This window comes from Pseudarthrobacter sp. efr-133-R2A-89, assembly GCF_030209315.1.
Lineage (GTDB): Bacteria > Actinomycetota > Actinomycetes > Actinomycetales > Micrococcaceae > Arthrobacter.
In genome coordinates this window covers 55,240-165,645 of the sequence record NZ_JARVSE010000004.1, presented here as the reverse complement: position 1 = coordinate 165,645, position 110,406 = coordinate 55,240, and the positions used below count along the sequence as shown (strand labels likewise).

The window sequence follows — 110,406 nt, the reverse complement described above, 5'->3', positions numbered from 1 at the left end:
CCAACGGCTGAGGTGCTGCTTCAGGAGCGGCAGCGCGAGAAGGCCCTCACCGAGAATGGCTGGACCTTCCTTCGCCTGACCTGGGCCGACCTCTTCCGTGAACATGAGTTCAAAGCGCGTGTCCTGGCCGCACTTGGGCGGTAGCCAAACCGCCGGTGGAGCGCCAAATCGCCGGAACGGGACCAGGTCGCCGGTTCTTTCCGGCGACCTGGCATCTTTCCGGCGATTTGGGGTGGTGCTGTCGACAGGGCCCGGCGCAGCGCTGACAGCCTCTGAGCCGCTGGATCCCTGACCATACGACGTCCCGATGCCCTGTACGTCACCACATGGAAAGCGCCCGACGCCGGGTGGCAGGATGGGGGCATGACTTCCGTTTCCACTGATGCAACGCTGTCCGCCGCCGGTCCCGCCGTCGTCCTCACCATCGCAGGTTCCGAGGCAACCGGCGGTGCCGGCGCCCAGGCCGACCTGAAAACATTCCAGGAGCTGGGCGTCTTCGGCATCGCGAACCTGACCTGCATCGTCTCCTTCGACCCGAAGGACAGCTGGAACCACCGCTTCGTGCCGGTGGACCAGCAGGTGATCGCTGACCAGCTGGAGGCGACGACGGCGGCGTATGGTCCGGCGTCCGGCGCACCGTCCGCGCTGGACACGGTGAAGATCGGCATGCTGGGCAGCCCGGCAACGATCAGCACGGTGGCCTCCGCGCTGCAGGAAAACAGCTTCGCCAACGTGGTCCTGGATCCGGTGCTGATCTGCAAAGGCCAGGAACCGGGCCACGCGCTGGACACGGACCAGGCCCTGAAAGCCCAGATCCTGCCGCTGGCAACCTTCGTGACGCCGAACCACTTCGAGGCGGAGTCCCTGTCCGGGCTGGAGATCACCGACATCGAGTCCCTGAAGGCCGCCGCCGTCCGCATCCACGAACTCAGCGGTGCGGCGGTCCTGGCCAAGGGCGGGGTGCGGCTGGAAGGCCCGGACGCCGTCGACGTCTTCTACGACGGTGAGACCCTGGAAGTCCTCACGGCCCCGAAGGTGGGCGAGGTTGCCGTCTCCGGTGCCGGCTGCTCGCTCGCCGCGGCCGTGACCGCGGAACTGGCCAAGGGTGCCAGCCCGCTGGAGGCTGCCCGGACCGCCAAGGACTTCGTCACCGCAGGGATCCGGAACCGCGTAGCCTCGGGCGCCCCTTTCGATGCGCTCTGGCAGGGCGGCGCACGGTAGATCCGGCCTGCCTGCACCGGGTTCGCCGGAAACCCTCGAGATCGCCGGGATTTTCCGGCGAACCGGTCAGTTTCCGGCGAACCCGGCAGTTTCCGGCGAACTCGAAGTGTTCCTAGCGCCGCGGGATGTTGCGCAGGTTGCTGCGGGCCATGCTCACGGCTTCGCCGGCACCGCGGTTCAGCACCACCTTGGACATGGCGGTGGCGAACCCCAGCACCTGTGACCCGGAGATCTTGGGCGGTATGGAGAGTGCCTTGGGATCGGTGATCAGCTCCACCAGGGTGGGGCCGGGTTGCGCGAAGGCCTCCCTGTATGCTGCCTCGATCTGTGCCGGATCGGTCACGCGCACAGCGTGGAAGCCCAGGGCCTGCGCCACTGCGGCGTAGTTGGCGTCCGGCACGTCCACGCCGAAGTCGGGCAGCCCGTCCACCAGCATCTCGAGCTTGACCATGCCCAGAGTGGAGTTGTTGAAGACCACCACGTTGACCGGCAGTTTGTAGGCAGCGAGCGTGATGAGTTCCCCCAGCAGCATGGACAGCCCGCCGTCGCCCGAAACCGAGATGACCTGGCGGCCCGGGTTTGCCAGTTGCGCGCCGATGGCATGCGGCAGGGCGTTGGCCATGGAACCGTGCAGGAAGGACCCGATCAGCCGCCGGGTGCCCAGCGGGTTGATGTAGCGGGCGGTCCAGACGTTGCACATGCCCGTGTCCGCGGTGAAGATGGCGTTCTCTGCCGCCACCTGGTCCAGCAGCGAGGCCGCGTACTCCGGGTGGATGGGCTGCTTTTTCTCCACCTTGCGGGTGTAGGCGCCAACGGCCTTGTTCATCAGCCTGTCGTGCTTCTTGAGCATCTGGTCCAGGAAGCGGCGGCTCTTCTTGGCCTTCACCAGCGGCAGCAGGGCCCGCAGGGTGGGGAGGACGTCGCCGTGGACGGCAATGTCGACGTCGGTCCGCCGGCCCAGCCGCTGCGCCGCCCGGTCCACCTGCGCGGTCCTGGTGTCGGGCAGGAACTGGTCGTACGGGAAGTCCGTGCCGAGGAGGATCAACAGGTCGGCGTCTTCGATTCCCTCGGCGGCGGCGCCGTAGCCGAGCAGGCCGGTCATGCCGATGTCGAAGGGGTTGTCGTACTGGACGAAGTCCTTGCCACGGAGCGAGTGGCCCACCGGCGCCTTGGCCAGCTCAGCGAGCGCCATCAGCTCTGCGTGCGCCCCCTCCACACCGGCGCCGGCGAAAATGGCCACCTTGCCGGCGTCGTTGATGGCGTCCGCGAGCGCCTGGACGCTGGCCGGATCCGGGACAAGGCTGGCGGGACGGAAGGCGGCCGGCAGCGGGGTGGGTGCCGTTGCCTCGAGTCCGGCAATGTCGCCGGGAAGGGTCACAACGGCGACTCCCCCGAGGCCGACGGCGTGCTGGATGGCGCTGTGCATGACCCGTGGCGCCTGCTCGGCGGTGCTGACCAGTTCGGAGTACACCGAACATTCGTTGAAGAGCCGGTCCGGGTGGGTTTCCTGGAAGAAGCTGCTGCCGATCTGCTTGCTGGGGATGTGGGAGGCGATGGCCAGCACGGGCGCGCCGGAGCGGTTGGCGTCGTACAGGCCGTTTATGAGGTGAAGGTTGCCGGGGCCGCAGGAGCCGGCGCAAACAGCGAGCTTCCCGGTGAGCTGCGCTTCGGCGGCTGCGGCAAAGGCGGCGGCTTCCTCATGGCGGACGTGGATCCAGTCGATGCCGCCCTTGGCCGCGCCGCCTGTTTGGCGGACGGCGTCCACGATCGGGTTGAGGCTGTCACCCACAATCCCGTAGATCCGCTGCACGCCGGCAGCCTGGAGTTGTTCGATGAGCTGGGTGGCAAGTTCCTTGGCCATGGGTGCAGACTCCCGCGTTTGTGGTGCTGTGCTGACATGGCCCAATATAGTCCGCCCGCGCCCGGCGGACCGCCCGTCGCCAGCGGCCGCGGTAGTGCAGCTAGCCGGGCGCGTTTGCCAGCGCTGCCTGCGCCTCCGTGAGGAGCGCGCCGGCGAGCAGGCTGGCGGTCCGCACAATGAACGCACGACGCCGGGCGGTGCGGTCAGGGCTGCTGCCCGCCAGGAGGGTGTCGATCTGGGGCAGGACGGGCCAGCCGTCGCAGAGGGTGATGACGGTGATGAGGAGGTCCGCGGCGTCCGTGCGGTCGATCCCGGGCAGGACGTCAAGCACCTGGCCCACCTTGATGGCGCAGTGGTCGGACCGGGTGGCGCGGCTGACGGTTTCCTTGCCGCGTTCAAGGCCTTCCCAGAACAGGAGCCGCGGCAGGACGCCGTCGGTGGTGTGCCGGTCAAAGAGGCGGCCGGCGTATTCCCCGAACGCTTCCGGCCCGCTGCCGGTAATGGGTACCTCGGTCATGACACGGACCATTTCGGCGGCCAGGACGGCGTCGAAGAGCTCGTCCTTCTTGCCGAAGTACTGGTAGATGCGCTCCTTGTTCACGCCCGCGGCAGCTGCGATCCGGTCCACCCGCGCTCCCGCGAGGCCCTTGGCACTGAACTCCTCCGTGGCAGCAGCCAGCAACAGTTCCTTGGTCCGCTCCGTGTTCCACGCCATGACACAAGTCTACGCAATTCCAACCAGGTAGTTGCAATTGTTGCGGGCCGCGGTTTATTGTCGTTGCAAGCAAAAAGCAACCAACTAGTTGGAGTTCTCATGGACACGGTGACCCAGCCCGCCTCCCCCGCTATCGCCCATCCGGGCGCCCCCACGCCACCGGAGCCCGCGGCGCTGCCCATTCCGCCGTCCATCCACGTCCGCGCCGCCATCACCTGGCTGGCCATCTTCCCCCTGGTGGCCATCGGAATGATGGCTTCCGCTCCGTTGATGGAAACCTGGCATCCCATCTTCCGGGCGATGGCCCTGACCATGGTGGTGGTGCCGACTGCGGTGTACGTGGTACTGCCCCGCCTGTTCGCCGCCCACGGCTTCCTGGCGCGGCGGCGGACTACCCGGCACTAAGGACCCCCAGCGCATAAAGGAGGCGTACGACGGCGGCCTGGCAGCCGTCGTCGTACGCCTCGTTTGGAACCAGGCACCTTGGTGCCTCCCAGACTAGACGCCGAGCGGATCCTTGTCCTTGCCGCCGCCCCGCGGCGTTTGTTCCCAAGCGTGGCCCTGTTCGTCATCGAGGTGGGTGGCCTTTTTGTTCTTCAGGGCGAAGATGTAGACCAGCAGCGAGATGCCGATGGCCACGGTGACGTACGTGAAGAGGAGCTCAACCTGCCCGGCCTTCTGCAGCGCGGCGCCGATCAGCGGCACCGTCCCGCCGAAGAGGGAGTTCGCAATCGCGTAGCCCAGGCCGACGCCGAGGGCGCGGATGGACGCCGGGAACAGTTCGGCCTTCACCAGGGCGTTGATGGAGGTATAGCCGCCCACGATCAGCAGGCCGCCCATCATCAGCATGAAGGCCACGAAGGGATCCTTCGTCCCGGCGAGCGCGGACATCAGCGGCCAGGTAAACAGCACGCCGGTGATGCCGAACCAGAGCAGCAGGGGTTTGCGGCCCACCTTGTCCGAAATGATGCCGTAGACGGGCTGGAGGAGCATGAAGATGAACAGCGCCCAGAAGTTGATGACCGAGGTCGTTTCCTTGGCGATGCCGCTGGTGGTGTTCATGAAGCTGAGGATGAAGTTGGTGTAGGTGTAGAACGCCACCGTGCCGCCCAGGGTGACGCCGATGCAGATCAGCAGCGCCTTCCAGTGCTTGGTGAAGAGCAGCTTGAGCGTTCCGGGCTGGGCTTCCCCGGATGCCTTGGCGTTTGCGGCCGCCTCGACCTGGCTGGCGGAGACGGTTTCCTCCATGGAACGCCGCAGCCACAGCACTACCAGTGCGGCCACGCCGCCGATGGCGAACGGGATGCGCCAGCCCCATCCGGCCAGGGCCTCCTTGTCCAGGACGTTCTGCAGGACCACCAGCACCAGCAGTGCCAGCATCTGGCCGCCGATCAGCGTGACGTACTGGAAGCTGGAGAAGAATCCGCGGCGTTTGGCGGTGGCCGCCTCCGACATGTAGGTGGCGCTGGTGCCGTATTCGCCGCCCACCGAAAAGCCCTGGACCAGGCGCGCCAGCACCAGCAGAACCAGCGCCCAGACGCCGATCACGTCCTTGGTGGGCAGGATGGCGATGAAGAATGAGCCCGCGGACATCATGGTCACGCTCAGCGTCAGGGCCGCCTTCCTGCCTTTGCGGTCGGCGAACCTGCCGAAGAACCAGCTGCCGATGGGCCGCATCAGGAACGTGACGGCAAAGACCGCCATGCCTTCCAGTGCGCCCTGCAGCGGATCCTTGGAGTTGAAGAAGTGTGGCTGGAAGTACGCCAGGAACGCCGTGTAGATGTAGACGTCGTACCATTCCACGAGGTTGCCCGCGGAGCCCTTCAGGATGTTGCCCACCGCCCGGCGGGTCTGGGCTGCCTCCGACTGGGGCGCGGCTTGTTGGGTGCTCATCGGTGAGTTCCTCCTGGTAGTAACCTCGGCCTCCTGCGGCGGAGGGCCTCATCCACGGTATGGGTGATCCACCGCACAACCAACGGGGAACGCACTTTCCTAACACTTCCTTAGGTTTCGCCGGCGGCCCGCTTTCCCTCCTGCCGGACCTCCCGCCGTCGGGCAAATTGCGCTGCCACGCGGTAGTCTCACGGGGGGGCGGGAATGAACCGGCAACTGGACCTGGAACCACTGGAAACGCGGCAAGGAAGATGGCCATGGACGTGCTGATCGTCGAGGACGACGACGCCATGGCCGGTGCGCTCACGGCCGCCGTCGAAAGTGCCGGGCACCACCCGCGACGGTTGTCCCGGGGCGCTGACGCGCTGCTCTCCCACCGGAATTTCCAGGTGATCCTGCTGGACCTGGGGCTTCCGGACATGGACGGCCTGGAGGTGCTGCGCAAGCTCCGCCAGGTCACCGACGTGCCCATCCTGATTTTGACCGCGCGCGACGACGAACGCAGCGTGGTGCTCGGGCTCCGCTCAGGCGCGGACGACTACCTGGTCAAACCGGTGAAGCTCGTGGAACTGCTGGCCCGGATAGAGGCTGTAACGCGCCGGGCCGGGCGCAGCAGGGGGAAGCCGCCGGAGGTGATCGTGCTGGACGACGTGGAGATCGACCTGGCCAAGCGCACCGCGTCCAAGGCCGGCGAACCGGTTCCGCTGACTGCCACGGAGTTCGAACTCCTCGCGTTGCTGGCCCGCCACGCAGGCTCGGTGGTCACCAGGGAACAGATCCTGGACGCCCTCTGGGGTGACGCCTTCCTGGCCTCGTCCCGGTCCCTGGATGTGCATCTCACGGGGCTGCGGGCAAAACTCCGCAAGCCGGGATTCATCATCAATGTCCGCGGCGTGGGCTATCGCGTGGAAGCGGCTGCCGGATGAGGCTGCGGGTGCTCGGGGTCCTCAGCGTGCTGTGCCTGGTGGTGGTCTTCCTGATCTCGGGCACCATCCTGACCTCCGCTTCCCGCGAGCTGACCCAGGAACTGCAGATCAATCGGGCGGCCTCCTTGAACCGGCTGGCACAAGTGGCCTTTGACGCCGCGAACGACGGCGACACCGTGCGCCTGCAGCGGGAAATGGATACCTATTCCGGGCTGTATGGCGAAGGGATTGTGGTCCGCGTCCAGCAGGCCATACTGCGTTCGGGGGACCTGGACGCGGGCCGGCCCGACGTGCAGGACGCACTGGCGATGGCCCGGCTGAACGTGAGCAACACGTCCCTGGAACCGCTGGAACCCTTCGGCGCGGGGTCGCACGTCATTTTCCGGCCGTTCGGCAGCGCCAGCCAGGTGCTCGGTGCCGTGGTCCTGGACGTCCACGCGGAGACGGCCCGGCAGAAGCTCCAGCAGCGCTGGCTCGGTGTGGGCGTTGCGGCCCTGGCGCTGGCAGCAGTGCTCCTGCTGGGGGCGGCCAGGGTCACCGGCTGGGTGCTGCGGCCCGTCCTCCGGCTTGATTCGGCGGTGCATGAGCTGGAACGGACCGGGCGAACCGAGCGGCTTCCGGAGGAAGGTCCCCCGGAACTGCGGGAACTGAGCCGGTCGTTCACGGCTATGGCCAGGACCGTGAGCGCCAGCATGGAAGCGCAACGGCAGCTGATTGCGGACACGTCCCACCAGCTGCGCAACCCAGTGGGCGCACTCCGGCTGCGGCTGGACCTGCTCCAGCTTGAGCTGAAATCCGCCCGCGAACACGACGCAGCGGAACGGGCAGTGGCGGAGCTTGAGCGGGTGGAGGACATCCTTGACGGGGTTTTGAAACTTGCCGCCGCGGAACACAGGGCTTCCGAGGGGTCCCTGCGGGCATCTGTCCCTCCCGCAGACCACGCCGCCGCCCCGCCCATCGACCCCTTTCCCGTCTTACAGGACGAAATCGAACGGGTGGCACCCCTGGCGGACCAGGCCGGGTGCCGACTGGTGCTCGTGCCGGCGCCCCATCCGGCGGCCCTGATTGCGTGCCGGGCCGCCGAGCTGGCCCAGATGCTGGACGAACTTCTCGGCAACGCCTTCAAGTACGCGCCCGGGGCCACCGTCACCGCCGCCGTGCGGACGGAAACGGGCGCGGTTGTGGTGGAAATTTCCGACGACGGCCCGGGGCTGTCGGCGTCCGAGCGCGCCTCGGCGGCCACCAGATTTTGGCGGTCCCCGCGGCACTCCTCGGTTCCGGGGACCGGGCTGGGCATGACCATTGTGGGTGAGCTTGCCGCAGCGAACGGCGGCCGGCTGGTGCTGGCCGAGGCTTCCCCGCACGGGTTGTCGGCCCGGATCGAGTTCAACTCCTACTCAAATGCCGCCCCTGATGCGATGCCCGACGGTGGTACCCGTGCCTAGCGTTTCCATCCCCGCACCGCACCCTTCCCGCCGCTCCGTCCTGACGTGGGCCACCGCCGTCGGACTTGCAACCGTGCTGCCGCCCGCGCTCAGTGCCTGCACCGGCGGGGACCGGCCGGAGAGCCTTATTGTGGCGGGCGGCGAACCGGGCGGCTTCTATCTCGAGTTCTCTACGCTCCTGGCGGCGGCCCTGGAGCGTCACGGCGTGGCCAGCCATGCACGCGCCGTAGCCACCGGCGGGAGCCTGGACAACATTGCGGAGCTCCGGGCCGGGCGCGCCGCGTTTGCCGTGGCCCTCGCGGACGCTGCCGGGGACCAGTCCAGCGGGAATGCGGCAGACATCGCCGCGATCGGCAAGGTCTACGAAAACTACGTCCACTGCGTGGTGCGCAAGGACAGCGGGATCCGGGATGTCTCCGGGCTTGCCGGGCGCCGGGTTGCCGTGGGACAGCCGGGGTCCGGCACCTCCCTGACCACCCCCAGGCTCCTCGAAGCGGCCGGCCTGGGTGCCTCGGCAACTGCCGCAGCGCCCGCAGCCGGGACCGCCGCCGTCGAAAATCTTGGCCTGAACGACGGTATTGCGGCCCTGAAAGCGGGGACCGTGGATGCGCTGTTCTGGTCCGGTGGCGTGCCCACCGCCGCCATCGCCACAGCCCAGCAGGACGTGGCGTTGGGGCTGCTGGACCTCTCCGGCCTGCTTCCGGAACTGCGTCGGCGGTACGGCGGCATGTACGACCGCGTCCTCATCCCCGAGGGCAGCTACCCCGGCATCCCGGCAGTGTGGACCGTGGGCGCGCCCAACCTGCTGCTGTGCCGCCGGGACCTGGACCACGCCACGGTGGAGCGGACGGTGCAACTGCTGGTGCACAACGCCGGCGAACTCATCCCACAATCCAGCCTGGGGGTGCAGTTCCTCAGCGCCGAAAGCCTCATCAATACCGCCGGCGTCCCCCTGCACCCCGCCGCGGCCGACGCCTACCGGACCCTCCACGGCTGACCCAACGCCCGCTCACCTCCGACAGGAAAACCCCAAACGCCCGCTCACCTCCGACAAGAAAACCCCAAACGCCCGCTCACCTCCGACAAGAAAACCCCAAACGCCCGCTCACTTCTTTGGCAAGACATGAGCGGGCGTTGCTGGGATAGCCGCAAGATGTGAGCGGGCGTGCGTGGGATAACCGCAAGATACGAGCGGGCGTGCGGCTAGCTCCCGGAGTGGGCCTGCAGGAAGCTGTACACCTCGGTTTCGTCCACGCCGGGGAAGGCGCCCGGGGGCATCGCGGCCAGCAGGTGCGAGTGGGCCCGCGCCGAAGGCCAGGCATTGCCGGCCCACTGGTTGGTCAGTTCGGCAGGCGGGCGCTTGCAGCAGTTCGGATCCGGGCAGTTGGAGGTGGCCCGGGCCGTGGTCTCGCGCCCGCGGAACCACTTCACGTGCTGGTAGGGCACCCCGATGCTCAGCGAGAATTCCCCGGCGGCGGAGCGTTCCGTGCGGGCGGTGCACCAGTACGTGCCTGACGGTGTGTCCGTGTACTGGCTGTACGCGCTGAACTTGTCCGGCACGTCGAACACCGCCCGCGATGTCCACGACTTGCACGACGGTTGCCCCTCAATGGCGCCGGTGTGGTCCTGCGGGAAGTTCACGCCGTCGTTCTCGTAGGCCTTGTAGATGATCCCGCTCTGGTGCGTTTTCTGGAAATGCGTGGTGATGCCCAGGTGCTTGGTGGCAAGGTTGGTGAACCGGTGCGCTGCGGTCTCGTAGGAGACAGCGAACGCGTCCCGGATGTCCTCCACCGCGATTTCCTTGGCAGCTTTGGCTTTCTGCAGAAATTCCACCGTGGCCTGTTCGGGCAGGAGCAGGGCGGCCGCGAAATAGTTGGTGGCCACCCGCTGGGCCAGGAAGTCGCCGTAGTTCTTGGGCGTCTCGTGTCCCAGGACGTAGTGGCCCAGGGCTTGCAGCAGCACCGAGCGGGGGTCGTGGTCCTGCCGCTGGCTCTGGGTCAGGTAAATTTTGCGGTTCTTCAGGTCAGTCACCGACCGGGTGGAGTGCGGCAGATCTCCCACATGGTGCAGGGTGAACCCCAGGTGCGCGGCAATGTCAGCGATGACGTGCTGGCTGAGCGGACCGGTGGTATAGCCAACCTCTTTGAGGACCTTCTGGGCCTCGGCCTCGTACTCCGGAAAGTAGTTCCCCCGCTCCCGCATCATGGCCCGCAATTCACCGTTGGCGCGGCGGGCTTCCTCCGGGGTGGCCACTTGCTCGTTCATCTTCCGTTCGAGCTCGTGCAGCAGCCCCACCTGGGCCTCCAGGACATCCAGCGGAAGCCGCGAGCTGATGCGGATTCTGGGCAGGTTCAGCGACTCGTACAGCGGTCCGCGCTGGTACCGTTCCAGCTCAATTTCCAGCGCGGCGCGGCGGCTGGGCGGCTCGGCCCCGAGCAGCTGGTCGATGCTGACACTGAGCGCCCCCGCGAGGTGCTGCAGCAGCGTCAGTTTAGGCTCACGCTTGCCGTTCTCGATCAGGCTCAGCTGGCTGGGAGCGGTGCCGACGGCGGCGCTCAGGTCATCGAGCGTCAGGCCGGCTTGCTTGCGCAGGTGGCGGACGCGGCGGCCGAGGGCGATGACGTCCAGTTCCGGGGTGGCAGTGGAGGGCGGCTGGGAAACGTCCCTGTTCCAGCTTGAAGGCGACATTTCTGAAGAATACGGGAAGAAGTGCATTTCTTTCCAGAGTTTTCATCTAGAAAGGGGGTTGAAAGTGCTGAAAAGTAGTTGTCACGGAAAGAAACACCGCACCGGATAAGCCGGTGGGAGCCTCAACGGCGCGGTTCCCACCTACTCCACCCAAAGTTCAATCAAGGAGATCAACGATGACTGCAGCATTTGAGCCCACCCAGCAGACGCCCGAAGAGCAGGCCGCCGCCCTGGAGCTCGAGTGGGCCGCCAACCCGCGCTGGGAAGGTGTGACCCGTGACTTCAAGGCTTCCGACGTCGTCCGCCTCCGCGGCCGCGTCTCCGAAGAACACACGCTGGCCCGCCGCGGCTCCGAGAAGCTGTGGAAGCAGCTCACCGAGGAGCACAAGACCGGTGGCTACACGAACGCCCTGGGTGCCCTGACCGGCAACCAGGCCGTGCAGCAGGTCAAGGCCGGCCTGCGCGCCATCTACCTCTCCGGCTGGCAGGTCGCCGCGGACGCCAACAATTCCGGCCACACCTACCCGGACCAGTCGCTCTACCCGGCCAACTCGGTCCCCACGGTGGTCCGCCGCATCAACAACGCGCTGCTCCGCGCGGACCAGATCGAGTTTTCCGAGGGCATCCAGACGGTCGAGGACTGGATGGTGCCGATCGTCGCCGACGCTGAAGCCGGTTTCGGCGGACCCCTCAATGCCTACGAGCTGATGAAGTCCATGATCCAGGCCGGCGCCGCGGGCGTGCACTGGGAGGACCAGCTCGCGTCGGAGAAGAAGTGTGGCCACCTTGGCGGCAAGGTCCTGATCCCCACCCAGCAGCACGTCCGCACCCTGAACGCCGCCCGCCTGGCAGCAGATGTCGCAGGCACCTCCACGGTCGTCATTGCCCGCACCGACGCCGAGGCCGCCACCCTGATCACCTCCGACGTCGACGAGCGCGACCAGGAATTCATCAGCGGCGAGCGCACCGCCGAGGGCTTCTACAAGGTCCGCAACGGCATCGAACCCTGCATCGCCCGCGCCAAGGCCTACGCCCCGTACTCCGACCTCATCTGGATGGAAACGGGCACCCCGGACCTGGAGCTGGCCCGCAAGTTCGCGGAGTCCGTCAAGGCCGAGTTCCCGGACCAGATGCTCTCCTACAACTGCTCGCCGTCCTTCAACTGGCGCAAGCACCTGGACGACGCCACCATCGCCAAGTTCCAGCGCGAACTCGGCGCCATGGGCTTCACCTTCCAGTTCATCACCCTGGCCGGCTTCCACGCCCTGAACTACTCGATGTTCGACCTCGCCCACGGCTACGCCCGTGAAGGCATGAGCGCCTACGTCGAACTTCAGGAAAAGGAATTCGCCTCCGAGTCCCGCGGCTACACCGCAACCAAGCACCAGCGCGAAGTCGGCACCGGCTACTTCGACACCATCTCCACGGCGCTCAACCCGAACGCGTCGACCCTCGCCCTCGTGGGATCCACCGAAGAGGGCCAGTTCCACTAACGCTTACGACGGCGGCGCTTCCGTCCGGCCTTCGGACCGGCATCGCTCTGCCTGCTATTCCCCACGTCCGGCCTTGGGCTCGTAGAACTCGCCGAGGCCGGACGCAGGGCCCCTTTTACGCAGGCTGCCGCGACACCGGCTCCTCGGCCTCGTGCCTCAGTCGCCACCCTGCTGCTACCCGCCGTCGAACTTCCCTTTCGTCTTTAAGGAGACTGAAATGAACAGCTTCACTGACAGCTTCACGATCAATGGCATTACCTTGACCGCCCAGCCCATTTGCCGCCAGGACGAGGTGCTGACGCCGGACGCACTGTCGTTTATCGCGAAGCTGCACCGGGCCACCACCGACCGCCGGCAGGAGCTATTGCAGGCCCGACGCACCCGGCGGGCCGATATTGCTGCCGGCGCCGACCCCCGCTTCCTCCGGGAGACCGAGCACATCCGGAATGATCCGTCCTGGCGGGTCGCTCCCCCCGCACCCGGCCTGGAGGACCGCCGCGTCGAGATCACGGGCCCGGTGGACAAGAAAATGACCATCAACGCCCTGAACTCGGGGGCGAAAGTGTGGCTCGCCGACATGGAGGACTCCTCCACCCCCACCTGGCGGAACGTCATCAAGGGCCAGCTGAACCTCACCGACGCTCTGGAACGCCGGATCGACTTCACCACCGAAGAAGGCAAGGACTACAAGCTGAAGGCGGGCGAACTGCCCACCATGGTGGTCCGCCCTCGCGGCTGGCACCTGCCGGAGAAGCACATGCTCATCGACGGCCAGCCCATCGCGGGCGGCATCGTGGACTTCGGACTGTTCTTCTTCCACAACGCCCGCCGCCTGCTGGCCCAGGGCAAGGGTCCGTACTTCTACCTGCCGAAAATCGAGAACCACCTCGAAGCCCGGCTCTGGAACGATATCTTCATCCTGGCCCAGGACCTGCTCGGCATCCCGCAGGGCACCATCCGCGCCACCGTGCTGATCGAAACCATCACCGCAGCGTTCGAGATGGAGGAGATCCTCTACGAACTGCGGGACCACGCCTCGGGCCTGAACGCCGGCCGCTGGGATTACATTTTCTCGCTGATCAAGAACTTCCGCACCCGCGGCCCGCGCTTCGTCCTCCCGGACCGCGGTCAGGTAACCATGACGCAGCCGTTCATGCGCGCCTACACCGAACAGCTGGTCCGGGCCTGCCACAAGCGCGGCGCCATGGCCATCGGCGGCATGGCCGCGGCCGTTCCCAACCGCAAGGACCCGGAAGCCAACGCCAACGCCCTCGAGAAGGTGCGTGCGGACAAGACCCGCGAGGCCAACGACGGGTTCGACGGCTCCTGGGTGGCCCACCCCGACCTGGTGCCCGTCTGCCGCGAAGTGTTCGACGGCGTCCTCGGCAGCAAGCCCAACCAGCTGGACCGGCTCCGCGAGGACGTCACCCCCGATGACCGCGCCCTGATCAACGTCGCTGCCACCACCGGCACCATCACCGAGCAGGGCATCCGGAACAACATCGAGGTGGGCATCCGCTACATCGAGTCCTGGCTTCGCGGCAACGGCGCTGTAGCCATCCACAACCTGATGGAGGACGCCGCCACCGCGGAGATCTCCCGGTCGCAGCTGTGGCAGTGGATCTTCGCCCGGGCCATCACGGACCAGGGCGAGATCATCAGCCACGAGTGGGTGGAAGAACTCCTGGACGAGGAATTCGCCCGGCTGGAGCGCTTCGACGGCGACCGCTTCGAGGACGCCCGCGACATCTTCGAGGAAGTCACGCTCAGCCGCGAGTTCCCGTCCTTCCTGACGCTCCCCGCCTACGCCCGCTACCTCACGGAAGCCCGCGAGAAGGCCACGGTCGAGGAGCTGGCAGCGGCCTGACCCACCAGAACTTCCGTTTGCCGGGCCGGCACGCCCTTCGCAACAGGCCCCCCGAAATCCGGGGCGCCGGCCCGGCGACGGAGCACCCCTCACACCCCCGCTCACTTGTTGCAGGAAAACCCGAAACGCCCGCTCACTTTCCCCAAGAAAGTGAGCGGGCGTTCCGCCGTTTGGTGCAACAAGTGAGCGGGCGTTCCGCCGTTTGGTGCAACAAGTGAGCGGGCGTTCGACGGCGGCCGCCGCCTTACCGCCCCTTCGGCACCTTCCGCACGGACAGGGTGGTGCTGGCAAAGAAGGTCAGCACGGAGGCCAGGATGACCAGCAGGGCCGGCGTCCACGAGCCGGACGTGTCGTGGACGAAGCCCACCAGCGGAGGGGCAACGGCAGCGAGGCAATAGCCCAGGCCCTGGACCGTTGCGGACATCCGGCCGGCGGAGGCCTGGTCGCGCGCCAGCTTGATCACGGCGATGAAGATCAGGGTGATGCCGCCGCCCTGGGCGATGCCGCCGGACGTGGACCACAGCCACCACAGCTGCGGCAGGACCAGGAGCCCCACGGGAACGGCAAGCCACAACGTCCCCAAGGTGACCGCCACCGCCGTCGTACTCATGTACTTGGCTGCAAACGGAACGCCGAGGCCGCCCACGATCGCCAGGATCTGGAAGATCGAGGACGCGGCGCCGGCCTGGGCGGCATTCATCCCCAGTTCGTCGTGGAGGTAGCTGGGCAGCCACGCGGTGACGCCGTAGTAAGAGAACGCCTGGCCGCCGAAGCCCGCCGTCAGCCCGAACGTCGTCCATCCGGAACTGCGTGCCGTCGCCGGCTGCCCGTCCGCACTACCCCCACCCTCGGTCTCATCCGAGACCAGGAATGCCGTGCGCGGCCCCACCGCCAGGACCCACACCACAATGGCGGCGACGGCAAGGACGGCGACGGCGGCGAGCGCAAGCCGCCACCCGGTGACCGCTGCAAGCGGGGCCATGGCCACCGAGGTCAGGAAGGAGCCGATGTTCAGTGCCGCCGTGTAGATCCCCATGGCGGTCCCCTGCCGGCGCGGTGCGAAATCGCGGCGGATGATCAGGGGCACCGCAATGTTTCCCACGGTGATGGCCACCCCGATGAGCACGGTACCGGCCACCACCAGCACCGGGCCGCCCGCGGAACGGACCAGCACGCCGGCAAGGACACCCAAAATGGTCAGCGTAACGGCGAACTCTGCTCCGAACCGCCGCGCCGCCAGGGAGGCCAATGGAGCGGCGAGCGAGAAGCAGAGCACGGGGATACTGGTCAGCAAGCCGAGCAGGACCGGCGAAAAGTGCAGTTCCGCCTGCATGAGGTCCACCAGGGGCGCGACCGCCACGAAGGGACCCCGCAGGTTCAGGGCCAGCAGGCCGATGCAGGCCAGCAGGATCCAGCTCCCGGGCACACGGGAAAGGACGCCGGCGCTCACAGGGACAACATGGGGAATGGGCTTTGATTCATCACCCTCATTGCTATCACGCCGCGCGTGCCCGGGGCTCCAGGCGCCCAGCCGCAGGGCCCTGCCATACGATGAACGTGACTGTGGACGACTGGACACCGCAAAGGACACCCATGACGCACCGGCTTGCCATCCTTGATGACTACCAGGACGTGGCCCATGGCTTCGCCGACTTCGCGGCCCTGGAGGCTGCCGGCGTCACCATCACCTCATACCGGGAACCCTTCGCCTCCCGCGACGCCCTGGTCTCGGCGTTGGCAGGCACCACCATGGTGATCGCCATGCGCGAGCGGACCGCGTTCCCGCGTGAGGTATTTGAGCAACTTCCCGCCTTGCAGCTGCTGGTGACCACCGGCATGGCCAACGCCTCGATCGACGTCGCGGCGGCAACCGAACACGGAGTCACCGTCTGCGGCACACCCGGCTCACCCACTGCCGCCCCGGAGCTGACCTGGGCCCTGCTCATGGCCCTCGCACGGCACCTCCCGGCCGAGGACCACTCTCTGCGCAACGGCAGTTGGCAGTCCACGGTGGGCTTCGAACTGGCAGGGAAGACCCTGGGCATCGTCGGGCTGGGCAAGATCGGCCGCCGGGTAGCGGCGTACGGCCGGGCCTTCGGGATGGACGTGGTGGCGTGGAGCCGGAACCTGACGGCGGAGGCCGCGGCCGACGCCGGCGCGCGCCTGGTCTCGAAGGAGGAACTGTTCACCCTCGCCGACGTCGCAACCCTCCACCTGCGGCTCTCCCCGCGCTCCGAAAACATCGTGGGCGAGGAGGAACTGCGGCTGCTCGGCCCCGAAGGCATCCTGGTGAACACCGCGCGGGGTCCCCTCGTTGACCAGGACGCACTCCTCAAGGCGCTGGCCGAGGGCTGGATCCGCGGCGCCGCCCTGGATGTCTTCGACCAGGAACCGCTGCCGGCCGGGCACCCGCTCATGGCCGCCCCGAACACGGTCCTCTCGCCCCACCTGGGCTACGTCACGCAGGAAAGCTACCGGCAGTTCTACGGCGGAGCCGTAGAGGACATCGCCGCCTGGCTTGCCGGCTCCCCCATCCGCACCATCACCGCCTGAGCCGGAAGGAACCCCCATGACCCACAGCATCCGCAGGGCAACAGCGGACGACGCCGGCCCGCTGGCCGCGCTGGCAGCCGTCACCTTTCCGCTTGCCTGCCCGCCGTCGTCGTCACCGTCCGACATCGCCGCGCACCTGGCCAACACGCTCAGCGAAGCGCACTTCACGCGCTACCTCGCTGACCCGGACATTACCATCCTGGTCCTCGATGCCGACGGCCCGCTCACCGGCTACAGCCTGCTGGTGGACCGGCCCGCCGCGGACCCGGACGTGTCCTCCGCCCTGACGCTGGTCCCCTCCGTGGAGATCAGCAAGTGCTACGTCCACCCTGACTACCACGGGTTGGGCGCCGCCGCCGAGCTCATGCACGCCAGCCTCGAGGCAGCCGCCGCAACCGGTGCGGACGGGGCCTGGCTGGGCGTCAACAGCCAGAATGCCCGGGCCATCCGTTTCTACGAGAAATCGGGTTTCCGCAAGGTGGGAACCAAGTCCTTCCGGCTGGGCAGCACCGTGGAACACGACTTCGTACTGGAACGCCCCCTCCCTTAGGGGAGCCTGCGGGTGCCAACGCCCGCAGCCGCCCCTTCCAGCGGGTAGGCCAGCGGGGGCCGGGGCCCGGCGAGCAGCTTCAGTCCCGGCGGAAGGCCTTCAATGGTGCCTGTGGTTCCGGTGGCTTTGATGGTCACCCGGCTTCCGTCCAGCAGGACATTTTCCGCCCGGAAGGTGCCCACGGACTCCGGCAGGATCGGGGCCAGGTGCACCACCCCGCGGGTGAAGACGGGGTCGAACCGGAGCAGGATCCGTGCCAGTTGCACCGGCGCCGCCGCGGCCCAGGCCTGCGGCGAGCACGCGGTGGGATACGGAACCGGGCCAGGGTACTCGCCACGGTCGAACCCGCAGAACAGCTCCGGCAGCCGCCCGTCGAAATGCCGGGCTGCGTCGAGGATCCCGGAGGCCACCCGCTTGGCCTCGTCCACGAACCCGTACCGCATCAGCCCGGTGGCCACCAGGGCCGTGTCGTGGGGCCACACCGAGCCGTTGTGGTAGCTGACCGGATTGTAGGCGCCCATGTCGGACGCCAGCGTGCGGATGCCCCAGCCGGTGAACATCTGCGGGGACATCAGGTTCTCCATGACGGACACGGCCTTGTCCTCGTCCACGACGCCCGTCCAGAGGCAGTGGCCGATGTTGGAGGTCAGCGCATCGACGGGCCGTTTGTCCTTGTCCAGTGCCACCGCGTAGTAGCCCTTCTCCGGCAGCCAGAACTTCTTGTTGAACTCCTCCTTGAAGGCGGCTGCCTTGTCAGCCCAGTGCTTTTCGAGGGCGGAATCGCCGCTCCAGTGGGCCAGCAGGGACCTGCCAAGGTAGGCGGAGTAGACATACGCCTGGACTTCGCAGAGGGCGATCGGGGCTTCGGCGATGGTTCCGTCGGCGAAATTGATCCCGTCCCAGGAGTCCTTCCAGCCCTGGTTCACCAGGCCGTGGTCGTTGGGCCGGAGGTATTCCACGAAACCGTCGCCGTCGCGGTCGCCGTATTTTTCGATCCATTCCAGCGCCCGGTCCGCGTGTGGCAGCAGGGGCTGGATCGCGTCCCGGGAGAGGCCCCACCGGCTCAGCTCGCCCAGGGTGGAGACGAAAAGGGGGGTGGCGTCGGCCGTGCCGTAATAGGCCGTACCGCCCAGGGACAGGCCGGCAGTGACGCCGAGCCGGACCTCATGCGGGATGCGGCCGGGTTCCTCCTCGGAATCCACGTCCACTTTCTTTCCCTGGATCCCGGCCAGGGTTTGGAGCGTGCCCAGGGCGAGGTTGGGGTTGACCATCAGGCTCATGTAGGAGGTCAGCAGCGAATCCCGGCCGAACAGGGCCATGAACCACGGCGCCCCGGCCGCCACCGCAGCCCGGTTGGGGTGGTGGGCATCGAAGATGCGCAGGGCACCAAGGTCGCTCTGGCTCCGGTTGAGCACGTTCTGGAAGCTCGAGTCCTCGATGCTGATCCGCGGAACGCCTTCCTCCCAGTCCAGGTGCCGGCGCACCCCTTCCCGGTGGTGCGGAAGCCGCCCCTCCTTGAAGGGCTCCTCCGGCGCCTCACCGTTGACCAGGGGCACCACGATGACGCTGGTGCTCCATTTGCCCCGCGCCGGAACCGTGACGTGGAACCGCAGCCCGTCAGCGCTGACCTCTGCCCCCCGTGCGCCGACGGCAGTGCCTCGCTGCTGGCCGTGCCGTGATGCCTCAATGACCAGCCTCCCGTCCGTGATGGCCCGGGTGGTGTCGTCCAGGCCGCTGGTACGGCCGCCCTTGACCTCGAAGAGGTCTGCCTGGTCGGCGTCGACGAGCAGCTCGATCTCGCAATCCACCGCTTCGGCCGCATAGTTTTCGAGGGAAATATCGTCCTGCAGCCCTGGGCCGATGTGGCGGACCTGGCGGACCACCAAGGGGCTGTCAAACCTGCCGCCGGGCCATTTGGCGCGGCCCACGAACGTGGCCTCGAACGGTTGCGGCCGCTGGGCTGACAATGGTTCGCGCAATGCGCCGTTGATCCTGAGCATCCAGCGCGAGATGATCCGCGTGTCCTGGAAGAAGACTCCGTTGGTCCCGGCATCAGGACTGATGTCGCCAGTGCCGGAGGAGATGCAGAACGATGATCCCTCCAGGACCGTGACCGAGCCCGAATCGGATACTGCTGCCTCGTTGTCTTCATTCCAGGCGGTCATGGAAAGGCTCCCTTCTCCGGCAGATGCCCCCGGGGGATCGGGAAGCATTCAGGCCCCCAGTAAATTCTGGTGCACCCGGGGAACCTGCGGAACCCCTGAGCGCGTCCTCCCTTCAATGAGTTCGGCGTAGAGCTCCAGGTGGTCGGCAACCATGCGGGCGGCGCTGAAGCGCTCTTCCACGGCTTGCCGGCACACGGCCCTGTCCAGCCCGGCCGCGGCCGCCACAAAGCCGGCCAGTTCCTCGGTTTTTCCCAGGAATCCCGTCCGGCCGTGCTCCACGATTTCCGGGGCCGCTCCGATGAGCGTCCCAATCACCGGGGTGCCGGTGGCGAGCGCCTCGATCATCACCAGGCCGAACGGTTCGGACCATTGGATGGGGTTCAGGAATGCCGTTGCACCGCCCACCAACCGGTATTTGGCGGCATCGTCCACTTCCCCGACGAAGTCCTCGGTGGGGCCCAGGATCGGTTCAATCACTTCCCGGAAAAAGCGGACCTCTTCCGGTTCGCGCATCTTGACCGCAATTTTGAGGTGCATTCCAACCTGCCTGGCGATCGTGATGGCCTCAAGCAGTCCCTTGTCCGGACTCGAGCGGCCAACGAAGCACAGGTAGCCGCCGCTGCCGGTCCCCACGGGCACGGCGGAGAGGTCCATTCCGTGGTGGATGATCCGGGTGACGGGAACTGCGGGGGCGTGCGACGCCTGGTCCTTGGAGATGGCGATCACGGCACCACGCCGGGCAACGGCGCGGTAGATGTCCGCCGCCCGGGCGTCGATGGGTCCGTGGATGGTGGTGGCCAGCGGGACCCCGGCCGGACGGTGCAGGTAGATGGGCCCCGCCATGGTGTGGTCGTGGATGATGTCCGCGTCCTGCAGTCCCTCGTAGGCCCTGACAACATGGCTGAGTTCGCTGATGCTGGTGCCGAGCCCCTCGTACTCAGCGGGCCGCATTTCCGGAACGAGCCTTACCGGGCACGTACTCTCGAGCGGTGCCGCGAGCAGGACCTCGTGCCCGGCTGCGGCGAAGCCCCGGGCAAGGGCGTCCACCACCCTTTCCGTGCCTCCGTAGGTGGCCGGCGGGACCGGGATCCACGGCCCTGAGACAAGTCCAATCCGCATTCCTGGCCTCCCAGGTTACAGGCCGGGCTCCCCAGCAGGCCGGGCAAAATATCACCGGATGCGCTCTTGCACCCGATGAGTCTTCGATTCCGAGGGCCGCTGCATGACCACCTGATCCGACTATTGCCCACGACGGCCGCCGCCACAAGACCCAATGTGGCGGATCTCATAGCGGGCGCCGGAATGGCGCCCCCTGCCGGCCGGTTATGCAGGCCATGAAGATTGAGATCTGGTCCGACGTCGCCTGCCCATGGTGCTTCATCGGCAAACGCCGCTTTGAGTCCGCCCTGGCATCCTTTCCGCACCGTGATGCTGTTGATGTGGTGTGGCGGAGCTACCAGTTGGATCCCGGGCTGCCGGAGCATTTCGATGGCACCGAACTGGAGTACTTGAGCAGCCGCAAGGGGATGCCGGCCCAGCAGGTCTCGCAAATGTTCGACCACGTGGCACGGCAGGCCAAGGACGAGGGCCTGAACTACCGCTTCGACAAGGTGGTGGTGGCCAACAGTTTCACGGCGCACCGGCTGATCCACCTCGCTGCCGCCCACGGCAAGCAGGACGCCGCCAAGGAACGCCTGCTCAGCGACCATTTCGAGCACGGCAAAGATATTGGCAGCCGGGAGTACCTGGGAGAACTGGGCAGGGAGCTTGGCTTGCCGGAGGACGAGGTGGACGAACTGTTCACCACGGACAAGTACTCGGACGCGGTCCGGTCCGATTTCCAGGAAGGCCAGTCCCTGGGCATCAGTGGTGTCCCGTTCTTTGTCATTGACCGCAAGTTCGGCCTGTCCGGCGCCCAGCCGGCGGAAACGTTCACGCGCGCCCTCAACCAGGCATGGCAGGAAGCCAACCCGCTGGTGCTGGTCGATTCCGCGGAGGCCGGGGCCTGCGGTCCGGATGGCTGCGCAATCTAGCGCCGTTTACTGACACATCGCGGTAAAGTGTCTGCATGCCCAGGATTTCAGCGGCCAGCAACGCCGAACAACGCGCTGACACGCAGCGCCGTATCCTCACAGCCTTCGGCGAACTCCTTTTCACCCACGGCCTTCCCGGGTTGACCATGACGGACGTGGCCCGGCACGCAGGGGTGGGCCGGACCGCCGTCTACAACTACTACGCGGACATCGAAGAACTGTTGATTTCCTACGCGCTGGAGGAGACGGAAAAGTTCCTCTCGGACCTGCGCGACTCGTTGGGCCGCCTGGAGAACCCGGTGGAACGGCTGGCCCTTTACGTCCGCGCCCAGGTAGTTGACCTCAGCCGCCGCCACCTCCCGCCCGGACCGGCCATGGGCGCCGTGCTGTCGCCGTCGTCCTTTGCGAAACTCTCAGACCATGTCAGCGAGCTCAGCACCCTGCTGCAGGGCATCCTGCGTGACGGCATGGAGCAGGGCTACCTGCCGGTGGCGGACGTGGGGCAGCAGTCCCAGCTAATCCTGGGCACGCTGTCCTCCAGTGCCGCCAGGGGCAGCGACGAGCCTGCCGAACTGGAAGCGCGCGTGGCCCGGACGGTGCGGTTCATCCAGCTGGGTGCGGGAGCAAGGTTCGACGACGAAGGCCGGCCCCTGCGCGTGGCCGGCCTTCCAGCGGCGGCCGGCTAAGCCGTGGTCAGGTAAGCCGTGGTCAGCGCGCCGGCACTACCGGAAGCTTGTTGGCATCCGCAATGCGGCGGCTTTCCCGGGGGCAGCCCAGGGTCCCCGGGGTCTGGTCCACCACGTCGGCCGGGACGAGCGCTGCGAAGTCATGGGCCAGGATGACGTCCACGCTGGCGTCGGTCCTGCTGTCCTGGAAGTAGTCGGACCCCGGAACGTTGCGCTGCACCGTGAAAGCGGCGGCCTGCCCGGCCGCGCCTGAGACCACCGCCGCAACGCCCCGGTAGCCCGCATTGACGTTCGACACATTGCCCACCGCGAACTTCCGCGCCAGGAACTCATCCGCCACGGAGCGGGCCAGGCCGGCCCGGGTGGTGGAGTTGAAGACGTTCAGGCTGACCTTGTCGTTGGGCGTGTAGTCGAACACCGCGGTGGGGCACGAAGACACCGGCTTCTGGCTGGGCTCGGCCGTGGGAACCTTCAGCCGCCCGTTAATGATGGCAAGGGCAACGATGATGGCCGCGGCGATCAGCCCAACCAACAGGACCAGGACCACGCCGTGGAGCACGCGCCGGCGGACCCGGGCCGTTTCGTCGGCGTCCTTGGCCGCTTCCATCGCCGCCCGCAGCTCGGCGCCGGACACCACCCGGTGACCGTGCAGGACGCTGGGGTCCTTCGGCCGGCGGCTAGCCATCGAGCACCAGGACCCGGGCGTGGATCGCCGTGCGCTGGTGCAGTGCCGTACGGACCGCGCGGTGCAGGCCGTCCTCCAGGTAAAGGGTTCCCTGGTATTGCACCACGTGCGGGAACAAGTCACCGAAGAATGTGGAATCTTCGGCCAGCAAGGCCTCCAGGTCCAGCGTGCGCTTGGTGGTCACCAGTTCGTCCAGCCGGACCGGCCGCGGCGGCAGCGACGCCCACTGTTTCGGGGTGCTGTAACCATGGTCGGGGTAAGGGCGGCCCTCGCCCACAGCTTTGAATATCACCATGCAACAGTAGGCACCGCGCCGCCCCAGCGAAAGCATCCGGGCGGACCGGCGCCAGGTTGTAGCCAAACAGTGACCATCCGTCACATCGGCCCGTTCCACGGCAGCGGGCCGGTTCCTGCTGACAGAATGGAGCCATGACCGCATCCGACTCCCCCGCCATGCCCGTGTCCGGAACCCGCCTGCCATCCACGCCGCCGCTGGCGCTGCTGCTGGATGTGGACGGACCGGTGGCAAGCCCGGTGACCCGCGACGTGAAGCCGGACATCATCCGTGACCTGGTGGCACTCGCGGCAGCCGGAATCCCCGTCATCTTCAACACCGGCCGCTCGGACGCGTTCATCCGCGAACAGGTCATGGAACCGATGATCGCCGCCGGAATCCCGGCGGGAACGGTCATCCACGCCGTGTGCGAAAAGGGCGCCGTCTGGTTCAGCTACACAAACGCCGGGGCAGGCCCCATCCACGTGGACCGGGAACTGGCTGTCCCTGCAGCGTACGGCGACGACATCCGGCGCCTGGTGGCGGAGGATTACGCCGCCCACATGTTCTTCGACGAAACGAAACGCGCCATGGTCTCGGTGGAGCAGCACATCGACGTGCCCAGCGCCGAGTACCTGGCCGAGCAAAAACTGTTCGACGCGGACGCCATGGAGCTCATGGGCAGGCACGGCCTGGGCGTTGTCCGGCTGGACCACCATGCGCCCAATTCCGACGACGCAGTGGACTACCGGGTGGATCCCACCATCATCTCCACCGACATCGAGTCCGTGCGGCTGGGCAAGGACCTCGGCGCCAGCCGCGCGGTGGAACTGCTGGCTGCCCAGGGGATCACGCCTCAGGCCTGGCGGACGGTGGGCGATTCCCGGACCGACTACGCGATGGCCGACTGGCTCCACCACAACGACCACCCGGTCAAGCACGTTGACGTCCGGCCCGCTGACGGCGTGCCCGGCAAACCCTACCCGGTCCTCACGGCAGCGGACCTGGGACTGGACAGCACGGTGATCCACGACGACGCCGGCGGCGCTTTCCTGCGCGCCTGGCGGGAGGCGCTGGGCGCCTAAATCCCTGCCGCCGCGGGCCGAAACCTGCTGTTACCACGGCAGGACTATCATGCAGGTAAGAAAGCTTACTTCGACCACCACGGAGACAACCATTACAGAAGCACCGGTCCAGGACGAGGTCTACTACGGCGGCCAGGCGTCCGTGGAGGAACAATTTCACGCCGAGATCACGTCGGCGGCGGCGGAACAGCGGCTCAAGCACCGCCCCGATGTCATCCGGCACAAGGGCCGCTACGCCCTGATCAACGACACCAGGACCCCTTACCAGGCCATGGTGGAAGACCTGCTGTTCCTGCGGAATGTCCTGGCAAACGCAGGCCTGGCGTACCTCCTGGTCCGCGGCAACAACGACCGCCCCGTGGTGGCACTGGACTGGAAGAGCCGGAAGAAACTCCGCGCCGCCCTGGTGGAGGCATGCCGGGACGAGCCCTTCTACTCCATGACCGTGGACGCCAAGAAGAAGACCTCCGTCCTGGTGGCCGACGGAGAGCTGTCCTCCAACCGGCAGGCACGGATCTTCCGCCTGTACCGGCCGCGGGTGGAGCCGGTGGGCGGTTTCGAGTTCGGCGCCTCCGCCGGCGTCCAGATCGAGCTGTGGTCCTTCGAAGGCGAAGAACTGATCCTCCCCATCGAGAACTCCCTGACCCGCAGGACCATGCTGCGGCAGGACGCCGTCCGCGGCACGGTGGAACGCTACGGCCACACCTGGCCCACCATCGAGAACATGTTCGCCGACCACGCCAGCGACATCAGCTTCGACATCGACCTGGTCTTTTCCTGGGTGGACGGAAGTTCTCCGGAGTACATCGCGGCCCGCCGCGCGCAGCAGCAGGGCGTGGTCCTGGGCGAGGGCGACGACCACGAGGCCCGATTCCGGCAGATCAACGAACTCAAGTACGCGCTGCGCTCCGTGTACATGTTCGCCCCGTGGATCCGCCGCATCTTCATCGCCACGGACTCCCCCGCTCCGGCCTGGCTGGCAGAGCACCCGTCCGTCACGATCGTCCGCAGCGAAGAGTTCTTTGCCGATCCCTCAGTGCTGCCCACGCACAATTCCCAGGCTGTCGAGTGCCAACTGCACCACATCGAAGGATTGTCTGAACACTTCCTCTACTCCAATGACGACATGTTCTTTGGCCGGCCCGTAGGCCCGGACATGTTCTTCACCCCCGGCGGCATCACCAAGTTCATTGAGGCCGAAACCAGGATCGGCCTGGGCGAGAACGCTGCCGAACGCAGCGGGTTTGAGAACGCCGCCCGGGTCAACCGCAAGCTCCTCTGGAACCGGTTCGGGCGGATCACCACCCGGCACCTGGAACATACGGCAGCTCCGCTGCGGCGCAGCCTCGTGGCCCAGATGGAGGAAGAATTCCCGGAAGAATTCCGGAAGACGGCGGCCAGCAGGTTCCGGGCGGCGGACAACATCTCCGTCACCAACTCGTTCTACCACTACTACGCCCTGCTGACGGGCCGCGCGGTCACGCAGACCGCCGCGAAGGTGCGCTACGTGGACACCACCATGCGGGCCGGGATCAACTACCTGCCCAAGCTGCTCGCCAAGCGGAACATGGACTTCTTCTGCCTGAACGACGGCAGTTTCCCCGAAGTCAGTGCCGACGAACGCGCAGAAGCGGTGACCGACTTCCTGGAAAAGTACTTCCCCATCAAGGCGCCCTGGGAAAAGTAGGCCCGGGCACGGGTGCCCGGGCCTACTTGCGGGCCGTCTCCGGGACCGGCGCTCCTATTTGCTGCTGGTCATGCCCTGTTTGGTGCTGCGGCGCTGCTTGGCGGTTTCCGGAATCCGGACTCCGGCAGCTGCCAGGCGCCGGGCGGTTTCCTCGGGTGAGACGTATTCACCCACGGTGGCGCCACGGCCCATCGGCACCACGGAGTGCACAATCGTGTGCTCGTACACATGCACCAGGTTGAAGGCCTGTCCGCCGTCCTGCCCGCGGGTGCCTCCCACCGGAACGTTGAGGTCCTGCGTGTAGCAGGATGCGGACGCGACCGAGACCGGAACACCGGCGAAGCTGGCCGTGGTGGAGTAATGCAGGTGGCCGGCCAGGATGGTACGGACGTCAGAGTTGCGGACCACCGCTGCCAGGGAGGCTTGGTCGCGCAGCTCCACCAGGACCGAAAGATCGAGCACCGACGGAACCGGCGGGTGGTGGAGTGCCAGGATGGTGCCGTCCGGGGCCGGCGTTTCGAGTTGCTTGGCCAGCCACTCCAGCTGTGCTGTGCTCAGCTCGCCGTGGTGGAATCCAGGGACGGTGGTGTCCAGGGTAATGACGCGCAACCCGTTGATGAAGTAGCTGTGGTCCACCGGCTCATCGGTGCCTGGCTGGTCCAGCAGGCCCCGGCGGAAATTCGCGCGGTCGTCATGGTTTCCCATGGCCCAAATCACCTTGGCGCCGAGTTCCTCGCATGCAGGGTCCACGATGGCCCGCAGTTTCACATAGGCTTCGGGATCGCCCTTGTCTGCGAGGTCGCCCGTGAAAATCACAGCCTCCGGCCGTGCACCGGACGCTTTGACTTCTTCGAAGAGCTGGATGAGGCGTGCTTCGCTGTCGACGGTTCCGTAGAGGGGTTCTGGACCTCCCAACAGGTGGGGATCGCTCAAGTGGAGTAGGAAGTGGCGTGGCCGGGGATGTTCGGCCTCGATGTGCTCCATTGCTACCTCTATGGTCGGTGGGAAGCCGTTCTTCCCTTGTACCCTTCAGTAATATTTATCCAATCAGACATTTGGCAAACTTGGGGTGAATCGCCGTAGCTGATGTGGAAAAAATCAAAAGAACTGCGCTTCTGCAGACTTAATTCGGCCTGCCGGGCGTATCAGCCCAGCGCTTCCTCTATCGCTTCGATGACCTTGGGCGAGTCCGGCTCCACGGTGGGACCGAACCTGGCCGCCACCGTCCCGTCACGGCCCACCAGGAACTTTTCGAAATTCCATTTCACCGCTCCCGGCAGCAAACCGGTCCGGAACTTGGTCAGCTCGGAATAGAGCAGGTGCTGGTTCCGGCCCCGGACGTCCGCCTTGGCTGTCAGCGGGAATGTCACCCCGAAGTTGCGCTCACAGAATTCCGCGATTTCACTGTCGGTGCCGGGCTCCTGGCCGGCGAACTGGTTGCAGGGGACACCGAGGATCTCGAAGCCGCGGTCGCGGAATTTTCCGTAGAGGGCCTCGAGGCCGGCGTATTGGGGCGTGAAGCCGCAGTTGGAGGCGACATTGACCACCAGCACCACCTTGCCCTTGAACTGGCCGAAGTTCGTCCTGGTTCCGTCGTTGAGGAGCAACGGGATCGGGTACAGGGGCGCCGGGCGCTGTGTTTGCGAAAGGAAGCTCATAAGGGCAATTCGTTGCCGTCGGCTCCGTGTACGGGTCCGATGTTGAAGAATTTTCCCGTCTAGGACGTCGTCGGGACAGGCGTGGGCTCGGGCGCCGTCGGACTGGGCGTGGGCTCCACGGTTGTAGGGGCAGGCGCCGGCTCAACCGTCGACGGGGCGGGTGCAGGCTCCACGGTTGTAGGGGCAGGCGCCGGCTCCGTGGGCGTCGGGGCGGGTTCGGGCGCAACCGTCGTTGGCGCCGTCGGGACAGGCGTGGGCTCGGGCGTCGTCGGGGCGGGTGCAGGCGCAGGCTCCGTGGCCGTCGGCGCCGGGGTCGGTTCACTCGGCGTCGGGGCGGGGGCGGGCGCCGGCTCCGTGGGCGTCGGTGTCGGTTCACTCGGCGTCGGGGTCACTTGAGTGGGAGACGGGGACGGCGACGCCGTCGGGCTGCCGGGTGCCGGAGCGGACGACGGCGGCACGGCACTGGGCGATGGCGGGGCAGACGCCGTCTGGGCCGGCGTCGTCAACTGCCCGTTGGACATTGGAAAGAAGGTACCGGACGGCGCCGGGCCAGGCAGCAGGGGCGTCGGACCAGGCGATGCCTCCAGCCCGGCGGCCGGGGACAATCCCCGGTCCACCAGGAGCGGAATGGTCCAGCTGACCCTCCCGTCGGACAATCCGGGCTCGGGGCCGTAGGAAACCATGCCGGCCGGGAGTGCCTGGCCCACGGCGTGCAGCTGGACGAAGCTCCAATTCAACGGATTGGTGTAGCGGCCGTTCTGGATGGTCTCAAAGTGGAGATGGCAGCCCGTTGACCAGCCCGTGGTTCCCACCCGGGCGATGACCTGGCCCACCTGGACCCGGTCGCCGGTATGGACGCCAATCGATTCAAGATGGTTGTACGTGGTGATGAGGCCGTCACCGTGATCGATCTCCACCCGGTTGCCTCCACCCCAGGGGTGCCATCCGGCCGCCCGGACCACCCCGGAATCGGCCGCATAGACGGGGGTTCCGCAAGCGGCAGCGTAGTCCTGGCCAAGGTGGAAGTCTCCCGACGTCCCGCTGAGGGGACTCACCCGGAAACCGAAGGGCGAGCTCGGGTCGAGCACCTGGAGCGGCGCCATCAGGAAGCCTGCCGGCGGCCTGCCCACACCGGCCGGGCTTACCACTGCTCCCGCCGACGGATCCTGGAAACCGCCCAGCGCTGCATGTGGGAAGGCCAAAGTGACATCGGGATCCGAGGCGATGGCCGGCGGAAGGGAACCGGCACCAACCTGGTCCGAGGCCGGCGGCCCGGTACTGCCATCCGCCGCCCGGGTGTCCGCACCCGCGACCGTCCCGGCCGACGCCACGCCACCGGCAGTCCCGGCCCGGTCCAGCTCCCCTGCCAACCGGACGGGACCTGCGGGGCCACCGGAGAGATTGACTGCATAGGCGGCAGCCGCCACCATAGCGGCGGCGAACAAGGCACGGACCAGATGGGGAAAGGTCCGCTGGGCCGGTTTACCGTTACCGGGCACCCAATAATTGCCCATTGATTTACTCCAGGACGGGGGTTGCCGCGCGTTGTCTCGACGGTACGTCCCATGGGACCACAGGTCCGGGCGCCGGGGAACCCTGGAGGAGCACAATGCGGGATTTTTTGTGGGCGTCAGGTGCAGGGACTTACCTGCCGGCCAAGCCGCCGACTGACGCCCAGGCCGAAATGGGCAAGAATGGCTCATGCGTAATTTCGTTCGTACCTGGCGGGACGAAATCAAAAAGACCTTCTCCGGGAATGCCGACGCACCACCGGAATGGTCGCTGCGGCTCGCGGAGGGCGACGACGCCGGCTACCACCTGCCAGGTTCCGCGGTGTGGGCGGTGCACGGCTCCATGTCGCCCATCGTCGGCGGAATCCGGACGCTGCTGATGCAGTCCCTGCACCCCGGTGCCCTGGCGGGCGTGCACGAGCATTCCAACTTCCGCGAGGATCCCCTCCGCCGGCTGGCCAATACCATCCGCTGGATTTTCACCGTGACCTACGGTTCCACGGCCGCCGCGGAGGAGGCCTCACGGCGTGTCCGCCGCCTCCACGAGCCGGTGCAAGGCAGCTACCAGGACAACGCCGGCACCGAGCGCGCCTACAGCGCCAACGATCCCGGGCTGGCGGCCTGGATCCACATCGCCTTCACGGACGGTTTCCTGGCCGCCCACCGGATCTGGGGCGGCCCGATCCCCGGCGGAGAAGATGCTTATGTCCGTGAGTGGGCCCAGGCCGGCCGGCTCATGGGTGTGGAGGACCCGCCGGTCACCCGGGCGCAGATGCGGAGCCAACTGGACGCCTGGTATGAGCAGGGCGAACTGCGGGCTGACGGCAGGGTCAAGGAAACGGTGGAGTTCATTCGCAACGCACCCCTGCATCCACTGTTGAGGCCGGGTTACCGCGTCTTGTTCGCGGCCGCCGTTTACAGCCTGGAGCCCCGGTACCGCCGGATGCTGGGCCTCTCCGTTCCACGGCTGGGCCCCTTCCCGCTTCCGGTACGGTTGGCCACAAAGCTGGTTCTCGGCGTCGTGCATCTCGCCCTGGGCGGCATCCGCAGGCGCAAGGGTCCCAGCGAATCAGCGGCGCTGGAGCGGCTGCGGCGCCTGGGCGAACCCGCCGCAGATCTGGCCTGAGAAACTCAACCGCCGTCCCGTGGGGGAGGCCTGGTGATTAAACGAAAGAACCCGGTCCCAGCAGCTGCCGGGACCGGGTTCCAACCGGCGGAGAATGGGGGATTTGAACCCCCGAGGGCGTTAACCCAACACGCGTTCCAGGCGTGCGCCATAGGCCGCTAGGCGAATTCTCCAACTGCTTCTGAATCAAAAGCAGGTACCAGATTACCTGAACTTTTCCGCATCGCCCAATTGGCCCGCGCGGGACACGTTTTTGAACGTGCCCGGCAAGACCTTCAGAGTCCCGCCAGGCTCCGTCCCCGACCTGGCAATGGACGCCCCCAATGCGCCCATTCCCCTGTTGCTGCACCGTTGAGCTGCCGGGTCCGGTTCGTTCAGCCAGGCCACGCAGCTCACAATCTTGAGATTGCCCCAATCGGTGTATATACAAATGATCGCGGCTGCCCCGGGGATAAGCAATGGAAATCCGCGACGTGACAGGCGTTTCCTGCCTCGCGCAACCTCCGTCACAGTGGCAGGCGGCCGATTCGAGTCGCGCCGCATGTTCAGGTAAAGTGTTTGACGGCCCCTCATGTGGCGTCATCCTGTTGAACTCCCCCAGGACCGGAAGGTAGCAAGGGTAAATGGGCTCTGGCGGGTGCATGGGGGGTCTTTACTATTCCCCCACAGGGCGGCAGGATGTCAGCCCGGATTGGTAGGGTTTTCTCTGTGACAGTTACCACCGCCCTGTACCGCAGATACCGTCCCGACTCGTTCGCTGACGTTATCGGGCAGGAGCATGTCACCGAACCGTTGATGACGGCTTTGCGCAAGAACCGCGTCAACCACGCCTACCTTTTCTCCGGCCCCAGGGGCTGCGGCAAAACCACCTCCGCCCGAATCCTGGCGCGCTGCCTCAACTGCGCCCAAGGCCCCACTGACACCCCGTGCGGAACCTGCCCCAGCTGTGTGGAACTGGCCCGTGGCGGCTCGGGTTCCCTCGACGTCATCGAGATCGACGCCGCGAGCCATGGCGGCGTGGACGATGCCCGGGACCTCCGTGAGCGAGCCACCTACGCCCCGGTCCGGGACCGCTACAAGATCTTCATCATCGACGAAGCCCACATGGTCACCTCGGCCGGGTTCAACGCCCTCCTGAAGATCGTCGAAGAGCCGCCGGAACACATCAAGTTCATCTTTGCCACCACGGAGCCTGACAAGGTCATCGGTACCATCCGCTCCCGGACCCACCACTACCCGTTCCGGCTGGTACCTCCCGAGCCGCTGATGGCTTACCTTGAGCTGCTGTGCCGCCAAGAGAATGTTCCGGTGGCTCCCGGCGTGCTGTCCCTGGTTATCCGGGCCGGCGGCGGATCCGTCCGCGACTCCCTGTCCGTCCTGGACCAGCTCATGGCAGGTGCCGGACCCAACGGGCTGGACTACGAGCTCGCCGTTGCGCTCCTCGGCTACACCCACGCCTCGCTGCTGGACGACGTCGTGGAGGCCGTGGCCGCTTCTGACGTCGCAACGGTCTTCCGGGCCGTGGACCGCGTCATCCAGACAGGCCATGATCCGCGGCGGTTCGTGGAAGACCTGCTGGAACGCTTCCGCGACCTCATCATCGTCCAGGCGATGCCGGAGAGCGCGCACGCCATCCTGCGCGGCATGCCGGCGGACCAGATCGCACGGCTTCAGAACCAGGCGCACAACCTTGGCGCCGCAGAGCTGTCGCGGGCTGCGGACGTTACCAACACGGCCCTGACCGAGATGACCGGAGCCACGTCACCGCGGCTGCACCTTGAACTGTTGTGCGCGCGGATCCTCCTGCCCAGCTCCGAGCAGAACGAACGCGGCATGGCGGCACGGATCGACCGGGTGGAGCGGCGGCTCAACTACGCCGGGAACGACGTCGGTGCTGCCGCAACGGCCCCGCCGGCAGCCGCGGCAGCGCCTTCAGCGCCCGCACCGGCAGCCGCGGCAGCGCCTTCAGCGCCCGCACCGGCTGCCTCCGCCCCCGCACAAGCGGCACCTGTCTCGGCACCAGCCACCCCCGCCCAGGCGCAGGTGCCCGCCGGCCCGGCGTCCGGCCCCGCGTCACCCAGCCAACACCCTGCCGAGGAAGCTGCCCGGCCCGTGCCCCACCCCGGCCGGGATTCGGCGGACCAGCCATCGAATGCCTCGCCGGCGCCCGCCGTTCGCACGCAGGAAACCGAACAGGCCGCTCCCGCCCAGGCCGGATCGGCCGCCCCTGCGGCGACGGCTCCTTCCGCGGGACCGGCAGCCCCTGCAGGTCCGGCTTCCGCGAGCAGCCAGGGAGCGTCCGCGCAGGATGCCCGCAACTCCCTCACTCCCCCACGCGTGAGCACCAACGACTGGCCCGTGGAGGAGCCGGCCCGCGGCCGCCCAGCCCAGGCGCCCGTTGCGGCAGCAGCCCCCAAGGCAACGCCTCCGGCGCCACAGGATCAACCTGCACGGTCCGCCCCGGCAGCTCCCCCGGCAATGGGTGATGTTGAAGTCCTCCGCAGGGCCTGGCCTGATGTCCTGCAGACCTTGTCGAAGATCAAGCGCAGCACCTGGGCCTTGGTGGAACCCAACGCACAGGTCAGCGCCTTCGACGGCAGCACCCTGACCCTCTCCTTCACCACGCCCGGACTCGCCGGAGCCTTCGGCCGGGCGGACCACTCCGAAAATCTGCGCCAGGCCATCCACAAGACGGTTGGCATCGATCTGCAGATCAACGCGGTTGCCGGCGGCGCCAGCCAGGCGAGCTCTGAGCCAAACCCAAAAGTGCCGGCCAGCCCGGTGGTTCCGGCCACTTCAGCTGACGTTGCCTGGGGACTTGCTCCGGCCCCCGCCACATCATCCGAGGCCACGGCGGACAGTGCTGCCGCAACCACGCCGGTTGCAGCACCAGTACCTGCACCCGCGTCGACGGCGCCAGCCGTAGCCCCTGCAGCGGCACCTGCACCCGTACCGGCCCCGCCCGCGTCGTCGCCGGCATCCGGCGCAGCCGCTCCGTCCACTGGTGACAACCAGCGCCATGAGTCCGTCCAGCCGGCAACTGAAGGCGCGGGTGGTCCCGGCAAGGCGTCCGCCCCCGCAGTGTCGCAGTCCTCCTACCCCTCCGCCGCCGGAGACTACTCCTATTCGGACGACGACTGGGGCCCGCCCCGGGATGAGGACGCTCCGCCGCTGGATGAGGAGCCTCCCATGGACTGGGAACCGTCGGCCCCTGCTTCCGGCCCCGCCGCAACGCCGGCGCATCCCGCCAGCCCCAGCGCAACACCTGCCTCCACCGCCGGCACGGACCGGGCCGCCGGCAGCAACCGCACAGAAGCCGCGCGTAAAGCGGGACGGGCTGCCGCGCCTTCCGGCAATACGGGACACGGAGAGGCCCCCTCTGCGGTAGCCGCCCACGACCCCTGGGCCCGGGCCGTAGAGCAGGCCCCCGGCGTTTGGGTGGTTGGAGACAAGACCAACGTGGGTTCACCGTCTGTCAGTGCTTCCGCGGACGAACCTGCGCCCCCGGCCCCGGCTCCGCATTACGAACCGGCCACTGCGCAAGTGCCGGCTGCCATCCCCGCCAGCGCAACCCGGGCCACGGCCGAGTCCGACTGGGGTGTGGGAGCGGTCAACCACAACAGTCGTGCGGACTCCGTCCGGGAAACGTACAAGCCGGTTGAGGCCAAGCCTGCTCCGGAACCCGAACTGGCCATGGCATCAGCCGGGCCTGCCACAGCTGCCCCGTCCCGGCCACAGGCTCCGGCGGCCGCGCCCTCAGCAGGGCGGCCTGAAACGCGGCAAAGCCTTTACCAGCGGCTGTCCAACAGCCCGGAAGCCGAGGCCGGCCGGGCCAAGGCGCCCGCCAGGGCCGCAACTGCACCCAGCGCGTACGTCCAGGACATCCCCAGCGCCGACGACGAAACCATCGAGGAGTCCGGTGTCTTCGGACGGGCGGCGGTGGAGCGTATTCTGGGCGGAAAGCTGATCGAGGAACGGTCCAACGACGGCACTCCCATAGCGCCCCGGTACTGACCGGCCACAACACCGCAAACCGTTGGTCCGCACCCGTTGACCTGCCCGCCATCCACATCGAACTAAAGAGGGAATTGTGTACGAAGGTGCTGTCCAGGAGCTGATTGACGAGCTCGGACGCCTTCCAGGGGTGGGACCCAAGTCGGCGCAACGGCTGGCGTTCCACATCCTCGAGGCCGATCCCCAGGACATGAAACGGCTGGTCGAGGCCATCACCACGGTCAAGGACAAGGTCAAGTTCTGCACTGTCTGCGGCAACGTCACCGAACAGGAACTCTGCAACATATGCAGGGATCCGCGCCGGGACCCTGCCGTGATCTGCGTCGTGGAGGAGTCCAAGGACGTCCTGGCCGTGGAACGCACCCGGTCCTTCCGTGGCCGGTACCACGTACTTGGCGGTGCGATCAATCCCATTGCCGGCGTCGGGCCCGAGCAACTTCGGATTCGCGAACTGCTCACGCGGCTGAACGACGGCGCCATCCAGGAAGTCATCATCGCCACAGACCCCAACCTGGAGGGCGAGGCCACGGCCACGTACCTTGCCCGCATGCTGAAGACGATCGGTATTACCGTCACCCGCCTGGCGTCCGGCCTGCCGGTTGGGGGCGATCTCGAATACGCGGACGAAGTCACTTTGGGCCGCGCCTTCGAAGGCCGTCGAAACGCCCTGGCCTGACCGGTCCCCCGTCGGCTGCAGCATCGGGCACGGCCGGATTTTCCTGGCGAAGACGCCGCTTGGACGCCATCCGGGCTCCAGCCACCAGCGCGCCGGCAACGACGCCCTGGATCAGCAGGCCGGTAGCACCCAGAGGCACGTGCGTGGCCTCCCCGCCCAATGGTTCACCGTTGACGCATGGCACCTGGGTTCCGTCTGCTGCTTCCTGCAGTCGGGACGACAACCAGCCGAAGGGCTCCTTCGCGGCGTCCTGCCCGGCAGCAAGCATGACGAACACCACGCTGGGGCTGGATGCGGCCAGCCACATGATGCGCTCGGTCCGGTAAACCTCGGTGGTTCCTGCCTGGACCCTTGAGCATTCATAGGCCAGGAAGGTCCCATCCTGGGCCTGTTGAACATTCATGGCCACAGTTACCGGTTCCTCAGAACGGACGGCGGGGAGCAACAGGACGCAGGTCCCGATGCCGCCGGCCACCAGGAACAGGGCCACGAACCACCCCGCAACGCCGGCCCAGGCGCGGTTCCGCACCAGGGACGCCACTGCCGTCCCCATGCCGCTGAAGAACCCGGCCTCGACCGCCGCCACCACGGCGGAGACCGCTGCCGGTGCTGCAGGCTGCCCGGCCATCGCCGCCAGGGCCAGGAGGACGGCCAGGATGAGCACCGCGAATACCAGGCTGCGCATGATCGAAGCCACGATCGGGGCCACCAGGCCGGCCGGCCAACCTGGCCCCACGGACCGGCGCCAACAGTCCATGCCCCAGTGCATTGCCACGAATGCGGATGCAGCCGGCAACAGCAGGAGCGCGAGCAGATAGGCAGTCACGGGCATCGATCCGGCAGGCTCGTCCGCACCCCCGAACAGCAAGGAAAGCGTTCCCACAACAACCCCCATGGCGACGGCGGCGCCCATGGTGGACGACCAGAAACGCAGGGTATGCACAACCCGCCACCAGTCCACCGCCGCTGCCCGCACCTCCGGTCCGAACACCGGACCGGAGGTGGATTCAGCCGCCCCGTCGCCCAACGGTTGCCGGCCGCCGTCGTCCTGTCCGATGGGTTCGAAGCAGGGCCCGGGCCGTCGCGGATCGGGGAGCTGCCAATCGTCGGCCACGCGTGGACTCCTTTCCCCGGACAGGCCGGCCGGGCGTTGTCCGGCCGGGCCGCCGCCTTCATGCCAGTCCCATCGTGGGCCGGTATGTGGTCATAATTCAACGTCCCTCCGGGCACGGCGATAAACTGTCGGAGGAAGTCGCGCCGCCAGGCTTCATGGCCTCCAAAACTCCAACTGATCCGATGAAGGTACGCGCATGAGTACGCCCACTACCGAACTGCACAACGCAACCCAGCCGCAGGTGGCGCCCGACGCCGGCGCGGTGACCAAACAGCTCATCGTGCAGAAATTCGGCGGCTCCTCCGTGGCGGACGCCGAGGGGATCAAGCGCGTGGCCAAGCGCGTGGTCGATGCCCAGGACGCCGGCAACGAGGTGGTGGTTGTCGTCTCGGCAATGGGCGACACGACAGATGAGCTCCTGGACCTTGCAGCGCAGGTGACAGATTCCGCCCCCGCCCGCGAAATGGACATGCTCCTGTCCGCCGGGGAGCGCATTTCCATGGCGCTGCTGGCCATGGCCATCAACAAGCTCGGTGCGTCCGCACAGTCCTTCACCGGGTCCCAGGCCGGCATGATCACCGACGGCATCCACGGCAAAGCCCGGATTATCGACGTCGACCCGCACCGTATCCGGACTGCGCTGGACAAGGGCAACATCGCCATCGTTGCGGGCTTCCAGGGCATGAGCCGGGCCACCAACGAAATCACCACCTTGGGCCGTGGCGGCTCGGACACAACGGCTGTGGCACTTGCCGCGGCGCTCGAAGCGGATGTCTGCGAAATCTACACCGACGTCGACGGCATCTACACGGCCGATCCGCGCGTTGTCCCCTCAGCCCAGAAGATCGACACCATATCCAGCGAGGAGATGCTGGAACTCGCCGCCTCGGGCGCGAAAATCCTGCACCTTCGCTGCGTGGAATATGCCCGCCGGTTCGGCGTGCCGCTGCACGTCCGTTCATCATTCAGCCAGCATGAAGGCACCTGGGTCATTCCCGGCGCCGACGACAAGATCACCACTCAAGAGGGAGTTGCCTTGGAGCAGCCAATCATCTCCGGCGTTGCGCACGACCGTTCCGAAGCGAAGGTCACCGTGGTCGGCGTTCCCGACATTCCCGGCAAGGCCGCTGCGATCTTCCAGGTCATCGCCGACGCCCACTCGAACATCGACATGATCGTCCAGAACGTTTCCACCCACGGCACGGGCAAGACGGACATCTCCTTCACCCTGCCGATCGTCGAGGGTGCCGATGCCCTGGCCGCCCTCCACGCAGCGCAGGACCAGATCGGCTTCGAGGCCATTGAATACAACGAGCAGATCGGCAAGCTCTCCCTGATTGGCGCCGGCATGCGGTCACACCCCGGCGTTTCGGCCACGTTCTTCAAGGCCCTGTCCGATGCCGGCATCAACATCAACATGATCTCCACCTCTGAAATCCGCATCTCGGTGGTAACCCACGCTGACCTGCTGGACGAGGCCGTGCGCGTGATCCACCAGGCGTTCGGCCTGGACAGTGAAAGCGAAGCGACGGTTTACGGCGGCACCGGCCGCTGAGCAGGCACAGAAAAGCCGGGCTGCCGTTCCTTGGTAACGGCGGTCCGGCTTTTTCTTATCAGGACTCCCGGTCCAGGTCTTCCCGGCGCACTGCGTAGTGGTGGCCCGTTGAATCGGTTTCCACCACGAAATGTGAAAGATCCTCTTCGGAGGCCTGCTCAAATTCGTCGTGTCGGTGCACCACGGGCGTGTCGGCATCCAGCCGGGTGGCAGGGCCGAAGAAGAAGCGGAGCCTCTCGGTCAGGCCCATGAAACCGCTGAGGACATGTGCCACTGTTTCCCACCCCCTTCCCGAACCTCGGGCGAAAGTGCTGCTGCCTCCTAGCGGAAACAGTGCCCTTATTCTAATCCCGGCGCCGGAAAAAGGCGCCGGTGGCGGCGGCGTGAAAGGGCTACCGCAAGGAACGGTCCTCAGGGTTCCTGGGCACAACATAGGTGCTGCCATCCGGCCTGGTAATGGTCTCCCACTGCTGGGTTTCCGCCTGGCGCTGGGCCAGCAGCCGGCGGTTTTCCTCGGTCATGTCGTGGGCCAGCGCGGAGCGGTTGGCCGGGCCGAAGACAGCCCTGAGTTTTCCCGTGGCGCGCATAAAGCGCTGGGAGGCGTTGCCTTTGTCCCCGGACCTGTCCCTGGCCATGAACGCGTTCCTTCCATTCACTGCTTGTTTCCCATCAATGTACACTAATAATTAGTGCACTAACAATGTAAGGAAGCCATGACCACCACATCTCCCGTCGATGCCGCTGATGAAGACCTCTTGCTGGAACACCAGCTGTGCTTTGCTCTGACGGTGGCCGCCCGAAGCGTCGTGGGCGCCTACAAGCCAGTGTTGGAAAAACTCAACCTCACACACCCGCAGTACCTGGTGATGCTGTGCCTGTGGGAGACCAGCCCGCGTACGGTACGGAACATCAGTGAGGCTTTGGCCCAAGAACCGGCAACCATCTCTCCGCTCCTGCGCAGGCTCGAGGCGGCAGGGTTGATTACCCGGGGCCGCGCTGAAGGTAACGAACGCGCCTTGGCGGTTGCCCTGACGCCAGAAGGAAGAGCGCTCCGGCAACAAGCGCTGCAGGTTCCGGGGACCATGATGGAACGGCTGGGCCTCACCAGGGAACAGGTGACCGAACTGCACGCCTCCATGATGGGACTCATCGCCGCCACGTCGGAGGGCACGCGCTGACCGGCCAACCATCAAGCGGCCCACCCGGCGGCGCGGGGTTTTCCGGCAAAACCGACGACTAGAATGGCATGACGAAGGGGAGGTGGCCAGATGCGTAACCTACGGTTGGCCGCGGCGGTCCTGGCCATGGGTGCCGGCCTGCTCTCCGGCTGCAGCGGCTCCTCCACCGGCGGGCCCTCCGCGTCCGGAAGTTCATCCGCAGGACCCACTCCCGGTACTGAAACTTCGGCTGCCGCCCCTGCGCCCGCAACTTCACGGCCCAGCAACGGGCCGGGACAGGGAAACGCTGAGCTTGCCATTACCGTGATGCCGTCCGAGGGCGCACCCGCGCTCGACTACACCCTGGTCTGCACCTCCGGAACTCCCGCCGCAAAGAGCAGCCACCCGGATCCTGCTGCTGCCTGCGCGGCCCTCAAGGCGAACCCCGCCATCGTGGCCCCGGCGGCGCCGGGAAGCGACCGGACCTGCACCCAGCAGTATGGCGGCCCACAGAAAGCGACTGTGACCGGGGCCGTGGATGGCGTCGCCGTCGAATCCACCTTCGCCCGGACCAACGGATGTGAAATCAGCGCGTGGGACGCTGCCAAGGATGTGCTCGGTGCCGCCGGTGGAGCCTCTTAGCCTGCTGGCGGAGGACAGCGCCCAGGCACGGGAGGAAGCCCACCTGAAGCGCGTCAGCCGCTACGCCGATCCTTATCTTGCCCGCCGGTCGGCCGGGCAGAAGCATCCGGTGGAGGATTTCCTCTTCACCTACTACACCCAGAAGCCGGGCCAGCTGAAGCGCTGGCACCCGGGGGCCGGGACCGTCCTCACCGGCGGGCAGGCGGCCGCCCGGCTGGGCTGGAAACACTACAGGACGCTCGACGACGGCGAACTTGCCTCGCTGGGACTGGCTGCGGGGAGCATGGCAGTCACCTTTGACCGGGCCGCCTTCCTTGCCGACCGCAAGGAGGCAGTGGCGTTCGCCGGGGTGATCCTTCGCGGCACGGCGGCACGGCCGGCACAGTTCGGCTGCTTCGGCCTGCATGAATGGGCCATGGTCTACCGGCAGGACAAGTTCGATCTCCGCCACGAATACCTGCACCTGCGGCTGGGATCAGCCGGTACGGACAAGGTGGTGGAGGACAACAAGATCCGGTGCACCCACTTTGACGCGTTCCGGTTCTACACCCCTGACGCCATTCCGCTCAACGAGTTTTCACCCAGCCGTGAATCGCAGCGCCACCTGGAGCAGCCGGGCTGCCTGCACGCCAACATGGACCTCTACAAGTGGGCGTACAAGCTGCTGCCGGCCCTTTCGAGCGAACTGGTCATGGACTGCTTCGAGCTCTCCTGGCGCATCCGGGCCATGGACATGCAGGCTTCCCCGTACGACCTCGCCGAGTGGGGCTACCCCGCCATTCCCATCGAAACTCCGCAGGGCAAGGCTTCCTACGTTGAGCACCAGCGCAATTTTGCCGCCGAGGCTGCCGCCATGCGCGAGAGGCTAGCCTTGGACCTGGACGCCCTCGCAGCGGGAGCGCCGATGTGATCGACCTGTCCATCAGCGTCCGAGAAGCCCCGGATGCGCCCGATTATGTTTTCCGGCTGGTGGCGGAGGACGGAACTTTGGCGGCCGAAACCACCCTGCCGGCACCCGAGGCCGCCCTGGCGGCCGTGGAGGAATTCGGCGAAGACATCTTTTTTCCCCGGCCCGGGCCACCGAGGCTGTGCACCCAGCAGTACGGGGGACCCCAGGTTGCCGTCGTTTCCGGCACGTTCCATGGACGCCCAGTCCATTCGGTCTTCACCCGGACAGACGGCTGCGAGATCGCCCGGTGGAAGGCCCTGGCTCCCCTGCTGGGCGGTAATGCCACCTGACTGCCGGCAGCCGGGCACGAAAAAGGGTCCCGGACAAGTCGTCCGGGACCCTCCCCCCATGCTTACGTGATGGTCAGGCTCCGGGTACTGCCTGCGCAATGCCCATCTGGGGCGCGCCGGCCGGAGCCGGGGCAGAACCGGAACCCACCTGCACGTTTACCCAGGTCTTGATGCCGTTGCTGCCCAGGCTCAGCCGCGAAAGGTATTGCCCAACACCCAGGCCGGTCCAGTTCAGGGTGGCCGAGGTGGCCGTCCCGTTGGGTGCCACGATCGGGTTGGGGTTGACGGTCAGGTTGCCGGCGTCGCCCGCAAAACTCACCGCCTGGACCGAGGCCGTGGCCGGCCCGTTGTCCGGGGTGGCGTACAGGTTGGCCACCACGTAATAGGTGCCGGGCCGGGGCGATTCCAGGTCAAGGAACTCGCTCGCCGAGGCCGTCGCCACCTGGGTGGCCGTCAAGCCGCCCGAACCGTTGGGCGCGTACACCACCATGTCCCAGTCGACGTCGTTCGACTGCGCCTGGATGCCCAGCCGCGCGAAGGTGGAGCCAGCGGGAACCTGCACCTGGACCAGGGCATTGTGGGCATCATTCGTAGGTGCGTAGGCGCCCGGGGTCTTGGTGATCGCGGTCTGGTTCAGTGGCGCCAGGCCTTCCACGCCGACGGCGATCGGGCTGTCCGAGCCAGACACCAATTCCATGGAGCCGCTGCCCGTTCCAGTTGTCGAGCTGAACGAGAACGACGGAGCGATCTGGGCGTCGACCGGGCGGATGGCAATCGGCGATGTGACGGTGCGCGGGCCCTTCCAGGTGAGGCTTCCGGTGCTGAATTTGCCGACCGGTGCGCTGACGTTCCGGATGGTCAGTGTGACTTCACGCGTTTGTCCGGCTTTGGCGAAGTTCAGCGCCTTGGGTTCGACATTGACGTTGAAACCCGGCATGTTCACCTCGGGCCGGTACATGCCCGGTACCAGGGCCGTCAGCTTGCGCTTGACCTGGACCTCACCCACCAGGCTGCCCAAGGCGACCGACGGGAGGTTGAGGTCGCGGGCAGCGATGGAGCCGGCCTGCGGGGCCCCGGTATCAACACCTTGTCCGTTCAGGAAACCAAGCCAGTCCCGGATGCCGGAGTCGTAAACGAGGCCGGGATCGAGGACCCGGGTGGAGTCGATGTGGCCGGCGCCGCCCTGGAACGGATCCGTGTTGGGCGAACCATCGGCGTTGACCAGCGGGTAGGCGGTGGTCATCATGGCCGACTTCACCATGGCGGGTGACCACTTCGGCTGCTTGCCAAGCACCAGGGCGCCGAAGCCCGCAATGTGCGGCGCGGCCATGGAGGTACCGGACATGAATCCGAACTGGTCGCCATGGTTGCCGATCGTGGAGACGCCGGCAAGGACGTTCACGCCCGGGGCCGAGATATCAGGCTTGAGCAGGTCGCCGCCTGAAGCGAGGGTGGGCCCGCGGGACGAGAAGCCCGCGATCTGGGGCGCCGGCGCCGGGGGAAGTCCGGTCAGGTCACCCTTGACCAGGCTAACCGTCAGTGCCGTGTTTGCCTGCAGCTTGGACTTCAGTTCCAAGCTCTTGGGTGCGTTGACGTGGACGGTGGGAATGACGTGGTTGTCGGCGTCCTCGGAGCTGCTGGTGAGATTCACCAGGATCATGCCAAGACCGCCCTTGTCCAGGACTTCCTGGCTCTTGGCTGTCCGGTCCACCACTCCGCGGTCGCAGACCACCACTTTGCCGGCCACCTTGGCGGGGTCCAGGGTTCCGGGCCCGCACAGGTTGGCGTTTGCCGCTCCGGGAGCAGCGGCCGCAGCGGCCACCACGACGGGCTTGTCCGCAACCTCGGATTTCATGATGGAAGCGCCGCGGTACAGCGAGCCGTCGGAAACTTTGACCGTTCCCACCAGGTCGCTGGGGAAGGTGGAGGCGGCCACGGTGGTCAGCCATGGTGAGGCATGGTTCACGGTGGAGGCTGTCGGGCCGGAGTTGCCGGCCGAGGCCGACACGAAGACGCCGGCGGCGGCTGCGTTAAGGAAGGCGAGCGCCACGGGATCAGTGGTGCTGTTGTTGTTTCCCGAAATTGAGTAGTTCAGGACGTCCACGCCGTCCTTGATGGCTGCGTCGACGGCCTCAACCGACGATGACGAGTAGCAGCCGCCGGTGTCCGGGTTGGTGTCCTCCCAGCAGACCTTGTAGACCGATACCTTGGCTGCCGGAGCCACGCCGGAGCTCTTTCCGAAGCTTGCTCCGTCGATGACCTGCTCGACGTTGGCGTTGCCGGCTGCCGTTGTTGCCGTATGGGTGCCGTGGCTGCCCACGTCCACGGGGGAAATCTGCTCCTCGGGGGCGCGGTCGCCGGGGGGTACGTACTGGAGGAAGGAGTCGGCGAAGTAGCGGGCGCCGATCACCTTGGAGTTGCAGAGCGAGCCGTCGAAGCCGGCACCGGTTCCCTGGCCTTTTTGGCATTCACCTTCAAAGGTGGTTCCGTCCGCCTTGAGCATGGCAATCTTGCCGTCGCCAGTGCGGTAGGGGACGCCCACCTGCGGGGTACCCTGCAGAGGCTGCAGCGGCTCACCCTGGAGGAAGGGGTTGTCCGGGGCGTAGCCGGAATCGATGACGCCCACCACCACGCCCTTGCCGGCGTTGGCTTCACCCCCGAATTGCTTGGCCCAGGTCCCGTCCGGTCCGGTGAGTTTGAGAAAGTCGGTGGTGGTGTAATCGGGCTTGTTCTCGACGTCCGGCGCCACCACAAGCACACGCTTGTCCTTGGACAGTTCGGCCGCCTGGTGGGCGGTCAGCTCCGCGGTGAATCCGTTGAGGGCGGCGGTGTACTGCTTGGCCGGGGATACTCCCTGGGCTCCCGCAACGTCACGCTGCTGCTGGCGCAGGTGCGCGTCGTAGGCTTTGTAGTTTGGGCTGCCCGCATCCAGTTTGCGGCCTTGCTGCGGCTTGGTTGCGCCAAGCCCGGCGGCTCCGCCCTCGTAGGCTGCTGCGGCCGGGCCGGCCAAGACCACGATGTACCGGCCGTCCTTGAACTGGCTGTCTTTCGCAGTGGCGGCGGCATTCTCGAGGCTTTGGCTCCCCGGCGCCGCCGTGGCCGGCGTTACTGCCAGCGAGCTTATAAGGAGGGGCAACCCAACAGCCAGGGCGGCCGCCTTCCGAAGTCCCCCAGCCCGCAAGGGGCTCTTTCCAGTTGATTTCACGCGCAACCCTTTCACGATGTACCGCCCAGACTTGGTGGGCGCCCCAGACGACTGGAACTGCAGAAGTAATTACAGATCTTGTAATTAGCTGAGACCAGACTGTTCACAGGGTACAGACTGAGAGCGAGATATGACATAGAGCACATTTTGGAAATTTTCGCTTGTCATATCCGTCCCGCCGGAACATTCGGGCATACAAAAAGGACGCCCCGAAGGGCGCCCCGGAGTTGCTGGGGAAGGACTCCGCGCGGCTAGTGGCGGGGGGTCCGCACCACGTCGCTGATCCACTGCCGGGTCTTCTCGTCCAACGGGCCGGCGACCCGGGTTTCGCGGGCCATGCGGTCCGCCTTCACCTTCTGCAGCACCATCCTGCCCAGGCCGGCAAAAACGGCAGCGGCAACCATCGGCAACAGCACGGACTTGGAATTTTGCGCCATCAACCAATCCTAGTGAACGCCCTCCTGCAACTCCAGAAGCACATCCTTCGGGCCTCCACCCCGGTCCTCCCGGATCGGGGTCTACTCCATGAACGTGCGGAATGCGGTGGCATGGGCCCGGGCCGGTAGAATGATAGGGCAAGCTCGCGGAGCGCCCGTCCACCATGTCCCCGACACCCCGGTACGGCGTGAGACGGCACCACTCCGCTGCGCCCTTAACCAAGCTCACGCACAGGAGTTGCCGGATGCCCCGGATCGTTGTTGACGTCATGCCCAAGCCCGAGATTCTGGACCCGCAGGGGAAGGCGATCGTTGGCGCTCTCCCCCGGCTGGGCTTCACCAGCTTCAGCTCTGTCCGCCAGGGCAAGCGCTTCGAACTGACGGTCGACGGCGAGGTGACGGAAGAGATCCTGGCCCAGGCCCGCGATGCCGCCGAGACCCTCCTGTCCAACCCTGTGATCGAGGACGTCGTCAACGTCGAGGTCGTCGAGGCCTGAGATGACTGAACTTCCCTTGATCGGCGAGGCAGTTGCCGTCGCCGCGGAGCCACGCCTCGCCGGCGCCCGGATCGGCGTCGTGACTTTTCCCGGAACCCTTGACGACCGGGACGCTGCCCGGGCCGTGCGCCTGGCCGGCGCCACCGCCGTCGAACTCTGGCACGGCGACACGGAACTTGGCGACGTGGACGCCGTAGTCATCCCCGGCGGTTTCTCCTACGGCGATTACCTGCGCGCCGGCGCGATCGCCCGTTTCGCCCCGTTGATGTCAAAGATCATCGATGCCGCGAACAGCGACGCCAAGCTCCCCGTCCTGGGCATCTGCAACGGGTTCCAGATCCTCACCGAATCGCACCTGCTGCCCGGCTCGATGATCAAGAACGACCACCTGAAGTTCCTCTGCCGCGACCAGGTGCTGCGCGTCGAGAACGCCAACACCGCATGGACGCTGGACTACCAGGCGGGCCAGGAGATCACCATCCCGCTGAAGAACCAGGACGGCCAGTACATCGCGGACGAGAAGACCCTGGACGCCCTTGAGGCCGAAGGCCGCGTGGTGTTCCGCTACGTGGGCTTCAACCCGAACGGCTCCCGCCGCGACATCGCCGGTATCTCCAACGCAGCAGGCAACGTGGTGGGCCTCATGCCGCACCCCGAGCACGCCGTGGAACCGGGCTTCGGCCCCGAGACTGTGTTCTCCCGTGAGACGGGTGCCGGCGGTTCCGACACCGACGGCCTCGGCTTCTTCACCTCCGTACTGAACAAGATTGTGGGAGGCGACAAGTGACCACCGAAACCACCAAGAAGTTCAACATCGACACCGTCGAGAACGCAGCCAAGACCCCGGACACCGAGCTGCCCTGGGCCGAACTCGGCCTGAAGCAGAACGAGTTCGACGAGATCGTCAAGGTCCTGGGCCGCCGCCCCACCGGCGCCGAACTGGCCATGTACTCCGTCATGTGGAGCGAGCACTGCTCCTACAAGTCCTCCAAGAACCACCTGCGCCAGTTCGGCCAGAAGGTCACCGAGGAAATGAAGAAGGACATGCTGGTGGGCATCGGCGAGAACGCCGGCGTGACCAACCTGGGGGACGGCTGGGCCGTGACCTTCAAGATCGAATCGCACAACTCGCCGTCGTTCGTTGAGCCCTACCAGGGCGCCGCGACCGGCATCGGCGGCATTGTCCGCGACATCATCTCCATGGGCGCCCGCCCCGTGGCCGTCATGGATCCGCTGCGGTTCGGCGCCATCGACCATCCGGACACCGCCCGCGTCATGCACGGCGCCGTGGCCGGCATCGGCGGCTACGGCAACTCCCTGGGCCTGCCGAACATCGGCGGCGAGATGGTGTTCGACTCCGTCTACCAGGGCAACCCGCTGGTCAACGCCCTGGCAGTGGGCGTCATGCGCCACGAGGACATCCGGCTGGCCAACGCCTCCGGCAAGGGCAACAAGGTGGTCCTGTTCGGGGCGCGCACCGGCGGCGACGGCATCGGCGGCGCCTCCGTGCTGGCCTCCGAGTCGTTCGATGACACCAAGCCCTCCAAGCGCCCCGCGGTCCAGGTGGGCGACCCGTTCGCGGAGAAGGTCCTGATCGAGTGCTGCCTGGAGCTCTTCAAGGGGTCCCTGGTGGAAGGCATCCAGGACCTTGGCGCCGCAGGCATCTCCTGCGCCACGTCGGAGCTGGCCTCCAACGGTGACGGCGGCATGCAGGTTGAGCTGACCTCCGTCCTGCTCCGCGACCCCACGCTGACCCCTGGCGAGATCCTGATGTCCGAGTCGCAGGAACGCATGATGGCCGTGGTCACTCCCGAGAACGTGGAAGCGTTCGAGGCCGTGATGGACAAGTGGGCTGTTGAGTATTCCTGGCTGGGCGAGGTGACCGACACCGGCCGCCTGATCATCACCTGGGAAGGCGACGTGATCGTCGACGTCGATCCCCGCACCGTGGCCCACGACGGCCCGATCTACGACCGTCCGTTCGCCCGCCCCGAGTGGCAGGATGCCGTCCAGGCCGACACCTTCACGGGCTCAGTGCAGGACGCCGGCCGTCCGGCCGCCCCTGCTGAGCTGGCCAAGGCCGTCACCGAACTCGTGGCATCGCCGAACATGTGCTCCAAGTCCTGGATCACCAACCAGTACGACCGGTACGTGGGTGGCAACACCGCCATGGCATTCCCCGATGACGCCGGCGTGGTCCGGGTGGACGAGGAATCAGGCCTGGGCGTAGCCCTGGCCACCGACGCCAACGGCCGCTACACCTACCTCGATCCGTACCACGGCGCGCAGCTGGCCCTGGCGGAGGCCTACCGCAACGTGGCCACTGCCGGCGCCATCCCCATGGCCGTCAGCGACTGCCTGAACTTCGGCTCCCCCGAGGACCCGGACGTCATGTGGCAGCTCGCCGAAGCGATCCGCGGCCTGTCCGACGCCTGCATGGTGCTGGGCATCCCGGTCACCGGCGGCAACGTCTCGCTGTACAACCAGACGGGCACCACGCCCATCCACCCCTCCCCCGTGGTCGCAGTCCTGGGCAAGCTCGACGACGTCGCACGCCGCACGCCGTCAGGCTGGCGCGAAGACGGCCAGGCCATCTACCTGCTGGGCACCACGGGCGCCGAGCTGGATGGTTCCGAGTGGGCGAACATGCGCGGCCACCTGGGCGGCCAGCCGCCGAAGGTGGACCTCGAGGCCGAACGCGCACTGGGTGAAATCCTGATCAACGCGTCCCGCGACGGCATGATCGACTCCGCGCACGACCTCTCCGAAGGCGGCCTCGCGGCTGCCCTGGTGGAGTCCTCGCTGCGTTACGGCGTTGGCGCCCGGATCGCGCTGCAGGACGTCATGGACCGCGACGGCGTGGACCTGTTCACGGCGCTCTTCTCCGAGTCGCAGGGCCGTGCCGTGGTGGGCGTTCCCCGTTCCGAGGAAGTCCGTTTCACCGACATGTGCACCGCCCGCGGCTTTGCCCACACCCGCATCGGCGTGGTGGATGCTGCCAGCGGCACCCTGGACATCAATGGCGTGGAGAGCCTGTCCCTGGATGACCTCCGCGAAGCCCACGAGGGGACGCTGCCGAAGTACTTCGGCTAGGCCCCACAGAACGCGGACGGACACTCAAGCCCATAGAGAGGGCTTGAGTGTCCGTCCGCATTTAAGGTTCAGTCCTCGCTGTGCAGGTCCCGGCGTCGGGCGCTGAGCAGCTCAATCTCCGGCAGGCCTGCCACGAAGCGTTCGACGGCGGCAAGCACCTCCACGACGTGCGCCCGGTCAGCAGAAACCAAGCCGACGCCCAGCTGCGTGCGCCGGTACTGGGCGTGGTCGCCCACCTCAGCCACCGAGACATCGAACCGGCGCCTCAGTTCGGCCAGCAGCGGCCTGACAACCGAGCGCTTCTCCTTGAGGGTGTGGACCGGCCCAAGCAGTATGTCGAACTCGATCCACCCGATCCACATGGATCCATGCTATCGAGGGTCAGATGGTGAGTTCACCCATCAGGTCCCAGCCTTCGCCGTCGAACTGGCGGCTGACGATTTTCGGTGTTTCCACCAGGGCCTGCGGCATGTCCGCCATGGCCTTCTTGAAGTGGTCACTGTTGACGTGGTCGCCTGCAGCGTCGTCCTTGAAGGCTTCCACCAGCACGTATTCGTTGGGGTCCTCCAAGCTGCGGGACCAGTCAAACCACAGGTTGCCCGGCTCCTGCCGGGTGGCTTGGGTGAAGTCCGCAACGAGGTCCGGCCAGCGTTCACACCATTCGGGCTTGACCTTGAACTTGACGACGATAAAGATCACTGGGATGTTCCTTCCGCGGCGAGAGAGCGTGCCCCTTCAATGTACCGGGAAGTAACGTGCCGCTGTGCCGCGCGGGTGGCTGGTCCGCCGGCGGCGTAGAACCAGTTGGCGGGCTTGCTGAAGGCACGGATGCGAAGCCACACCTTCCCCTCCCCGTCAAGCTCCACTTCGAAGGACTCCTCGCCACGGGCGGGGTGGCCGGGAAGCGTACCGTAGCCAAAGCCGGCCGATTGCGGCCCGTCCAGGTCTGAGGGTTCGTGGACCCACACCACCTGGCAGGGCGCATTGAGGCGAAAGGGCCCGACGCCGAATCCGCTCACCACGCGAACGCCGGGCGCCGCCCTTGGCGACCCCGCACGGACCCGCAGCCCGGCCCGCCGCTGCAGCTCCCAGCCCAGGATTCCATCCGCGACGTGCCGGTACACTTTGGTCCCGGAGCCAAGGTACGCCTCTTTGAGGACACGGCCATACCCGGCCGGTGCCGCACCCGTTTCAGTGCTGCCTATGCCGGGGTACTTCAGGCCACCCCCAGGCTGTCCCTCTTCAATCATCGCTGCCGGCCCTTTCGAGGCGTACCCACCCCAGTTGCTCCTGCTGCTTCCTGCTCAGGCCGGCCACCACCAGGTCATAGGAGTCCTCCACCATGTCCCGGATCATCGCTGCCGGCAGGTTGCCATCAAGGCGCACCCCGTTCCAATGGGTCTTGTTCATGTGCCACGCACCGGTAATCTCCGGGTGCACTGCGCGCAGCTGTACCGCCAGCGCCGGTTCACACTTCAGGCTCACCGAAATGTCGCGCTCGTCCATGGTGGACAACGCGAACAACTTGGCCTCGTGCCGGGCGCCCCCGGCGATGTGGGCCCGGACCTTGAAGACTGAGGTTTCCGGCCCGAACGGAAAATCCTCATATGCTCCCGGGAAGGAAAGGCAGATCGTCCTCAGCTCAGTTTGGTCCATGAAGGAAGCCTATAAAGCCGGGCTGCGCGGTGCTAGTCTGCGAACATGTCACACGACCAGGGCCCCATACCTGTTCTGGACCTGCATTCCGCACGGCAGGCGGACGGCTCTTTCAGCCCGGAATTCATCGAACAACTGCGGCACGCCACCCACAATGTCGGGTTCTTCCAGATCAAGGGATACGGGGGAAGGCCAGGGCAGGCCGAACAGCTCCTGGACATCATCCGGCGCTTCTTCAACCTGCCGCTGGACGAACGGATGAAACTGGACAACCGTTTGTCACCGCACTTCCGCGGCTACACGCGGATGGGTACCGAAGTCACCCAGGGGCGTGCGGACGCCCGGGAACAGATTGACTATTCGCCGGACCGCGAGCCGCTCCCAAAGGTTCCGGCAGACCAGCCGTACTGGCTTTTACAGGGCCCCAACCTCTGGCCCGGAGAGGCGTTCCCCGAACTCCGGCCGGCCGCCATGGAGTGGGCCGCGCTGATGTCCGGTGTGGGCATGGAACTACTCAGGGCCATTGCCGTCTCGCTGAGACTCCCCGAAGACTACTTCGACGAGCCTTTCCGCGATGCCCCCGCCTGGATGGGCAAGCTGGTGCATTATGTGGGCGGTGTGGTGGAAGCCGCCGGCGACCAGGGCGTGGGCTCGCATGCCGACTACGGCTTCGTCACCCTGTTGCTGCAGGACAACGTGGGCGGCCTTGAGGTGCTGCCGCCGGGTACCAGCCGCTGGCTGCCGGTGGAACCGCTGCCGGGGGCCCTGGTGGTGAACTTGGGCGAGATGCTGGAAGTAGCCACCGAGGGTTACCTTGCGGCCACCATCCACCGGGTCCAGGCGCCGCCTCCGGGCGTCGACCGCTACTCGGTACCGTTCTTTTGGTCGCCCCGGCTGGACGCGGTAATAAAGCCGGTACCCCTGGCTCCGGAGCTGAAGGCTGCGGCACGGGGCATCACTGATGATCCCGCCAACCCCCTGTTGGCGTCCTTTGGCATGAACATGCTCAAAGGACGCATGCGCGCCCATCCGGACGTCACCGAGCGGCACTATCCGGAGCTGATGAAGCGCTAGAGGTTGTATTTCCAGGCCAATTGGGCCGGGCAGGCGTTCATCACCACGTCCAGGCCCGCCGCCTTGGCGCGTTCCGCGGCGGCTTCGTCGATCACCCCCAGTTGCAGCCATACGGCTTTGGCGCCGGTGGCGATGGCCTGGTCCACCACGTCACCCACCCGCTGCGAGTTCACGAAGCAGTCCACGACGTCGATGGGCCGCTTTTCCGCCGGAATGTCGGCGAGCGTGCGGTACCCGGTCTCGCCATGGACAGGTTCGCCGGGCAGGTTGACGGGGATGATTTCCATGCCGAGCTTGTCCCGGATGAACAGCGACGTATCGTAGGCGGCGCGCCACTCATTGGTGGTCAGGCCCACGATGGCCCACCGCCCTTTGGTGCGCATGAGGCGTTCTATGACTGCGGGATCGTTGGTGTGGCCCATGCGATCAGCCTACGCCGCACTTTCCCGAGCCGTTGATCCCAAGCAACGGTCGGGCCACGGACTACTTCGCCGGGGATTCAGTCTTCCGGCCGTTGCCCTGGCCCGGCGACTGGCCTGCGGGTCCCGGCGCATCAGCCGACTTGGGCGTGGCTGCACCGGGGCCGTCCTGGCCCGCTGCCGGGGCAGTCGCCGCGGGCGCGTCCGGCTTGCCTGCTGCCGGCGTCCCCGGAAGCGCGGCGTCTGCCGCCGGTGGTGCACCGCCGTCGTTCCGGCTGCGGCCGTTCCCGTCCGTCCCGCCTCCCGGCGTGGCGGGGAAAGCAACCCCGGGCCGGGCCGGCACGCAGGCTCCCTGCCCGCCGCCGTCGTCGTGCGTGGAAGCTTTGCCGCAGCTTGGCACGCCCCCACGGCCAGCAACTCCGGCAGCGTCGTCCAAGAAGCGGCTTGCGTGGCTTTTGCCGGGCGCGGCCGCGGCGGGCGACGATGACGAAACCGGGCCCGGGACTTCCCCGTCGGCGGCGAGGACCGGGGACCGGTAGCCGCCTCCTGCGGCCGAAGCGCTGGTGGTGGACGGCGCACTCCACGGTGGAGTCCAGTCAGCCAGCAGTTGCTGCACTGTTTCGCTTCCGGGTGCGGAGGAGCTTGCGGCCACCCCGCCAACCCCCAGTCCCATTCCGGCCACCAGGACCAAACCCAGGGCAGTCGGACGGTGGCGCCGCCGCCGACGGCGCGCGAGGTCGTCGGCGGGCTGCTCCCGGGCAGGAGCGTCTTCCGTGGCGTCTCCCGCCGCGGGCGTGCCGCGGGCTGGTGCCAGCAAAGCGGCAAGCTCCGCACTGGGTGCCGGGGCGGGCAGCGAAGCCAGCGAACCGAGCGAAAGCAGGACGGCGCGAAGTTCCGGGTCATCGCCGCAGCCGGCGTCCCGAAGCATATCGTCGACAAGGTCGTCAAGGTTGCCTGATGGTGGTGTCATGGCGCGAGGTACTCCTTCACTGACGCCAGTTCCCGGAGTTTCAGCAGCGCACGGCGCTGGAGCTGCTTCACGGAGCCGGGGCTCTTGTCCATGGCCTCGGCAGCCTGTTCCACGGTCAGGCCTCCCACCAGGCGAAGCGAGAGCGCTTCGCGCTGGTCTTGGGGCAGCCCGGACAGGAGCCCCAGGACTTCGCCGGGCGAGATGTTGCGCAGGGCTTCTTTTTCAGCGGAGGTGTCTTCTCGGAGGTCGAGCTCTGGCTCAAACGGCAGCTTCACCGGGTGACGGCTTTGGCGTCGGTGGTCGTCCACCATGCGGGCATGGGCAACGCTGAAGATGAAGGTCCGCAGCCCCGTTTCCCCTCCCCGCACGGTGTCGAGGCGGGGCAGGACGGAAAGGAATACTTCCTGCATGGCCGCCTCCGGATCCTCGACTCCACGGGCCGTAAGGTAGCCCAGGACTTGTGATGCGTACGTTTTGTAGACGAGGCTGAAGGCAGCAGGCCCGGGGACGGCGTGGTCCGGGGCCGCATCTGTCTGTGCATCGGTCACTGACGTGGTGCTTTCAATCAAAAGGGCGTCGGCAAGGGAAGCGTCTCGCGTGGATCCGGAACGCTCCTCTTACTTTACCCTTCAGTAACCTCCCTGGCCGGCGATCGCCACGGGACGCCGCCCGTGCGGCGGCATTGCCAAGAGATCAAAAAGAGCCGGCCTGGAACGTGATGGGGGACAGGTTCCAGACCGGCACTTCACAGGGGTAATCGCTGCGGACCGCGGGAGGGTTACGCCTGTACGGAAGTTTTTTTGGATTTTTTCGGCCGGTCCTCAGCGGGCCGATGCGCTGGTCCAGCGCGGCGCGGCCTGCCTGCGCGGCGTTTTCGCCAGTGCATAGGCGTGTAGCCTCACCGGCAGCCGCTGGTCATCGCACGCAGGTACGACGACGGCGGGCAGGTCGCCGGAAACGGCGTCGGCGGCCGCAGCGGCAGGACGGGAGACTGCCCCGGCGGTGCTGAGATCGGTCACCAGGCCAGTCCCGGCACATTCACGCACGGCCGCGATACCGGCAGCTACAGCCGCTTTGTCCTCGAAGCCTTGCGAGACGGCCATGACCGACCCGTCCGGACCCAGGAGCCGGAACCTGTAGAGCAACTCCGGATCAAGAAAGACTTCAAAGTTCCCTGCCACGGCATGTCCTTCCGGTCTGGTGTTTTCGACCGGCGACGGCTCTTCGCTGGGTGCATCCCTGCACCGCCAAACGCATAGTGGGACCGTTCGCTGATCAGTTCAAATGGTGTTAACGAGTCTGGCCGCGGCGGCTGCAGGGGTACAAGACCCACTGCGTTAAGCCTGTGTAAATTACTGCCCACTCCCCCAAACACCAGCGGCGGCCCACCCGCAATGGGTGGGCCGCCGCCGTCGTCTACCGTGTTCCGGAGGGACGTGTCAGTCGTTGATGAGGTCGTTCACCACGATGGTCTGGTCCCGGTCCGGACCAACGCCAATGGCGGAGAACCGGGTTCCGGAGAGCTTCTCCAGCGCCAGCACGTAGTTCCTGGCGTTTTCCGGGAGGTCCGCGAGGGTGCGGGCGCCGGTGATGTCCTCGGTCCAGCCGTCGAAGTATTCGAAGATGGGCTTGGCGTGGTGGAACTCGGTCTGCGTCATTGGCATCTCGTCGTGGCGGACCCCGTCGACGTCGTAGGCCACGCACACAGGGATCTGCTCGATGCCGGTGAGCACGTCCAGTTTGGTCACGAAGTAGTCAGTGAAGCCGTTCACGCGGGATGCGTGGCGGGCCAGGACGGCGTCGTACCAGCCGCAGCGGCGGGGGCGGCCGGTGTTGACGCCGAACTCACCGCCGGTCTTCTGCAGGTACATGCCCATCTCGTCGAAGAGCTCCGTGGGGAACGGTCCGGCGCCCACGCGGGTGGTGTAAGCCTTGATGATGCCGATGGAGCGCGAGATGCGGGTGGGCCCGATGCCGGAGCCAACGGACGCGCCGCCGGCGGTCGGGTTGGAGGAGGTCACGAACGGGTAGGTGCCGTGGTCAACGTCGAGGAACGTGGCCTGGCCGCCCTCCATGAGGACCACCTTGCCCTCATCCAGGGCGGTGTTGAGGACCAGCGTGCTGTCGATGACCAGCGGGCGGAGGCGGTCGGCAAAGGACAGGAAGTACTCAACGATCTCGTCCACCACCACGCCTCGGCGGTTGTAAACCTTGACCAGGAGTTCGTTCTTCTGGCGCAGCGAGCCTTCCACCTTCTGGCGGAGGATGGATTCGTCGAAGACGTCCTGGACACGGATGCCCAGCCTGGCCACCTTGTCCATGTAGGCGGGGCCAATGCCGCGGCCGGTGGTTCCGATGGCGCGGCTGCCGAGGAAACGTTCGGTCACTTTGTCCAGCACCTGGTGGTAGGGGGCCACCAGGTGGGCGTTGGCGGAGACGCGGAGCCGCGAGGTATCGGCGCCGCGGGCCTGAAGTCCGTCGATCTCCTGGAAAAGGGCTTCGAGGTTCACCACGCAGCCATTGCCGATGATGGGGACCGCGTTGGGGCTGAGAATGCCTGCGGGCAGCAGTTTGAGTTCGTACTTTTCACCGCCTACGACGACGGTGTGCCCGGCGTTGTTGCCGCCGTTGGGCTTGACGACGTAGTCAACACGGCCGCCCAGAAGGTCGGTGGCCTTGCCTTTTCCTTCGTCGCCCCACTGGGCTCCTACGATCACAATTGCTGGCATGGGATCCTCCCCCATTCGTTCGGGCTGCCCGGGGCCGGCCGCGGGGAGCGGACCTGCGCAGCGCCGTTCATGAGAATGCCCCGATGCTTGCTGATGCTGCCCAACCGGAGGCAAGGAGTGCGCAAGAGTTCCGGGGCTCTTACCAGCCAAGTTTAGCCGATGGCATCGGTTTCTCCGGTGTTTGGCCGCCGTTGGCGTGGAGTTGTGGACAAAGTCAAGGAACCTTCAGAGCGGCAGGACCAGCCGACGAACTGCCCAGCGAGAGGCTCAACAGGCCAGGACTGTCCACAAGCCCCACTCGAATCGCAGAGACCTTGTATTCCCCCGCCCCAGCCGTGACATCCGCCGGCTTGGTACCGGACCAGCTCTGATCCGGTTGGACGTTGACGTTGATGGCCACCAAGGTGCGGACCGCTGTCAGGACTGGCCCGACGGCGTTGATCGCCGGCGTGATGAGCAACTGCAGGCTGGCGTCCAGGTTGGAAACCAGGTTCGTGTTGAAGAGCGTGGATTTGGCGATAAAGTCTGTCGTTGCCAAAGCGGCCTTAACCACCCCGTTTGCGCTGGTGGTTAGAGTTGCCAGGAGAGTGTTGAGCAACGCCGCCACCGCTCCGCCGCCACCCAGGACTTTTAAGGACACGTCAGGGCCTGGGGCTGTGCCTGCAGCGAATTGGGCGAGGGTCGCGGGGCCGGTCTTGACCGTAATCTCGGCCAACTGGGTGCCCAGGATCGGGGCCCGCAGGTCAACAACAGTAGTGGCGGACAGCAGCGTACTGCCCAACGCTGCGGTGAGAGCCGTGAGCACGCGGTTCTTCCACGAATCCAGGAGCGCAGTGACTCTGGTGGTGACGGCGGCTGTCATGGTCGGGTCCAGGACAACGGCATGGTTTGGCTCCACGCCGTTCAGCCCCGTGGCGCCACCCGTCAACGACGCGATATCCACCTTCGCTGTGCCGCTTCCCAGGTGGATGGTGACGATGCCATCGCTGATTGTCTCAGCCATCAGTTCCGTCACGCCGCTGAGATCGGTCGTTAAGGAAGCATTCGTGTTGTAGGAACCCACGGCCAACGCGCCCAGGAGAGGATTGACAATTCCCTTGATGCCATCGTTGATCTGGTTGGCCAGGCCGGTGGTACCCAAGAACGCGTTCAGTTGCGCCGGGACGGCCCCCACCAGCGACGCCCCTTGCGTTCCCAAGGTCCCGACGGCGGGAATGGCCGCTGTCAGGTCCAGCCCTGCTATACCGTATTGGCGCTGCGGGGTGGGAGCGGGGTTCAACATCGGCCACCCGCTGGTCATGATGCAGCTGTCCACCGCGGCGGAGGAGGCTACCGCGCCAACATCCAGGGTCACCCCTGACAGCGAAGCCGGAACAATGTTTCCCAACGAAATACTGGCGGATTTTGGTGCCGCAGCGGCTCCCTGCGCGGTACCGGCAACATCTACCGCGCCGGTCTGATCGGACACCAGCCCTGAAGCGCCATGTGCCTGCCCACTCTTCTGCGAGCGCGCCCACTGGGTGTACGCCCCCAGGCCGCCCACTGGAGCCCCGAGACCCACCCCAACGTTCACAGGGCTGCTGCCCAGCGCACTCACCGGGATCTTGGTGACATAGGCATCGGTGGTGCCGGGCACGAGGATTGCAGACAAGGGCGTGGGCGTGGCTGCCGCGCCGTTGTTAAGCAAAGTAAGCCCCTGGACTCCTGCCACGGTGTCCAGGTTGGTGTTCAGCACGGTTCCATGCAGCTGCCTGGCCCACGCCAGGTTGGTGAACATGGTGTTGGTGCTGCAGTCACCTGGGGAGCTGGCCCCGACGGCGCTCCGCACCCATTCGCTGTCCGTCCAGGCAGCGGCGGTGATGCTGGTTGTGGCCGCCAGCGCCATGGAAGTGACCGCCGCGACCAGCACTGAGCGGCGCGGCCGGTTGACGAAAGCTTGACGCAGCGCCTGACGCAGAGACATGGCCCGCGACTGGCTTACGCAGTGTCGGGGCTTCATGCGTTCAGCTCCGGGGTTTCACGGGGCCGTCTCAGCAGCGCAAGGACAGCCGTTCCCAAGATGAGCAACGCACCGCCGGCGAACAATGCCGGGAGGGACGAGGCACCGGTGCTGCCGAGGGGTTCGCGGGGCTCCGCGGGCAGTGAAGGTGCGCTGCCGCCGTCGTCGTCCCCCATGGCGCTGATCCCCACGCCCAAAGTGAGCGTCGAGCCTTGCCGGGAACCGGCGTCGGCGGGGCCGGACAACGTGAAGCGGACGAACGGTGACGTCCCGGCGCGGAGGTCGCTGAGGGGAATCCGGAGGCCTTGGTCCCAATCGTTGAGGCGGGTGCTTTGGATCCTGGGCGTTGAGCCGGCGGGACATTCCAGGCGCTGGTTCAACCCGCTCTCGCCCTGCCACGGGGTCGGGCATTCGTCCACGGCAATCGCGTATCCATCAGCAGCGGCCAGGCTGCCCGTGGCCGTGAGTTGGAGGGCGGACGTGGCTTGAGGTTTTTCCAACGACAACCCAATCTGCCACACGTACGAGTCACCGGGCGTGAGGCGGGGAAATTCCAGCGGGTACACCGAAGAGGACAGGGAGAGCAGACCCGGGGCCCCGTTCTCGGGTACAGGAATGAGGTGGTCGGCAGCTTGGGCGGGGACGGCACAGGCCAGCGCACCGACGAAGACGGCACACACCGCCGCTGCGGGCCGCAGCGCCCCGGTCCACTGCTTCACAGCTTTTTCACCTCCCTGTTGACACCACGCCTTTGTGCCGGGCAACCCTTTTGGGCCAATACGCCCACACCACAAGCCCAGCCACCGCCATCGAGGTGGCGGCGATGAAACCTGGGCCCCTCATGGCCATCACCCAAGTGCCCACCGCAGGGACCGTTGCCAGGACCTTTTGGGCGGTGTCCACCTGGTAGGGAAGCGGATCCTCTGAGCCGTTCGCGTCGCCCTTGAGCCGAAGTGACGCAGCGGATCCGGCGGGCTCCACGGCCACCACGCGGTGGGTGACGAGGACGCCGGATCCGGAACGTTTGACGGACACGACGTCGCCCGGGACCAGTTCCGCCGCAGGTACCTGCACCGTGAGGGACAAAGCTCCCACCGGGTAGAGAGGCTCCATGGACCCGGTCCGGAACACCACGAACGAGGCTTTGCAGGCGAAACCCAGCACCAGCGCCACGATGCACAGCAGCCCGAGCACAGCCACCAACGTCAGAGCAATCTCACGGGAAAGCTTGAGGATGCGGGACAAGACGGCCCAGAAGCCCGCCCCTCCCCAGGCCGGGGCCAAAGGGGGCAAGGGGGACGAGCTTCTCATTCGGGTCAAGGGCTCTCTCACAGGGCTGTATTACGAGCTGACGGTGCTGGTGAACCTCCACAGCGGAACCGTCTGCTTTCCCTGCAACGTCACATCAGTCACCGTGGAAGGAAGCGTGATCGCGAAGCAAAGGTCCACCGGAAAGCCGGCTGTGGCTGAGTCCGCACCCTTTGCCAGGGTAATAGACGAGCTGGAAACCGTGGTCAGCGGGACACTGGCCGCTGCGGTTCCAACAATGTCAGTGCCCGTGGTCAGGTCTCCTACGATGCACTTCGCCGGGGAGACGCCCTGGACCGCACGATAGGTCAGTGCGTTGTAGAGGGCCAGGGAGTTGGTGTCGGTGTCCACTGTGTTCCCGCCGAGCTTGACTGCCTCAGCCAGGGTTGCAGTCAGCGCTTCGGAACCTGCGGCTGCCCGGAGCTGCATGGGAGCGTAAGCAGTATCCCCGGGCTTCAGGGCCGCCGAAATGGCACCGAACGTCAGGGCGCCGTCGACAGTCGCATCAGGCACCGTGGGCATGTTCGGTTTGTCGCTCCAGAGGGATACACCCGAGCCATTGGTGTTGCCGAAAGTGTTTTGTTCCATGTGGTAGGTCAGCGTGCCCGGCCCATTATCCCCACCGGAATTGCCAAATACCCATTCGTTGTCTGTCCATGCCGCCAGTGTGAAAGCGGCCCCGATGCCCAGCACAAGGCCGCCGGCCAGAAGTGCGCGGACTTTATTTGCTTTATTAGAGCGCGGCTCAGCGCTGGTTGATGCAGCCAAGATTTCCCCCAATTTAGATGTAGATCCCGGCCCGTAAGGACCGGGATACGGGTATGGGGGAGCGATCGGCATTTCCCCCAAAAGACCGATGTTCCAAACCCATCACTGATCTGGAAGTCAAGTCAAGTCGCTGTACTAAGAGTTAGCGGAAACGTTATCCGCACCAATTCTCCGCAGCCGGCGGTCCGCTGCTACGACATACCCGTGCTGGATTTGCCCCGGGACTGATCATGGATTTAGGTAAGAGTGGACCATCCGGAGCGGCTGAGAGACCTGGCTCAATGACGCCGCAGCAACCACGGTCCGGCAGGAAAGCTGCCGGCCGAAGGTGCTACTGCCAGGACCGATGGAAAGGAAGATTCCAGCATGCCCCTCAACACCGACCATATTCGCGCCACCCACGCCGGGTCCCTGCCCCGCACCGATGAACTCATCGCAGCCAACACGGCAAAGGAATCCGACGGGATCACCCCGGCGTTCCTTGAGCTCCTGGAAGACTCCGTTGTGGACGTGGTCCAGCGCCAGAAGGACCTGGGCATCGACATCCCCAACGACGGCGAGTACGGGCATACGATGTCAAACTCCGTTGACTACGGGGCCTGGTGGAACTACTCCTTTGCCCGGCTCGGCGGCCTGGAGCCGACCACCGTGGACAGGTGGGCAGAAGCCGAAGTCCGGCGCTCCTCCCCCGGGAACGTTGTCCTGACATCCTTCCCCGACCGGCGGGACCGGCAGGCGTTCAACCAGGCGTACAACGATCCCTCCTCCGGGATCCTGGCGCACAGGAAGAGCGTGTCCCAGCCCAAGATCGCCGGGCCCCTGACATATACCGGCCATGACCTGGTGGCCTCGGACATCAGGAACCTGAAGACCGGGCTCGCCGCGGCAGGCCTCAGCGAAGGATTCGTGGCGTCCCTCTCCCCCGGTTCCTGCGCCCGCGTCGCCAATGAGTACTACAAGAGCGATGAGGAACTCGTCTACGCCTGCGCCGACGCGATGCGCGAGGAATACAAAGCCATCATCGACGCCGGCCTGACGGTCCAGCTCGACGATCCGTCCCTGGCCGAGAGCTGGGACCAGATCAACCCGGAGCCGTCCCTGGAGGACTACCTGAAGTTCATCCAGCTGCGCGTCGAGGCCACCAACTGGGCCTTGCGGGACCTTCCGCAGGAACAGATCCGGCTGCACGTTTGCTGGGGCTCCTGGCATGGTCCGCACACTACGGACATCCCCTTCGCCGACATTATCGCCTCAGTGCTGCAGGTCAACGCCGGCGCCTACTCCTTCGAGGCGGCCAACGTCCGCCACGAGCACGAATGGCGTGTCTGGGAGGACACCGCCCTTCCTGAGGGCAAAGTCATCATCCCCGGCGTCGTATCCCACGCCACCAATGTGGTGGAACACCCGGACCTGGTCGCGGACCGGATTGTCCGCTTCGCCAAGCTGGTGGGACGCGAGAACGTCATCGCGTCCACCGACTGCGGCCTGGGCGGCCGGGTGCATCCGCAGATCGCCTTCGCCAAGCTGGAGGCTCTTGGCGAGGGCGCCCGCCGCGCCACCAAGCGCCTCTGGTAGTTATCCGCCCCTTCCGGGAATGACCGCCGGTCCACTGCGCCATGAATGAGGTGCGCTGGACCGGCGTTTCGTTTCTCCGGGCTTGGTAAACTGGCAAAGGCCGACCCGGAATCGGCCCACCCCAACTAACCACCGTTGATGAGCTGCGCCACCGTGCGCCCATTTTCGGCGGTGGACGCAACATCAATCCCCGCAGGAGAACCAGCCCTTCATGACCGCACTGGCCCCCGAAACATTCCACGAACAGCTCATGAGCCGCCGCTACGAGCCCAGCGTTGCCGCTGTCAACGAGCTGTGCGATTCCCTGCAGGACGCCAAGCCCGGAACCGTGGTGCCCTATGTGGACCCCATGCACGATGTTGAGGAATGCCGCATCATCAGCCTGTACTCCAACATTGGCGAGATGGACCAGTCCGGTTTCATCACTGCCGGTGACCAGGACGCCGCGACCCGCATGCTGGGCATCCAGTGGAAGCTTGGCCTGCGCCCGGAATTCGTGATGCCCTGGAACGTCCACCCGTGGCACGTCCCGGGCGAGGCCAACGGTAAATTCACCCCGGACCAGGTGCAGGCGGGCCTGAAGCCGCTGCTGAAGTTCCTTGCCCTCGTCCCCCGTGCCTCCGTGATCGTGGCGCACGGCACCGAGGCAAACCGCCTGGCCAACCTGCTGCTGAAGACCGAAGTACCGCTGCTGTGGCGCCGCGGCCTCAAGACCTACAAGGTCCGCTCCCTGAGTGGCCGCGCCTTCGCCGGTTCACCGGCCCGCCAGGAGGAGTTCCTGGCGGACATGCATACGGCCTACGCCGATGCCATGGCCCGCACCGGAATCGCCAACCAGGCCTAGGGTTTCGGCAGGCTCAACCACCGACGACGGCAGGTCACCTTCCCGGGGAAGGTGACCTGCCGTCGTCGTAATTATTCGAATCTAGCCCTCGATGGCTGCCTTCGCCGCGGGGTCCGAGTCGTTCAGGAACTTCTCGATCCGCTCCGGCTCCTCGGCTTCCCCAATAGCCGAGGAAGCCCTGCCCAGGGAGTAGAGCGCACGAAGGAACCCGCGGTTTGGCTCGTGCTCCCACGGGATAGGCCCGACGCCGCGCCAGCCGTTGCGGCGCAGCGCGTCCAGTCCGCGGTGGTAGCCCACCCGGGCGTACGCGTAGGAGTCGATGGTGCGGCCCTCGGTCCACGCTTCCTCGGCCAGGATCGCCCACAACAGTGAGGACGTGGGGTGCTTTTCCACCAGGTCCAGGGCCTCGTGCCCGGCTTCCAGCTGCGCATTGACCTCGGTCTCGGCAGGCAGGAGCGTGGGCTCGGGTCCCATCAGGTTCCTGCGGAACTCATCCGACATCTAGAACGTCTTTCCGGCCGAACCGAGCTGCTTGGTGGCTTCCACCACGCGGGCCGCCAGGCCGGCTTCGGCGGAAGCGCCCCAGACGCGGGGGTCGTAGGTCTTCTTGTTGCCCACTTCGCCGTCGACCTTCAGGACGCCGTCGTAGTTCTTGAACATGTGGTCGGCCACCGGGCGGGTGTAGGCGTACTGGGTGTCGGTGTCGATGTTCATCTTGATGACGCCGTAGGAGACGGCGTCGGCGATTTCCTGGTCCGAGGATCCGGAGCCGCCGTGGAACACGAGGTCGAACGGGTTGTCCTTGCCGATCTTCGCACCCACCTGGGCCTGGATGTCCTTGAGGATCTCCGGGCGCAGCTTGACGCCGCCGGGCTTGTACACGCCGTGGACGTTGCCGAAGGTCAGTGCGGTGATGTAGCGGCCGTTTTCGCCGGCGCCCAGGGCGTCGATGGTGGCCAGGGCGTCCTCGACCGTGGTGTAGAGCTTGTCGTTGATGGCGTTTTCGACGCCGTCTTCCTCGCCGCCGACCGTGCCGATCTCCACCTCGAGGATCATCTTTGCGGCAGCCGTGCGCTGGAGCAGGTCGCGGGCGATGCGCAAGTTCTCCTGCAGGGTTTCGGCGGAACCGTCCCACATGTGCGAGTTGAAGAGCGGGTTGCGGCCGGCCTTGACCTCGGCCTCGGAAGCCTCAAGCAGCGGCAGGACAAAGCCGTCCAGCTTGTCCTTGGGGCAGTGGTCCGTGTGCAGGGCGATGTTTACGTTGTAGTTCTTGGCAACTTCGCGGGCGAAGGCCGCGAAACCCAGGGAGCCGGCAACCATGTCCTTGGTGGACGCGCCGGACCAATAGGCGGCGCCGCCGGTGGAGACCTGCACGATGCCGTCGGACTCCGCCTCCGCGAAGCCCCGCAGTGCCGCGTTCAGCGTCTGCGAGGACGTGACGTTGACGGCGGGGAAGGCGAATCCGCCCGCCTTCGCGCGGTCGATCATCTCGGCGTAGATCTCTGGGGTTGCAATGGGCATGCTGGCTCCTCTGCTGAGTTTCGTCTGTGGGTGGATGACCCTCAAGTAGACCGCTTACGGCTAGGCACCATCCTAGCCATTCCCGGGCAGGCCGGGTGTTTCGGGTCACGGGTTGGTAATACTCAGACGTGCTGGCCGAAGACGTGCCGGCGGACCCAGGCGTGCATGGCGATGGCGGCTGCGGAGGCGGCGTTGATGGACCGGGTGGAGCCAAACTGCTCGATGGACAGGGTGGCGACGGCTGCCTCGTTGACCTCCGAAGTCAGGCCCGGGCCTTCCTGTCCGAACACCAGCACGCAGTCCCGGGGCAGCTCGTAGGTTTCCAGCGGGACGGAGTCCGGGAAGATGTCGATCCCGATGATGGCGAGCCCCTCCCCCTGCGCCCACTGGACGAAGTCCTCCACGGTGGGGTGGTGGCGTACGTGCTGGTAGCGGTCGGTGACCATGGCACCGCGCCTGTTCCACCGCCGTCGGCCGATAATGTGGACCTCTTTGGCGAGGAAGGCGTTGGCGGTGCGCACCACCGTGCCGATATTGAGGTCGTGCTGCCAGTTTTCGATGGCCACGTGGAAGTTGTGCCGCCGCGAGTCCAGCTCCGCAACGATCGCCTCGTGTTTCCAGTAGCGGTACTTGTCCAGCACGTTGCGCCGGTCCCCGTCCGCCAGGAGGTCAGGGTCCCAGTGGTCGCCTTCCGGCCATTCGCCTTCCCAGGGCCCGACGCCGACCTCGGCCTTGGCGGGTTCGGCATCCCCGGGCTCGCGGTTGGGTTCGTCTGTCATCCCGGGCGTTTGGTTCACCCTTCAACACTAGACTGGACCACTGGAGCATTCATCACCGGTGGAGGTAGACGTGGCAGAAGAAGTCCAGGCAGCAGGAAACCCCGCGGTTTACCGCAACGGCCAAGAAATTGAATGCTGGCTGACGGACATGGACGGCGTCCTGGTCCACGAGAACCAGCCTATTCCGGGCGCTGCGGAGCTGATCCAGCGCTGGGTGGATACATCCAAGCGGTTCCTGGTGCTGACCAACAACTCGATCTTCACCCCGCGCGACCTTGCTGCCCGCCTGCGCTCCTCAGGTTTGGAAATCCCGGAGGAAAATATCTGGACCTCGGCGCTGGCCACGGCCCAGTTCCTGAAGGACCAGGTGCGCGGCTCGGAATCCGGAAACCGCGCCTACACCATCGGCGAGGCGGGCCTGACGACGGCGCTGCACGAGGCGGGTTTCATCCTCACCGACCAGAATCCGGACTTCGTGGTGCTCGGCGAGACCCGGACGTACTCCTTCGAGGCCATCACCATGGCCATCCGCCTGATCCTGGCCGGCGCCAGGTTCATAGCGACCAACCCGGATGCCACCGGCCCGTCCAAGGACGGCCCCATGCCAGCCACCGGGGCGATCGCCGCCCTGATCACCAAGGCCACCGGCCGGGAACCCTACATTGTGGGCAAGCCGAACCCGATGATGTTCCGTTCCGCGATGAACCAGATCGACGCCCACTCCGAGACCACGGCCATGATCGGTGACCGAATGGACACGGACATCATCGCGGGCATGGAGGCGGGCCTGCACACGGTGCTGGTGCTCAGCGGCATCACGCATAAGGACGATATTGCCGCCTACCCGTTCCGGCCCAACCAGGTGCTGAACTCCGTGGCGGACCTGAAGAACCAGATCTAGAAGATACTTACCCGGGAGCCGCCCCTGGGCAACGGGAAGTACTCGTCCAGCAGCTCCGTCAGGAGGGGCCGGTAGATTTGCGGGTTCCAGCCGGGGCTGGCGTGGGCCGGCGCGGCTCCGATGGTTTGCAGGCCGCTGGATACCATGTTGTCCTTGAACGCCACGGCCCACGTCTCCGAGGCCGTTTCGTAGTCGACGGTCTGGTCTTTGGGGTTGCCGACGTAGGCCATCTTGGCCGTTCCAAGCTGCCCCGCGAACTGGCTGCCCTCGAAGTGGTAGATGTACGCCGACTCGGTCTGGATGAGCACGCTGGAAGGGGCGATCGGCGAAAGTTGTTCCAGCGTCTGGTCCAGGATCTGGCGCCAGCTCCGTTCGTCCTTGTGGATGATCCGTTCCCCCAGTTCGTAGCCGCCGCGGAGGGTGGACGGGAACCTGAAGCCGCGCTCGTAAAGGAACACCACGCCGTCGAACCAGCTCTGGTCCAGGACGTCATGCGCACTGTAGGGACTTGAGTCCAGCAGGATGAACTGCACCTGGATACCTGCCACGGCAAGGAGCCGGGCGGCTACTTGGGTGGCCAGCATGCCGCCGAAGCTGTGCCCATAGAAGAACAGTTTGGTGATCTTCTCCACGGCGACGTACTCGGAGATCGCGCGGACCACTTCGGTGACGTCCAGGCCCAGGTTGGAATAGCCGACGGCGGCAAGCCGGGCGCGCTTGTTCAGCGAGCCGCGAAGGGTGTTGAGGATCCACTGCGCTTCTTCCCAGCTGGTTTTGTACCCGGGAAAGAGGAACCAGCAGGCGTCCGGGTAATAGGCGTCGGCGAAATCATCCGCAACAGGCAGGATCTTGGTGGTTTGGCGCTGCGACTGCACTTCACGGGTCAGCAGCATGTCCGCAGCGAGCAACCCTGAGGCCCCGGCACCGGCGAGGAACGTCCGGCGGGAAAAGCGTCTGAGGGCAGCCGCCTCCGCCAGCAGCCGGGCCTGGGGGACCCCGCGCCGGTTTTCCGGACCTCTCTCCCCCTCATACGGCACACCCCTACCGTAAGCACACCTGAACTAAACGCCGCAAGGAGCGGTATGTAACCATTCCGCGACGCGGCGGTCAGCTGGCCGCCTGGCCCTCCGCTGCGGGGAACGGAGCCTGGGGCTTTTGCTGCCGGCGGACGATTTCCAGGCCAATGTCGTTGTAGCGGCCCAGCAGGTCCGCACCGTCAAACGCCTGCGGGTTGTCCAGCAGGGCGAAGACGGAATCGCTGGCGTTGAGCAGTTCTTCGTCCGAGTACTCGGTCAGCGGGCGGCCGTAGAGGACTTCGAAAAAAATCACCGGCAACTGAGGAAGTCCCTCGGCAAAATCACCGCCACCGGTGAACAGCTCCGTAACATCGTCGTCCATGAGGAGCGGTTGGGTGGTCGACGGGCCGTCGGCATTGCGGTCGTAACTGGCGGTTACGAGCTGGAGGGTCACCCCCGCGGAGGGCAGGCCTGGCAGGGAGTTGGTGTCCATGGCGTTCAGGTCGCCGCGCAACCCGGCGAGCGCCGATGATTCAATGAGGGCAGCCTGCGAAAGGTCAACACAAATGCGGCAACGCAGGCCCATCCGCCGGACACGTCGAATAATGTGGACGAGTTCCGCACGGGTGTCGTGGCGAAGGGTTCCCCGGACTTCAATCCGGACGATGTCAGCTGAGACATCGAGGTCAACTAGTGCGTCAAGCGCGCGGTCCATAGGTACTCCAAAAGAGGTTCTATGGCCGACGGCTCAACCTCCGCAAGCGTAACCTCCAGCGGGAGCCCCGCACAAGCCGTCCCTCAGGCGCTCTGGCCCGGCCTGACGCTTCCCGGCTCCTGGTAGTGGGTGTGCGCGCCTGCCCCGCCGACGGAATCCACCAGCGACCTGGCGATGTCCCGCAGCTTGGTGTTGCTGTTGCTGGACGCCTCCGTGAGGATTTCGACGGCGGCCGACTGGCTGCAGCGGTTTTGCGCCATGACAATGCCAATGGCGATGTCGATGATGGTCCGCGATTCCAGGGTGGCGCGGAGATTTGAGGCGCTGTCCGCATGCAGTGAGAACCTGACCGCTAGGCGCAGTGCCTGCGAAATCTCCCTGGTGAAGTCCCGCGCACGGGCAGCCGCCCCGCCATCGAACTTGTGCGGGACGTCGGAATAGAGGTTCAAGGCAGCCTTGGCCTCGCCCTGCAGGTTGAAGGGCAGGGAAAGCACCGAACGCAGCCCGTGGGACGCAACAGCGTTGGCGTAGTCCGGCCCCCACCTGTCCTCCTCGAAAAGGTCCGGAACATAGACCTCGCGTTCGTCCTTTGCCGCGGTAAGGCACGGCCCTTGGGACAGGGAGTACTGGATTTCATCCACTTCCCGGGCAGAGTCACTGCTCCAGCCGATTGTGGCCGCCTTGCGGTCACGGAGCAGTGTGATACCGCACAGGGCGTCGTCGCCGTCGCCTGCCATCTGGTGCGCGGAAAAGCGCGCAAGCTCGTTGAGGAAGTCCTCAAAGTCGGCGCTGTCCAAAATCAGGTTCTGGACCTTGTCGGTAGCGCTCAAAGGATGTTCTGGGCTGGGCAAGTGCGTGGTCTCCAAGCAACTGAAGGGTGATAAGGCAAATATTAGGTCACCCGCTGGCCCTGACCAAGTGCGGGCCCCAGTCCGTACCGACGCAATTCTTCGGAGCCGAAGGCGGTCAGCCGGACGGAGCGCTGGTGCGAGCCACGGATCAACCAGCCCCGGTCCAGCGCGGCTGCTGCGAACAGTTCGGCAAAAAGCCCGGCCGCGTGGTCTACCCGTTCGGTCCAGTCCAGGCATGGCCGTGCCAGCGCACGGGTGGGGTTCTCCGGTAAGGGCATCCCAACATCGCGAGCCCAGGCCCGGCCGTTGTCAGTGACCGTCCAGTCGGATGAGAGGAGCCCTTTGCCCACCCAGGTCCGGGTCACTGCAACCCCGAGTTCCCCGGCCAGGTGGCGGTAACAGGTCCGGCCTTGTTTCAGTTCGTGGTTATGTTTCTGCGCCCGGAAGGACCGGGGCACCACGGGTTCTGCGCGCGGGCTCAGCCGGACCAGCGCCTCCACCGCGTCCGCCACGTTCCGGTTCTTCAGCCTCACATACCTGTGCCGCCCCTGGCGGACGTCCTCTACCAACCCCGCGTCAGTAAGTTTGTTAAGGTGCACCGTGGCGGTCCCGCGGGTGATGCCAGCGCTCTCCGCCAGTTCAGCCGCGGTCCATGCCCGCGCGTCCATGAGGGAGATCAGCATCCTGGCCCTCGACTCCTCAGCCATGGCCCGCGCCGTCAAGGCCAAGTCATCTGCCCAGAATGGTGCCATGCTCCAATAGTTCCACGGAGAGGGTTTGGCCGGCACCAAACTGTTGAGGGGCGACTATTGGGGCATGTTCACCGCCATCACCCCGGGCGCCCACTACTTTGGCTCCCTCGTTGTCCTTCTGACCACCGCGAACCCCGATGGCAGCACGAACATCACACCCATATCCTCTGCATGGTCCCTGGGGGACCATTACCTCCTGGGACTCGGCACCGCCAACCAGGGCCACGCGAATTTGATGCGGAGCCGCGAAGTTGTACTCAACCTTCCCGAGGCGCGCCTGGCCGGGAAAATAGAGCAGATTGCCATGACTACTGGAATGGACCCGGTACCGCCCCAGAAGAAGCGGCTGTACCGGCACGTGCCCGACAAATGGGCCCTTACCGGCTGGACCAGCCTTCCGAGCATGGAAGTTTCGCCGCCCCGGATCGCCGAATGCCCCGTCCACATTGAGGCAACCCTGGAAAACAGCCTGTCCCTGGACACGGAGATGGAGGCGGTGCACGTCCGGGTGCGCAAAGTCCACGTCAGGGACGACCTTGCCCTCGACGCACGACATGTGGACGTCGGCGCATGGCAACCGCTGTTCTATACGTTCCGCCACTATTTCGGGCAGGGCCACCACCTTGGAGCCAACACCAGGGCGGAGCAGCGGCTGCCGGAGCCAGCCGGGCGGTAAGGGCAGCGTCCTGCCGCCGCCCTTACCGGGTACTAGGCAAGGCCGAGCTCGTCCTTGCCGAACGCGAACAGGTAGGGAACACCCGTTTCAGCCTCGATCTTTTCCTTGGCGCCGGTGTCGCGGTCAACGATGACGGCCACGGCCACCACGTTCCCCCCAGCCTTCCGCACGCCTTCCACTGCCGTCAGCGCCGATCCTCCGGTGGTGGACGTATCCTCCAGGACCAGCACCTTCCGTCCTTCGACGGAAGGTCCCTCCACCTGGCGGCCCATGCCGTAAGACTTCTGGGCTTTGCGGACCACGAAAGCGTCAACTGGCCGGCCTGCGTCAACCGCGGCGTGCATCACCGCGGTACCAACCGGGTCTGCGCCCACGGTGAGCCCGCCGGCGCACTCAAAGTCGATCCCGGCGTCGTCAGCCAGGGCCAACATCACCTGGCCCACCAGCTTGGAGGCTTCGTGGTGCAGGGTGATCCTGCGCAGGTCGATGTAGTAGTCGGCCTCAGCCCCGCTGGAAAGGATCACCTTGCCGCGGACAACGGCGAGCTCCTTGATCAGTTCGAGCAGTCGGGCGCGGGCAGCGGCAGCGTCTGGCGCAGCGTGAGTGGGCGAAGTCATGGGCTCCAGTTTAGTGGGTGAGCGGGCGGGCAAAGCCTGGCGCGTGCTCCGGAAGCGGACCGAAAGCGATGACCCGCGGCAGGATGCGCCGCAAGACCGGGTTGTGCCTGACAGCGAACAGCAGCGCCTGGCGGAGCCTGGACGTGTTTCCGGCTGCGTCGGCTGAAGGAAATTTCCCGGCGAACAACGGAACGAACACTGCCCGGTGCATGGTCCGCTGCACGATTTGCACCACCACGGTGGGCATCCAGCGGCGGCGCTGGACCGCAGCAAGGGTGGCGGTACGCACCTGTCCGCGGCGCAGGTCCGGCGCCAGCCGCCTCGCAGCGGCCACCGCGTCCTGGATGGCCAGGTTGATTCCTACGCCCCCGGCCGGGGACATGGCATGCGCGGCGTCTCCGATACACAGGAAACCGTCGGCATGCCACCGGCGCAGGCGGTTCAGCCTGACGTCGAGCCAGTGCAGGTCTTCCACGCTGCCGATCGAACCGACACTGTCCGCCAGGTCGGGGCGGAGTGCCGCCACACGCCGGCGGAACCGTTCCACACCCTCGGCCCGGATCCTTGCATCGGCGCCTTTCGGGGCGAGATACCCCATCTGGTAGTAGTCAGTGCGGTTCAGTGCAATCATGGCTTCCCGGTCACCGAACGCCGGGACCACCCCGGCCGCCCCACTCCCTCCAGACGCCCGGCGCGGAAGTTTGAACCACCACACATCAAACGGCACGGGATACTCCTTCGGGGACAACCCCGCGGCCCGTCGCAACACCGACTGCCGGCCATCAGCGGCGACCACCAAGTCGGCGTGAAGCACCCGGTCTGCGCCCGCAGCGGTGTCGCCGGCGGCCCGGAAGCGTACCCCGGCGACGCGTCCGCCGTCGTCGAACTCCAATCCCGTGGCTTCAGATTCCATCAGGAGGGTGAATGTTGGTTCAGCCTTGGCGGCGGATGCAAGGAAATCCAGGAAGTCCCACTGCGGCATCATGGCCACATAGTTGTACGGGGGTTTCAAGGAGTCGAAGTCAGCCAGGGTAACCAGGCCGGCTCCCGGCACCGGGAATGCCACATTCTGCAGGCGGCTTTGCGGCAGGGCACGGAATCCGTGGCCCAGGCCCAGCTCGTCCATCAGCCGGATCGTGGAGGCATGCACTGTGTCGCCGCGGAAATCGCGCAGGAAATCGCCGTGCTTTTCCAGGACGGCCACGTCCACCCCGGCCCTGGCCAGCAACAGTCCGAGCATCATTCCCGCCGGGCCGCCGCCCACCACTGCACACCCTGTCCGCTCCATGCAGTTACGCTACGCCGGGCGCCGCGCGTCCGGAACAGTTGAGGGTTGTTGACAGCGCTGGCTAGGCTGGACCACATGCGCGAACTCCAGGCCAAAATCATTGAAGAAATGGGCGTTCTGCCCCGGATCGACCCCGCAGGGGAGGTGCGCAAGCGCGTCACATTCCTGAAGGAATACCTCAAGGCAACGCATACCAAGGGCTTCGTCCTGGGCATCTCCGGCGGCCTGGATTCCTCCCTGGCCGGGCGCCTTGCGCAGCTGGCGGTGGAGGAACTCCAGGCCGAGGGCGTGGAAGCGAACTTCGTGGCTGTGCGGCTGCCGTACGGCGTGCAGCACGATGAGGATGACGCGCAGGCAGCCCTGGACTTCATCAAGGCCAAGACCGAGTGGACCTTCAACATCTCCGCAGCCGTGGACGGTTTTGAGGACGAGTTCGAAAAAACGGTGGGCTCGGAGATTTCCGACTTCCACAAGGGCAACACGAAAGCCCGTACCCGCATGATCGCCCAGTACGCACTGGCCGGGGAATTCAACTACCTGGTGATCGGCACAGACCACGGCGCCGAATCCGTGACCGGCTTCTTCACCAAGTACGGCGACGGCGGCGCGGACATCCTGCCCCTGTTCGGCCTCAACAAGCGGCAGAACCGGGCCCTGTTGGCCGAACTGGGAGCGCCGGCCCGCATCTGGGAGAAGGTTCCCACCGCCGACCTCCTCGATGACAGGCCCGGCCGCACTGACGAAGACGAACTCGGCATCAGCTACGACCAGATCGACGACTACCTCGAAGGCCGCGACGTTCCGGAAACAGTGGCCGAATCGATCGAACAGAAGTTCATTCGCACCCGCCACAAGCGCACGGTTCCGGTGACCATCTTTGACACCTGGTGGAAGGACCAGGGCCCGGAGGAGCCCCGCGCCGGACTCTAGCGGGAACGCCGGCTGTCCGCGCCGCCCAACTGCTGCGTAATCCGGTGCGCCTCCGCCATCAGCAGCCCACCCAGTTCCTCCTGCCGTTCCGGTTTGAAGCGCGGCTCAATGCCGGTCAACGACAAAGCCCAGGCCGGCTTGCCGGATCGGTCGAACACAGCCGCGCCCATCCCCCAGCTGCCCTCCAGGACCAGCCCGGGGTTCACCGAGTAGCCGGCCAGCCGTGTGCGGGCAAGGTTTTTCCGGACCAGGGCGGCCGTGTGGTTTGCCGCAAATGCTCCTGCGTGGTGGGTCCACCGGTCCAGCAGTTCCTCCTGCTCGCTTTCCGGCAGGAAGGCCAGGATGGCTGTGCCGGCTGACGCGACGCCCAGCGGGAACCGGACGCCCTCGTGCAGGACGAAGGAACGCACGGGGAAGCTTCCTTCCTCCCGCAGCAGGCAGACCGTCTCAGCGCCGCGCCGGATCGAAAAGAAGGCGCTCTCCCCCGTGGCCTCGGCAAGTCGCCGAAGGCTGGGGCGGGCAATGTCCTCCATCGGAAACCGTGCCGCGGCCACCGACCCCATGAGCAGCACCTCCGGGCCGAGCACCCAGTTGCCGGTGGCGGGATCGTGGTCCAGCAAGCCTTCAGAGGCGAGGGACGAAAGGAGCCGGTGGACCGTGGGGCGGGTGAGCCCTGATTCGCGGACCAGCCCGGCCAGCGGCATGCCCTCCGCACTCCGGCCCACGAGCCGCAGCAGTCCGGCAATCCGCGTCACCACCTGGGCACCCTGCACCGGCGTCGTGGTCACAACCCCTCCTAATGTCCACAATATGGATATGCTCAAGCATAACGTCCACACTGTAATTCCATGGCAATGTTTCCTTGACAGGTTCATTGAGCCGCCCGTAGTCTCCAGAAGCAGATCCCGCGTCCACTAAGTGGACGCCTACTGCGCTCAACGAGGAGACATCGTGAACAAACTCCAGCCTTCTGCCATCGCAGCCCTGGAAGGCGCGCTGCGCGACGGGATGACCCTCGCCGTTGGCGGCTTTGGCCTGAGCGGCATCCCCGCTGACCTGATCGAGGCGGTGCGCGACTCCGGCGTCAAGGAACTGACCGTCGTCTCGAACAACATGGGCGTGGACGGCAAAGGCCTGGGCATCCTGATCGAAGCCGGCCAGGTCCGCAAGGTCATCGCCTCCTACGTTGGCGAGAACAAACTCTTCGCGGAGCAGTACCTCGCAGGGAAACTCGAGGTTGAGTTCACCCCGCAGGGAACACTGGCGGAACGCCTCCGCGCCGCCGGCGCCGGCATCCCGGCGTTCTACACCAAAACCGGCGTGGGCACCCTGGTGGCCGAGGGCAAGCCGCACGAGGTGTTCGACGGCGAAACCTTCGTCCAGGAGCGCGCCATCAAGGCCGACGTCGCACTGGTCCACGCGCACACCGCGGACACGGACGGCAACCTCACTTACCGTTTCACTGCCCGGAACTTCAACCCGGTGGTGGCAACCGCAGCTGTCCTCACCATCGCCGAAGCGGAAGTCATCGTCTCCCCCGGCGAACTGGACCCGAACCACATCGTCACCCCCGGGGTCTTTGTCCAGCGGCTTGTGCAGGCCACGGCCCGGGTGAAGGACATCGAGCAGCGGACGGTACGCCAGCGCACTGTGGCTGCCGGCGCCGAAGCGCTGGCCGTCTGAGCCGGGACCGGGAACTCAAGGGAGAGCACCACTTCATGACCACCACGCAACCCGATGTCCTGGGTGTCCGCCAAAAGGGCCTGGCCCGGATGGCGGAGAGACTGGCCGGATGGACACAGAAATGGTTCCCGGACGCGTATATCTTCGCCCTCGCAGGCGTGCTGCTCGTCGCCGTCGCAGCGTTGGCGGCAGGCGCTTCGCCCAAAGCCGTGGTGGATTCCTTCGGCAACGGATTCTGGGACCTCACCGCTTTCACCCTGCAGATGTCAATGGTTGTCCTGACCGGTTACGTCGTGGCAACCTCGCCGCCGGTGGCCCGGCTGATTGAGCGCCTGGCCCAGGTTCCCGGCTCCGCACGGACCGCCGTCAGCTTCGTCGCGGTCATGTCCATGTCGGTGTCATTCGTCAATTGGGGCCTGAGCCTGATCTTCGGCGGACTCCTGGCCCGTGCAGTGGCCCGGCGCGCGGACCTCCGCGTTGATTACCGGGCCCTCGGCGCGGCGGCGTTCATGGGACTGGGCGCAGTCTGGGCGCTGGGGATGTCCTCCTCCGCGGCCCAGCTCCAGGCAACCAAGGCTTCCATTCCACCGGCGCTCCTGAAGATCACCGGCGTCCTGGATTTCGGCACCACCATTTTCACGTGGCAGTCCCTGCTGACGCTCGTCATCCTGATGCTGCTGACAACCGTCATTGCCCACTTTTCCGCGCCGACCGGGAGCGCCATCAAGACAGCCGCCGATCTCGGCGTCGACCTTGACGACCAGCCCGAGCCGCCGGACGGGAAGTCCCGCCCAGGCGAGTGGCTCGAATACAGCAGGGCCCTGCCCATCCTGGCGGGGGTGCTCACCCTCGGCTGGCTGGTGTCCCAGCTCCTGACCCTGCCCATCCTGAGCGTGGTCAGCTCACTGAACGGTTACCTCCTGGTCTTCCTCATGCTGGGGCTGGTGCTGCACGGCACGCCGCGAAGGTTCCTGCAGTCAGTGGCCAAGGCCGTGCCCGCAACAGCCGGAATCCTGGTCCAGTTCCCGCTCTATGCGGCGATGGCGGCCATCCTCACCAAGGCGACGGGCGCCGGCGGCCTGTCCGTGTCCGAGCACTTGGCGCAGTTCTTCACCAGCATCGGCGGTAACGGGGCGTTCGCCATCATCATCGCCCTCTACACAGCCTTCCTGGGGATGTTCGTCCCTTCGGGGGGAGGCAAGTGGCTGGTCGAGGCACCCTATGTCATGCAATCCGCGACGGACGTGAACATGAACCTCGGCTGGACCGTGCAGATCTACAACATGGCCGAGGCATTGCCCAACCTGGTCAACCCGTTCTTCATGCTGCCGCTGCTGGCCGTCCTGGGCCTGCGGGCGCGCGACTTGGTGGGCTTCACGTTCCAGCAGTTCCTGTTCCACCTGCCCGTAGTGCTGCTGTTGGCCTGGCTGCTGGGAATGACTTTCGAATTCGTGCCGCCGGTAATACCCAGCTGACTACAGACACCCGAATACTGCGAGAAACAAGAAGGAGTTTCGCCATGGCCTGGACCAGGGATGAGATGGCTGCGATTGCGGCCGAGGAACTGAATGACGGCGACTACGTCAACCTGGGGATCGGCATCCCCACACTGGTGGCCAACAACCTGCCCGAGGGCGTGCGGGTGGTGCTGCAGAGCGAGAACGGGCTGCTGGGCATGGGGCCGTTCCCGTTCGAGGGCGAAGAGGACGCGGACCTGATCAACGCCGGCAAGCAGACCGTCACGGTGTTGCCCGGCGGCAGCATCTTCGACTCCGCCACGTCGTTCGGCATGATCCGCGGGGGCCACGTCAAGGTGGCCATCCTGGGCGCCATGCAGGTCTCCGGCAACGGCGACCTGGCCAACTGGACCATCCCGGGCAAGATGGTCAAAGGCATGGGCGGCGCCATGGACCTGGTGGCCGGAACACCGCGCGTGGTGGTCCTGACCGAACACAACGCCAAGGACGGCAGCGCCAAGATCGTCAGCCAATGCACCCTCCCGCTGACGGGGCTCAGCTGTGTGGACAGGATCATCAGCGACCTCGCCGTGTTTGACCTTTACAAAACGGACGACGGCGGACGGCAGCTCACGCTGACCCGGCTGGCGCCAGGCGTCACCGAAGAGGAGATCCGGGAAAAGACCGACGCCGGCTTCGATGTCCGGCTTGAGAACGAGGAAGTGGCAGCGTGAGCCTGAAAGAACAGTTCGGCAAGGATGTCCTGATCACCGGCTGGGGGCACAGCAGGTTTGGGAAGCTGGTGGACGAGACCCTCGAATCGCTGATCGTTCAGGTGGCCACGAACGCTCTCAGCACAGCAGGCGTTGAACCGTCGCAGATCGACGAGGTCTACGTGGGCCAGTTCAACGCCGGCATGATGCCGCTGGCCTTCCCGTCGTCGCTGGCCCTGCAGGTTTCCCCGGACCTGGCCAACGTCCCGGCCACCCGTGTGGAGAACGCATGCGCTTCCGGCTCGGCCGCGTTCCAGCAGGGCACCAAGTCGTTGCTGGCGGGTACCGCAAAGACGGTCCTGGTGATTGGCGCGGAAAAGATGACCCATGCCGGGGCAGACGTGGTGGGGGCCGCGCTTCTCGGGGCGGACTATGACATGGCCGGGAAGCAGTCCACCACGGGTTTCACAGGGCTCTTCGCCGAGGTGGCAAAGCACTACGCCAAGCGCTACGACGCCGCCGGCAACCTGGGAGACGTGCTGGGCAGCATTGCCGCGAAGAACCACCGCAACGGCGTGGACAACCCGTACGCCCAGCTCCGCAAGGACCTTGGCGAGGAGTTCTGCCGGACCGTCTCGGACAAGAACCCGATGGTGGCCGACCCCCTGCGCCGCACCGACTGCTCCCCCGTCTCCGACGGTGCAGCCGCCGTCGTCCTGTCCGTCTCCCCCACCGGCGGTGCCACGGCTCCGGTACGGCTTGCCGGCTTCGGCCAAGCCAACGACTTCTTCCCCACCGACCGCCGCGACCCCACGGCGTTCGAGGCCACCCGGGCGTCCTGGCACCGCGCCTTGGCGATGGCCGGCGTCGGGCTCGAAGACCTGGACCTGGCCGAAGTCCATGACTGCTTCACCATCGCGGAACTGCTCATGTACGAAGCCATGGGCCTGACCGCCCCCGGCGAAGGTGCCCGTGCCATCGAGGAAGGCTGGGTATACAAGGACGGAAAGCTGCCGGTCAACGTCTCCGGCGGGCTCAAGGCCAAGGGCCATCCGGTGGGCGCCACGGGCGTCTCGCAGCATGTGCTCGCCGCGATGCAGCTGACCGGAACCGCCGGCGACATGCAGCTGGCGGCCCCGCGCAGGGCTGCGGTGCAGAACATGGGCGGCGTCGGCATCGCCAACTACGTCAGCATCCTTGAGGCTGTCTGAACGGACGGCCGCGAACGTGGTGCAGGTCGCCCACAGGCGGGCCTTGAAGGCCGGCGCACCCGCTAAGGTGCGCCGGCCGGCTTATGTCCTGGGCGTTAGGCGTAGTCGTTGTAGAAGCCGCGCCCGGACTTGATCCCCATCCAGCCCTTGCCGATGTATTCCTGCAGCAGCGGGGCTGACTTGTTCTCCATGCCGGCCAGCTCGCAGTAGTGGTTCTCGATGTCGAGCACCACGTCCAGGCCCACCTGGTCCATGAACCGGAACGGCGCCGTGTCCGCCTTGAAGACGTCCACGAACAGGGCGTCCACGTCCTCCGGCTCGGCCACGCCCTCGGCCACCACCAGCAGCGCCTCGCGCTTGATCGCAGCCCAGACCCGGTTGAAGATGAAGCCGGTGCTTTCCTTCCGGACCAGGTGCGGCGCCAGCGCGTAGCCGGGCAGTTCGCCCATCAGCAGGTCCAGGACCGCGGGATCTGTCAGGCCGCAGGACATCAGTTCCACCGAGCGCACCACTGGCGGCATGTAGAAGTGCATGTTCAGGACGCGCTCCGGGCTGGCCACGCCGCCGATGAACTCCGAGGACGCGAACGACGACGAGTTGCTGGCCAGCAGGGCATCCGCCGGGGCCAGCCGGTCCAGGTCGGCGAAGATCCCGCGCTTGAGCTCGAGTTTTTCGGGCACCGCCTCGACCACCAACCAGGCGTTGCCAAGGGCTGCAGCGAGGTCGTCACCGGAGGTGATCCGGCCGGCCGGCGCGGCGCCGTGCTCCGCCGCGACGGCGGGGCGCTCGGCCTCGATGAAGTCGACGGCGGCCTGACCCACGGCCCGGTTGAGGTCGAAGATGCGCACGTCGGCGCCGCGCAGCGACAGCATCAGGGCCACGCGGCGGCCCAGGGTGCCGCCGCCGATGACTGTGATGGGCCGGACGTCGGTGTCGGCGGGGAGGGTGAAGGTCATGGCGTTTCCTTTCAGGATGCTGCCGGGGAACCGGCAGCGAGGGTGGGACGGTGGGCGGGGTTTTTCCGGAGGGTGCGGAGCAGGGCCGGAATGGCCGCGAGTACCAGGGCCGCGCCGTAGATCAGCGTGGTCCCCTTCATGCCGGCCACGGCCACCAGCAGCCCGGCGGCCACGGCGGGGACGCTGAAGCCGAGATAGCAGATCAGGTAGATGCTCGAGAGCATGCCCACCCGCTCGTGTGGACCGCAGAGCGGCAGGGTCATCCGCATCGCACCGAAGTACCCGCTGCCGAAGCCGACGCCGGCCACCACCGTGCCCGCGAAGTACAGCGGCGCGGATCCGAGCTGGACGGCCAGCACGGTCAGGGAGATGCCGGTGATCAGGGAGATGACGCCGGTCAGCAGCGTGGTCCGGTCCGAGCGGCGGCGGACCACCAGGATGGCCAGGGCGCCGGGAACGAAGAGGGCAAACAGGGCCAGGCCGCCCACCAGCACCGAGTTGTCCCGGGTAATGGCGTGCGCCAAGGCCGGGCCCAGCGATAGGTAGAACCCTGCCAGGGCCCAGGTGGCCGCGGCCACCGGCATGGTGGAGGCCATGGTTTTCCGGGCGGAGCCGGGGATCCGGGCCTCGGGCATCAGGGACCGCAGCCAGCCCGGGGCCACCTGGCCGGCGCTGGGCAGCCGGAGCAGCGCCGCACCAAGGACCAACAGGAGCGCGGCGAGGAAGAAGTAGACGGTCTTGGTGGGCTCGGGGAGGAACCTGACCACGGAGGCGGACCCGAGCGCGCCAATGGAGAGCCCGATTGGCGAGGCGGCGCTGTTGACCAGGGACCCGCGGCCGCGGCGCTTCGGGCCTTCGAACGCCAGCAGCGCGGCGCCCGCGGCACCCATCGCGGCGCCGGTCGCCACGCCCTGGAGGGCCCGGGCGGCCAACAGCACCTCCGGCCCCGGAGCGAAGGCGAAGGTCATCATCGCCCCGATCTGCAGCGCCACCGCCCCCAGGAGCACCGGCCGGGTGCCGAAGTGATTGGCCAGGGAGCCGACCACCAGCAGCGTCAGCAGCACGGCCACGGCGTAGACGGCGAAGATTACCGTGACCGCCGCGGAGCCCAGGCCCCACTCGCGGGCGTAGAACTCGTACAACGGCGACGGCGCCGACGAAGCCCCGATGAAAACCGTCAAGAGCGCCGCGTGAAGCCAGAACGCGGTACCGGTGTTCTTCACAACTGATCCTGCCTACTCGAAACAACCAAACGCACAATCTGTGCATTAAGAGGCTATACCCGCTAAAGCGGATACTTTGCCTTAGGCTGGTGTGATGATGACGACAGCGACCCCCCGCCCCGGCGGCCGGAGCGCCCGCGTCCAGCAGGCCGTGCACCAGGCCGTGCGCTCCCTGCTGGCGGAGAACGACGGCGACCGGACCGCGCTGTCGGTCCCGCTGGTGGCGGACCGGGCCGGCGTGAATTCCTCCACCATCTACCGCCGCTGGGGGGACCTCCCCCGGCTGCTCGCCGCCGTCGCCTCCAACCAGATGCTCCCCGAGCAGGTGGAGGACACCGGTTCGCTCCGCGGCGACATGGAGGCCTGGTTTATCCCTTACGTGGAGGAGTTCTCCTCCGACCTGGGCCGCCAGGTGCTGCGGGACATGCTGGCAGACGGCGCTGTGACCAGGGATTACTTCGCACTGATGAATGGCCACGTCGAGGAATTGCGGCGGCTGGCAAAGGCACGCGGCGAGGCAGCACCGGCCGCCCGCGACATCATAGACGTGGTGGTGGCACCGGTGATTTACCGCATCCTCTTCAACCACGAATCCGCTACTGAGCTAAATGTTCAGGACCGGATCAGCCTGCTGCTTAACACCGGGCCAGCATCCTCACGGCAGTCCTAAACCACGCCACACCACTTGCGCCGGCGCTCCCCCGGCTACACATTATGGCCGCTACCCTTGCACCCGGGGCCCGAGCCCCGTACGTTGGGGACTGTGGGGGACTAACTCCCGCGCACCCCGGGACGATTCCGGGGAGAGAATCAGAGTCACATGAAGGAATGCAGCCATGGCAACAGGCACAGTTAAATGGTTCAACGCCGAAAAGGGTTTTGGCTTCATTGCCCCCGATGACGGGTCCGCTGACGTATTCGCCCACTACTCGGCAATCGCCACCAGCGGCTACCGCTCACTGGACGAAAACCAGAAGGTCGAATTCGATGTGACCCAGGGCCCCAAGGGTCCGCAGGCAGAGAACATCCGCCCGCTCTAAGTCTTCGGCGGCTCCGGCAACTGCCGGGACCCCGTCCAGCGGCCCCTCCAACGAATGTTGGAGAGGCCGCTGTTTTTCATCGGCGGTGTTTTTCGCCGCATGCCGGGTTTGGGATAATTGACCCATGACCGGAAAGGATCAGGACAAGGATCCGTGGGTCGAGTTCGACGGACTCGGTCCCGCTGCACCCGACCGCGTCCCGGGCCAGCCCGGCGGCGAACCCCACGGCTTCGGATTCCGCACGGGCGTACGCAGCGCCCGGGTCGCCGTCGGCTTTGCCGTCTACGCCCTGGCCCTGGGCACCATCCTGGCCCTGACGGGTTGCGTCGTGTTCATCACCCGGCAGCAATGGCTGCTGGTAGGCCTCATGCTGATGTTTGAATCCATCTTTGTCTTTGCCTTCACACGGCTTGTGGCCCAGGCGCGGCACCGGACACCGCGAAACGGTCCGGCCAAGTAAGCGGACAAGTCCCCTTGACCTTGACGCAGCGTCAACCCCTAGGCTCAAGGGCATGGAAGAAATCCGTGGCAACGGCTTGAGGGATTGGCCCATCCAGGATGTGGCCAGGATGGCCGGCACCACCAGCCGCACACTCAGGCACTACGACGACATTGGGCTCTTGAAGCCCAGCCGGGTGGGCGGCAACGGCTACCGCTATTACGACGGCGCCGCCCTCCTTCAGCTGCAGCGGATCCTTTTGCTGCGGGAGCTGGGCCTGGGCCTGCCGGCCATCGCCGAAGTCTTCCAACGCCAGGCCGACCCCGTCGCCGCTCTCTCCCGCCACCTTGAGTGGCTGGGGCAGGAGCAGCAACGGCTGGCCCGGCAAGCGCAGTCCGTGCGGCAAACCATCGAAACAGTGAGGGCAGGAGGCCAACTGATGGCTGAGAACATGTTTGACGGCTTTGACCATACCCAGTACCGGGAGGAGGTCGAGGAACGCTGGGGCAAGGACGCCTATGCGGCCTCTGATGCGTGGTGGCGGGGGATGGACGCCGCGGAAAAGCAGGCATGGAAGTCCAGGGTGGAGGAGCTGGGCAAGGACTGGATCGCGGCCGGCGCTTCAGGGATGCCGGCGGAGGGACGTGAGGCCCAGGACCTGGCACGCAGGCACGTGGCCTGGCTCCAGTCCATTCCCGGAACTCCCGCTGCGGCCGCGGGCGGCGACATCAAGGGATATGTCACCGGACTCGCTGACATGTATGTTGCGGATCCGCGTTTTGCCGCCAACTATGGGGGCACCGACGGAGCAGCCTTCGTGCGGAGCGCCCTGCGCTTTTTTGCGGAGAAGCATCTCTAGGGACACCTGTCAGCGGCCGGCCCTGACCCGCCTGCCCCTCCTGACCCGCCGGATGATGAGCAGCGCAACCGCAACTCCCAGCGCCGCGTAAACGGCGTAATTCAGGAAATGCGAGTACTTCTCGGTCAGCTGGTACTGGGTGCCCAGCAGGTAGCCGAGGCCAATGAGGGCCCCGTTCCACAGCCCGCTGCCGGCGAGGGTGAAGATGCTGAACGTTCCCAGCGGCATGGCGGCGGCGCCGGCCGGCAATGAGATGAGGCTGCGGATGCCCGGCAGCAGGCGGCCGAAAAAGATGGATGACCTTCCGTGGCGGCGGAACCAGTCCGTGGCCTGTTCAAAGTCCTCGCGGTCCACCAGGGGCAGTTTGGACAGGCCCCGAATTGACCGGTCCAGGCCAAGTCTGGCGCCGAGCCAGTACAGCAGCAGGGCTCCCAGGTAGGCGCCCAGGGTGCTGGTGGCGAAGACCAGGAGGAAGTTGAGGGAGCCTTGCTTGGCAAGGTAGCCGGCCAGGGGAAGGATCACTTCGCTGGGGATGGGAGGCACCACCGTCTCCGCGAGCGTGAAGGCACCCACGCCCCATTCCCCCAGGGTGTCGATGGCCCTCGCGGCGAAGCCCACGATGCCCGTGAGTCCGTCGGTGGGGCTGGCTGCACCGGTCATGGTTGTCCACATACGTCTGTCCCCGTTCGCTGGCATGGCATGGACGTCTGTTACCCGTCATGTCCACAATACGGGCCGCGCAATTCGTCGAGCGCCCCAAAGTCCCGGACAGCGCGTCCCGGGGTCACCGGTGCTTGAACTGCGGCTCACGCTTTTCTGCGAACGCCGCCATCCCCTCCTTTTGGTCTTCGGTGGCGAACAGCGAGTGGAAGAGCCTCCGTTCAAACAGGACCCCTTGGGCCAGCCCGGTTTCGAAGGCTGCATTCACGGCTTCCTTCGCAGCCATGGCAGCGGGCTTCGACTTGGCGGCGATCAGCCCGGCTGCCTTGAGGGCCTCTGACACCACTTCCTCAGCCGGGACAACCCGGGAGACCAGTCCGCACCGGTCCGCTTCCTCGGCGCCGATGAACCTGCCGGTGAGGATCAGGTCCATGGCCTTGGCCTTGCCGATCGCGCGGGTGAGCCGCTGCGAACCTCCCATCCCGGGAAGTACGGCAAGGTTGATTTCCGGCTGGCCGAATTTGGCGTTGTCCCCCGCAATAATGAGGTCGCACATCATCGCGAGCTCGCAGCCGCCGCCCAGGGCGAACCCGGACACCGCCGCGATGGTGGGGATCCGCAGCCGGGTGAAGTCCTCCCAGCCGCGGAACCAGTCCGCGGTGTACATGTCCATGTAGCCCTGGTCGGCCATCTCCTTGATGTCGGCTCCGGCAGCAAACGCCTTGGCCGAGCCCGTGATCACCACGGCGCCTACGCCCGGATCGGAGTCCATCGCGGTCACGGCGGCGACCAGTTCTTCCATGGTGGCTTTGTTGAGCGCATTCAACGCCGATGGCCGGTTGAGGGTCACCAGCCCCACCCTGCCTTGTCGCTCCACCAGGATGTTGGCGTATTCAGTCATTCGGGGCTCCCGTCGTCGTGTGCTGCCGTGGTCCGGCTCCGGCCCGTTGCGTCCGTTCCTATTGCCGCCGCCGTGGTGCCCGCGGCAGCCGGTTCCGCGCTGCCGCGGATATCCGTGATGATGGCGGAGAAGTCGCGGCCGGCGCCGCCCTCCGCGGCAAACGTATCGTAGATGCGGGCGGCGAGCGCCCCCATTTGTCCCGCCACTCCCGTGCTGTTGAGGGCGTTGACCGCCAGGTTGAGGTCTTTGGCCATCAGCGCCGCCGTAAAGCCCGGCTGGTAGTCCCTGTTGGCCGGGCTGGCGGGGACGGGTCCCGGTACCGGGCAGTTGGTGGTGAGCGCCCAGCACTGGCCCGAGGCCGCGGAGGCGACGTCGAACAGGGCCTGGTGGCTCAGCCCCAGCTTTTCGCCGAGGACAAAAGCCTCGCTGACCGCGATCATGGAAACGCCCAGGATGAGGTTGTTGCAGATCTTGGCGGCCTGGCCCGCGCCGTGGCCGCCGCAATGGACCACGCGTTTGCCCATTACCTCCAGGAGCGGCCGCACCGACTCGAAGTCCTGCGCTTCGCCGCCGGCCATGAACGTCAACGTCGCTGCTTCGGCGCCCACCACGCCGCCCGAAACAGGCGCGTCGACGGAACGGTGGCCCGCTTCACCGGCCAGGCGCGCGGCTTCCCGTGCCTCATCGACGTTGATGGTGGAGCAGTCAAGGAACATGGTGCCCGGCGGAGCCGCAGCCAACAATCCGGGTTGTCCGGCGTCGCCGCGGTAGGCGTCCAGGACGTGTCCGCCGCTGGGGAACATGGTCACCACGACGTCGGCCCCGGCTACGGCCCCATCCGCGCTGGCCGCGACCGGCACACCATGTTCCCGTGCCGTTTGGACGGCGGCAGGCACCACGTCGAAACCAACCACCGCGTAGCCGGCCCGGACCAGGTTCGCGGCCATGGGACCGCCCATGTGCCCCAAGCCGAGGAAAGCCACGGTTCCTTTCTCAGGCATGGTCCGCCTCCTCGGGTGCAAGTTCCGTATGCAGGTCCAGCTCTCCGCCCTCGAGCGGTTCGAAGAACCTGTCCACCTGGCCTGGAAGCACGTCAGCCAAAGTTGCCGGTTTCCACTGCGGATTCCTGTCCTTGTCCACAACTTGGGCGCGGATGCCTTCGCGGAAGTCGGGACCGGCCAGGAATCGGATCCCGGCACGGTACTCCTGGGCCAGCGCTTCATCCAGGGTCAACGCCGCGGCCCGGCGCAGCGACGCCAGGGTGACTTTGACGGAGGTGGGTGACTTCGCTTCAATCGTGTCGGCCGCCTCCGCCGCGCCCTCCTTCCCGGGCCCGGCCCACTCCCGGAGGCTCCGGACGATCCCGGCTGCGTCATCCGAGGCGTAGCAGGCGTCGATCCAGTCACGCTGCCCGGCGAGCAGCGAGGCCGGGGCGGGCTCGGCATACCGTTCGACGACGTCTTCCGGGCTATGGTCCTCAAGTGCGGCCGCCAGGTCCGGCAGCGATCCTGACGGTATGTAGTGGTCCGCCAGGCCGAGGAACACCGCATCGCCGGCGCCAAGATGCGCGCCAGTCAGGGCAGCGTGCGTTCCAGCCTCGCCGGGTGCGTGCGAGAGCAGGTACGTGCCACCGACGTCCGGGGCGAACCCGATGGTGGTTTCGGGCATGCCCATCCTGGTCCGCTCCGTAACCACCCGGACGCTCCCATGGGCGGAGATCCCCACCCCGCCGCCGAGGACCAGGCCGTCCATAAAGGCGACGAACGGCTTGGGATACCGGGCGATCAGGGAGTTCAGGCGGTATTCGGCCTGCCAGAAACCAGCCGTCCGGGTTCCGCCGTGCAGCATGTCCTCATAGATGGCCACAATGTCGCCGCCGGCACAGAGGCCACGCTCCCCGGCGCCCTGCACCAGGATGGTGGCGACGTCGTGGTCCCCGGCCCACGCTGTCAGCTGCCGGAGCATCACGTCCACCATGCCGGTGGTGAGTGCGTTCACGGCCTTAGGCCGGTTGAGCGTTACCACTCCCAGCCGGCCGCGGCGTTCAAACAGTACTTCCGGGTGCCCGTCGCCGGCGGCACCATCCATTCCCTTGGCTGCGGTCATCGGCTGGCTGCTCCTTCGCATGGTGGCCGGATGAGTGATCCAGGTCATTCTGGTTGCGAATATACCCGCCGCGTCATGCTTGGGACCAACCGCATGCGCGGTACCGCCCGGGCCGGCGGGAAGCTTTACCCGGCGCACGGCTCCCAAGGTAAGTTAGGAACCGTGAAGATAGCTACCTGGAATGTGAATTCGCTCCGTGCCCGCGCCGACCGTGTTGAAGCCTGGCTCCAGCGCAGCGACTGCGATGTCCTGGCCATCCAGGAGACCAAGTGCAAGGACGAGAACTTCCCGTGGGAGCTCTTTGAACGGATGGGCTACGAGGTTGCCCACTTCGGCGTCAACCAGTGGAACGGTGTGGCCATCGCCTCCCGCGTTGGACTGGAGGACGTGGAGCGGACGTTCCTGGACCAGCCCTCGTTCGGCAAGGCCGGCAAGGACCCCGTCCAGGAGGCCCGCGCCATGGCTGCCACCTGCGGCGGCGTCAGGGTCTGGAGCCTGTATGTCCCCAACGGGCGTTCACTGGACGACGAACACATGCCTTACAAGCTCAAGTGGCTGGAAAGCCTGAAAACGCACGCCCAGGGCCTGGTCACGGACAACCCGCAGGCGCAGGTCGCCTTGATGGGCGACTGGAACATCGCCCCGTTCGACGACGACGTCTGGGACATCGACTTGTTCGTCAACAACCGCTACACCCACGTCAGTCCGCCGGAGCGTGCGGCGTTCCATGCCTTCGAGTCCGCCGGCTTCACCGACGTCGTGCGCCCCTATACCCCGGGCCCGGGCGTCTACACGTACTGGGACTACACCCAGCTCCGGTTCCCCAAGAAGGAGGGCATGCGGATCGACTTCATCCTGGCCTCCCCTGCCTTGGCGGCCCGGGTCACCGGCGCCTCCATCGACCGCGAGGAACGCAAAGGCAAAGGCGCCTCGGATCACGCACCCGTGCTGGTAGACCTGGCGGACTGATGACAGCCCCCTGCGCCCATCCAAGGAGACCGTCATGACGGGAAACCTCTACCGGGGCCAGGCAGGCCTGCCATTTTCTTCGACGCTCCGCGTCTACGAACCCTTGGACGCCTTTCCGGCGGAACAACGCCCTGCCCTCCAGGCCGCCGCCGAGCGCGCCGCGTCCCGTGCCGCCGTCGAAAACGCTGAACTGCTGGCCTCGCTGGGACGGATCACCCGCTCCGGCGGTGACCCGTTTCCCACCGGGCGCACCGACCTGGTGCGCGTCACCACCGCGCCGGCACCGGACGGTGGAACGGCCGACGACGGCGCTGCCGCCGGCACCGCGCCAGTGTTGCTGTACTGCCCCAGCCAGCTGGTCCTGCGCGCCGGGCTGGCCGCCAATGCCCTGATGGAAGGGATCCACGGCCCGCTGGCGGAGCTGCTGATCCCTGAGGAACAGCGCGACCGGCACCAGGAGCGGATCGACCTGATGAAGGCACGGGACGGATCCGTCCGCGTGCATACGCGGGCCTCCACCTGGGGCATCCCGTTCAGTTGGTTCTCGCTGTTCATGGAGTCCGACCGCAAGGACGTAGTGGAAGCCGCCGGCCGCATCCTTACGGTCCGCGTCTGGGCGCCGATCACAGATGCCTTGGAGCGGGCCCGCTATGCCGTGGCCAACCTGGCGCTGGCCGCCCCGGACCTGGACATGCTTGACGACCTGGCACAGCTGACCGAATGGCTGGAGCTGTTCCACGTGGACTCCATGGTGGAGCTGGACTACGGTGCCGTCGCAGACAAGGTGTACCCGGACGAATCACCCATGGACATCAGGCTGGGGATCGAGTGCCTGGCTGAGGGCGACATGACCGGCGCCGCGGCCGCCTACCGCAGGCTCGCCTCGCGCTGGATCCCCATCCGGCAGCTTGCCCGCGCTTCCTGAGGCCGTTTCAGCCCTTGGGGGGCGCGGTGGTTCGCCGGATGATCAGTTCATGCGGCGCGACGGCGGACCGGACGGAGCCGATGTCCCCGTCCAGTTCGTCCAGGAGCATCTTGGTGGCCAGTTCGGCCTGCTCGTCCGGACGTTGTCCAACGGTGGTGAGGCCCATGGCCTCCGCGAAGTCGTGGTTGTCGATCCCCACCACTGACAGTTCGGCGGGGATGTTGACGCCGAGGCGGTTGGCTTCGAAGATGACCCCCATGGCCATTTCGTCGGAGGCGCAGAAGATCGCCGTGGGCTTTGGCCCGGACCCTGACCAAAGGCGGCGGAAGGCTTCCTGGCCGCTGCGCACCGTGAAGTTGCCCCATTCGTCCCATTCCGGCCGGGTAGCAAGGCCTGCGGCGGCCATGACGTCCTTGAACGCCAGGATACGCACCCTCGGAACGTCGAAGTTAAGGTCGGTCTCGTCGTCGCCGTGCAGCAACGCGATGTCCCGGTGGCCCAGGTCGATCAAGTGCCGGACCGCGGTTGAGGCCGCCGCGTAATCGTCAATGCCGATGTAGGGGCACTCTTCGACGTGGCCGCCCACCACCACCAGCGGAATGTCGATTTTTTGCAGGTGTTCGATTTCTTCGTGGCTGAGCGCCATACAGAGCACCAGCAGGGCATCGATCTGCTTGTAGACCATGGTCTTGCTGAAGAGCCGCTCGCGGTTGCTGCCGTGGCCGCCGAGATTGAACAGGGAGAGGTTGTAATGCCGGGCGTGAAGCTCGCGGTCCGCACCCTCAATGGCCTTGGAGAAGAACCAGCGGCTCACGAACGGCGCCAGGACGCCAATGGTCTTGGTGCGTCCCGTCGCCAGGCCGGAAGCGGAGGACGATGCCACGTAGCCCAGGTTTCCAGCGACTTCGAGGATCTTCTCCCTGGTGGCCGGCGAAACGCGGGGCAAACCACGTACGGCGCGGGAGACGGTTGCGGTTGAGACTCCGGCGGCCGCTGCCACGTCCTCGATGCTGACGCCGTTATGGCCGCCCCGTTGGGACCTTTCCGTTGTCCGTGCCACCGTGTCCCCTCATAACTCCTGCGCGGCGTAGGGCCGGGCTGGCCCTGCGTTTACCCCCAAGCCTCGTATTTTTCCATTCCGCGGCCGGGCAGTGGTAACTGTGGCGGGGACCGCTGTTGTGGATGCGCCTACTTGCGGGCCGGGAGCTTACGCCGCAGGCGCACCATTCCGTACAGGGCGAGCAGGGTTGCCAGCAGGCCCAATGCCCAGCCGATGGCCGGCTGCGCAGTGATTTCCATCCACACAGTGACCGCCAGGAGGACCACTGCCCAAAAACCAAGGAAACCGATGATGATGTCGAAATCCTCGCCCGACCTGACCAGCCGGCTGCGGTTGCCCGCCCCCGCTGGTGTGCGGGGGCGGGAACCGTGCTCCGTCACTTGACCGCACCTGCCGTGAGGCCGGCGACGATCTTGCGCTGGAAGACCAGGACCAGGATCACCAGCGGAATGGTGACAATGGTGCCGGCGGCCATGATGGCCGTGTACGGGATCTGGTTTGGCTGTGCACCGGCGAAGTTGGCGATTGCCACTGTCACCGGCTGGGTTGCGTCGCTGGAGAGCTGGCTGGCAATCAGGAACTCATTCCAGGAGGAAATGAACGCCAGGATTGCCGTGGTGAAGATCGCCGGCGCCGCCAGGGGCATGATGACCTTTCGGAAGGCCTGACCCTGGGTGCAGCCATCAACGCGGGCCGATTCCTCCAGCTCCCACGGCATTTCCCGGAAGAACGAGGTCATGGTGTAGACCGTCAGCGGGAGCACAAAGGAGATGTTGGGGATAATCAGCGCCTGGTAGGTGCCCATCCAGCCGATGTTGGTGAACAGCTGGAAAAGCGGGGTGATCAGGGCAACGCCCGGGAACATGGAAGCCCCCAGGATGAAACCGAGCACCAGGTACTTGAACCGGAAATTCAACCGGGCCAGGGCGTAGGCGGCGAACACGCCGATCACCAGAGACACCACCGTCACCACGCCGCCAATGAACACACTGTTCAGCAGTGCCTGTCCGAACCTGTTGCCGAAGGACGTATCGAAGGCGGTGATGAAGTTGTCCATGGTGACATGGGTGGGCAGGATCGAGGTGTCGTACGTGAACCCGACCTCGCGGAAGGCGGTGACCACCATCCAGTAGGCCGGCGCAAGGCACCAGATCAGGACGACTACTGCACTGATGTAGGTCCTGCCTTGGGCCCACTTTTCCCGGTTCTGGGCAGTTTTGCGGCCCTTGTCCTGACGCGCCCGCAGCGCGGTGGCGTCTGCTGTTGCCGTGGTCATTTCTTCCCCTTTCCGGTTGCGCCGCTCTGCTCAACCACATTTGCCCCGAGGAAGCGGACAAAGATGAAGGCGACGAGGAAGATGATGATGAACGTGATGGTGGACAACGCCGCCGCGGAATTGAAGCCCTGCCTGATCTGGTTGATGACCAGGATGGACAGCGTGGTGGTGTTGTTCGCGCCGCCGGTAAGGATGTACGGGAGGTCAAACATGCGCAGCGCATCCAGGGTACGGAACAGGATCGCCACCATCAGCGCCGGCTTGACCAGCGGCAAGGTGATGAGCCGGAACCGCTGCCACGCGGACGCACCGTCCACCTTGGCCGCCTCATAGACTTCGGCCGGAATCATCTGCAGGCCTGCAAGGATCAGCAGTGCCATGAACGGCGTGGTCTTCCAGACGTCGGCAATAATGACGGCCCACTTGGCCGGCCACTCGCTGCCTGTCCACAGGATGGTGGTGTTGAACAGCTTGTTGGCGATGCCCTCGAAAGCGAAGATGAAGAACCAGAGCTTTGCCGTCACAGCCGTGGGGATGGCCCACGGCACCAGGACGGCCGCGCGGACGAGGCTCCGGCCGCGGAAGGTCCGGGCCATGATCACGGCCATCCAGAACCCCAGCACCGTTTCCAGCGTCACCGTCACGATGGTGAAGAAGAAGGTCGTGGCAGTGGCGGACCAGAACTGGCCGCCCAGGGTGCCTGGCGGGCAGGCCACGGTACCGCCGGCGGGTGCGGAACACTGTTGCGCCAGCCAGTTGACATAGTTTTGGATGCCGGCCGAGCCGCCGGCCGTGAACAGGCCGGTGGCGGGATCCAGGCCGGCGTCCTTCTGGAAGGACATCACGATCGCGCTGATGATGGGGTACACGATCACAATGCCCAAGGCCACGATGGTCGGGGCGAGCAGCCAGGACGCCCAGCGACCCTGGCTTGCGATCCTGTTGTCTTCCCCTACGCCCTTGGGCGCGTGATGGACAGGGGCAGCGCCCGACGCCGGTGACTTAACCGGCGTCGGGCCTAGTTCGGTTGCCATGGCAGGACTACGATCCTGCACCGGCGGATTGGATGGCGTTCTGCATGTCGGAAAGTGCAGCGTCCACTGTCTTTTCTCCCTTGATAGCGGAGTAGGCATTATCTTGGATTGCCTTGGTGACAGCCGGGTAGAAAGGCGTTACGGGACGCGGTACGGCGTTCTCGATTGACGTCTTCAGGACCGGCAGGTAGGGCAGCTTGGCAACCAGTTCCTGGTCTTCATACAGCGAGCCGAGGACCGGAGCCAGGGAACCCTGGGTGGCGTAGAACTTCTCGGTCTCCGCGGAGGTCATGAACTTCATGAAGTCCAGTGCGGTCGCCTTGTTCTTGGAGTACACGCTGGTGGCGAGGTTGTGGCCGCCCAGCGAGGATGCACCCGGACCGCTCTTGCCGGGGAGTGCCGCAAGGCCGGTCTTGTCCTTCACAGCCGAAGATCCTTCAGTGGTGATCAGGTTGAAGGCGTAGGGCCAGTTGCGCAGGAACAGGAGCTTTCCGCTCTGGAATGCCTGGCGGCTGTCCTCTTCCTTGTAGGTGATGGCTTCCTTGGGGATGTTCCCGTCAGCGTAGGCCTTGGCCAGGTTGCCCAGGCCGGCCTTGGCTTCCGCCGTGTTCACGCTGGGCTTGCCATCCTTGTCCAGGACTGAGCCGCCGGCCGAGTTGATGGCCTCGGAAGCGTTGACGGTCAGGCCTTCATACTTGCTGAACTGGCCGGCGTAGCAGCCAATGTTGTTCTGCTTGGCGATGGAGCACATGCTCATCATCTCGTCCCAGGTCTTGGGAGGCGTGGGAACCAGGTCCTTGCGGTAGTACAGGATGCCGCCGTCAGAGGTTTGCGGGGCCGCGTACAGGGTGCCCTTGTAGGTGGCGCTGTCCACGGTCGGCTTCAGCATGGCGCTGGTGTCGATCGCCATCTTGTCCTTCAGCGGCTGCAACCAGCCCTTGGCTGCGAACTCTGCGGTCCAGACAACGTCTACGTCAACAACGTCGTAGTCGGACTGCTTGGCCTGGAAGTGCTGGACCAGGTCATCATGCTGCTGGTCGGCCTGGTCGGTCTGCTCCTTGAAGGTGACCTTTTCATTCGGGTGCGCGGCATTCCACTTGTCAATGAGCGGGCGGACGACGTTGCTGTTGTCCTTGCCCTGGACATACGTGATGGGGCCGCGGCCGTCGAGGTTGGCGTCAGCATCGCTGCCTCCCCCGCCACCGGTGGTGCCCCCTCCGCCGCCACCGCAGGCGGACAACGTCAGGGCCAGAATGCCGGCCGTGGCGGCCGGAAGCAGGAATCTCGGGGTTTTCATTAGCTTGAAGCTCCTCGCTGAGTGACAAGTAAGTCGACAGTGCGCTTGTAGGTGAGGTTGATGTGGTGACCATCACACTAGTAAGGTTGCTGTCTCGAATGCAAGCGTTTACATCAAAAAGTTATCTTAGGGGAACCAAATGCCCAACCCGTCCGTTCCGGTACCCCGTTCCGTACCCTCCGCATGGTGGGCGGACGCGGTCGTCTACCAGATTTACCCCCGGTCCTTCGCCGACGGCAATGGCGATGGAATGGGCGATTTGCGGGGCGTCCTGCAGCGGCTCTCCTACCTGGAAAAGCTGGGAGTGGACGCTGTCTGGCTCTCTCCCTTTTACAAGTCGCCCCAGGCCGACGGCGGTTACGACGTCGCCGACTACCGCCAGGTGGATCCGCTCTTCGGCACCTTGGCGGATTTCGACGCGATGTTGCAGGAAGCTCACCGCCGCGGCCTGAAAGTCATCGTTGACCTGGTCCCAAACCACACTTCCGACGAACACGCTTGGTTCCAGGCGGCGCTGCGGGCAGGCCCGGGAAGCCCGGAACGGGAACGGTACATCTTCCGTGACGGCAAAGACGAGGTGCCGGGATCGGGGGATGGCCGGCTGGCGCCCAACAATTGGAAATCCATCTTCGGCGGACCGGCATGGAGCCGCCTTACCAACGCTGACGGCTCACCCGGCCAGTGGTACCTGCACCTGTTCGACACCAGGCAACCCGACCTGAACTGGGAAAACCCGGAAGTACAGGAGGAGATGCGCTCCGTGCTGCGTTTCTGGCTGGACCGCGGGGCGGACGGCTTCCGGGTGGACGTGGCCCACGGACTGGTCAAAGAGGCAGGCCTCCCTGACTGGGACGGAGCCGCGGCCATGGTGGAAGGAACAACGGGTCCGCGCAGGGAAAGCCACCTGCCCGGAGACGCTCCCCATGCCCACACCGATGCCGAGGAACCGCACCGGGCCGTCTCACCGATGTACCCGCCATCGCCCTTCTTCGACCAGGATGGCGTGCATGAGATCTACCGTGACTGGAACCGGGTCCTGGCCGAATACGGAGGGGACCGGATGATGGTGGCGGAGGCCTGGGTTGAACCGGCCGAACGCCTGGCCAGGTACGTCAGGCCGGATGAAATGCAACAGGCCTTCAATTTTGATTTCCTGCTGGCCGGCTGGGACGCCGAGCGGATGGCTGGCGCCATCACCGCGTCCTTGGCAGCGGCCGCTTCCGTGGGCGCGCCGTGCACCTGGGTGCTCAGCAACCACGACACGGTCCGGCACAGCACGAGGTTCGGACTCAAGGATCCGACCACGTTCCCGAAGGGCATTGGTGCCGGCGACGAACAACCGGACGCTGCCTTGGGCCTCGCCCGCGCACGCGCCGCCACCCTGGTTGCACTGGCATTGCCGGGTTCGGCCTACCTCTACCAGGGCGAGGAGTTGGGGCTGCCGGAACACACCACCCTTCCCGACTCGGCCAGGCAGGACCCGACATTCTTCAGGACCAAGGGAGCCGAGATCGGCCGCGACGGGTGCCGCGTCCCGCTGCCATGGGCCCAGGGCGAACCGGGGTTCGGGTTCTCCGCCGGTCCCTCCGGCCAGGCGCCTTGGCTCCCGCAGCCTGAAAGCTTCGGCCCCCTTGCCGCGGACCAGCAGGACGGCGAGGCAGGTTCAACCCTTGAGCTCTACCGGGCCGCTATTGCGTTCAGGTCTGCGCACCACCTTGGCAAGGGAACAGTGGAGTGGACAGATGAGCACGCGCCGGACAGCGGGCTGCTGGTATTCCGGAACGGAGATGTCATTGTCCTGTCCAACTTGGGCTTCGCCTCCGCGCCCGTGCCTGGCGGTTACACCGTAGCGCTCTCCAGCGGGCCTGAACCGGCCAACGAGCGGGCAGCAATGCGGGAAGTTCCCGTGGACTGTACCGTCTACCTGTTGCAGGACTGACCCGGCAGGAGGACTGACCTGTGGGCCAGCATGCAGTTCAGCGGACGCGCTCAGCCCGGCTGAAGCGCGTCCGCGCCCCCGCACCGATGTGGATGAGGACCGGAACATCCTTGCCCACCACGGCGTCCAAGGCGTCCAGGAGCCCTGATACCTCGGCAGCCAACAGGTGTGGTGCCACACCCTGTCGGGGCAGGAGCCTGACCTTGAGCGCGGGCGAGCCTTTCACCTCATAGGTGGTGACGGTGGAACCGGCAAGGTCCGGACGCCCCTCGAGGGCCTGCTTGAGTGCCTGTTCGGCAACGCCGCCACCGATCCGGATATCGCCGGGAACGTCACCGGGGTCGTACTCGGCCGCAAGGACGTTGGCCCGGCCCTTTCCCTGCTGCGCAATCCAGGCCACCATGAGTCCCATCAGGACCAGCAGCGCCAAGGCCACCGCGATCCACAGCCAGCTTTCCTGCTGTCCGGGGAAACGGGTGGAACTGAAAGCCTGGTTGATGCCGTCCCATGCCCCGGAGGCCCAGGCGTGCCACCACGGACCGGCTGCCGGCACAGCTGCCAGCAAGACCAGCAGCAGGCCCACCGTCAGCAGGATAACGCCCAGCAGGGTGAGGAGGATCCGGTTCAGCAGCGCAGGGGTGCTGGTCATGCGCCGATCACCCCGGACGGGGCCACGTTGACGCGGGCAACGGGGGCCGGTTGCAGCTGCATCTGGTCCAATTCATCGCTGACGGCTTCAAGGACGCGGCCCTGGTCCACCGCAACGCCGGAGGTGGGCCGGACGTTCACCAGGACCTGGCGCTGGGAGACCACCACCATGACCTGCTCAGGCGTGACATTCGCAGCCAGCCGGGCACGGCGTGCGATCGAAGACGCCACGACTTCGTCGTCCACCACGGCCGCCGAGGACCCGCCACGACGGCCGCCGGCCAGCTGGTGGCGCGCCCGCCGACCCGGAAGTATCCCGTTGAGGAAAAAGATCACGCCCAGCATGCCGAGCACCCCGCCGATCGCTCCCAGCAGCAGCGGCGGTACGCCGGAAGGCAGGTCCACGATCCGTTGGGCCGCCACCTGCGGTTCAATCAGCCAGGCAGGCTGCCCGACGGCATGGACACCGGATTCGAGGACGCCGTAAGCAGCCAGCACCAGGACCAGGGCTGCAGCCACGACCGAGACCGCGGCGCGCGTTGAATGCGTCTCGCGGTAGGTGATCCGGCGCATGTCCGGCCCGTCGCTGCCCCGGGAACCTGCCTTTGCACGGCGGTTCTCCACGCTGCCGCTCATTGCACCCGCCCTCCTGTACTGATCTTTGCCCCGCTGACGCGGATATCCACCCGGCTCAGCCTGGAACCGCTGAGCTCCGAGACTGTCTGCAGAATGACTGCCTTGGCCTTGACCGTGCGATCCCAGATGGATCCGCCGGATGCCTGGACCCGCGCGGGATCAAGTACAACCGCTCCCAAAGGCGGGATGCCGATGGGCGCCACGAGGGACAAAGCCAGCAGGCCGTCGTCGTCCGTCCAATCCGCCCGCACGTCCTGCGCCTCGACGCCCAGGGCCTGGGCGGCGGCCGCTTTGGCGAGGCTGGTCAATGCCTGGGTACTGATCCGGTTGTGGCCGCTGAGCGCCTGCCCACTCGCAACGGGCGCTGGTGAACTCATGAGGACGAACGCCGGCCGATGATGGCATCGATCACGCCGCGCAGATCCAGCTTCCCCTCGGCGGCGCGGCCCAGGACGGCACCGATAGCCATGAAGAGCAGGGACACGATGAATCCCCACAAGCCGAACTGCATTGACATGAAGGCCACGAAGGCGCCCATGGCCGTACCCGCAACGGTGAGGTTCACAGCAACGCCTCCCGGTCCACAGCCGCCGGCTTGACCGGCGGCGGCACGTACACGTCCGTGATCTCGACATTGACTTCGATGACCTGCAGGCCCACCAGTTCCTCGACCGCGCGGTAAACGGCGGCACGGACGTCATTGGCCAGCGAGTGCAAGGGGGTCCCGTAGCTTGCCACCAAGGTGATGTCCACGGCTACCTGCGTTTCGCCCACTTCCGCGTGGACTCCGGCCGCATGGTCCGAACTTCCGACGGCGTCCCGGATGGCACCCAGCGCGCGGGACGGACCCGAGCCAAGGGAATAGACGCCGGGAACGGACCGTGCCGCGATACCCGCCACCTTGGCCACGGCGGTTTCGGAGATTACGGTGCGCCCGGGCCCCGGACCCGTCACCGGGCTGGCGGCAGGACGGTTTGGCACCACGGGTTGTGGGTTCTGGTATTCCATCAGGCACTCCCCCTTCTGTTGATTCCACCCTATCCCCAGCCTGCGACAGATGCGCCGGAAACACTGCGGGGCGCCGCGCCCAAGCTTTTCCCCCGGACGGAAAAGGCCCAGGCGGGGAAGCCCCCAAGGACATCCCCGCCTGGGCGGTATACGGCCGGATTTACCGGCGGTGGATCAAAAACGGCCTACTTGTAGAGGCCCTCGCCGCCTACCCTGACGTTGGTGGGCAGGTAGCCGAACGGGCCGAGGCCATTCCGGCCAAAGCTGCGGTCAACCTGGGATACGCCGTTGCGGAAGTTGATCTTCACGGTCGGCGACAGCGAGCCGCCGCGGACGCCGTTGACGTTGTCGATGAACGACTGCACCAGGCCGCCGGGCTGCACGTAGTGCGAATAGGCCTGGAACTGCCGCCCGTTCTGCTTAGCGGACGGGCTCTCCGGTGCGTTGGCTGCCAGGTTGAGGTCCGTCGGGGATCCCAGGGCCAGGCCGCTGTTGTTCATCGGCTGGAAGTCGGAACGGATGCCGTCGCCCGCGAAGCCGTAGACGCCGTCGGGACCGCGCATACCGGCTGCATAGGTGAACTGGTGGCTGATGGTGAACAGGTAGTACTTGTTCTTCCCACCCTCATTCTGGATGAAGATCTGCGGCCGTTCAGTCTGGTCGTTCACGCAGTTCGCGGAAAGGATCGGCGGGAGGAAGGACCACTTGGTCAGGTCCTTGTTGTCGGCCACGGCGAGGCCAACGTTTGCGGTCTGGTAGTAGGCGCCGCTGTTCTGGACGTCACTGACGTTCTCGGCGTGGGGATCGCCCGGCTTGTAGCCAAGGTCCTCGTCCTTGCACTTGTAATCGCCGCGGGTGCCGCCGGTGTTGCCTTCGAACACCATGTAGGTCTTGCCGGGGTGGGCCGGGTCAACGAACGTATAGGGGTCGCGGAACGCGAAGCCGGGGTTCTGCGCCTTGGTCTGGTACATCTTGCCGTCCGGTTCCAGCAGTTTGGTGTGCTGGAACCCATCGAACGTGACGCCATTCTTGTCAGCATGGATGTTGCCCAGGGCCTTCGCGATCGCAGCATCGGGAGCAATCCCGCCGCCACCGGCATTGCGCTGGGCGATGTCGTAGAACGTGGTGGCCGTGTAGAAGACGTTGACGTGGTCACCCTGCATCAGGCGGGTGGAGCCGGACCACTCGGTGTTGCCGATGGAGGTGTTGTCCAGGAACAGGTGGCCGCCGTAGTTCCACTTGTCCTTGGCCGGGTCGGCGTTGGTCTTGCGGAAGAAGTAGCCGATCCGGGCGTTCCAGTGGCGCTGGTCGAAGCCGTAGCCGGCGTGGCGGTCCGCCACCAGGGAGAAGATGACATCCCAGCCCTTGTAGCTGATCTGGTTGGCATTCTCGTCGGTCAGGGACCAGGTGTCCCAGACCCACACGTCGTCGTTCATGGTGGGGAAATCCTGGGGGATCTCGGGCATGGTGACGTCGGGGCTCATGGAGTTTGCGCCGGGAGTGACGGTCGCGTCGCTCTGGGCCATGATCTGCTTGGCGTCGGCACGGGTCCATTTGGACGTGAAGTCCGACGCCGGATCGAACGCCTGCTGCGTGTGTCCGGTCGGGAGGGGGAAGCCTGGAGCGGGTGCCGGCATTTGCTGCACGGCGGGCGGGTCGGACGGCTCGTTGGCCTGTGCCGAGGGGACTGCCAGGAAGGCGGAGGCGGCGAAGGCCGCGGCCAATGCTGCGGCGGCGGGGCGCCACCGCAGCATCCGGTTTTGGGGGTGCTTGTGCATTGTTGCTCTTCTCGCGGAGTTGTAACTGTTCGTGGAAGACGGGCATATGTGCCCATTGCCCCGAGAACATCCGCGGCCCCGGCAACACCTCAGGTGCCGTCGGAGACGCCTTTGTGTGTCGGGAATCAGCAGGGCCTGGGTAGGACCCCGGGCAGATGGAAAGCATGCTTTCCCTCGCCGCGATCCACGCTATGGGGCATTCCGCAGCCATTTCAAACCCTGTTTCAGCGTCCCGAAAGACCTACCGGCGGGTAGGGTGCAAGCGCTTACGCAAGCCAATGCGCGCGCGTGCCACAACGGTTTGGCGAAGGTCAAATGTTTCGTGGCAAAGACAATTTTTTTGTTGCAACCTGCGCGAATGTTGCGCAGGCCACTGGCTGAGCCGAGGCCAGAGCGGCCCTGCGGCGGGCCCGTTAGGGGGAATCGCGTGCAGTGCCGGCTCAACCCGCCAGGCATGGGTGGCAATGCCGGACACTTGGGCGCAGGGTTCGAGGCCGGGATTCCTGGCCCGCCTCATGCGGGCCGTGCACCCTCACCTTCGCGCCGGATAGGCCCTTGGCGACTCGTAAGCGAGGGTCGCACGGATGCCCGTGGATGGCACACGATTCCATGCCTTAAACGAAGAAAAGCACCAGTTCCGAAGAACTGATGCTTCCCAGTGGTGGCTCCGACCGGCGTCGATCCGGTGACCTTTCGATTTTCAGTCGAACGCTCTACCAACTGAGCTACAGAGCCTAGGTGACTAGTCACCATGAGAGCCGGAATTGCTTCCAACAATCAGAGCGACCCTGACGGGACTTGAACCCGCGACCTCCGCCGTGACAGGGCGGCGCGCTAACCAACTGCGCTACAGGGCCTTGCGTTTCTTGCTTTCGCAGTATCTCTACCGCTTTTTTCAAGGCTTCCAGCCTACCAGACTTTTTCAGCCTGCCTGACCAGTTCCTTGCGTACCCCCAACGGGATTCGAACCCGTGCCGCCGCCGTGAAAGGGCGGTGTCCTAGGCCGCTAGACGATGGGGGCCAGAACCCGTTCGGCACAAAATAAAAGGCGTCAAGCGAGGCTTTCCGTCTTTGTCCTTTGCGTTTCTCCGAACTGGACTCAACAACTATAGGGCCTTCGCAGGAATTATCCAAAATCGGCCAAAAACACCGCCATTCCGCCATTGCAGGGGCCAAGATGGACGGATGGATGCCGTCGCAGCCCTCAACGAGATTGCTTTCTGGCTGGAGCGCGGGCGCGCTGCCACCTTCAAGGTGCAGGCCTTCCGCAAGGCTGCCGCCAGCATCGGTGCGCTGGATCCGGACGAACTGGCGTCCCGCGCGCTGTCCGGGCGGCTGAAGTCCATGAAGGGGATCGGCGACCGGACCTACACCGTGATCCGGGAGGCCGTGGACGGACAAGTGCCCGAGTACCTGGCGGACCTTCGGGAGAAGGGCGCGCAGCCACTGGCGGCCGGCGGCACGGACATCCAGGAGGCGTTGCGCGGCGACCTCCACAGCCACAGCGAGTGGTCCGACGGCGGCTCCCCCATTGAGCTGATGGTGGCCGCCGCGGAGGTACTGGGCAGGGAGTACCTGGCCCTGACGGACCACTCCCCCAACCTCACGATCGCCAACGGCCTCTCGCCCGAACGCCTGCGCAACCAGCTGGACGTGGTGGCGGGCATCAATGGCAAGGGCGGACCCACCCGGCTCCTGGCAGGCATCGAGGTGGACATCCTGGAATCGGGAGAGCTGGACCAGGAACCGGAGCTGCTGGACAGGTTGGACATCGTGGTGGCCAGCGTCCATTCCAAGCTGCGTGCTGATCGCAAGACCATGACCACGCGGATGCTCGGGGGGATCACCGACCCCCGGACCAACATCCTGGGCCACTGCACCGGCCGGTTGGTAGAGGGCTCGCGAGGGACCAGGCCGCCGTCGGAATTCGATGCCAAGGAAGTTTTTGCCGCCTGCGCTGAGCACAACGTCGCCGTGGAGATCAATTCCCGTCCGGAGCGGCAGGACCCGCCCGACGCCCTGATCCAGCTGGCTTTGGAGGCCGGCTGCCTGTTCTCGATCGACAGCGATGCCCACGCACCCGGGCAGCTGGATTTCCTGCAGTACGGTGCCGAACGGGCGGCCCGAAACAACGTTCCCGTTGAGCGGATCATCACCACCTGGCCGGCGGACAGGCTGCTGGCCTGGGCCGCATCACCCTAGAGCCCCATCGGGCATCGGGGAGTCCCCACCGCCGTACCTCGTTGTCCGATCCCGCCAGCCGGGCGCCACCGCCGCCGCTACATTTGGTTCATGCCCTCATCCAGCCCCGCACCCGAAGCACTCACTCCCCCAGCTCCCGCAGCCGCCCCGGTGAGGGCCCTCGGCGTGGCCGCAATGGCGGTCACCGTGCTGCTGTGGGCTTCGGCATTCGTGGGAATCCGCGCGATCGGACCGTATTTCTCCCCCGGCTCCCTGACGTTGGGCAGGCTGGCGGTTGCCGCCGTCGTCCTGGCCTTCCTGGTGCTGCCGCAACTCCTGAGGAGCCGCATGGCGCCCCGGGGGCGGGAGTGGCTGCCCATCCTCGCCTACGGGGTGATGTGGTTCGGTGGCTACAACGTGGCGCTGAACGCCGCCGAGCACATCCTGGACGCAGGGACCAGCGCCCTCCTGATCAACGTCAATCCCATCCTGGTGGCGATCATGGCCGGCATCTTCCTCAAGGAAGGTTTTCCACGCTGGCTGCTGATTGGAAGTACGGTGGCCTTCGCCGGTGTCGCGATGATTGCCATCGGTTCCGGGCAGCCGCGCACCCCGGGCGGGAGCACGACGCCGGACCTTGCCGGCGTGGCGCTGTGCCTCCTTGCCGCGGTGCTCGCCGCAGTCAGCGTCATCATCCAGAAGCCGGTGGTGCGGAAGTTCCCCGCGGCCCAGGCCACCTGGTTCGGCATCGTGGTGGGGGCCCTGTGCTGCCTGCCCTTCGCCGGGCAGCTCGCGGCCGAAGTACAGGCAGCTCCGCCGCAGGCCACCTGGGGGCTGGTGTACCTGGGGGTCTTCCCCACCGCCATCGCCTTCACCACATGGGCCTACGCGTTGTCACTGGTGGATGCCGGGAAGCTGGCCGCCACCACGTACCTGGTGCCCGGAACCACCGTCCTCATCTCCTGGCTGCTGCTGGGCGAGATTCCTACCGCCTGGGGACTGGCGGGTGGCTTGGTGTGCCTCGTGGGCGTCGGCCTGACCCGGCGCCGGACCCGGGCGTCCGGCGGGCGCCGCCGCCCGCATCGGGGCTAGAGTCGACCTATGCCAGCCAGCCTGCCACCGGGCCTGCCGATTGTCCCCTCGAGTCCGGACGGAGCAACCCCTAAGGAACCGGTTGCGGACGCGCCCGCCGGATTCGCCGTGTCTCCGGACGAGTTCGAGGCCGCCGTCCAGGATGCCCTGGACAGCATTCCGGACCGCCTGGCCCGCGCCATGGACAGCGTGGCCGTCTTCATCGAAGACGATTATGTTCCCGGACCCGGGGAAGATCCGGACGCCGTCCTGCTGGGACTCTATGAAGGGGTACCGCTGACGGAACGCGACTCGTGGTGGGATGCCGGTTCCCTGCCGGACCGCATCACCATCTTCCGCGAACCCATCCTGGAGCTCTGCGAGTCCCGGGATGACGTGATCCACGAAGTGGCGGTGACCGTGGTGCACGAAATCGCCCACCACTTTGGCATCTCCGATGCCCGGCTGCACGAGTTGGGCTGGGGCTGAGCCGCCTCCGGCGTGCGACCGATTCCGCGACACGCCCCCTTAACCACCACCACGAATGACATTCTTGTGGTTTATGTTATTGCTGTGACTGCTGTTGCCAATGTGCAGCGAGTCACGTAACCTCGGACTGCTGGCGAGCAACTGAGGGGCACCGTCGTGCCGCATCCAGAACCTCACTCCCAGCTCAATTGTTGCGAGGTCTCTGCACATGGTTTTATCCGGATCCGGCCGCAAAACGGCCGTGCTGTGCGCCGCCGTCGTACTCTTTGCCTCCGTTGCAACACCCGCAGCAGCCGTACCGGCGCCTTCCGCGCCGCTGTCCGTCCCAGCATCGCCGGACATCCCGTCCCCGGAAGATATTGCTGCGGCAAAAGCCAGCGAAACCGCGACGGCGGACCAGGTCACCGCGATCGAACGCATCCTTGCGGACGCGTCCACGGCCCAGCAGGCGGCCTTCGCCGTGGCGATGCAGGCAAACAACTCCTACAGCGAAGCGCTGGTGGAGCTGCAGCAACGCACCCAGGCTGCGTCCGCGGCCTCCGCCCGTGCCTCGTCCGCGAAGGAGCAGCTGGACAAAAACCGGAAACAGGTGGGGCAACTCGCCGGAGACCTTTACCGCAACGGCGGATTGAACCCCACGCTCGGAACCCTGGCCAGCGGCGGGGACAGCCTGCAGCAGGCCGCCACGCTCGAAGCACTGTCCGCCAGCAGGAGCCGCGCTTTTGAAGCTGCGGATGCCGCGGCCACCGCGTACCGCTCCCTGACGGCATCCGCCGACGATGCCACCAAGGCCGCTGACGATGCCGCGAAAACCGCCGAGCAGCGAAAGTCCCAGGCCGAAGAAGCCAACGCCGCTCAGGCCAAGGCCGTGTCCGACGCGAAGGCGCAGCGGACTATCCTGGTGGACCAGCTGGCGCAGCTCCGCAACACCACCGTTGCGCTGGAATCGGCCCGGGTGGATGCCCTTGACAGGCAACGTGAAGAAGCGCGGCTTGCGGCGTTGTCTGCCGCTGCCGACAAAGCGGCTCAGGACCAAGCGTCACAGGACCAGTCCGCTGCGCAGAACGCCCCGGCCCGGAACACACCGGCCCGGGACGCGGCACCTGCTCCTGCCGCACCGGCGCCGGCGGCCCCGGCCCCGGTTCCAGCCCAGCCGCCTGCAGCTCCGGCACCAGCCGCACCCGCTCCCGCGGCCCCGGCCCCGGCCCCCGCTGCGCCCGCACCGGCCCCTGCTCCCGCCGACCCCGCACCGGCCCCGGCGCCGACACCCGTTCCGGTGCCCCCGTCGACCGGCGCAGGCACCTACGAAACAGCGATCTCCGTCGCCTTGGGTAAGGTTGGCGCACCGTACTACTACCAGTGGGGCGGCACCGGCGTTTACGGCTTTGACTGCTCCGGCCTGGTGCAGAACGCCTTCGCCGCCGCCGGAAAGTACCTCCCGCGCACAGCATCGCAGCAGTACGCTGCCGCCCCTGTCCACGTCCCGATCTCACAGGCGCGCCGCGGCGATCTCCTGGTGTGGGGCTCGGCTCCGAACTTCTACCACGTGGCCATCTACCTCGGAAACGGCCAGGTGGTTCAGGCGCTGAATCCGCAGGAAGGCATCACCGTCTCCAGCATCAGTTCCATGGTGGGAATGGACCTCTACCCGTACGCCGCCCGCTACTGAGCCGCACTGCGGGTCCGCCCACCAGTCAGCTCAAGACGTCCTTGGTGACAAACCGGCCATACGCCAGCGCCCCGAACACCGCCACATAGCCTGCTTGGAGCAGTCCATTAGCGGCGAACGAGTCCCACAGCACCGGCTGGCGCAACATGTCACCGAAACCAAGCCAGTAATGGCTGAACAACCACGGATGCAGCCATTCCAGCTGCGGAAGCTGGTCCAAGACCTCGGAAACAACAGAGACCACCACAGTGGCCGCCATCGCACCGACAGGGACCACAGTCATGGTGGACAGGAACAGCCCAATCGCTGAGAGGCCCGCCAGGGACACGGCAATGTAGGCGGCAATGAGCACTATCCGCACGGCGGCCTCAGCGGGCTGGACCACCCCGCCGGACAGCAGGGTCACCGGCCCTACTGGAAAGAGCGCCGCGCCGATGGCCGCCCCCATCAGGCCGATGGTCAACGGCGCCACGATGCAGAAGGCCACGGCGCCCACGTATTTGACCAGGAGCAGCCGCACCCTTCCCGCCGGGGCCACCAGCAAATAGCGGAGGGTTCCCAGGCTCGCTTCCCCGGCTATAGTGTCGCCGGCCACCACGCCCACGGCGAGCGGCATGAACAGCGGCACGGAAACCAGCATGGCTGTGAAGGCCACGAACAGGCCGTTTTGGGTGATCCGGTCAAGGAACGCAGGGCCGCGCCCGGGCGGGACGGCGGACGAGACCTTGACCGCGACGGCGATGAGCACCGGAATGGCAGCCAGGGCCAGCAGCAGCGCCCAGGTGCGCCGCCGGGTGAACAGGACCCTGAGTTCCGAGGCCAGCAATGACAACCCGGCACCTGCCGTCCTGGAACCGGACCGCCTGGACGTACTCTGCGGGGCTGCGGCGCGGGCGGTTCCCGCGCCCTGTGGGATGTCGGCAGGCACGCTACTGGGCAACGTCGAATCCTTCCCCGGTAAGGGCAACAAAGCGGTCTTCGAGGCTTTCGCGTTCGACGGCGAAGCCCCGGACACGGACGCCGGCCTGGACCAGGTGCGCCACCACTTCCTCCGGGAGCGGGGCGGGTTGCCGCACTGAGGTGCCCAGGGCCGCCACGATGGTCTCGCCGTCCGGCGACTGATTGCCGGATTCCCGTTCCGGAGGTGCAGGTGCAGGTGCCAGCCCGAGCCGGGCGAGGACGTCCCGCGCCGCGCCGCCGTCCGGGGTGACCAGCCGGAGGCGGGTGCTGCCGGCTTGCCGGAGTTCGGCCAGCGGCCCTTGCGCCACGAGCTTGCCGGCGCTCATCACCGCGGCGTGGGTACACATCTGGTCCACCTCGGCCAGCAGGTGGCTGGAGACGAACACGGTGGTGCCCTCGTGGGCCAGGGACCGGACCAGGTTGCGCACCTCCCGCGTACCTTGAGGATCCAGTCCGTTGGTGGGCTCATCCAGCACCAGCAGGTCCCGGGGAGACAGCAGCGCGTTGGCTATGCCCAGCCGCTGCTTCATGCCCAGCGAGTATGCGTGGACCCGCTTCCCGGCCGCGTGTTCCAGGCCCACGCGCTCCAAGGCCCGTTCCACCCTGGCCTTGCGGGTGGCCGGAACGGTGTGCCGCCCGGCGGCATCAAGGCGGTGGAGGTTGGCGGCCCCGGAGAGAAAGGGATAGAACGCCGGTCCTTCCACCAAAGCACCGACCCGCGGAAGCACGTCGTGGAACTCATCCGGCATCTGCCTGCCGAGCATTTTCACGGTTCCGGCGGACGCGGCCGCCAGGCCGAGCAGCATGCGGATGGTGGTGGTCTTGCCGGACCCGTTGGGCCCGAGGAAACCGAACACCGCCCCGTGCGGGACGGCAAGGTCCACAGCGTCGACGGCGGTCTGGTGGCCGAACCGCTTACTCAGGCCATGGGTCTCGATCGCAAGCCCGGCAGCCGCCGGACCAGCGCCCGCCGGGCCCGTACTCACCGAGCCGCTGCCGCTGCGGCCTGCAGTGCCTCCGGCGGCACCATGCCGGCAAATATCCGGCCGTCGTCAGTGACCAGTACGTTCAGCAAGGCGGTGGAAAGAAGGCGGCCGCCGGAGACGGGGACTGCGGCCTGTGCCAGCAGCGGATCGGCCAGCAGGGACGTTGCAGCTGAACCGGATGCGCCCGCTGCCGTGCCCACTACCGTTTCCCAGCCGGTTCCGGCCACCGTGACGTGCGCCTTCGCTTCAAGCTGGGGCAGCAACTGGTCCGGGTTGGCCATGGGCCCCGGATGTGGAGCATCTGTGGGCTCATGGGACTTGTCCGGAACCGGAACGTCCTTAACAGTGCTGCCGGGAGGTGGCGTGAAGCTGAACAGGGACTGGTCCGGCGTGGCCAGGGACAGGGCGCTGAAACCGGAACGGAAAGCCGGTTTGTCGGCTCCGCGGGCGGTCACCTGGACGGACAGCGGCAAGCCCGTTTGGCCATCGACTGCGATGGCCACCCTGCCCACCAGGGTGGCATCGGTGCGGGGTTCAATCACCAGGTTGTAGGCGCTGCGGCCGGCAACGACGACGTCCGGTCCCACGGTGACGGCCGTGGTGGGATCCACCTTGGACAGGAACTGCTGCGCCAGGTCGCCCGGCGCTGGGAAGCCGGGTGTGCCCTGCGCGTCCCTCGAGGGGCTCGAATCCTGGGTTTTGGCGGGCAGCGTCAGGTGCTCGGCGGTGTTGTCCTTCGACGAGTAGAACCAGACATCATTGCCATGCCGGACCACGTCCCGTTCTGCCAACTGATCCACTACCTGCACGCGGGAGTTGTCCTTGCCGTCGACGTAGATGCGGGCGCTGTGGCGGCCGGACAGGAACTCAATCACGGCGGCTGCGCTGCCGGCTGATGCAGGGGCGGAGGTCTTGCCGGCGGCCGGAAGCTCGGGCAGGCCCAACTCCGACACCTGCTCCAATGTTCCCGAGAAAGAGTGCACCTGATGGGTGGCCACCAGTTCCAGGACCTGTGCAGGGGTCTTCGCAGGCAGCGGGTCCCCGGCGCTGGCCGGCAGGGAACCGGTGAGCGCGCCCACAGCGATCATCACCGGGGCCGCGGCGGCCGGCATCCACCGAAGCCATGGCCGTCGGCTCAACCTGCTGCGCTGTTGGAACTCTCCACTGGAATCCAGCGTGTTGGAACCCATAGATCAAGGTTACGCCCGCGCGGCCGGGTCGGTGCCGGTAGCGGTCCCTAAAAGTTCGGCACCTGCCGGACGTTCGGGCACGACGGTTCCCACACCGCCGTCGACCGTTACTCTCTGGCCGGTGGTTATCAGCCTGGTGGCATCCGCCACTCCAACGACCGCAGGGATCCCGTATTCCCTGGCCACGACGGCGCCGTGGGAGTTGGCGCCGCCCATTTCCATCACCAGCCCTCCCGCAGTGAGGAACAACGGTGTCCACCCGGGGTCAGTGGACGGGGCAACCAGGATCTCGCCCGGTTCGAGGCGGGCGCCGACGGGGTCCAGGACCACCCGCGCCGCTGCCGTCACCGTCCCTGCCGAGGCAGGACTTCCAGCCAGCGTTCCTTCCGCAATGCCGGCGGCGGTACGGACCGCCTCGGGTTCGGTGCCGTCCGAGAGGAGCACCCGGGGTATATGGCGTCGATCAAGCTCCCGGCCGTAGTCCGCCCGCCGGCCGGCGACAAGCTGCCTGACGTCCGGGAACGTTGCTCGCGGTTCCCCTGTTCCGCCGGTAAGGGCCTGCCGCGCCTCGGCGAAGTCCAGGAAGAAGACGTCGTCCGGGCGGTCGAGGGCTCCTGCCTCCGCGAGTTCAGCGCCCACCAGGAGCAGTTGCCTGCGGACTTCTCCAAGGCCAACCACCAGCTGGTACTTGGGCAGTTCACGGAGGCCGGCGAAGAGCCGCGCCCTGCGCAGGGCGGCCCGCACCAGCACGCCCCTGACCCTGCCGCGCCCGGCTGCGCGGGCCACGAGCCGGTCGGCCTGGGCTTCAGCGTCCTCGGCTGCTGTGCTGAACTGCAGGTCCGGCGCGAGGGCGGGATCCTCCAACCGGAGGTAGTTGGCCAGGATGCCCAGGATGTGTGCGGGCTCTTCCGACCACCGCGGCAGCCCGACGTCGATCTCAGCCACGGCCCGGTGTCCGTACCGGTCCAGGAACCTCCCCACCCCGGCGTCCAGGCGCGCGGGCAGCCGCCCGGCCTTGAAGTCGTCCGCCAGTGCCACTGGATCCGATCCCATCAGGGCGGCCGCCGATTCGCCATCATCCTTGATGGCCTTGGCCAGGCGCCACAGCTCAAGGTCCATCTCGGTGGTGACGTTGTTCGGCAGGCCCCGGATAACAGGCTGGAGTTCGTCCCACGCGTCGTCGCCAAGGAGCTTCCCGGCGAGGCCCAGCATCGCAAAACCCACCAAGGGAAGGGGAAGTATGGCCGGAACAATCGGAAACAGGCGTGCTCCGAGGAGGGCCTCGACATGGTCCAGCCTGGCCACGGCCCCCGCACCATCGGCCGGGGCCAAGGATCCCTCGAAGTCCCGGGTAAAGCGGTCCAGCCGGCGGAGTGCCGCCCCGGGCCGGAGCAGGGCCCGGAGTATTGCCTGCGGAACCTTGAAGTGGACTGCTGCCGGGCCCGCGTGCCGGAGGAGCCCGAGGGGCGTCCTGCCGGTCACCGAAAATGCAGGGTCCTCGAACAGTTGCCGCATGACCGTTGCGGTCCGTGCCTCCATGACGTCAAAGACCCGGGGAACGATGCGGCGGCCCACGGCGCTGCGAAGGGGCGTGGTGAAGTCGATGTATATCCGCTGCCCTGCCTCGGCGTACGGGGACGGCCCCCGCCGGGGTTCGGGGACAGGGAACCGTGCGGCCGTGGCCACGGACGAGGCGACAAGGCGCAAGGCGGCCAGCCCCATGGGGGTAAGAGGCCGGGTGAGTCCCTGTGCCAGGCTGAAGCACAGGTACGCCCTGGTGCCGCCGGCGCCCGGCCCGCCTTGGCGGACGTGGGCGGCCCCGTTGCTTGCCGGGACCGGGTAGAGGGTGGTGATGGGCCGGGATTGGGTCAGCCACAGGGTGCCGGCGCTATCGATGGCCCATTCGGTGTCCTGCGGGGCGCCGAAGTGGTCTTCGGCCTGCAGCCCGAGCCTCGCCAGGGCGGCCAGCTGGGGTTCCGTCAGGCAGGGTGTTCCGGTGCCGCCCGGCAACTTCCTCGTCTCCGTGCCGCCGCCGGGAAGGGCCCGGACCTCGATGCCTTCCCCGCCAAGCCGCTGCTCCACCATCCTGCCGGTCAGGCCATCCACCACGAAGTGGTCCGGGTTGACCGCGCCGGAGACCACGGCTTCGCCCAGGCCCCGGCCGGCATCGATGACGATCTGCCGGCGCCGCCCGGTGAGTGGGTTCGCCGTGAACATGACTCCCGCCGTGTCCGCATCCACCATCCGTTGGACCACCACGGCGAGTGCCACCCCGGCGGGGTCGATGCCCAGGCTTGCCCGGTACGCAGTTGCACGGTCGGTCCAGAGCGATGCCCAGCAATTGCGCACTGCCCCAAGGACCGCATCCACTCCGACGACGTTGAGGTAGGTGTCCTGCTGGCCGGCGAAACTCGCAAACGGCAGGTCCTCGGCGGTGGCGGAGGACCTTACCGCCACCGGCACGTCCGGGCCCATCGCGGCGTACGCCTGCCGGACGGCGTCGGATACTGCTGCCGGAAGCGGCGCCGCCAGGATTGCGGCGCGCGCGGCTCCGGCCGCCCCGGCCACGTCGATGGCCTCGTGGGCGGCAAAATCACGGCTAGTGGCCCGTGCTGCTGCCTGCAGGGCCGCGTAGGCGTCCGCAAGCGCCGGAAGGACGGGCGCAGGGGCGCCGACCACCTGCCAATATGCCTCCGTGGTCAGGCAGAAACCTTCCGGGACGGGCAGCCCGGCGGACATCAGCTCGCCGAGGTTCGCCGCCTTGCCGCCCACGAGGGCCAGCATCCCGGCGTCGAGGGCGGCCAGCGGCAGGACCGGCCCGGCGTCTGCGCCGGTGCCCGATGACGGTGTCCCGTGCTGCCCCATGGTGTGGCTGCCCTGCCGGCGGACCTGGTGTGCCTACGCGGCGTCGCCCAGGATGGGCCCGAACCGTGCCCGGTCTGCCAGGCGTGGGTCTTCCCGGTCCGGCACCACCATGACCGGTCCCTTGGCGTGATGGAGCACGCCGTCCGATGTTGAGCCGAGGAGCATGCCGGTGAAGCCACCGCGGCCGCGGGTGCCCACCACCACCAGCTCCACGTGCCTGCTTTCCTCTACGAGGACGTCGACGGGCGAACCATCCTTGAGCTCGTAATCGGCCCGCAGGTGGGGATAGTGGCTGCGAAGCCAGGCCATGCCGGCATCCAGGGTGACGCGGATGTCCTCAAACAGGGCTTTCCGGTCCATCGGGGCGGGAACCCAGGCCAAGGAACCGCTGTACTGCGGGACGGCACAGACCACACGGAGCGCGGCGCCGAGCCGTTCGGCCTGGTCAGCCGCTTCCAGGACGGCCACCCTGGCCTGCTCGGAACCGTCGACGCCGACCACCACCACGTTCTCGACCGGCCGGTGGCCGGATTTGGCCTGCTCTGCCTTGATGCGCCGGTCCTCGGTGGTCTCACCGAGCCGCTCCGAGCAGAACAGCGGCACGGTTACCGTGGGGCATTTCGCATGGGCGGGCAGCGCGCTGCTGACCGAACCCAGGAGCCGGCCCACGAAGCCGCCGCGGCCGCGGGTTCCCACCACCAGGAGCTCGGCGGTTTCGGAGATCTCCAGCAGCACACCGGCGGCGTCGCCGTTCTCCACCGAGGAGCTGACCTCGACGTCGTACGTTGAAACCTTCTCGAGTGCCTGTTTGGCGATGGCCTCGGCCCCCTCCCGGATGACCGAGTCGTCCACGGTGGCGTAGCCGCCATCCAGGCCGGACGCGGCGAAGATCGGCACCGAATAGGCGGTGACGATATGGAGGGGACGACGACGGCGCTGGGCCTCCCGCGCGGCCCACACCAGGGCGCACTGGCCATGCTCGGAGCCATCGACACCCACCACGATGCCTTCGGGAGCGGCCGGAGAACCACCGCCGTCCCGGGCCGGGTCCGGATGCAACTCTTGTGAGCCCATGGGGGCCGCCTCCTCGCGATACTGCCTGATGTTGCGGCTATTCTGCCAGAAAACGGCCCCGGGTCCGTGCACCCCGTCCCGCTGCTGCAACGGCAGGGAACAGACCGCTTCCGTTTCCCACTATTCTCCGTCCCCCGCGGCTTAGCAAGCCTGTTCAGGGGCGGGAACGAGGGTTATCCACAGGCTTTCCCGGCGCTCCCGGAAAGCGCCTTCACCACCGCGCGACTGTTTTCTCCAATGGGCTATTCACGGCCGCAATTGTTCTGTAGTCTTCAGGACATTGTTGGTCCGGGACGCCAGCTGCAACTTCCTGTTGGGGGCGGCCCGGCCATGCGCTGCGACCGTGCTTGGGGGCATCGGGACGCGAGCCGGCGAGGTCGCCGGCAACCTGCCGAAGCTTCGAAGGAGGGAAACTGTAGTGTCAAGCATGCCTGGGAGTGCCGGGACCGAACAGACCACCACTGTGATCATTGGCACCGGGCTGTCCGGGCTGGCCGTGGCCGCTGAACTGCGGCGGCACGGAGTGGACTCCATCGTGGTGGACGGCCTGGATATCCTGGGCGCAGCGCAGCCGGCGAACACGTCGTCGCTGCAGCGCTGCGACGCCGCTGACAGTGACACCCTGAGGGAGCGGAACGAGATCCTGCGGCATCTGCGCAACTACGCCGCAAGCCACAGCGTCGACGTGCGGAATACCACCCGGGCTGTGCAGCTGACCATGCTTGAGGGTCCGGAGGACACCGCAGCGCCCCAGTGGCAGGTCCACACGCCCACAGGCATCCTGGTGGCAGACCACATTGTCCTGACGCGTTGCGCCCACAGCCAACTGCGGCGCATGCTCAGCGACTTCGGCATTGCCGTAGGCAAGAACGTGGCAGCAGCCATGCGGGCGATCGGCATCTATCTGGTGGGCGTCGGCGAGCTGATCACGCCGTCACCAAAGGAGGTGCTGCGCCAGGCCAAG

The 110,406-nt window shown here is 66.4% G+C and carries 109 protein-coding genes, 4 tRNA genes, 1 other RNA gene and 1 riboswitch (2 of these 115 cut by a window edge); of the genes, 48 read left to right on the top strand and 66 right to left on the bottom strand.

Features of this window, described 5'->3' with window-relative positions; genetic code table 11:
* Together QRM95_RS08470 and QRM95_RS08465 are read left to right on the top strand one after the other, a co-directional pair.
* Nucleotides 1-144, top strand: partial view of a hypothetical protein gene (locus QRM95_RS08470; RefSeq protein WP_285247349.1) — the final stretch only. The gene continues 795 nt to the left of window position 1, outside the view; only the last 144 of its 939 coding nucleotides appear in the window; its start codon lies off the left edge, out of view; its stop codon occupies nt 142-144.
* A gap of 219 nt (nt 145-363) precedes the next feature.
* A complete protein-coding gene (locus tag QRM95_RS08465) occupies nt 364-1,221 on the top strand; it encodes a hydroxymethylpyrimidine/phosphomethylpyrimidine kinase (RefSeq protein WP_285247348.1) in 858 nt (285 codons plus the stop codon).
* A gap of 112 nt (nt 1,222-1,333) precedes the next feature.
* On the opposite strand, the gene QRM95_RS08460 is transcribed toward QRM95_RS08465, so the two are convergent.
* A complete protein-coding gene (locus QRM95_RS08460; protein ID WP_285247347.1) occupies nt 1,334-3,082 on the bottom strand; it encodes a pyruvate dehydrogenase in 1,749 nt (582 codons plus the stop codon).
* 100 nt (nt 3,083-3,182) lie between these two features.
* Nucleotides 3,183-3,797, bottom strand: coding sequence for a TetR/AcrR family transcriptional regulator (locus QRM95_RS08455; protein ID WP_285247346.1), 615 nt, complete (start codon nt 3,795-3,797; stop codon nt 3,183-3,185).
* A gap of 99 nt (nt 3,798-3,896) precedes the next feature.
* Here QRM95_RS08455 and QRM95_RS08450 point away from each other — a divergent pair, with 99 nt between their 5' ends.
* Nucleotides 3,897-4,202, top strand: coding sequence for a hypothetical protein (locus tag QRM95_RS08450; RefSeq protein WP_285247345.1), 306 nt, complete (start codon nt 3,897-3,899; stop codon nt 4,200-4,202).
* A 93-nt stretch (nt 4,203-4,295) separates the two neighbouring features.
* Here QRM95_RS08450 and QRM95_RS08445 read toward each other — a convergent pair whose 3' ends face one another.
* A complete protein-coding gene (locus QRM95_RS08445; RefSeq protein WP_285247344.1) occupies nt 4,296-5,690 on the bottom strand; it encodes an MFS transporter in 1,395 nt (464 codons plus the stop codon).
* Nucleotides 5,691-5,947: 257 nt separating this feature from the next.
* Here QRM95_RS08445 and QRM95_RS08440 point away from each other — a divergent pair, with 257 nt between their 5' ends.
* From QRM95_RS08440 to QRM95_RS08430, 3 genes are read left to right on the top strand one after another with little or no spacing between them, the layout of a single operon-like run.
* Complete coding sequence (locus tag QRM95_RS08440) at nt 5,948-6,616, top strand: response regulator transcription factor (protein WP_285247343.1); 669 nt, start codon at nt 5,948-5,950, stop codon at nt 6,614-6,616.
* Nucleotides 6,613-8,061 (top strand): sensor histidine kinase, encoded by a 1,449-nt coding sequence (locus QRM95_RS08435; protein ID WP_285247342.1) that lies wholly within the window; start codon nt 6,613-6,615, stop codon nt 8,059-8,061. Before QRM95_RS08440 ends, QRM95_RS08435 begins: the two co-directional genes overlap by 4 nt.
* Nucleotides 8,030-9,058 carry a TAXI family TRAP transporter solute-binding subunit gene (locus tag QRM95_RS08430; protein WP_502934950.1) on the top strand — a complete coding sequence of 343 codons (1,029 nt, stop codon included), beginning with the start codon at nt 8,030-8,032 and terminating at the stop codon, nt 9,056-9,058. Before QRM95_RS08435 ends, QRM95_RS08430 begins: the two co-directional genes overlap by 32 nt.
* 206 nt (nt 9,059-9,264) lie before the next feature.
* On the opposite strand, the gene QRM95_RS08425 is transcribed toward QRM95_RS08430, so the two are convergent.
* A complete protein-coding gene (locus tag QRM95_RS08425) occupies nt 9,265-10,776 on the bottom strand; it encodes a helix-turn-helix transcriptional regulator (RefSeq protein ID WP_285247340.1) in 1,512 nt (503 codons plus the stop codon).
* 149 nt (nt 10,777-10,925) lie between these two features.
* Here QRM95_RS08425 and aceA point away from each other — a divergent pair, with 149 nt between their 5' ends.
* Together aceA and aceB are read left to right on the top strand one after the other, a co-directional pair.
* Entirely contained in the window at nt 10,926-12,242 is a 1,317-nt protein-coding gene (gene aceA, locus QRM95_RS08420) for an isocitrate lyase (protein ID WP_285247339.1), read from the top strand.
* 217 nt (nt 12,243-12,459) lie between these two features.
* A complete protein-coding gene (gene aceB / locus QRM95_RS08415; RefSeq protein ID WP_285247338.1) occupies nt 12,460-14,109 on the top strand; it encodes a malate synthase A in 1,650 nt (549 codons plus the stop codon).
* Between the two features lie 244 nt (nt 14,110-14,353).
* Here the strand turns inward: aceB and QRM95_RS08410 are convergent, their stop codons facing one another.
* A complete protein-coding gene (locus tag QRM95_RS08410; RefSeq protein WP_285247337.1) occupies nt 14,354-15,559 on the bottom strand; it encodes an MFS transporter in 1,206 nt (401 codons plus the stop codon).
* Between the two features lie 143 nt (nt 15,560-15,702).
* Here QRM95_RS08410 and QRM95_RS08405 point away from each other — a divergent pair, with 143 nt between their 5' ends.
* Both QRM95_RS08405 and QRM95_RS08400 read left to right on the top strand, forming a co-directional pair.
* A complete protein-coding gene (locus QRM95_RS08405) occupies nt 15,703-16,662 on the top strand; it encodes a D-2-hydroxyacid dehydrogenase family protein (RefSeq protein ID WP_285247336.1) in 960 nt (319 codons plus the stop codon).
* A gap of 16 nt (nt 16,663-16,678) precedes the next feature.
* Entirely contained in the window at nt 16,679-17,212 is a 534-nt protein-coding gene (locus tag QRM95_RS08400; protein ID WP_285247335.1) for a GNAT family N-acetyltransferase, read from the top strand.
* Here the strand turns inward: QRM95_RS08400 and QRM95_RS08395 are convergent.
* Entirely contained in the window at nt 17,209-19,377 is a 2,169-nt protein-coding gene (locus tag QRM95_RS08395; RefSeq protein ID WP_285247334.1) for an amylo-alpha-1,6-glucosidase, read from the bottom strand. The genes QRM95_RS08400 and QRM95_RS08395 overlap by 4 nt on opposite strands.
* Before the next feature lie 48 nt (nt 19,378-19,425).
* A complete protein-coding gene (locus QRM95_RS08390; protein ID WP_285247333.1) occupies nt 19,426-20,496 on the bottom strand; it encodes a glycosyltransferase family 4 protein in 1,071 nt (356 codons plus the stop codon).
* A gap of 215 nt (nt 20,497-20,711) precedes the next feature.
* Here QRM95_RS08390 and QRM95_RS08385 point away from each other — a divergent pair, with 215 nt between their 5' ends.
* Complete coding sequence (locus tag QRM95_RS08385; RefSeq protein WP_285247332.1) at nt 20,712-21,410, top strand: DsbA family oxidoreductase; 699 nt, start codon at nt 20,712-20,714, stop codon at nt 21,408-21,410.
* Nucleotides 21,411-21,445: 35 nt separating this feature from the next.
* Nucleotides 21,446-22,096 carry a TetR/AcrR family transcriptional regulator gene (locus QRM95_RS08380; protein ID WP_133831112.1) on the top strand — a complete coding sequence of 217 codons (651 nt, stop codon included), beginning with the start codon at nt 21,446-21,448 and terminating at the stop codon, nt 22,094-22,096.
* Between the two features lie 22 nt (nt 22,097-22,118).
* Here QRM95_RS08380 and QRM95_RS08375 read toward each other — a convergent pair whose 3' ends face one another.
* On the bottom strand, nt 22,119-22,781 hold the full coding sequence (locus QRM95_RS08375) for a LytR C-terminal domain-containing protein (RefSeq protein ID WP_285247331.1): 663 nt from the start codon (nt 22,779-22,781) through the stop codon (nt 22,119-22,121).
* Nucleotides 22,774-23,073: a type II toxin-antitoxin system VapB family antitoxin gene (locus QRM95_RS08370; protein WP_026264985.1), complete on the bottom strand. Its 300-nt coding sequence runs from the start codon at nt 23,071-23,073 to the stop codon at nt 22,774-22,776. The genes QRM95_RS08375 and QRM95_RS08370 overlap by 8 nt, the downstream gene beginning before the upstream one ends.
* 137 nt (nt 23,074-23,210) lie before the next feature.
* Between QRM95_RS08370 and QRM95_RS08365 the strand changes: the two genes are divergently transcribed.
* The gene (locus tag QRM95_RS08365) at nt 23,211-24,140 is read left to right on the top strand and encodes a Cof-type HAD-IIB family hydrolase (RefSeq protein ID WP_285247330.1); all 930 of its coding nucleotides are present in this window, start codon (nt 23,211-23,213) and stop codon (nt 24,138-24,140) included.
* Nucleotides 24,141-24,189: 49 nt separating this feature from the next.
* The gene (locus tag QRM95_RS08360; RefSeq protein ID WP_285247329.1) at nt 24,190-25,827 is read left to right on the top strand and encodes a stealth family protein; all 1,638 of its coding nucleotides are present in this window, start codon (nt 24,190-24,192) and stop codon (nt 25,825-25,827) included.
* 54 nt (nt 25,828-25,881) lie between these two features.
* On the opposite strand, the gene QRM95_RS08355 is transcribed toward QRM95_RS08360, so the two are convergent.
* From QRM95_RS08355 to QRM95_RS08345, 3 genes are all read right to left on the bottom strand, one after another.
* The gene (locus QRM95_RS08355) at nt 25,882-26,811 is read right to left on the bottom strand and encodes a phosphodiesterase (protein WP_285247328.1); all 930 of its coding nucleotides are present in this window, start codon (nt 26,809-26,811) and stop codon (nt 25,882-25,884) included.
* A gap of 161 nt (nt 26,812-26,972) precedes the next feature.
* Nucleotides 26,973-27,485: a glutathione peroxidase gene (locus QRM95_RS08350; RefSeq protein ID WP_285247327.1), complete on the bottom strand. Its 513-nt coding sequence runs from the start codon at nt 27,483-27,485 to the stop codon at nt 26,973-26,975.
* A 59-nt stretch (nt 27,486-27,544) separates the two neighbouring features.
* Complete coding sequence (locus QRM95_RS08345) at nt 27,545-28,999, bottom strand: M23 family metallopeptidase (protein ID WP_285247326.1); 1,455 nt, start codon at nt 28,997-28,999, stop codon at nt 27,545-27,547.
* A 187-nt stretch (nt 29,000-29,186) separates the two neighbouring features.
* Here QRM95_RS08345 and QRM95_RS08340 point away from each other — a divergent pair, with 187 nt between their 5' ends.
* Nucleotides 29,187-30,122: an oxygenase MpaB family protein gene (locus QRM95_RS08340; RefSeq protein WP_285247325.1), complete on the top strand. Its 936-nt coding sequence runs from the start codon at nt 29,187-29,189 to the stop codon at nt 30,120-30,122.
* An 88-nt stretch (nt 30,123-30,210) separates the two neighbouring features.
* Here QRM95_RS08340 and QRM95_RS08335 read toward each other — a convergent pair.
* Nucleotides 30,211-30,295, bottom strand: a tRNA-Ser gene (locus QRM95_RS08335).
* Nucleotides 30,296-30,682: 387 nt separating this feature from the next.
* On the opposite strand from QRM95_RS08335, the gene ffs reads away from it, so the two are divergent.
* The 3 genes from ffs to recR all read left to right on the top strand — a co-directional run bounded on the left by ffs (nt 30,683) and on the right by recR (nt 34,812).
* Nucleotides 30,683-30,779: signal recognition particle sRNA small type (ffs, locus tag QRM95_RS08330), an RNA gene on the top strand.
* Nucleotides 30,780-30,800: 21 nt separating this feature from the next.
* Nucleotides 30,801-34,136, top strand: a complete 3,336-nt coding sequence (locus QRM95_RS08325; protein ID WP_502934949.1) for a DNA polymerase III subunit gamma and tau — start codon at nt 30,801-30,803, stop codon at nt 34,134-34,136.
* 76 nt (nt 34,137-34,212) lie between these two features.
* On the top strand, nt 34,213-34,812 hold the full coding sequence (recR, locus tag QRM95_RS08320; protein ID WP_018763158.1) for a recombination mediator RecR: 600 nt from the start codon (nt 34,213-34,215) through the stop codon (nt 34,810-34,812).
* Here the strand turns inward: recR and QRM95_RS08315 are convergent.
* Nucleotides 34,766-35,926, bottom strand: a complete 1,161-nt coding sequence (locus QRM95_RS08315) for a hypothetical protein (protein ID WP_285247323.1) — start codon at nt 35,924-35,926, stop codon at nt 34,766-34,768. The genes recR and QRM95_RS08315 overlap by 47 nt on opposite strands.
* 196 nt (nt 35,927-36,122) lie before the next feature.
* Between QRM95_RS08315 and QRM95_RS08310 the strand changes: the two genes are divergently transcribed.
* Complete coding sequence (locus QRM95_RS08310) at nt 36,123-37,481, top strand: aspartate kinase (RefSeq protein WP_285247322.1); 1,359 nt, start codon at nt 36,123-36,125, stop codon at nt 37,479-37,481.
* Nucleotides 37,482-37,539: 58 nt separating this feature from the next.
* Here QRM95_RS08310 and QRM95_RS08305 read toward each other — a convergent pair whose 3' ends face one another.
* Nucleotides 37,540-37,755 (bottom strand): hypothetical protein, encoded by a 216-nt coding sequence (locus QRM95_RS08305; protein WP_018763156.1) that lies wholly within the window; start codon nt 37,753-37,755, stop codon nt 37,540-37,542.
* 118 nt (nt 37,756-37,873) lie between these two features.
* Nucleotides 37,874-38,116 (bottom strand): hypothetical protein, encoded by a 243-nt coding sequence (locus QRM95_RS08300; protein ID WP_285247321.1) that lies wholly within the window; start codon nt 38,114-38,116, stop codon nt 37,874-37,876.
* 78 nt (nt 38,117-38,194) lie between these two features.
* Here QRM95_RS08300 and QRM95_RS08295 point away from each other — a divergent pair, with 78 nt between their 5' ends.
* The 4 genes from QRM95_RS08295 to QRM95_RS08280 all read left to right on the top strand — a co-directional run bounded on the left by QRM95_RS08295 (nt 38,195) and on the right by QRM95_RS08280 (nt 40,519).
* A complete protein-coding gene (locus QRM95_RS08295) occupies nt 38,195-38,659 on the top strand; it encodes a MarR family winged helix-turn-helix transcriptional regulator (protein WP_285247320.1) in 465 nt (154 codons plus the stop codon).
* Nucleotides 38,660-38,749: 90 nt separating this feature from the next.
* Nucleotides 38,750-39,280 carry an SSI family serine proteinase inhibitor gene (locus QRM95_RS08290; protein WP_285247319.1) on the top strand — a complete coding sequence of 177 codons (531 nt, stop codon included), beginning with the start codon at nt 38,750-38,752 and terminating at the stop codon, nt 39,278-39,280.
* The gene (locus QRM95_RS08285; RefSeq protein ID WP_502934948.1) at nt 39,249-40,190 is read left to right on the top strand and encodes a 3-methyladenine DNA glycosylase; all 942 of its coding nucleotides are present in this window, start codon (nt 39,249-39,251) and stop codon (nt 40,188-40,190) included. The genes QRM95_RS08290 and QRM95_RS08285 overlap by 32 nt, the downstream gene beginning before the upstream one ends.
* Nucleotides 40,187-40,519 (top strand): serine protease inhibitor, encoded by a 333-nt coding sequence (locus QRM95_RS08280; protein ID WP_285247317.1) that lies wholly within the window; start codon nt 40,187-40,189, stop codon nt 40,517-40,519. Before QRM95_RS08285 ends, QRM95_RS08280 begins: the two co-directional genes overlap by 4 nt.
* Nucleotides 40,520-40,592: 73 nt before the next feature.
* Here QRM95_RS08280 and QRM95_RS08275 read toward each other — a convergent pair whose 3' ends face one another.
* Nucleotides 40,593-43,700, bottom strand: a complete 3,108-nt coding sequence (locus QRM95_RS08275) for a S8 family serine peptidase (RefSeq protein ID WP_502934952.1) — start codon at nt 43,698-43,700, stop codon at nt 40,593-40,595.
* Between the two features lie 275 nt (nt 43,701-43,975).
* Complete coding sequence (locus QRM95_RS08270; protein WP_018763149.1) at nt 43,976-44,161, bottom strand: hypothetical protein; 186 nt, start codon at nt 44,159-44,161, stop codon at nt 43,976-43,978.
* Nucleotides 44,162-44,406: 245 nt separating this feature from the next.
* Between QRM95_RS08270 and purS the strand changes: the two genes are divergently transcribed.
* From purS to purL, 3 genes are read left to right on the top strand one after another with little or no spacing between them, the layout of a single operon-like run.
* The gene (gene purS / locus QRM95_RS08265) at nt 44,407-44,658 is read left to right on the top strand and encodes a phosphoribosylformylglycinamidine synthase subunit PurS (RefSeq protein ID WP_015935902.1); all 252 of its coding nucleotides are present in this window, start codon (nt 44,407-44,409) and stop codon (nt 44,656-44,658) included.
* 1 nt (nt 44,659) lies between these two features.
* On the top strand, nt 44,660-45,445 hold the full coding sequence (gene purQ / locus QRM95_RS08260) for a phosphoribosylformylglycinamidine synthase subunit PurQ (RefSeq protein ID WP_285247315.1): 786 nt from the start codon (nt 44,660-44,662) through the stop codon (nt 45,443-45,445).
* Nucleotides 45,442-47,751, top strand: a complete 2,310-nt coding sequence (gene purL, locus QRM95_RS08255; RefSeq protein WP_285247314.1) for a phosphoribosylformylglycinamidine synthase subunit PurL — start codon at nt 45,442-45,444, stop codon at nt 47,749-47,751. The genes purQ and purL overlap by 4 nt, the downstream gene beginning before the upstream one ends.
* 68 nt (nt 47,752-47,819) lie before the next feature.
* On the opposite strand, the gene QRM95_RS08250 is transcribed toward purL, so the two are convergent.
* The 4 genes from QRM95_RS08250 to QRM95_RS08235 are packed head-to-tail and all read right to left on the bottom strand — an operon-like array spanning nt 47,820 to nt 49,407.
* Complete coding sequence (locus QRM95_RS08250; RefSeq protein WP_285247313.1) at nt 47,820-48,113, bottom strand: DUF503 domain-containing protein; 294 nt, start codon at nt 48,111-48,113, stop codon at nt 47,820-47,822.
* Nucleotides 48,114-48,132: 19 nt separating this feature from the next.
* Nucleotides 48,133-48,450, bottom strand: coding sequence for a putative quinol monooxygenase (locus QRM95_RS08245; RefSeq protein ID WP_285247312.1), 318 nt, complete (start codon nt 48,448-48,450; stop codon nt 48,133-48,135).
* Entirely contained in the window at nt 48,447-49,001 is a 555-nt protein-coding gene (locus QRM95_RS08240) for a DUF1990 domain-containing protein (protein ID WP_285247311.1), read from the bottom strand. The genes QRM95_RS08245 and QRM95_RS08240 overlap by 4 nt, the downstream gene beginning before the upstream one ends.
* A complete protein-coding gene (locus tag QRM95_RS08235) occupies nt 48,994-49,407 on the bottom strand; it encodes an MmcQ/YjbR family DNA-binding protein (RefSeq protein WP_285247310.1) in 414 nt (137 codons plus the stop codon). The genes QRM95_RS08240 and QRM95_RS08235 overlap by 8 nt, the downstream gene beginning before the upstream one ends.
* Nucleotides 49,408-49,452: 45 nt before the next feature.
* Here QRM95_RS08235 and QRM95_RS08230 point away from each other — a divergent pair, with 45 nt between their 5' ends.
* Nucleotides 49,453-50,481: an isopenicillin N synthase family dioxygenase gene (locus QRM95_RS08230; protein ID WP_285247309.1), complete on the top strand. Its 1,029-nt coding sequence runs from the start codon at nt 49,453-49,455 to the stop codon at nt 50,479-50,481.
* Here the strand turns inward: QRM95_RS08230 and QRM95_RS08225 are convergent.
* The 9 genes from QRM95_RS08225 to QRM95_RS08185 form a co-directional block, all read right to left on the bottom strand.
* Nucleotides 50,478-50,903: a CoA-binding protein gene (locus QRM95_RS08225; RefSeq protein ID WP_285247308.1), complete on the bottom strand. Its 426-nt coding sequence runs from the start codon at nt 50,901-50,903 to the stop codon at nt 50,478-50,480. The genes QRM95_RS08230 and QRM95_RS08225 overlap by 4 nt on opposite strands.
* A gap of 61 nt (nt 50,904-50,964) precedes the next feature.
* Nucleotides 50,965-51,870: a hypothetical protein gene (locus tag QRM95_RS08220; protein WP_285247307.1), complete on the bottom strand. Its 906-nt coding sequence runs from the start codon at nt 51,868-51,870 to the stop codon at nt 50,965-50,967.
* Nucleotides 51,867-52,418: an RNA polymerase sigma factor gene (locus QRM95_RS08215; protein WP_285247306.1), complete on the bottom strand. Its 552-nt coding sequence runs from the start codon at nt 52,416-52,418 to the stop codon at nt 51,867-51,869. Before QRM95_RS08215 ends, QRM95_RS08220 begins: the two co-directional genes overlap by 4 nt.
* A 273-nt stretch (nt 52,419-52,691) precedes the next feature.
* On the bottom strand, nt 52,692-53,051 hold the full coding sequence (locus QRM95_RS08210) for a DUF1508 domain-containing protein (RefSeq protein WP_285247305.1): 360 nt from the start codon (nt 53,049-53,051) through the stop codon (nt 52,692-52,694).
* Between the two features lie 258 nt (nt 53,052-53,309).
* A complete protein-coding gene (locus QRM95_RS08205; protein ID WP_285247304.1) occupies nt 53,310-54,599 on the bottom strand; it encodes an adenylosuccinate synthase in 1,290 nt (429 codons plus the stop codon).
* 214 nt (nt 54,600-54,813) lie between these two features.
* Nucleotides 54,814-56,562 carry a choice-of-anchor G family protein gene (locus QRM95_RS08200; RefSeq protein ID WP_285247303.1) on the bottom strand — a complete coding sequence of 583 codons (1,749 nt, stop codon included), beginning with the start codon at nt 56,560-56,562 and terminating at the stop codon, nt 54,814-54,816.
* Between the two features lie 32 nt (nt 56,563-56,594).
* Complete coding sequence (locus QRM95_RS08195; protein ID WP_285247302.1) at nt 56,595-57,317, bottom strand: hypothetical protein; 723 nt, start codon at nt 57,315-57,317, stop codon at nt 56,595-56,597.
* A 7-nt stretch (nt 57,318-57,324) separates the two neighbouring features.
* Complete coding sequence (locus QRM95_RS08190) at nt 57,325-57,891, bottom strand: signal peptidase I (protein WP_285247301.1); 567 nt, start codon at nt 57,889-57,891, stop codon at nt 57,325-57,327.
* A 48-nt stretch (nt 57,892-57,939) separates the two neighbouring features.
* Nucleotides 57,940-58,746: a SipW-dependent-type signal peptide-containing protein gene (locus QRM95_RS08185; protein ID WP_285247300.1), complete on the bottom strand. Its 807-nt coding sequence runs from the start codon at nt 58,744-58,746 to the stop codon at nt 57,940-57,942.
* A gap of 176 nt (nt 58,747-58,922) precedes the next feature.
* Nucleotides 58,923-59,027: riboswitch (SAM riboswitch) on the top strand.
* 13 nt (nt 59,028-59,040) lie between these two features.
* On the opposite strand from QRM95_RS08185, the gene QRM95_RS08180 reads away from it, so the two are divergent.
* Both QRM95_RS08180 and QRM95_RS08175 read left to right on the top strand, forming a co-directional pair.
* Nucleotides 59,041-60,249 carry a cobalamin-independent methionine synthase II family protein gene (locus tag QRM95_RS08180; RefSeq protein WP_285247299.1) on the top strand — a complete coding sequence of 403 codons (1,209 nt, stop codon included), beginning with the start codon at nt 59,041-59,043 and terminating at the stop codon, nt 60,247-60,249.
* A 211-nt stretch (nt 60,250-60,460) separates the two neighbouring features.
* Nucleotides 60,461-61,093, top strand: a complete 633-nt coding sequence (locus QRM95_RS08175) for a uracil-DNA glycosylase family protein (protein ID WP_285247298.1) — start codon at nt 60,461-60,463, stop codon at nt 61,091-61,093.
* An 81-nt stretch (nt 61,094-61,174) separates the two neighbouring features.
* On the opposite strand, the gene QRM95_RS08170 is transcribed toward QRM95_RS08175, so the two are convergent.
* The 3 genes from QRM95_RS08170 to QRM95_RS08160 form a co-directional block, all read right to left on the bottom strand.
* Nucleotides 61,175-61,594, bottom strand: a complete 420-nt coding sequence (locus QRM95_RS08170) for a DUF3151 domain-containing protein (RefSeq protein ID WP_285247297.1) — start codon at nt 61,592-61,594, stop codon at nt 61,175-61,177.
* Entirely contained in the window at nt 61,595-62,614 is a 1,020-nt protein-coding gene (fbaA, locus tag QRM95_RS08165) for a class II fructose-bisphosphate aldolase (protein WP_109045859.1), read from the bottom strand.
* Between the two features lie 122 nt (nt 62,615-62,736).
* Entirely contained in the window at nt 62,737-63,393 is a 657-nt protein-coding gene (locus QRM95_RS08160) for a TrmH family RNA methyltransferase (RefSeq protein ID WP_285247296.1), read from the bottom strand.
* A 58-nt stretch (nt 63,394-63,451) separates the two neighbouring features.
* Between QRM95_RS08160 and QRM95_RS08155 the strand changes: the two genes are divergently transcribed.
* Nucleotides 63,452-64,294 (top strand): HAD-IIA family hydrolase, encoded by an 843-nt coding sequence (locus QRM95_RS08155; RefSeq protein ID WP_285247295.1) that lies wholly within the window; start codon nt 63,452-63,454, stop codon nt 64,292-64,294.
* Here the strand turns inward: QRM95_RS08155 and QRM95_RS08150 are convergent.
* The 4 genes from QRM95_RS08150 to QRM95_RS08135 form a co-directional block, all read right to left on the bottom strand.
* A complete protein-coding gene (locus QRM95_RS08150) occupies nt 64,291-65,331 on the bottom strand; it encodes an alpha/beta fold hydrolase (protein ID WP_285247294.1) in 1,041 nt (346 codons plus the stop codon). The genes QRM95_RS08155 and QRM95_RS08150 overlap by 4 nt on opposite strands.
* A 70-nt stretch (nt 65,332-65,401) precedes the next feature.
* Nucleotides 65,402-66,025 carry a hypothetical protein gene (locus tag QRM95_RS08145; protein ID WP_285247293.1) on the bottom strand — a complete coding sequence of 208 codons (624 nt, stop codon included), beginning with the start codon at nt 66,023-66,025 and terminating at the stop codon, nt 65,402-65,404.
* A gap of 83 nt (nt 66,026-66,108) precedes the next feature.
* The gene (locus QRM95_RS08140) at nt 66,109-66,855 is read right to left on the bottom strand and encodes a GAF and ANTAR domain-containing protein (RefSeq protein ID WP_285247292.1); all 747 of its coding nucleotides are present in this window, start codon (nt 66,853-66,855) and stop codon (nt 66,109-66,111) included.
* Nucleotides 66,856-66,917: 62 nt separating this feature from the next.
* The gene (locus QRM95_RS08135) at nt 66,918-67,628 is read right to left on the bottom strand and encodes an ArsR/SmtB family transcription factor (protein ID WP_285247291.1); all 711 of its coding nucleotides are present in this window, start codon (nt 67,626-67,628) and stop codon (nt 66,918-66,920) included.
* Nucleotides 67,629-67,653: 25 nt separating this feature from the next.
* Between QRM95_RS08135 and QRM95_RS08130 the strand changes: the two genes are divergently transcribed.
* Nucleotides 67,654-68,304, top strand: coding sequence for a flavin reductase family protein (locus QRM95_RS08130; protein WP_285247290.1), 651 nt, complete (start codon nt 67,654-67,656; stop codon nt 68,302-68,304).
* Nucleotides 68,305-68,336: 32 nt separating this feature from the next.
* On the opposite strand, the gene pyrE is transcribed toward QRM95_RS08130, so the two are convergent.
* Both pyrE and QRM95_RS08120 read right to left on the bottom strand, forming a co-directional pair.
* Complete coding sequence (gene pyrE / locus QRM95_RS08125) at nt 68,337-68,921, bottom strand: orotate phosphoribosyltransferase (protein WP_285247289.1); 585 nt, start codon at nt 68,919-68,921, stop codon at nt 68,337-68,339.
* 10 nt (nt 68,922-68,931) lie between these two features.
* Nucleotides 68,932-70,209 carry an FAD-dependent oxidoreductase gene (locus QRM95_RS08120; RefSeq protein ID WP_285247288.1) on the bottom strand — a complete coding sequence of 426 codons (1,278 nt, stop codon included), beginning with the start codon at nt 70,207-70,209 and terminating at the stop codon, nt 68,932-68,934.
* A 75-nt stretch (nt 70,210-70,284) separates the two neighbouring features.
* On the opposite strand from QRM95_RS08120, the gene nadE reads away from it, so the two are divergent.
* Nucleotides 70,285-71,139, top strand: coding sequence for an NAD(+) synthase (gene nadE / locus QRM95_RS08115; protein WP_285247287.1), 855 nt, complete (start codon nt 70,285-70,287; stop codon nt 71,137-71,139).
* Here the strand turns inward: nadE and QRM95_RS08110 are convergent.
* Nucleotides 71,136-71,927, bottom strand: coding sequence for an IclR family transcriptional regulator (locus tag QRM95_RS08110; protein WP_285247286.1), 792 nt, complete (start codon nt 71,925-71,927; stop codon nt 71,136-71,138). The genes nadE and QRM95_RS08110 overlap by 4 nt on opposite strands.
* Nucleotides 71,928-72,090: 163 nt before the next feature.
* Between QRM95_RS08110 and QRM95_RS08105 the strand changes: the two genes are divergently transcribed.
* Genes QRM95_RS08105 through QRM95_RS08090 form a run of 4 tightly spaced genes read left to right on the top strand, consistent with a single transcriptional unit; the run spans nt 72,091 to nt 76,203 of the window.
* Entirely contained in the window at nt 72,091-72,822 is a 732-nt protein-coding gene (locus QRM95_RS08105; protein WP_285247285.1) for a CoA transferase subunit A, read from the top strand.
* Nucleotides 72,823-72,857: 35 nt separating this feature from the next.
* On the top strand, nt 72,858-74,297 hold the full coding sequence (locus tag QRM95_RS08100) for a short-chain fatty acid transporter (RefSeq protein WP_285247284.1): 1,440 nt from the start codon (nt 72,858-72,860) through the stop codon (nt 74,295-74,297).
* A 44-nt stretch (nt 74,298-74,341) separates the two neighbouring features.
* Nucleotides 74,342-75,013 carry a CoA transferase subunit B gene (locus QRM95_RS08095; RefSeq protein WP_285247283.1) on the top strand — a complete coding sequence of 224 codons (672 nt, stop codon included), beginning with the start codon at nt 74,342-74,344 and terminating at the stop codon, nt 75,011-75,013.
* Entirely contained in the window at nt 75,010-76,203 is a 1,194-nt protein-coding gene (locus QRM95_RS08090; protein ID WP_285247282.1) for an acetyl-CoA acetyltransferase, read from the top strand. Before QRM95_RS08095 ends, QRM95_RS08090 begins: the two co-directional genes overlap by 4 nt.
* Before the next feature lie 95 nt (nt 76,204-76,298).
* On the opposite strand, the gene QRM95_RS08085 is transcribed toward QRM95_RS08090, so the two are convergent.
* Together QRM95_RS08085 and QRM95_RS08080 are read right to left on the bottom strand one after the other, a co-directional pair.
* Nucleotides 76,299-77,159, bottom strand: a complete 861-nt coding sequence (locus QRM95_RS08085) for a 3-hydroxyacyl-CoA dehydrogenase family protein (RefSeq protein WP_285247281.1) — start codon at nt 77,157-77,159, stop codon at nt 76,299-76,301.
* Between the two features lie 11 nt (nt 77,160-77,170).
* Entirely contained in the window at nt 77,171-78,382 is a 1,212-nt protein-coding gene (locus QRM95_RS08080; RefSeq protein ID WP_285247280.1) for an MFS transporter, read from the bottom strand.
* Between the two features lie 94 nt (nt 78,383-78,476).
* Between QRM95_RS08080 and QRM95_RS08075 the strand changes: the two genes are divergently transcribed.
* From QRM95_RS08075 to QRM95_RS08060, 4 genes are all read left to right on the top strand, one after another.
* On the top strand, nt 78,477-79,052 hold the full coding sequence (locus QRM95_RS08075) for a TetR-like C-terminal domain-containing protein (protein WP_285247279.1): 576 nt from the start codon (nt 78,477-78,479) through the stop codon (nt 79,050-79,052).
* Nucleotides 79,053-79,218: 166 nt separating this feature from the next.
* A complete protein-coding gene (locus QRM95_RS08070; RefSeq protein WP_009357211.1) occupies nt 79,219-79,422 on the top strand; it encodes a cold-shock protein in 204 nt (67 codons plus the stop codon).
* Between the two features lie 124 nt (nt 79,423-79,546).
* Nucleotides 79,547-79,882 carry a hypothetical protein gene (locus QRM95_RS08065; protein ID WP_285247278.1) on the top strand — a complete coding sequence of 112 codons (336 nt, stop codon included), beginning with the start codon at nt 79,547-79,549 and terminating at the stop codon, nt 79,880-79,882.
* 52 nt (nt 79,883-79,934) lie between these two features.
* Nucleotides 79,935-80,720, top strand: a complete 786-nt coding sequence (locus QRM95_RS08060; RefSeq protein ID WP_285247277.1) for a MerR family transcriptional regulator — start codon at nt 79,935-79,937, stop codon at nt 80,718-80,720.
* A 9-nt stretch (nt 80,721-80,729) separates the two neighbouring features.
* Here the strand turns inward: QRM95_RS08060 and QRM95_RS08055 are convergent, their stop codons facing one another.
* The 4 genes from QRM95_RS08055 to QRM95_RS08040 all read right to left on the bottom strand — a co-directional run bounded on the left by QRM95_RS08055 (nt 80,730) and on the right by QRM95_RS08040 (nt 84,387).
* Nucleotides 80,730-81,392, bottom strand: a complete 663-nt coding sequence (locus tag QRM95_RS08055; RefSeq protein WP_285247276.1) for a DedA family protein — start codon at nt 81,390-81,392, stop codon at nt 80,730-80,732.
* A 112-nt stretch (nt 81,393-81,504) separates the two neighbouring features.
* On the bottom strand, nt 81,505-82,281 hold the full coding sequence (locus QRM95_RS08050; RefSeq protein WP_285247275.1) for an enoyl-CoA hydratase: 777 nt from the start codon (nt 82,279-82,281) through the stop codon (nt 81,505-81,507).
* On the bottom strand, nt 82,278-83,282 hold the full coding sequence (mmsB, locus tag QRM95_RS08045; RefSeq protein ID WP_285247274.1) for a 3-hydroxyisobutyrate dehydrogenase: 1,005 nt from the start codon (nt 83,280-83,282) through the stop codon (nt 82,278-82,280). The genes QRM95_RS08050 and mmsB overlap by 4 nt, the downstream gene beginning before the upstream one ends.
* Nucleotides 83,275-84,387 (bottom strand): enoyl-CoA hydratase/isomerase family protein, encoded by a 1,113-nt coding sequence (locus QRM95_RS08040; RefSeq protein WP_285247273.1) that lies wholly within the window; start codon nt 84,385-84,387, stop codon nt 83,275-83,277. Before QRM95_RS08040 ends, mmsB begins: the two co-directional genes overlap by 8 nt.
* A gap of 162 nt (nt 84,388-84,549) precedes the next feature.
* Here QRM95_RS08040 and QRM95_RS08035 point away from each other — a divergent pair, with 162 nt between their 5' ends.
* Complete coding sequence (locus QRM95_RS08035) at nt 84,550-85,356, top strand: exodeoxyribonuclease III (RefSeq protein WP_285247272.1); 807 nt, start codon at nt 84,550-84,552, stop codon at nt 85,354-85,356.
* 34 nt (nt 85,357-85,390) lie between these two features.
* Entirely contained in the window at nt 85,391-86,281 is an 891-nt protein-coding gene (locus QRM95_RS08030; RefSeq protein ID WP_285247271.1) for a DUF8083 family protein, read from the top strand.
* A gap of 7 nt (nt 86,282-86,288) precedes the next feature.
* Here QRM95_RS08030 and QRM95_RS08025 read toward each other — a convergent pair whose 3' ends face one another.
* The 5 genes from QRM95_RS08025 to QRM95_RS08005 form a co-directional block, all read right to left on the bottom strand.
* Nucleotides 86,289-87,341 carry a LacI family DNA-binding transcriptional regulator gene (locus QRM95_RS08025; protein ID WP_285247270.1) on the bottom strand — a complete coding sequence of 351 codons (1,053 nt, stop codon included), beginning with the start codon at nt 87,339-87,341 and terminating at the stop codon, nt 86,289-86,291.
* Nucleotides 87,342-87,469: 128 nt separating this feature from the next.
* The gene (locus QRM95_RS08020) at nt 87,470-87,721 is read right to left on the bottom strand and encodes a hypothetical protein (RefSeq protein ID WP_285247269.1); all 252 of its coding nucleotides are present in this window, start codon (nt 87,719-87,721) and stop codon (nt 87,470-87,472) included.
* Nucleotides 87,718-88,617 carry a carbohydrate ABC transporter permease gene (locus QRM95_RS08015; protein ID WP_018763099.1) on the bottom strand — a complete coding sequence of 300 codons (900 nt, stop codon included), beginning with the start codon at nt 88,615-88,617 and terminating at the stop codon, nt 87,718-87,720. The genes QRM95_RS08020 and QRM95_RS08015 overlap by 4 nt, the downstream gene beginning before the upstream one ends.
* Complete coding sequence (locus QRM95_RS08010) at nt 88,614-89,651, bottom strand: carbohydrate ABC transporter permease (protein WP_018763098.1); 1,038 nt, start codon at nt 89,649-89,651, stop codon at nt 88,614-88,616. Before QRM95_RS08010 ends, QRM95_RS08015 begins: the two co-directional genes overlap by 4 nt.
* 7 nt (nt 89,652-89,658) lie before the next feature.
* A complete protein-coding gene (locus QRM95_RS08005) occupies nt 89,659-90,948 on the bottom strand; it encodes an ABC transporter substrate-binding protein (protein ID WP_285247268.1) in 1,290 nt (429 codons plus the stop codon).
* A gap of 139 nt (nt 90,949-91,087) precedes the next feature.
* Here QRM95_RS08005 and QRM95_RS08000 point away from each other — a divergent pair, with 139 nt between their 5' ends.
* Nucleotides 91,088-92,887 carry a glycoside hydrolase family 13 protein gene (locus tag QRM95_RS08000; RefSeq protein ID WP_285247267.1) on the top strand — a complete coding sequence of 600 codons (1,800 nt, stop codon included), beginning with the start codon at nt 91,088-91,090 and terminating at the stop codon, nt 92,885-92,887.
* 37 nt (nt 92,888-92,924) lie between these two features.
* Here QRM95_RS08000 and QRM95_RS07995 read toward each other — a convergent pair whose 3' ends face one another.
* The 9 genes from QRM95_RS07995 to QRM95_RS07955 all read right to left on the bottom strand — a co-directional run bounded on the left by QRM95_RS07995 (nt 92,925) and on the right by QRM95_RS07955 (nt 97,978).
* Entirely contained in the window at nt 92,925-93,536 is a 612-nt protein-coding gene (locus QRM95_RS07995; protein WP_285247266.1) for a hypothetical protein, read from the bottom strand.
* The gene (locus QRM95_RS07990; protein ID WP_285247265.1) at nt 93,533-94,171 is read right to left on the bottom strand and encodes a hypothetical protein; all 639 of its coding nucleotides are present in this window, start codon (nt 94,169-94,171) and stop codon (nt 93,533-93,535) included. Before QRM95_RS07990 ends, QRM95_RS07995 begins: the two co-directional genes overlap by 4 nt.
* Nucleotides 94,168-94,548, bottom strand: a complete 381-nt coding sequence (locus QRM95_RS07985; RefSeq protein WP_285247264.1) for a hypothetical protein — start codon at nt 94,546-94,548, stop codon at nt 94,168-94,170. Before QRM95_RS07985 ends, QRM95_RS07990 begins: the two co-directional genes overlap by 4 nt.
* Nucleotides 94,545-94,736, bottom strand: a complete 192-nt coding sequence (locus QRM95_RS07980; RefSeq protein WP_285247263.1) for a hypothetical protein — start codon at nt 94,734-94,736, stop codon at nt 94,545-94,547. Before QRM95_RS07980 ends, QRM95_RS07985 begins: the two co-directional genes overlap by 4 nt.
* Nucleotides 94,733-95,179, bottom strand: coding sequence for an Asp23/Gls24 family envelope stress response protein (locus QRM95_RS07975; RefSeq protein WP_285247262.1), 447 nt, complete (start codon nt 95,177-95,179; stop codon nt 94,733-94,735). Before QRM95_RS07975 ends, QRM95_RS07980 begins: the two co-directional genes overlap by 4 nt.
* A 185-nt stretch (nt 95,180-95,364) precedes the next feature.
* Nucleotides 95,365-96,957, bottom strand: coding sequence for a glycoside hydrolase family 68 protein (locus QRM95_RS07970; RefSeq protein ID WP_285247261.1), 1,593 nt, complete (start codon nt 96,955-96,957; stop codon nt 95,365-95,367).
* A 659-nt stretch (nt 96,958-97,616) separates the two neighbouring features.
* Nucleotides 97,617-97,692 (bottom strand) — tRNA-Phe (locus QRM95_RS07965).
* Between the two features lie 48 nt (nt 97,693-97,740).
* Nucleotides 97,741-97,814 (bottom strand) — tRNA-Asp (locus QRM95_RS07960).
* Nucleotides 97,815-97,905: 91 nt separating this feature from the next.
* Nucleotides 97,906-97,978: transfer RNA gene (locus QRM95_RS07955), tRNA-Glu, on the bottom strand.
* Between the two features lie 164 nt (nt 97,979-98,142).
* On the opposite strand from QRM95_RS07955, the gene QRM95_RS07950 reads away from it, so the two are divergent.
* From QRM95_RS07950 to QRM95_RS07935, 4 genes are all read left to right on the top strand, one after another.
* On the top strand, nt 98,143-99,159 hold the full coding sequence (locus QRM95_RS07950) for a PHP domain-containing protein (RefSeq protein ID WP_285247260.1): 1,017 nt from the start codon (nt 98,143-98,145) through the stop codon (nt 99,157-99,159).
* A 90-nt stretch (nt 99,160-99,249) separates the two neighbouring features.
* Nucleotides 99,250-100,230 carry a DMT family transporter gene (locus QRM95_RS07945; RefSeq protein WP_285247259.1) on the top strand — a complete coding sequence of 327 codons (981 nt, stop codon included), beginning with the start codon at nt 99,250-99,252 and terminating at the stop codon, nt 100,228-100,230.
* Nucleotides 100,231-100,239: 9 nt separating this feature from the next.
* Nucleotides 100,240-100,698, top strand: a complete 459-nt coding sequence (locus tag QRM95_RS07940) for a metallopeptidase family protein (protein ID WP_285247258.1) — start codon at nt 100,240-100,242, stop codon at nt 100,696-100,698.
* Between the two features lie 208 nt (nt 100,699-100,906).
* The gene (locus QRM95_RS07935) at nt 100,907-102,367 is read left to right on the top strand and encodes a C40 family peptidase (RefSeq protein WP_285247257.1); all 1,461 of its coding nucleotides are present in this window, start codon (nt 100,907-100,909) and stop codon (nt 102,365-102,367) included.
* Between the two features lie 25 nt (nt 102,368-102,392).
* Here QRM95_RS07935 and QRM95_RS07930 read toward each other — a convergent pair whose 3' ends face one another.
* Genes QRM95_RS07930 through QRM95_RS07910 form a run of 5 tightly spaced genes read right to left on the bottom strand, consistent with a single transcriptional unit; the run spans nt 102,393 to nt 109,442 of the window.
* Nucleotides 102,393-103,307, bottom strand: coding sequence for an ABC transporter permease (locus tag QRM95_RS07930; RefSeq protein ID WP_285247256.1), 915 nt, complete (start codon nt 103,305-103,307; stop codon nt 102,393-102,395).
* Nucleotides 103,297-104,313, bottom strand: a complete 1,017-nt coding sequence (locus QRM95_RS07925) for an ABC transporter ATP-binding protein (protein WP_285247255.1) — start codon at nt 104,311-104,313, stop codon at nt 103,297-103,299. Before QRM95_RS07925 ends, QRM95_RS07930 begins: the two co-directional genes overlap by 11 nt.
* On the bottom strand, nt 104,310-105,503 hold the full coding sequence (locus tag QRM95_RS07920; protein ID WP_502934947.1) for a LolA family protein: 1,194 nt from the start codon (nt 105,501-105,503) through the stop codon (nt 104,310-104,312). The genes QRM95_RS07925 and QRM95_RS07920 overlap by 4 nt, the downstream gene beginning before the upstream one ends.
* Nucleotides 105,504-105,512: 9 nt before the next feature.
* Complete coding sequence (locus QRM95_RS07915; protein ID WP_285247254.1) at nt 105,513-108,368, bottom strand: PEP/pyruvate-binding domain-containing protein; 2,856 nt, start codon at nt 108,366-108,368, stop codon at nt 105,513-105,515.
* Nucleotides 108,369-108,401: 33 nt separating this feature from the next.
* Nucleotides 108,402-109,442, bottom strand: a complete 1,041-nt coding sequence (locus QRM95_RS07910) for a universal stress protein (RefSeq protein WP_285247253.1) — start codon at nt 109,440-109,442, stop codon at nt 108,402-108,404.
* A gap of 427 nt (nt 109,443-109,869) precedes the next feature.
* Between QRM95_RS07910 and QRM95_RS07905 the strand changes: the two genes are divergently transcribed.
* Nucleotides 109,870-110,406 carry the 5' portion of an NAD(P)-binding protein gene (locus tag QRM95_RS07905; protein WP_285247471.1) on the top strand. Its footprint extends 102 nt past the window's final position, so the window shows 537 of its 639 coding nt (coding positions 1-537); it begins with the start codon at nt 109,870-109,872; its stop codon lies off the right edge, out of view.

What these genes read in the sequence shown, in the direction of transcription:
- QRM95_RS08100 (WP_285247284.1), top strand. Translation starts at nt 72,858, where the DNA reads ATGACCACCACGCAACCCGATGTCCTGGGTGTCCGCCAAAAGGGCCTG.
- QRM95_RS08175 (WP_285247298.1), top strand. Translation starts at nt 60,461, where the DNA reads ATGACCGCACTGGCCCCCGAAACATTCCACGAACAGCTCATGAGCCGC.
- QRM95_RS08230 (WP_285247309.1), top strand. Translation starts at nt 49,453, where the DNA reads ATGTCACACGACCAGGGCCCCATACCTGTTCTGGACCTGCATTCCGCA.
- QRM95_RS08000 (WP_285247267.1), top strand. Translation starts at nt 91,088, where the DNA reads ATGCCCAACCCGTCCGTTCCGGTACCCCGTTCCGTACCCTCCGCATGG.
- aceA (WP_285247339.1), top strand. Translation starts at nt 10,926, where the DNA reads ATGACTGCAGCATTTGAGCCCACCCAGCAGACGCCCGAAGAGCAGGCC.
- QRM95_RS08220 (WP_285247307.1), bottom strand. Translation starts at nt 51,870, where the DNA reads ATGACACCACCATCAGGCAACCTTGACGACCTTGTCGACGATATGCTT.
- QRM95_RS08180 (WP_285247299.1), top strand. Translation starts at nt 59,041, where the DNA reads ATGCCCCTCAACACCGACCATATTCGCGCCACCCACGCCGGGTCCCTG.
- aceB (WP_285247338.1), top strand. Translation starts at nt 12,460, where the DNA reads ATGAACAGCTTCACTGACAGCTTCACGATCAATGGCATTACCTTGACC.
- QRM95_RS08205 (WP_285247304.1), bottom strand. Translation starts at nt 54,599, where the DNA reads ATGCCAGCAATTGTGATCGTAGGAGCCCAGTGGGGCGACGAAGGAAAA.
- QRM95_RS07990 (WP_285247265.1), bottom strand. Translation starts at nt 94,171, where the DNA reads ATGAGCGGCAGCGTGGAGAACCGCCGTGCAAAGGCAGGTTCCCGGGGC.
- QRM95_RS08095 (WP_285247283.1), top strand. Translation starts at nt 74,342, where the DNA reads ATGGCCTGGACCAGGGATGAGATGGCTGCGATTGCGGCCGAGGAACTG.
- QRM95_RS08160 (WP_285247296.1), bottom strand. Translation starts at nt 63,393, where the DNA reads ATGACAGACGAACCCAACCGCGAGCCCGGGGATGCCGAACCCGCCAAG.
- QRM95_RS08400 (WP_285247335.1), top strand. Translation starts at nt 16,679, where the DNA reads ATGACCCACAGCATCCGCAGGGCAACAGCGGACGACGCCGGCCCGCTG.
- QRM95_RS08030 (WP_285247271.1), top strand. Translation starts at nt 85,391, where the DNA reads ATGACGGGAAACCTCTACCGGGGCCAGGCAGGCCTGCCATTTTCTTCG.
- QRM95_RS08060 (WP_285247277.1), top strand. Translation starts at nt 79,935, where the DNA reads ATGGAAGAAATCCGTGGCAACGGCTTGAGGGATTGGCCCATCCAGGAT.
- QRM95_RS07940 (WP_285247258.1), top strand. Translation starts at nt 100,240, where the DNA reads ATGCCAGCCAGCCTGCCACCGGGCCTGCCGATTGTCCCCTCGAGTCCG.
- QRM95_RS08250 (WP_285247313.1), bottom strand. Translation starts at nt 48,113, where the DNA reads ATGTGGATCGGGTGGATCGAGTTCGACATACTGCTTGGGCCGGTCCAC.
- QRM95_RS08010 (WP_018763098.1), bottom strand. Translation starts at nt 89,651, where the DNA reads ATGGCAACCGAACTAGGCCCGACGCCGGTTAAGTCACCGGCGTCGGGC.
- QRM95_RS08055 (WP_285247276.1), bottom strand. Translation starts at nt 81,392, where the DNA reads ATGTGGACAACCATGACCGGTGCAGCCAGCCCCACCGACGGACTCACG.
- QRM95_RS08445 (WP_285247344.1), bottom strand. Translation starts at nt 5,690, where the DNA reads ATGAGCACCCAACAAGCCGCGCCCCAGTCGGAGGCAGCCCAGACCCGC.
- QRM95_RS08365 (WP_285247330.1), top strand. Translation starts at nt 23,211, where the DNA reads ATGACCGCATCCGACTCCCCCGCCATGCCCGTGTCCGGAACCCGCCTG.
- QRM95_RS08450 (WP_285247345.1), top strand. Translation starts at nt 3,897, where the DNA reads ATGGACACGGTGACCCAGCCCGCCTCCCCCGCTATCGCCCATCCGGGC.
- QRM95_RS08065 (WP_285247278.1), top strand. Translation starts at nt 79,547, where the DNA reads ATGACCGGAAAGGATCAGGACAAGGATCCGTGGGTCGAGTTCGACGGA.
- QRM95_RS08325 (WP_502934949.1), top strand. Translation starts at nt 30,801, where the DNA reads ATGTCAGCCCGGATTGGTAGGGTTTTCTCTGTGACAGTTACCACCGCC.
- QRM95_RS08390 (WP_285247333.1), bottom strand. Translation starts at nt 20,496, where the DNA reads ATGCGGATTGGACTTGTCTCAGGGCCGTGGATCCCGGTCCCGCCGGCC.
- QRM95_RS08310 (WP_285247322.1), top strand. Translation starts at nt 36,123, where the DNA reads ATGAGTACGCCCACTACCGAACTGCACAACGCAACCCAGCCGCAGGTG.
- QRM95_RS08170 (WP_285247297.1), bottom strand. Translation starts at nt 61,594, where the DNA reads ATGTCGGATGAGTTCCGCAGGAACCTGATGGGACCCGAGCCCACGCTC.
- QRM95_RS08435 (WP_285247342.1), top strand. Translation starts at nt 6,613, where the DNA reads ATGAGGCTGCGGGTGCTCGGGGTCCTCAGCGTGCTGTGCCTGGTGGTG.
- QRM95_RS08345 (WP_285247326.1), bottom strand. Translation starts at nt 28,999, where the DNA reads ATGGGCAATTATTGGGTGCCCGGTAACGGTAAACCGGCCCAGCGGACC.
- QRM95_RS07910 (WP_285247253.1), bottom strand. Translation starts at nt 109,442, where the DNA reads ATGGGCTCACAAGAGTTGCATCCGGACCCGGCCCGGGACGGCGGTGGT.
- QRM95_RS08290 (WP_285247319.1), top strand. Translation starts at nt 38,750, where the DNA reads ATGCGTAACCTACGGTTGGCCGCGGCGGTCCTGGCCATGGGTGCCGGC.
- nadE (WP_285247287.1), top strand. Translation starts at nt 70,285, where the DNA reads ATGCGCGAACTCCAGGCCAAAATCATTGAAGAAATGGGCGTTCTGCCC.
- QRM95_RS08300 (WP_285247321.1), bottom strand. Translation starts at nt 38,116, where the DNA reads ATGGCCAGGGACAGGTCCGGGGACAAAGGCAACGCCTCCCAGCGCTTT.
- QRM95_RS08070 (WP_009357211.1), top strand. Translation starts at nt 79,219, where the DNA reads ATGGCAACAGGCACAGTTAAATGGTTCAACGCCGAAAAGGGTTTTGGC.
- QRM95_RS07985 (WP_285247264.1), bottom strand. Translation starts at nt 94,548, where the DNA reads ATGAGTTCACCAGCGCCCGTTGCGAGTGGGCAGGCGCTCAGCGGCCAC.
- QRM95_RS08200 (WP_285247303.1), bottom strand. Translation starts at nt 56,562, where the DNA reads ATGTCTCTGCGTCAGGCGCTGCGTCAAGCTTTCGTCAACCGGCCGCGC.
- QRM95_RS08040 (WP_285247273.1), bottom strand. Translation starts at nt 84,387, where the DNA reads ATGACCGCAGCCAAGGGAATGGATGGTGCCGCCGGCGACGGGCACCCG.
- QRM95_RS08385 (WP_285247332.1), top strand. Translation starts at nt 20,712, where the DNA reads ATGAAGATTGAGATCTGGTCCGACGTCGCCTGCCCATGGTGCTTCATC.
- QRM95_RS08350 (WP_285247327.1), bottom strand. Translation starts at nt 27,485, where the DNA reads ATGAGCTTCCTTTCGCAAACACAGCGCCCGGCGCCCCTGTACCCGATC.
- QRM95_RS08005 (WP_285247268.1), bottom strand. Translation starts at nt 90,948, where the DNA reads ATGAAAACCCCGAGATTCCTGCTTCCGGCCGCCACGGCCGGCATTCTG.
- QRM95_RS08455 (WP_285247346.1), bottom strand. Translation starts at nt 3,797, where the DNA reads ATGGCGTGGAACACGGAGCGGACCAAGGAACTGTTGCTGGCTGCTGCC.
- QRM95_RS08380 (WP_133831112.1), top strand. Translation starts at nt 21,446, where the DNA reads ATGCCCAGGATTTCAGCGGCCAGCAACGCCGAACAACGCGCTGACACG.
- QRM95_RS08015 (WP_018763099.1), bottom strand. Translation starts at nt 88,617, where the DNA reads ATGACCACGGCAACAGCAGACGCCACCGCGCTGCGGGCGCGTCAGGAC.
- QRM95_RS07945 (WP_285247259.1), top strand. Translation starts at nt 99,250, where the DNA reads ATGCCCTCATCCAGCCCCGCACCCGAAGCACTCACTCCCCCAGCTCCC.
- QRM95_RS08120 (WP_285247288.1), bottom strand. Translation starts at nt 70,209, where the DNA reads ATGGAGCGGACAGGGTGTGCAGTGGTGGGCGGCGGCCCGGCGGGAATG.
- QRM95_RS07950 (WP_285247260.1), top strand. Translation starts at nt 98,143, where the DNA reads ATGGATGCCGTCGCAGCCCTCAACGAGATTGCTTTCTGGCTGGAGCGC.
- fbaA (WP_109045859.1), bottom strand. Translation starts at nt 62,614, where the DNA reads ATGCCCATTGCAACCCCAGAGATCTACGCCGAGATGATCGACCGCGCG.
- purQ (WP_285247315.1), top strand. Translation starts at nt 44,660, where the DNA reads ATGACTGAACTTCCCTTGATCGGCGAGGCAGTTGCCGTCGCCGCGGAG.
- QRM95_RS08085 (WP_285247281.1), bottom strand. Translation starts at nt 77,159, where the DNA reads ATGACCTTCACCCTCCCCGCCGACACCGACGTCCGGCCCATCACAGTC.
- QRM95_RS08185 (WP_285247300.1), bottom strand. Translation starts at nt 58,746, where the DNA reads ATGCCGATCGCTCCCCCATACCCGTATCCCGGTCCTTACGGGCCGGGA.
- QRM95_RS07995 (WP_285247266.1), bottom strand. Translation starts at nt 93,536, where the DNA reads ATGACCAGCACCCCTGCGCTGCTGAACCGGATCCTCCTCACCCTGCTG.
- QRM95_RS08270 (WP_018763149.1), bottom strand. Translation starts at nt 44,161, where the DNA reads ATGGCGCAAAATTCCAAGTCCGTGCTGTTGCCGATGGTTGCCGCTGCC.
- mmsB (WP_285247274.1), bottom strand. Translation starts at nt 83,282, where the DNA reads ATGCCTGAGAAAGGAACCGTGGCTTTCCTCGGCTTGGGGCACATGGGC.
- QRM95_RS08050 (WP_285247275.1), bottom strand. Translation starts at nt 82,281, where the DNA reads ATGACTGAATACGCCAACATCCTGGTGGAGCGACAAGGCAGGGTGGGG.
- purS (WP_015935902.1), top strand. Translation starts at nt 44,407, where the DNA reads ATGCCCCGGATCGTTGTTGACGTCATGCCCAAGCCCGAGATTCTGGAC.
- QRM95_RS08235 (WP_285247310.1), bottom strand. Translation starts at nt 49,407, where the DNA reads ATGGACCAAACTGAGCTGAGGACGATCTGCCTTTCCTTCCCGGGAGCA.
- QRM95_RS08225 (WP_285247308.1), bottom strand. Translation starts at nt 50,903, where the DNA reads ATGGGCCACACCAACGATCCCGCAGTCATAGAACGCCTCATGCGCACC.
- QRM95_RS07920 (WP_502934947.1), bottom strand. Translation starts at nt 105,503, where the DNA reads ATGGGTTCCAACACGCTGGATTCCAGTGGAGAGTTCCAACAGCGCAGC.
- QRM95_RS08135 (WP_285247291.1), bottom strand. Translation starts at nt 67,628, where the DNA reads ATGGCACCATTCTGGGCAGATGACTTGGCCTTGACGGCGCGGGCCATG.
- QRM95_RS08440 (WP_285247343.1), top strand. Translation starts at nt 5,948, where the DNA reads ATGGACGTGCTGATCGTCGAGGACGACGACGCCATGGCCGGTGCGCTC.
- QRM95_RS08460 (WP_285247347.1), bottom strand. Translation starts at nt 3,082, where the DNA reads ATGGCCAAGGAACTTGCCACCCAGCTCATCGAACAACTCCAGGCTGCC.
- QRM95_RS08355 (WP_285247328.1), bottom strand. Translation starts at nt 26,811, where the DNA reads ATGGAGCACATCGAGGCCGAACATCCCCGGCCACGCCACTTCCTACTC.
- QRM95_RS07975 (WP_285247262.1), bottom strand. Translation starts at nt 95,179, where the DNA reads ATGGAATACCAGAACCCACAACCCGTGGTGCCAAACCGTCCTGCCGCC.
- QRM95_RS08395 (WP_285247334.1), bottom strand. Translation starts at nt 19,377, where the DNA reads ATGACCGCCTGGAATGAAGACAACGAGGCAGCAGTATCCGATTCGGGC.
- QRM95_RS08145 (WP_285247293.1), bottom strand. Translation starts at nt 66,025, where the DNA reads ATGGACCGCGCGCTTGACGCACTAGTTGACCTCGATGTCTCAGCTGAC.
- QRM95_RS08240 (WP_285247311.1), bottom strand. Translation starts at nt 49,001, where the DNA reads ATGATTGAAGAGGGACAGCCTGGGGGTGGCCTGAAGTACCCCGGCATA.
- QRM95_RS08360 (WP_285247329.1), top strand. Translation starts at nt 24,190, where the DNA reads ATGCAGGTAAGAAAGCTTACTTCGACCACCACGGAGACAACCATTACA.
- QRM95_RS08430 (WP_502934950.1), top strand. Translation starts at nt 8,030, where the DNA reads ATGCGATGCCCGACGGTGGTACCCGTGCCTAGCGTTTCCATCCCCGCA.
- QRM95_RS08425 (WP_285247340.1), bottom strand. Translation starts at nt 10,776, where the DNA reads ATGCACTTCTTCCCGTATTCTTCAGAAATGTCGCCTTCAAGCTGGAAC.
- QRM95_RS07970 (WP_285247261.1), bottom strand. Translation starts at nt 96,957, where the DNA reads ATGCACAAGCACCCCCAAAACCGGATGCTGCGGTGGCGCCCCGCCGCC.
- QRM95_RS07935 (WP_285247257.1), top strand. Translation starts at nt 100,907, where the DNA reads ATGGTTTTATCCGGATCCGGCCGCAAAACGGCCGTGCTGTGCGCCGCC.
- pyrE (WP_285247289.1), bottom strand. Translation starts at nt 68,921, where the DNA reads ATGACTTCGCCCACTCACGCTGCGCCAGACGCTGCCGCTGCCCGCGCC.
- QRM95_RS08285 (WP_502934948.1), top strand. Translation starts at nt 39,249, where the DNA reads ATGTGCTCGGTGCCGCCGGTGGAGCCTCTTAGCCTGCTGGCGGAGGAC.
- QRM95_RS08340 (WP_285247325.1), top strand. Translation starts at nt 29,187, where the DNA reads ATGCGTAATTTCGTTCGTACCTGGCGGGACGAAATCAAAAAGACCTTC.
- QRM95_RS08075 (WP_285247279.1), top strand. Translation starts at nt 78,477, where the DNA reads ATGATGACGACAGCGACCCCCCGCCCCGGCGGCCGGAGCGCCCGCGTC.
- QRM95_RS07915 (WP_285247254.1), bottom strand. Translation starts at nt 108,368, where the DNA reads ATGGGGCAGCACGGGACACCGTCATCGGGCACCGGCGCAGACGCCGGG.
- QRM95_RS08465 (WP_285247348.1), top strand. Translation starts at nt 364, where the DNA reads ATGACTTCCGTTTCCACTGATGCAACGCTGTCCGCCGCCGGTCCCGCC.
- QRM95_RS08405 (WP_285247336.1), top strand. Translation starts at nt 15,703, where the DNA reads ATGACGCACCGGCTTGCCATCCTTGATGACTACCAGGACGTGGCCCAT.
- QRM95_RS08295 (WP_285247320.1), top strand. Translation starts at nt 38,195, where the DNA reads ATGACCACCACATCTCCCGTCGATGCCGCTGATGAAGACCTCTTGCTG.
- QRM95_RS08375 (WP_285247331.1), bottom strand. Translation starts at nt 22,781, where the DNA reads ATGGCTAGCCGCCGGCCGAAGGACCCCAGCGTCCTGCACGGTCACCGG.